General features: G+C 71.6%; 96 protein-coding genes, 1 tRNA gene and 1 pseudogene (1 of these 98 cut by a window edge). 44 read left to right on the forward strand and 54 right to left on the reverse strand.

Annotated features, from left to right (window positions below; genetic code table 11):
• Positions 1-94: 94 nt before the first annotated feature.
• Both ACIPSJ_RS18090 and ACIPSJ_RS18095 read right to left on the reverse strand, forming a co-directional pair.
• Complete coding sequence (locus ACIPSJ_RS18090) at positions 95-1012, reverse strand: peptidoglycan-binding protein (protein WP_359206845.1); 918 nt, start codon at positions 1010-1012, stop codon at positions 95-97.
• A gap of 43 nt (positions 1013-1055) precedes the next feature.
• A complete protein-coding gene (locus ACIPSJ_RS18095) occupies positions 1056-3008 on the reverse strand; it encodes a BTAD domain-containing putative transcriptional regulator (RefSeq protein WP_401346779.1) in 1953 nt (650 codons plus the stop codon).
• A 314-nt stretch (positions 3009-3322) separates the two neighbouring features.
• Here ACIPSJ_RS18095 and ACIPSJ_RS18100 point away from each other — a divergent pair, with 314 nt between their 5' ends.
• Together ACIPSJ_RS18100 and ACIPSJ_RS18105 are read left to right on the forward strand one after the other, a co-directional pair.
• Complete coding sequence (locus tag ACIPSJ_RS18100) at positions 3323-4120, forward strand: SGNH/GDSL hydrolase family protein (protein WP_401346781.1); 798 nt, start codon at positions 3323-3325, stop codon at positions 4118-4120.
• A gap of 133 nt (positions 4121-4253) precedes the next feature.
• Complete coding sequence (locus tag ACIPSJ_RS18105) at positions 4254-4664, forward strand: hypothetical protein (RefSeq protein ID WP_401346784.1); 411 nt, start codon at positions 4254-4256, stop codon at positions 4662-4664.
• A gap of 1 nt (position 4665) precedes the next feature.
• Here the strand turns inward: ACIPSJ_RS18105 and ACIPSJ_RS18110 are convergent, their stop codons facing one another.
• From ACIPSJ_RS18110 to ACIPSJ_RS18140, 7 genes are all read right to left on the reverse strand, one after another.
• The gene (locus ACIPSJ_RS18110; RefSeq protein ID WP_359206833.1) at positions 4666-7062 is read right to left on the reverse strand and encodes a SpoIIE family protein phosphatase; all 2397 of its coding nucleotides are present in this window, start codon (positions 7060-7062) and stop codon (positions 4666-4668) included.
• Positions 7063-7166: 104 nt separating this feature from the next.
• Entirely contained in the window at positions 7167-8255 is a 1089-nt protein-coding gene (locus ACIPSJ_RS18115) for a CU044_5270 family protein (protein ID WP_401346786.1), read from the reverse strand.
• Positions 8252-8941 carry an RNA polymerase sigma factor gene (locus ACIPSJ_RS18120; RefSeq protein ID WP_401347434.1) on the reverse strand — a complete coding sequence of 230 codons (690 nt, stop codon included), beginning with the start codon at positions 8939-8941 and terminating at the stop codon, positions 8252-8254. The genes ACIPSJ_RS18115 and ACIPSJ_RS18120 overlap by 4 nt, the downstream gene beginning before the upstream one ends.
• A 143-nt stretch (positions 8942-9084) precedes the next feature.
• Complete coding sequence (locus ACIPSJ_RS18125; protein WP_401346788.1) at positions 9085-10293, reverse strand: sugar ABC transporter permease; 1209 nt, start codon at positions 10291-10293, stop codon at positions 9085-9087.
• Positions 10284-11063, reverse strand: a complete 780-nt coding sequence (locus ACIPSJ_RS18130; RefSeq protein WP_359206823.1) for an ATP-binding cassette domain-containing protein — start codon at positions 11061-11063, stop codon at positions 10284-10286. The genes ACIPSJ_RS18125 and ACIPSJ_RS18130 overlap by 10 nt, the downstream gene beginning before the upstream one ends.
• Positions 11064-11091: 28 nt before the next feature.
• Positions 11092-12195 carry a sugar ABC transporter substrate-binding protein gene (locus tag ACIPSJ_RS18135; RefSeq protein WP_401346791.1) on the reverse strand — a complete coding sequence of 368 codons (1104 nt, stop codon included), beginning with the start codon at positions 12193-12195 and terminating at the stop codon, positions 11092-11094.
• Positions 12196-12264: 69 nt separating this feature from the next.
• Positions 12265-12756 (reverse strand): MarR family transcriptional regulator, encoded by a 492-nt coding sequence (locus ACIPSJ_RS18140; RefSeq protein WP_365679178.1) that lies wholly within the window; start codon positions 12754-12756, stop codon positions 12265-12267.
• 152 nt (positions 12757-12908) lie between these two features.
• Between ACIPSJ_RS18140 and ACIPSJ_RS18145 the strand changes: the two genes are divergently transcribed.
• Both ACIPSJ_RS18145 and ACIPSJ_RS18150 read left to right on the forward strand, forming a co-directional pair.
• Positions 12909-14282, forward strand: coding sequence for a pyridoxal phosphate-dependent decarboxylase family protein (locus tag ACIPSJ_RS18145; RefSeq protein ID WP_401346793.1), 1374 nt, complete (start codon positions 12909-12911; stop codon positions 14280-14282).
• A 76-nt stretch (positions 14283-14358) separates the two neighbouring features.
• Positions 14359-15132: an SDR family NAD(P)-dependent oxidoreductase gene (locus ACIPSJ_RS18150; RefSeq protein ID WP_401346796.1), complete on the forward strand. Its 774-nt coding sequence runs from the start codon at positions 14359-14361 to the stop codon at positions 15130-15132.
• Positions 15133-15154: 22 nt separating this feature from the next.
• Here the strand turns inward: ACIPSJ_RS18150 and ACIPSJ_RS18155 are convergent, their stop codons facing one another.
• The 5 genes from ACIPSJ_RS18155 to ACIPSJ_RS18175 all read right to left on the reverse strand — a co-directional run bounded on the left by ACIPSJ_RS18155 (position 15155) and on the right by ACIPSJ_RS18175 (position 24192).
• The gene (locus ACIPSJ_RS18155; protein ID WP_359206811.1) at positions 15155-15580 is read right to left on the reverse strand and encodes an HIT family protein; all 426 of its coding nucleotides are present in this window, start codon (positions 15578-15580) and stop codon (positions 15155-15157) included.
• 66 nt (positions 15581-15646) lie between these two features.
• Complete coding sequence (locus ACIPSJ_RS18160; protein ID WP_401347435.1) at positions 15647-18673, reverse strand: AfsR/SARP family transcriptional regulator; 3027 nt, start codon at positions 18671-18673, stop codon at positions 15647-15649.
• Between the two features lie 61 nt (positions 18674-18734).
• Positions 18735-19640, reverse strand: a complete 906-nt coding sequence (locus tag ACIPSJ_RS18165; protein ID WP_401346798.1) for an alpha/beta fold hydrolase — start codon at positions 19638-19640, stop codon at positions 18735-18737.
• Positions 19641-19657: 17 nt separating this feature from the next.
• On the reverse strand, positions 19658-22768 hold the full coding sequence (locus ACIPSJ_RS18170; RefSeq protein ID WP_401346800.1) for an AfsR/SARP family transcriptional regulator: 3111 nt from the start codon (positions 22766-22768) through the stop codon (positions 19658-19660).
• 116 nt (positions 22769-22884) lie between these two features.
• Positions 22885-24192, reverse strand: a complete 1308-nt coding sequence (locus ACIPSJ_RS18175; RefSeq protein ID WP_359206802.1) for a glycosyltransferase — start codon at positions 24190-24192, stop codon at positions 22885-22887.
• Between the two features lie 194 nt (positions 24193-24386).
• Here ACIPSJ_RS18175 and ACIPSJ_RS18180 point away from each other — a divergent pair, with 194 nt between their 5' ends.
• From ACIPSJ_RS18180 to ACIPSJ_RS18195, 4 genes are all read left to right on the forward strand, one after another.
• Entirely contained in the window at positions 24387-26876 is a 2490-nt protein-coding gene (locus tag ACIPSJ_RS18180) for a tetratricopeptide repeat protein (RefSeq protein ID WP_401346803.1), read from the forward strand.
• A gap of 82 nt (positions 26877-26958) precedes the next feature.
• Positions 26959-27903, forward strand: a complete 945-nt coding sequence (gene sigJ / locus ACIPSJ_RS18185; RefSeq protein WP_401346806.1) for an RNA polymerase sigma factor SigJ — start codon at positions 26959-26961, stop codon at positions 27901-27903.
• Positions 27904-28086: 183 nt separating this feature from the next.
• Positions 28087-29289: an FAD-dependent oxidoreductase gene (locus ACIPSJ_RS18190; protein ID WP_359206793.1), complete on the forward strand. Its 1203-nt coding sequence runs from the start codon at positions 28087-28089 to the stop codon at positions 29287-29289.
• Between the two features lie 31 nt (positions 29290-29320).
• Positions 29321-29818 (forward strand): DUF1877 family protein, encoded by a 498-nt coding sequence (locus ACIPSJ_RS18195; protein WP_359206790.1) that lies wholly within the window; start codon positions 29321-29323, stop codon positions 29816-29818.
• 14 nt (positions 29819-29832) lie between these two features.
• Here ACIPSJ_RS18195 and ACIPSJ_RS18200 read toward each other — a convergent pair whose 3' ends face one another.
• Positions 29833-30156 (reverse strand): antibiotic biosynthesis monooxygenase family protein, encoded by a 324-nt coding sequence (locus tag ACIPSJ_RS18200; protein WP_401346810.1) that lies wholly within the window; start codon positions 30154-30156, stop codon positions 29833-29835.
• Positions 30157-30340: 184 nt separating this feature from the next.
• Between ACIPSJ_RS18200 and ACIPSJ_RS18205 the strand changes: the two genes are divergently transcribed.
• Positions 30341-30859 carry an allene oxide cyclase barrel-like domain-containing protein gene (locus ACIPSJ_RS18205; protein ID WP_359206754.1) on the forward strand — a complete coding sequence of 173 codons (519 nt, stop codon included), beginning with the start codon at positions 30341-30343 and terminating at the stop codon, positions 30857-30859.
• Between the two features lie 176 nt (positions 30860-31035).
• On the opposite strand, the gene ACIPSJ_RS18210 is transcribed toward ACIPSJ_RS18205, so the two are convergent.
• Entirely contained in the window at positions 31036-31575 is a 540-nt protein-coding gene (locus ACIPSJ_RS18210) for a GNAT family N-acetyltransferase (RefSeq protein WP_401346812.1), read from the reverse strand.
• A 299-nt stretch (positions 31576-31874) separates the two neighbouring features.
• Here ACIPSJ_RS18210 and fxsA point away from each other — a divergent pair, with 299 nt between their 5' ends.
• From fxsA to ACIPSJ_RS18260, 10 genes are all read left to right on the forward strand, one after another.
• Complete coding sequence (fxsA, locus tag ACIPSJ_RS18215) at positions 31875-32060, forward strand: FxSxx-COOH cyclophane-containing RiPP peptide (protein ID WP_355710213.1); 186 nt, start codon at positions 31875-31877, stop codon at positions 32058-32060.
• A 154-nt stretch (positions 32061-32214) separates the two neighbouring features.
• On the forward strand, positions 32215-33579 hold the full coding sequence (gene fsxC / locus ACIPSJ_RS18220) for an FxsC protein (RefSeq protein WP_359206745.1): 1365 nt from the start codon (positions 32215-32217) through the stop codon (positions 33577-33579).
• On the forward strand, positions 33569-37588 hold the full coding sequence (gene fxsT, locus ACIPSJ_RS18225) for an FxSxx-COOH system tetratricopeptide repeat protein (protein ID WP_401346815.1): 4020 nt from the start codon (positions 33569-33571) through the stop codon (positions 37586-37588). Before fsxC ends, fxsT begins: the two co-directional genes overlap by 11 nt.
• Positions 37589-37749: 161 nt before the next feature.
• Positions 37750-38958, forward strand: a complete 1209-nt coding sequence (locus ACIPSJ_RS18230) for an FxsB family cyclophane-forming radical SAM/SPASM peptide maturase (protein WP_401346817.1) — start codon at positions 37750-37752, stop codon at positions 38956-38958.
• Between the two features lie 41 nt (positions 38959-38999).
• Positions 39000-40046: an aKG-HExxH-type peptide beta-hydroxylase gene (locus ACIPSJ_RS18235; RefSeq protein ID WP_401346819.1), complete on the forward strand. Its 1047-nt coding sequence runs from the start codon at positions 39000-39002 to the stop codon at positions 40044-40046.
• 161 nt (positions 40047-40207) lie between these two features.
• Complete coding sequence (locus tag ACIPSJ_RS18240) at positions 40208-41686, forward strand: FG-GAP and VCBS repeat-containing protein (RefSeq protein WP_359206733.1); 1479 nt, start codon at positions 40208-40210, stop codon at positions 41684-41686.
• A gap of 134 nt (positions 41687-41820) precedes the next feature.
• Complete coding sequence (locus ACIPSJ_RS18245; RefSeq protein ID WP_401346821.1) at positions 41821-43290, forward strand: FG-GAP-like repeat-containing protein; 1470 nt, start codon at positions 41821-41823, stop codon at positions 43288-43290.
• A 50-nt stretch (positions 43291-43340) separates the two neighbouring features.
• Positions 43341-44789, forward strand: coding sequence for an FG-GAP-like repeat-containing protein (locus ACIPSJ_RS18250; RefSeq protein WP_401346823.1), 1449 nt, complete (start codon positions 43341-43343; stop codon positions 44787-44789).
• A gap of 2 nt (positions 44790-44791) precedes the next feature.
• Positions 44792-46216 carry an FG-GAP-like repeat-containing protein gene (locus ACIPSJ_RS18255; RefSeq protein WP_401346826.1) on the forward strand — a complete coding sequence of 475 codons (1425 nt, stop codon included), beginning with the start codon at positions 44792-44794 and terminating at the stop codon, positions 46214-46216.
• A 78-nt stretch (positions 46217-46294) separates the two neighbouring features.
• Positions 46295-47332: a YIP1 family protein gene (locus tag ACIPSJ_RS18260; protein WP_359206721.1), complete on the forward strand. Its 1038-nt coding sequence runs from the start codon at positions 46295-46297 to the stop codon at positions 47330-47332.
• Between the two features lie 76 nt (positions 47333-47408).
• On the opposite strand, the gene ACIPSJ_RS18265 is transcribed toward ACIPSJ_RS18260, so the two are convergent.
• The 3 genes from ACIPSJ_RS18265 to ACIPSJ_RS18275 form a co-directional block, all read right to left on the reverse strand.
• Complete coding sequence (locus tag ACIPSJ_RS18265; RefSeq protein WP_359206718.1) at positions 47409-47909, reverse strand: phosphoribosyltransferase; 501 nt, start codon at positions 47907-47909, stop codon at positions 47409-47411.
• 10 nt (positions 47910-47919) lie between these two features.
• Complete coding sequence (gene dcd, locus ACIPSJ_RS18270; RefSeq protein WP_355710236.1) at positions 47920-48495, reverse strand: dCTP deaminase; 576 nt, start codon at positions 48493-48495, stop codon at positions 47920-47922.
• A 124-nt stretch (positions 48496-48619) separates the two neighbouring features.
• Entirely contained in the window at positions 48620-48787 is a 168-nt protein-coding gene (locus ACIPSJ_RS18275; RefSeq protein WP_355710238.1) for a hypothetical protein, read from the reverse strand.
• A gap of 271 nt (positions 48788-49058) precedes the next feature.
• Here ACIPSJ_RS18275 and ACIPSJ_RS18280 point away from each other — a divergent pair.
• Positions 49059-49132, forward strand: a tRNA-Gly gene (locus tag ACIPSJ_RS18280).
• Between the two features lie 1422 nt (positions 49133-50554).
• Here ACIPSJ_RS18280 and ACIPSJ_RS18285 read toward each other — a convergent pair.
• Entirely contained in the window at positions 50555-51037 is a 483-nt protein-coding gene (locus ACIPSJ_RS18285) for a hypothetical protein (RefSeq protein WP_401346829.1), read from the reverse strand.
• A gap of 294 nt (positions 51038-51331) precedes the next feature.
• Between ACIPSJ_RS18285 and ACIPSJ_RS18290 the strand changes: the two genes are divergently transcribed.
• Complete coding sequence (locus tag ACIPSJ_RS18290) at positions 51332-51646, forward strand: hypothetical protein (protein ID WP_401346832.1); 315 nt, start codon at positions 51332-51334, stop codon at positions 51644-51646.
• A gap of 1768 nt (positions 51647-53414) precedes the next feature.
• Here ACIPSJ_RS18290 and ACIPSJ_RS18295 read toward each other — a convergent pair.
• The 4 genes from ACIPSJ_RS18295 to ACIPSJ_RS18310 form a co-directional block, all read right to left on the reverse strand.
• Positions 53415-54338 carry a hypothetical protein gene (locus ACIPSJ_RS18295; protein WP_401346833.1) on the reverse strand — a complete coding sequence of 308 codons (924 nt, stop codon included), beginning with the start codon at positions 54336-54338 and terminating at the stop codon, positions 53415-53417.
• Positions 54335-54925, reverse strand: coding sequence for an RNA polymerase sigma factor (locus ACIPSJ_RS18300; protein ID WP_401346835.1), 591 nt, complete (start codon positions 54923-54925; stop codon positions 54335-54337). Before ACIPSJ_RS18300 ends, ACIPSJ_RS18295 begins: the two co-directional genes overlap by 4 nt.
• Positions 54926-55465: 540 nt before the next feature.
• Positions 55466-58336, reverse strand: a complete 2871-nt coding sequence (locus ACIPSJ_RS18305) for a PKD domain-containing protein (RefSeq protein ID WP_401346837.1) — start codon at positions 58334-58336, stop codon at positions 55466-55468.
• Positions 58337-59047: 711 nt separating this feature from the next.
• Entirely contained in the window at positions 59048-59641 is a 594-nt protein-coding gene (locus ACIPSJ_RS18310; RefSeq protein WP_401346838.1) for a TetR/AcrR family transcriptional regulator, read from the reverse strand.
• A 125-nt stretch (positions 59642-59766) separates the two neighbouring features.
• Between ACIPSJ_RS18310 and ACIPSJ_RS18315 the strand changes: the two genes are divergently transcribed.
• Both ACIPSJ_RS18315 and ACIPSJ_RS18320 read left to right on the forward strand, forming a co-directional pair.
• Complete coding sequence (locus tag ACIPSJ_RS18315) at positions 59767-60984, forward strand: alpha/beta fold hydrolase (protein WP_401346841.1); 1218 nt, start codon at positions 59767-59769, stop codon at positions 60982-60984.
• Positions 60985-61650: 666 nt separating this feature from the next.
• Positions 61651-61986, forward strand: a pseudogene (locus tag ACIPSJ_RS18320) (ASCH domain-containing protein); the annotation flags it as partial.
• Positions 61987-62210: 224 nt separating this feature from the next.
• Here the strand turns inward: ACIPSJ_RS18320 and ACIPSJ_RS18325 are convergent.
• Both ACIPSJ_RS18325 and ACIPSJ_RS18330 read right to left on the reverse strand, forming a co-directional pair.
• Complete coding sequence (locus ACIPSJ_RS18325; RefSeq protein WP_401346844.1) at positions 62211-62945, reverse strand: NADPH-dependent F420 reductase; 735 nt, start codon at positions 62943-62945, stop codon at positions 62211-62213.
• A gap of 166 nt (positions 62946-63111) precedes the next feature.
• Complete coding sequence (locus tag ACIPSJ_RS18330) at positions 63112-63990, reverse strand: alpha/beta fold hydrolase (RefSeq protein WP_401346845.1); 879 nt, start codon at positions 63988-63990, stop codon at positions 63112-63114.
• A gap of 480 nt (positions 63991-64470) precedes the next feature.
• Between ACIPSJ_RS18330 and ACIPSJ_RS18335 the strand changes: the two genes are divergently transcribed.
• The 4 genes from ACIPSJ_RS18335 (at position 64471) to ACIPSJ_RS18350 (ending at position 68846) form a co-directional block, all read left to right on the forward strand.
• The gene (locus ACIPSJ_RS18335; protein WP_401346848.1) at positions 64471-65970 is read left to right on the forward strand and encodes an MFS transporter; all 1500 of its coding nucleotides are present in this window, start codon (positions 64471-64473) and stop codon (positions 65968-65970) included.
• Positions 65971-66117: 147 nt separating this feature from the next.
• Positions 66118-66687, forward strand: coding sequence for a TetR/AcrR family transcriptional regulator (locus tag ACIPSJ_RS18340; protein WP_359206594.1), 570 nt, complete (start codon positions 66118-66120; stop codon positions 66685-66687).
• Positions 66688-66955: 268 nt separating this feature from the next.
• Positions 66956-68089 (forward strand): 4Fe-4S binding protein, encoded by a 1134-nt coding sequence (locus ACIPSJ_RS18345; protein WP_401346851.1) that lies wholly within the window; start codon positions 66956-66958, stop codon positions 68087-68089.
• Between the two features lie 187 nt (positions 68090-68276).
• Positions 68277-68846: a TetR/AcrR family transcriptional regulator gene (locus ACIPSJ_RS18350; RefSeq protein ID WP_401346853.1), complete on the forward strand. Its 570-nt coding sequence runs from the start codon at positions 68277-68279 to the stop codon at positions 68844-68846.
• 24 nt (positions 68847-68870) lie between these two features.
• Here ACIPSJ_RS18350 and ACIPSJ_RS18355 read toward each other — a convergent pair whose 3' ends face one another.
• The 4 genes from ACIPSJ_RS18355 to ACIPSJ_RS18370 form a co-directional block, all read right to left on the reverse strand.
• Positions 68871-69395, reverse strand: a complete 525-nt coding sequence (locus ACIPSJ_RS18355; RefSeq protein ID WP_401346856.1) for a TetR/AcrR family transcriptional regulator — start codon at positions 69393-69395, stop codon at positions 68871-68873.
• A 202-nt stretch (positions 69396-69597) separates the two neighbouring features.
• Positions 69598-69969, reverse strand: coding sequence for a DUF1330 domain-containing protein (locus ACIPSJ_RS18360; protein WP_401346858.1), 372 nt, complete (start codon positions 69967-69969; stop codon positions 69598-69600).
• Positions 69970-69987: 18 nt separating this feature from the next.
• Complete coding sequence (locus ACIPSJ_RS18365; protein ID WP_401346859.1) at positions 69988-70689, reverse strand: SDR family oxidoreductase; 702 nt, start codon at positions 70687-70689, stop codon at positions 69988-69990.
• Positions 70690-70766: 77 nt separating this feature from the next.
• Complete coding sequence (locus ACIPSJ_RS18370) at positions 70767-71171, reverse strand: helix-turn-helix domain-containing protein (RefSeq protein ID WP_359206576.1); 405 nt, start codon at positions 71169-71171, stop codon at positions 70767-70769.
• 74 nt (positions 71172-71245) lie between these two features.
• Between ACIPSJ_RS18370 and ACIPSJ_RS18375 the strand changes: the two genes are divergently transcribed.
• A complete protein-coding gene (locus ACIPSJ_RS18375) occupies positions 71246-71725 on the forward strand; it encodes an ester cyclase (protein ID WP_401346862.1) in 480 nt (159 codons plus the stop codon).
• A gap of 439 nt (positions 71726-72164) precedes the next feature.
• Here ACIPSJ_RS18375 and ACIPSJ_RS18380 read toward each other — a convergent pair whose 3' ends face one another.
• Positions 72165-74168, reverse strand: a complete 2004-nt coding sequence (locus tag ACIPSJ_RS18380) for a YncE family protein (protein ID WP_401346864.1) — start codon at positions 74166-74168, stop codon at positions 72165-72167.
• A gap of 448 nt (positions 74169-74616) precedes the next feature.
• On the opposite strand from ACIPSJ_RS18380, the gene ACIPSJ_RS18385 reads away from it, so the two are divergent.
• Positions 74617-75090 carry a Pycsar system effector family protein gene (locus ACIPSJ_RS18385; protein ID WP_401346865.1) on the forward strand — a complete coding sequence of 158 codons (474 nt, stop codon included), beginning with the start codon at positions 74617-74619 and terminating at the stop codon, positions 75088-75090.
• A 217-nt stretch (positions 75091-75307) separates the two neighbouring features.
• Here the strand turns inward: ACIPSJ_RS18385 and ACIPSJ_RS18390 are convergent, their stop codons facing one another.
• On the reverse strand, positions 75308-75766 hold the full coding sequence (locus ACIPSJ_RS18390) for a hypothetical protein (protein ID WP_401346867.1): 459 nt from the start codon (positions 75764-75766) through the stop codon (positions 75308-75310).
• Positions 75767-75995: 229 nt separating this feature from the next.
• Here ACIPSJ_RS18390 and ACIPSJ_RS18395 point away from each other — a divergent pair, with 229 nt between their 5' ends.
• Positions 75996-76397: a hypothetical protein gene (locus ACIPSJ_RS18395; RefSeq protein WP_401346869.1), complete on the forward strand. Its 402-nt coding sequence runs from the start codon at positions 75996-75998 to the stop codon at positions 76395-76397.
• A gap of 263 nt (positions 76398-76660) precedes the next feature.
• Here the strand turns inward: ACIPSJ_RS18395 and ACIPSJ_RS18400 are convergent, their stop codons facing one another.
• On the reverse strand, positions 76661-77071 hold the full coding sequence (locus tag ACIPSJ_RS18400; protein ID WP_401346870.1) for a hypothetical protein: 411 nt from the start codon (positions 77069-77071) through the stop codon (positions 76661-76663).
• 420 nt (positions 77072-77491) lie between these two features.
• On the opposite strand from ACIPSJ_RS18400, the gene ACIPSJ_RS18405 reads away from it, so the two are divergent.
• Entirely contained in the window at positions 77492-77944 is a 453-nt protein-coding gene (locus ACIPSJ_RS18405; protein WP_401346872.1) for a hypothetical protein, read from the forward strand.
• Between the two features lie 207 nt (positions 77945-78151).
• Here ACIPSJ_RS18405 and ACIPSJ_RS18410 read toward each other — a convergent pair whose 3' ends face one another.
• Positions 78152-78625 (reverse strand): hypothetical protein, encoded by a 474-nt coding sequence (locus ACIPSJ_RS18410; protein WP_401346874.1) that lies wholly within the window; start codon positions 78623-78625, stop codon positions 78152-78154.
• 503 nt (positions 78626-79128) lie between these two features.
• On the opposite strand from ACIPSJ_RS18410, the gene ACIPSJ_RS18415 reads away from it, so the two are divergent.
• Positions 79129-79908 carry a hypothetical protein gene (locus ACIPSJ_RS18415; protein ID WP_401346876.1) on the forward strand — a complete coding sequence of 260 codons (780 nt, stop codon included), beginning with the start codon at positions 79129-79131 and terminating at the stop codon, positions 79906-79908.
• Positions 79909-80053: 145 nt separating this feature from the next.
• On the opposite strand, the gene ACIPSJ_RS18420 is transcribed toward ACIPSJ_RS18415, so the two are convergent.
• The 5 genes from ACIPSJ_RS18420 to ACIPSJ_RS18440 are packed head-to-tail and all read right to left on the reverse strand — an operon-like array spanning position 80054 to position 82748.
• Positions 80054-80779, reverse strand: a complete 726-nt coding sequence (locus tag ACIPSJ_RS18420; protein WP_401346878.1) for a cation transporter — start codon at positions 80777-80779, stop codon at positions 80054-80056.
• Between the two features lie 2 nt (positions 80780-80781).
• The gene (locus ACIPSJ_RS18425) at positions 80782-81117 is read right to left on the reverse strand and encodes an ArsR/SmtB family transcription factor (protein WP_401346879.1); all 336 of its coding nucleotides are present in this window, start codon (positions 81115-81117) and stop codon (positions 80782-80784) included.
• A gap of 42 nt (positions 81118-81159) precedes the next feature.
• Positions 81160-81594, reverse strand: a complete 435-nt coding sequence (locus ACIPSJ_RS18430; RefSeq protein ID WP_401346880.1) for an arsenate reductase ArsC — start codon at positions 81592-81594, stop codon at positions 81160-81162.
• A gap of 24 nt (positions 81595-81618) precedes the next feature.
• Entirely contained in the window at positions 81619-82377 is a 759-nt protein-coding gene (locus ACIPSJ_RS18435) for an aquaporin (RefSeq protein WP_401346882.1), read from the reverse strand.
• A complete protein-coding gene (locus ACIPSJ_RS18440; RefSeq protein ID WP_401346885.1) occupies positions 82374-82748 on the reverse strand; it encodes an ArsR/SmtB family transcription factor in 375 nt (124 codons plus the stop codon). Before ACIPSJ_RS18440 ends, ACIPSJ_RS18435 begins: the two co-directional genes overlap by 4 nt.
• A 105-nt stretch (positions 82749-82853) precedes the next feature.
• On the opposite strand from ACIPSJ_RS18440, the gene arsM reads away from it, so the two are divergent.
• A complete protein-coding gene (gene arsM / locus ACIPSJ_RS18445; protein ID WP_401346887.1) occupies positions 82854-83753 on the forward strand; it encodes an arsenite methyltransferase in 900 nt (299 codons plus the stop codon).
• 370 nt (positions 83754-84123) lie between these two features.
• On the opposite strand, the gene ACIPSJ_RS18450 is transcribed toward arsM, so the two are convergent.
• Positions 84124-84831 (reverse strand): alpha/beta fold hydrolase, encoded by a 708-nt coding sequence (locus tag ACIPSJ_RS18450; protein WP_401346888.1) that lies wholly within the window; start codon positions 84829-84831, stop codon positions 84124-84126.
• A gap of 124 nt (positions 84832-84955) precedes the next feature.
• Between ACIPSJ_RS18450 and ACIPSJ_RS18455 the strand changes: the two genes are divergently transcribed.
• The gene (locus ACIPSJ_RS18455) at positions 84956-85525 is read left to right on the forward strand and encodes a helix-turn-helix domain-containing protein (protein ID WP_359206551.1); all 570 of its coding nucleotides are present in this window, start codon (positions 84956-84958) and stop codon (positions 85523-85525) included.
• 42 nt (positions 85526-85567) lie between these two features.
• On the opposite strand, the gene ACIPSJ_RS18460 is transcribed toward ACIPSJ_RS18455, so the two are convergent.
• From ACIPSJ_RS18460 to ACIPSJ_RS18485, 6 genes are all read right to left on the reverse strand, one after another.
• Positions 85568-86218, reverse strand: a complete 651-nt coding sequence (locus tag ACIPSJ_RS18460; RefSeq protein WP_401346890.1) for a DUF3566 domain-containing protein — start codon at positions 86216-86218, stop codon at positions 85568-85570.
• Positions 86219-86482: 264 nt separating this feature from the next.
• Positions 86483-87211: a dienelactone hydrolase family protein gene (locus tag ACIPSJ_RS18465; protein WP_401346893.1), complete on the reverse strand. Its 729-nt coding sequence runs from the start codon at positions 87209-87211 to the stop codon at positions 86483-86485.
• Positions 87212-87399: 188 nt separating this feature from the next.
• Positions 87400-87984 carry a TerD family protein gene (locus ACIPSJ_RS18470; RefSeq protein WP_359206545.1) on the reverse strand — a complete coding sequence of 195 codons (585 nt, stop codon included), beginning with the start codon at positions 87982-87984 and terminating at the stop codon, positions 87400-87402.
• A gap of 255 nt (positions 87985-88239) precedes the next feature.
• Entirely contained in the window at positions 88240-89058 is an 819-nt protein-coding gene (locus ACIPSJ_RS18475) for a hypothetical protein (protein ID WP_401346895.1), read from the reverse strand.
• Positions 89055-90332, reverse strand: a complete 1278-nt coding sequence (locus tag ACIPSJ_RS18480; RefSeq protein ID WP_401346898.1) for a glycosyltransferase family 4 protein — start codon at positions 90330-90332, stop codon at positions 89055-89057. Before ACIPSJ_RS18480 ends, ACIPSJ_RS18475 begins: the two co-directional genes overlap by 4 nt.
• 260 nt (positions 90333-90592) lie before the next feature.
• Positions 90593-90946, reverse strand: a complete 354-nt coding sequence (locus tag ACIPSJ_RS18485) for a hypothetical protein (RefSeq protein ID WP_359206540.1) — start codon at positions 90944-90946, stop codon at positions 90593-90595.
• Positions 90947-91332: 386 nt separating this feature from the next.
• On the opposite strand from ACIPSJ_RS18485, the gene ACIPSJ_RS18490 reads away from it, so the two are divergent.
• A complete protein-coding gene (locus ACIPSJ_RS18490; protein WP_401346901.1) occupies positions 91333-92271 on the forward strand; it encodes an FkbM family methyltransferase in 939 nt (312 codons plus the stop codon).
• Between the two features lie 70 nt (positions 92272-92341).
• A complete protein-coding gene (locus ACIPSJ_RS18495) occupies positions 92342-93235 on the forward strand; it encodes a LysR family transcriptional regulator (protein ID WP_401346903.1) in 894 nt (297 codons plus the stop codon).
• A gap of 21 nt (positions 93236-93256) precedes the next feature.
• On the opposite strand, the gene ACIPSJ_RS18500 is transcribed toward ACIPSJ_RS18495, so the two are convergent.
• Together ACIPSJ_RS18500 and ACIPSJ_RS18505 are read right to left on the reverse strand one after the other, a co-directional pair.
• On the reverse strand, positions 93257-93874 hold the full coding sequence (locus ACIPSJ_RS18500) for an NAD(P)-dependent oxidoreductase (protein WP_401346905.1): 618 nt from the start codon (positions 93872-93874) through the stop codon (positions 93257-93259).
• A complete protein-coding gene (locus tag ACIPSJ_RS18505) occupies positions 93871-94650 on the reverse strand; it encodes an inositol monophosphatase family protein (RefSeq protein WP_401346907.1) in 780 nt (259 codons plus the stop codon). The genes ACIPSJ_RS18500 and ACIPSJ_RS18505 overlap by 4 nt, the downstream gene beginning before the upstream one ends.
• Positions 94651-94863: 213 nt before the next feature.
• Between ACIPSJ_RS18505 and ACIPSJ_RS18510 the strand changes: the two genes are divergently transcribed.
• Positions 94864-95448 carry a hypothetical protein gene (locus tag ACIPSJ_RS18510; RefSeq protein WP_401346909.1) on the forward strand — a complete coding sequence of 195 codons (585 nt, stop codon included), beginning with the start codon at positions 94864-94866 and terminating at the stop codon, positions 95446-95448.
• A 191-nt stretch (positions 95449-95639) separates the two neighbouring features.
• On the opposite strand, the gene ACIPSJ_RS18515 is transcribed toward ACIPSJ_RS18510, so the two are convergent.
• The 3 genes from ACIPSJ_RS18515 to ACIPSJ_RS18525 form a co-directional block, all read right to left on the reverse strand.
• Positions 95640-96386, reverse strand: coding sequence for a ferritin-like domain-containing protein (locus ACIPSJ_RS18515; RefSeq protein ID WP_401346911.1), 747 nt, complete (start codon positions 96384-96386; stop codon positions 95640-95642).
• A gap of 84 nt (positions 96387-96470) precedes the next feature.
• A complete protein-coding gene (gene snpA / locus ACIPSJ_RS18520; protein ID WP_401346914.1) occupies positions 96471-97310 on the reverse strand; it encodes a snapalysin in 840 nt (279 codons plus the stop codon).
• A 418-nt stretch (positions 97311-97728) separates the two neighbouring features.
• Positions 97729-99345, reverse strand: coding sequence for a PucR family transcriptional regulator (locus ACIPSJ_RS18525; protein WP_401346916.1), 1617 nt, complete (start codon positions 99343-99345; stop codon positions 97729-97731).
• 107 nt (positions 99346-99452) lie between these two features.
• Between ACIPSJ_RS18525 and ACIPSJ_RS18530 the strand changes: the two genes are divergently transcribed.
• From ACIPSJ_RS18530 to ACIPSJ_RS18540, 3 genes are all read left to right on the forward strand, one after another.
• Positions 99453-100910: a sodium:solute symporter gene (locus ACIPSJ_RS18530; protein WP_401346918.1), complete on the forward strand. Its 1458-nt coding sequence runs from the start codon at positions 99453-99455 to the stop codon at positions 100908-100910.
• A gap of 56 nt (positions 100911-100966) precedes the next feature.
• Positions 100967-101725: a class II aldolase/adducin family protein gene (locus tag ACIPSJ_RS18535; RefSeq protein WP_359206522.1), complete on the forward strand. Its 759-nt coding sequence runs from the start codon at positions 100967-100969 to the stop codon at positions 101723-101725.
• A gap of 76 nt (positions 101726-101801) precedes the next feature.
• Positions 101802-104921, forward strand: coding sequence for an FG-GAP-like repeat-containing protein (locus tag ACIPSJ_RS18540; protein ID WP_401346921.1), 3120 nt, complete (start codon positions 101802-101804; stop codon positions 104919-104921).
• A 59-nt stretch (positions 104922-104980) separates the two neighbouring features.
• Here the strand turns inward: ACIPSJ_RS18540 and ACIPSJ_RS18545 are convergent, their stop codons facing one another.
• Positions 104981-107662, reverse strand: a complete 2682-nt coding sequence (locus ACIPSJ_RS18545) for an Ig-like domain-containing protein (RefSeq protein WP_401346925.1) — start codon at positions 107660-107662, stop codon at positions 104981-104983.
• A 280-nt stretch (positions 107663-107942) separates the two neighbouring features.
• Between ACIPSJ_RS18545 and ACIPSJ_RS18550 the strand changes: the two genes are divergently transcribed.
• Positions 107943-108290, forward strand: a complete 348-nt coding sequence (locus ACIPSJ_RS18550; protein WP_359206516.1) for a cupin domain-containing protein — start codon at positions 107943-107945, stop codon at positions 108288-108290.
• A gap of 23 nt (positions 108291-108313) precedes the next feature.
• On the opposite strand, the gene ACIPSJ_RS18555 is transcribed toward ACIPSJ_RS18550, so the two are convergent.
• On the reverse strand, positions 108314-108862 hold the full coding sequence (locus ACIPSJ_RS18555; RefSeq protein WP_359206514.1) for a DUF4232 domain-containing protein: 549 nt from the start codon (positions 108860-108862) through the stop codon (positions 108314-108316).
• 313 nt (positions 108863-109175) lie between these two features.
• Here ACIPSJ_RS18555 and ACIPSJ_RS18560 point away from each other — a divergent pair, with 313 nt between their 5' ends.
• Both ACIPSJ_RS18560 and ACIPSJ_RS18565 read left to right on the forward strand, forming a co-directional pair.
• Complete coding sequence (locus ACIPSJ_RS18560) at positions 109176-110777, forward strand: protein kinase (protein ID WP_401346927.1); 1602 nt, start codon at positions 109176-109178, stop codon at positions 110775-110777.
• Entirely contained in the window at positions 110777-111340 is a 564-nt protein-coding gene (locus ACIPSJ_RS18565) for a PQQ-binding-like beta-propeller repeat protein (RefSeq protein ID WP_401346930.1), read from the forward strand. Before ACIPSJ_RS18560 ends, ACIPSJ_RS18565 begins: the two co-directional genes overlap by 1 nt.
• 27 nt (positions 111341-111367) lie before the next feature.
• Here ACIPSJ_RS18565 and ACIPSJ_RS18570 read toward each other — a convergent pair whose 3' ends face one another.
• A complete protein-coding gene (locus ACIPSJ_RS18570; RefSeq protein ID WP_359206511.1) occupies positions 111368-112030 on the reverse strand; it encodes a hypothetical protein in 663 nt (220 codons plus the stop codon).
• Between the two features lie 220 nt (positions 112031-112250).
• On the opposite strand from ACIPSJ_RS18570, the gene ACIPSJ_RS18575 reads away from it, so the two are divergent.
• Positions 112251-113612: the 5' portion of a SpoIIE family protein phosphatase gene (locus ACIPSJ_RS18575; protein WP_359206509.1), read on the forward strand. The gene runs 1314 nt beyond the window's last position; 1362 of the gene's 2676 nt are visible here — the first part of the coding sequence; its start codon is at positions 112251-112253; its stop codon lies beyond the right edge, outside the window.

Below are 113612 nucleotides of genomic sequence, written 5' to 3' on the forward strand. Positions count from 1 at the left end.
ACCCCCCCGGCGCCCGGGCCGCCCCCCGCGGCCCCCCCCCCCGGGGGGGGGGGGCGCCCCCCCCCCCCCCACCGCCGGGGGTCGGCCTGCCGTGTCAGGAGAAGAGGAGGCGCCAGGTCAGTGGGCCGGGGGTGCCGTCGGCGTCGCCGCGCAGCTCCTTGCGGGACTTCTGGAAGTCGCGGACGTTCAGCCGGTCGGCCTCGCCCCAGTTTCTGCTCGGGCCGACCTTGTAGTGGTCGCCGAAACCGCGCTTGACCAGCTGCTTGCCGAGCTGGAGGACATAGGCGTTCGAGGCCCCGGCCGTGAAGTACTTGCGGCCCGGGAAGGCGGGGACCTTCGGCTTGGTGGGTGTCTTCGTCACCGGGGTGTCGTCGTCCACGTCCAGGTCGGCCTTCGCGTCCTTGAGGATCCTGGCGAAGTCGATCGCGCCGGGGTCGCCGTGGACGTTCTCGGGGACGTGCATGTGCCCGCAGACACCCTTGAAGTCGCTCCACTGCGCGCCGGTCATCCGCTGGCCGCCGCCGGTGCCGTACGACGTGGGATAGGCGGGCCAGGACGTCGGGCCGGACAGCGGTACGCCGTGCTCCTCGTGCATCCAGGCCAGGAACCGGGCGACGCCCTGCAGGGCCCATTCCGGCGCGTCCGGCCAGTAGATGTGGTCGTGGCCGGCGGCCTGCCACTTGGCGTGGGTCTTCGGGTCGCAGGTGCCGGTCAGCTCGACCTGGCACACGTTGAGGGTGTTGGTCTCCACACCGCCCTTCAGGTTGACCAGTGCCCGGGAGGAGGTCTCGATGTCGAAGTGCTGGTACCACTTCAGCTTCTTCGCGGCGAGATCGGGGACCGCCGTCAGGTTCGGCGCGGTGGCCCCGCCGTCGTAGCCGGGCAGGCTGTAGCCCTCGGTGGTGTGCAGGACGACGACGTTGACCTGCATCGGGTCGCCGCCGAAGTCGTCCTGGTACCAGTTGGCGCGGCTGGCGCCGGGGTAACGCTGGGGTCCCGTCTTGGTGCTCATCTCAACTCCTGAGGTGAGTGTGATGGAAAGGGGGGTGGTCTTGTCATGGGGCGGTGAGGGCCGTCGGGCCCGCCGCGTGGCGATGCCGGTCCAGGCGGGCCGGATCGCCGTCGGCACGGCTCGCGAGCGCACGGGCGAGTGCGGCGTGCCGAAGCTGTCGGGAGGAGGGGGTCTGGGTGCTCAGCACCACGTCGCGCGGGAGCTCGGGCAGCCGGTAGCGGCCGGTGCCGGGCGCGCCGGGGTCGGCGTCCCAGACCAGGATCCGGGCGGTCACCGCGGCGTCGATCAGACGCAGCAGCTCGTCGGGGGCGAGGCCCTGGACGTCGGCGAGCAGACCGAGGTCCAGCGGATCTTCGTCGGCGGCGGCGTAGGCGAGCATCGTGCGGGCCGGTTCGGGCAGTTCGAGCAGGCGGGCGTGGACGATGTTGCGTACGGCGGCCGGTACCTGGGCGTCCGGCCCGAGACGCCGGTCCGGCGGCAGCCGGAGCAACTCGGTCAGGGCGAACGGGTGTCCCTCGGCCCGCCGGTGCAGGGCCTGGGCCGCCCCGGACGGGGCCTGCTCGCCGCTCGCCGCCAGGAGTTCGGCCACGTCGCCGACGGTCAGCGGTCGCAGGGGCAGCCAGGACGCGCCGCGCAGGGCGAGTTCGGCGAGCAGCAGGCTGGAGACGGGGGTGTCGGGGTCGCGCATGGTGCACACGAAGAGGACCGGGGCCTCCCGGAGCACCTGGGCGAGCCGGCGCATCAGTTTGTGGAAGCTCTGCGATGCCCGGTCGAGGTCGTCGGCGACCACCAGCGTGGGTCCCAGGGTGAGTTGCCGTACGACCGCCGCCAGGGGGCCCTTCTGCGCGTCCTTGTCCTCGGCGGAGTCCTTGCCGTCCTGCCGCAGCGCGTCCAGGAGCTGCTTGGCGGCGCAGGTCTGGCTGACACCCCGGTTGCCGCTGAGGGCCTGGCCGGCCAGGGTGCGGGCGACGGTGAATCCGGCCGCGGCGGCCTTGGCGGAGATCTCCTCCACCAGCCGGGTCTTCCCGGACCCCTGCTCCCCGTTGACCACGGCCCACTGGGGGCGGTCGGAGGTCGCGGCCGACAGCAGGGCGGCCAGTTGGGCCATCTCCTCGCCGCGGCCCACGAAGGGCGCGGTCACGGAGGACGGGCGCGGGTGCACGCGGGCGGCGGTGAGGTCGCGCGCCGGGGCGTGCGAGGTGGAGCCCGCGCTGCCGAGGACGACGACGTCGTGCCGCAGGATCGCGGTGTGCAGGTCCCGGAGCTGGGGGCTGGGGTCCAGGCCGAGCTCGGTGGCGAGCATGTCGCGGAACCGCTCGTACTGCTTCAGCGCCTCGACGGGCCGCCCGGCCGTGTACAGCGCGCGCATCAGCAGCGCCCAGGAGGTCTCCCGCAGCGGGGCCTTGAGCACGAGGCTCTGGGCGACGTCGATCGCCTGTTCCGTCTCGCCCTGCTGGACGAGGATCGTGGCCCGCAACTCCCTGGCGTCGTGCAGTGCGCCGTCGAGCCGGGCGCGCTCGCGGATCGCGAAGGCGTGCTCTCCGGCCTCGGCCAGCGCCTCACCGCGCCACAGCGTGAGCGCCGCGTCGATCTCCCGCCGGGCGAGGACCAGTTGACGGGTCCTCAGAGCCTCGCGCGCCCTGCTCACGCCCAGCTCGAACAGGGCGGTGTCCCGTGCCTCGGGGGGCATCTTCAGCGCGTACCCGGCGGGGCTGCTCACCAGCATGGTGGACGGGCCCTGCCGGGCCGGGTCGAGGACCGCGCGCAGCCGGCTGATGTGGGCGCGCACCGAGGAGGCGGCGCCGGTCGGCCGGTCCGTGGGCCACAGGTCCCGCAGGATCGTGTCCTGCGAGACGGGCCGGCCGTCCTCGACGAGCAGCCGGACGAGCAGCAGCCGGCGCTGCCGGGGCCCCAGATCGAGGGGGACCCCGTCCCTCAGCACCTCGACGGGCCCGAGCAGGCAGAACCGCGTCTCCTGTCCGGGCCGGTGGTTCATCGGGGTCGGGCCCTCCTGGGCGGTACCGGGCGCGAAGGGCTGGTACGGGGTTCATATGACGGTTCGGCGAAGCAGTCAACCAATGGTCCGTTGCCTGCGCGTTGTCGGGGTGTTGTTCCACGCGGTTCGTGGTGCTTTTCGTGGTCGCGCTCGTGGTCGTGCTCGTGGTGTCGTCCGCGTGCCGGTGGACCGTCGACGGTAGTGCCTCGAATGGCTGACGGAGGCTCAATTGATGACAACACAACGGCAATTGACGAACAACAGGCGTGAGTAGGATCCAACCGCCAAGATCCACAAGGAAATCAAAGGTACTCATGCGTAAATTGATGTCGGCCGTCGTCGGCGCGGTGCTGGCCTTCGCCGGGACGGCCGGGGTGATGAGCACGCCCGCCCAGGCGGCGACGGGCCAGGAGTACGTGGCGCTGGGGGATTCGTACGCCTCCGGGGTCGGCACGGGTTACTACGACAGCGCCGGCGGCGACTGCAAGCGCAGCCCGGCCGACTACCCGGCCCTGTGGGCGGCCGCGCACGCGGACTACACGCTGAAGGACGTCTCCTGCAGCGGCGCGACCATCGCGGACGTGCGCGACAAGCAGCTGTCCGCGCTGGGTACCGGCACCGATCTCGTCACGCTCACCGTGGGCGGCAACGACGCCCAGTTCTCCTCCGTGGTCCAGGCGTGCCTCACCCAGAGCGACAGCTACTGCGCCACGGCCACGCTGTGGATGTCGTCCTACGCCAGGAACCAGATGGTCACGGAACTGGCCGAGCTGTACCAGGACATCAGGAGCAAGGCGCCGAACGCCCGGATCGTCGTTCTCGGTTACCCGCGCACCCTCTCCCCGACCGGCACCTGCCCGCTGATCGACCTGAGTGCGGCCAAGCGCACCGCCATGAACGGGCTGGCCGACGCGCTGGCGGAGGGCACCGCCGCCGCGGCGGCCGAGGAGTCGGTGGAGTTCGTCGACGTACGCGCCGCCTTCCAGGGCCACGGGGCGTGCGGCTCCGACCCGTGGATCAACGATCTGAGCGCCGGCACCGAGGTCTTCCACCCCACCCTGATGGGCTACCTGGCGGGCTACGACGCGAGGCTCAACGAGGTCACCGGCTGAGACGAGCGGCGATTCCGTGGCCGGTCAGCGAATACAGAACCGCCCGGACATCACCCACGCGCCCCGAGGTACTCGGATCCGTCTGAGTATCCGTGCTCTGTCCGGTGCCGCGCCCGGCCGTGACGCTGGGGGCATGGGACTTCAGAGATCCGTTCTGCGGGTGCTGGTGCCGACGTCGGTGTCGGCCGGGGTGTCGGTGGCGGCCTGGGCCGGCTGGCTGGGCTGGGACCAGGAGTACGACGTGGCCGCCGACGGCTCGGTGAGCGGGCCGTACGCGGTGTGGCAGGTCGCGGGGCTGGTGGTGACGCTGCTGGCGGCGGTGGGCTGGGCGGCGGCGCGGGGGCACAGCGCGGCCGCCGTGGCGGGGACGACCGCCGGGCTCACCCTCGCCGCCGGTGTGGACTGGTCGGACGACGCCAGCGGGCTCTTCATGGTCGGCGTGGCGCTGGTCATGGTGGGGAGTTTCATCGGCTCGGCCGTCGTGGCGGCCGTCGTGTCGACCGGGCTGGACACCCCGCGCCGGGACCGGCCGCTCGCCCGCTGAGTCAGGCGGGCAGCGGCTGTTCCGCCCAGATCGTCTTGCCGGTCGGGGTCTGACGGCTGCCCCAGCGTTCCGCGATCTGGGCGACCAGGAGCAGCCCCCGGCCGCCCTCGTCGTAGACCCGGGCCCGGCGCAGGTGCGGGGCCGTGCTGCTGCCGTCGGAGACCTCGCAGATCAGGGACGTGTCACGGATCAGGCGCAGGGAGATCGGGCTGTCGCCGTAGCGGACCGCGTTGGTGACCAGCTCGCTGACGATCAGTTCCGTGGCGAAGGACGCCTCTGTCAGGCCCCAGGTCTCCAGCTGCTCGCACGCCATCTTCCGGGCCCCGGCGACGGCGGCCGGGTGCCTCGGGAGCTGCCAGGTGCGGACCTGCGCGGTGTCCAGGGCGGAGGTGCGGGCGAGGAGCAGGACGATGTCGTCGCCGGGCCGGTCGGTGAGGACCGTGCGCAGCACGTGGTCGCAGGTCTCCTCCAGGGGCGCGGCCGGATCGGCCAGCGCCCGGCACAGCAGGCCCACGCCCGCCTCCATGTCCTGGCCGGCCGTCCGTACCAGGCCGTCGGTGTAGAGGGCGAGCACGCTGCCCTCCGCCAGTTCCACCTCGGCCGACTCGAAGGGCAGGCCGCCCAGGCCCAGCGGCGGCCCGGCCGGGAGGTCGAGGAGGCGGGCCGCGCCGTCGGGCGGGACCAGGGCCGGGGCCGGATGGCCGGCGCGGGCCATGGTGCAGCGCCGGGTCACCGGGTCGTAGACGGCGTACAGGCAGGTCGCGCCGACCTCGCCGGACGTCGCCTCGGCCCGGCCGGGCACGTCCGGGCCCTCCTCGCGGTCGAGCCGGATCACGAGGTCGTCGAGCTGGGTGAGGAGTTCGTCGGGGGCCAGGTCGACGTCGGCCAGGGTGCGCACCGCCGTCCGCAGCCGGCCCATCGTGGCGGAGGCGCGGATGCCGTGGCCGACCACGTCCCCGACCACCAGGGCGACCCGGGCGCCGGACAGCGGGATCACGTCGAACCAGTCGCCGCCGACGTCCTCGCCGGACCCGGTGGGCAGATACCGGTAGGCCACCTCCGTCGCCACCAGCCCCGGCGGCCGGCCGGGCAGCAGGCTGCGCTGCAGGGCCAGGGCGGTGCGGCGCTCGCGGGTGTAGCGGCGGGCGTTGTCCACGCTCACCGCGGCCCGGGCGACGATCTCCTCGGCGAGCCGCTGGTCGTCCTCGGTGAACGACTCGGGCGTGCGGTGCCGCAGGAAGTGCGCCAGGCCGAGGGTGACCCCGCGGGCGCGCAGCGGGACCATCAGCACCGAGTGGATCATGTGCCGGGCGACCGAGTCGGCACGGGCCTGGGACGACGTGATCCACTCCCGCATCCCGGGTTCGCCCGGGGTGTGCCGGGTGCCGCGGCCCGCGAGCAGGGCCCGCAGCGGCGGGGTCCCGGCCGGGTAGCGGATCGGGTCGCCGGGGTCGGCCACCGCCTCCGGGCAGCCCGGCAGCACCGAGCGCTGTGCGGTACGGCGTACGGTGACCGCCCGGCCCGGCGGCAGCGGCTCCGGTTCGTCCCCGAGGGCGACGGACTCCAGCAGGTCGACGGTGACGAAGTCCGCGAACCCGCCCACCGCCACCTCGGCCAGTTCCTCGGCGGTCCGGATCACGTCCAGGGTGGTGCCGATGCGCATGCTGGCGTCGTTGAGGACGGCCAGGTGGCGGCGGGCCCAGTACTGCTCCGTGGTGTCGAAGACGATCGCGGACAGACCCTGCACCGTGCCCGTCTCGTCCTTCAGCGCGGAGAAGTACATCGACCAGGAGTGCTCCCGGGTCTCGCCGGGCGCCTGGCCGTGCTGCTCGTGGAAGACCGTCCGCCCGGTGCGCAGCACCTGCCGCTGGAGGCGGTCGTACACGTCGAAGGGGAAGCTGGGCTCGATCTCCCACAGGGTCAGACCGCGCATCTCCGCCGCGGGCCGGCCCATGATCCGGCTCATGACGTCGTTGGCGGCGACGAACCTCGCCTCACGGTCGTAGATCGCCACCGGCATCGGCAGCTGGGCGAGCGTGAGGTCCCACAGGGCCGCCGCCCCGGGCTGGTCGCGCCCGGCCACGGTGGTCTGCGCGGCACCGGTCACCAGCCACAGCGGCTTGGGACCGGTGTCCGCGAGCGGGGTGCCCTGGAGGCGTACGACGACCCGGTCGCCGTCGCGGTGCCGCAGCGCCACCTCGGTGGACCAGCGGTGGCCGGCGGCGAGATGACGGCGGGCGGAGGCGGGCAGGTCGGCGGCGAGCAGGCTCCGCGCGGGCCGGCCGACGACCTCGGCGGGCTCGTAGCCGAGCAGCCGCCGGGCACCCGCACTCCACACCAGCACCGCCCCACCGGCGTCGACGACGACCGCCAGGTCCTCCGGTACGCGTCCCTCCATGGTGCCTCCGGGTGTCCCTGTGTCCGCACCCGCTTCCCAGGATCCCGCCGCGCCCCGTCCCGCTCAACCGGCGGCACGGGGGGACCACCGCGAACGGGCGGCGGTCAGGACTTCGCGGAGGGGGTCTGCCTGATGCCGTCCACGACGCTGCGCTCCATGACGGCGCTGGTGAAGAGGATGGTGCCGGGGGTGATCAGCGCGTCGTCGCCGCTGTTCTTGCGGACCTGGACCGTGCGTTCGCCGAGGAAGACATGGGTCTTCTTGTCGAAGATCCACTCCTCGCGCTCCCCGCTGGTCTCGTCCAGCCGGGCCACCGCCACACCGTGCCGGCCCACCGCGTCGGTCGAGTCGTCGACCACGACGACACCGGGGATCTTCTCGGCGGCCTTGAACAGCGCCGGATACAGCTCCGCCGGCGGGTAGCTCTCGCCGAGCAGGTCGCCGATGGTGGTGAACGCCTCCTGGTCGGGGGAGTTCCCCTGGCCCTTCGTCTCCTTGTAGATCTTGGCCAGCAGCTGGTCGGGGTCGGTGGTGAGCTGGGTGAGGTAGTCGTACGACGGGCCGTTCAGGGTCGGCTCGGGGGTGTTGCCCTGCTCGTCCGGGAGGGACAGGGTCTCGCCCTCGGGGCTGTCGTTGACGGCCGGGTCGATCAGCCAGCCCTTGGTGCCGTCCGCGGACTTCCAGATCTGCCGGGTGTGCAGCGGGTGGCTCGCCAGGGAGGCCGTGTCGCCGACGTGCCTGACGTAGGTGTCGGCCGACTCGGACCTGATGTAGATGTACTGGCCGGGCCGGACGTCCGGGCGGGAGGTCTTGGCGGCCGCCAGGGAGATCTGGTCGAGGAGCTGCGGCACGCCCTTGCTGCTGGCCGCGCCGATGCTGGTGGTGAGGGCCGGGCCGTAGTCCTGTACGCCGTTGCCGCCGCCGGACAGGGTCAGTCCGGCGACGACCGCCGCGGCCAGCGCCGCCGCCGTCAGGGGCAGCGCGATCACCGGACGCGGAAAGCGGCGGCGCCGCTCCTGCGCGGGGGCCGTCGCCGCGGACTCCGTCTGCTGCAGGTCGTGGATCTGGGCCATCAGTCGCTCCTTGTGGAACTGGTGGCGGCCCGGCGGCAGGTCCCGCGCCGTGGCGGACAGCAGCCGCTCGGCGCCGCCGTCCACCTCGGCCGGGTGCTTCCGGGAGGCTTTCGCGGTCATCGTCTTCCTTCCTGCGCGGGCCGGATCACGTGGGTGTGATCACCTCTTGTCTGTCGGGCGGGGCGGTCGCCTTCCCGATCTCCGCGAACTTTTTTCGCCGGTGCGCCGCCGGGCGGTACTCCGGCGGGCGATGCGCCGGCGGGCGGTACGGCCGTGATCGGCGCGTCGGTGAGGTGGCGCAGCTTTCTTCGGGCGCGGGAGAGCCGGGAGGCCACCGTGCCGACGGGGATGCCGAGCGCCTCCGCCGCGGCCTCGTAGTCCAGGCCCTCGCCCAGGCAGAGCGTGACGACCTCGCGCTCCGGCCTGCGCAGTCCGGCGAGGGCGGTGAGGGCCGTGGCGAGACGGCGCCGGCTGTCGATCCGGTCGGCCACCTCGTCCGCGTGGTCGGGCACCGCGAGTTCGGCCGCCGCCGCGGCCTGGGCGGCGGCCCGGTAGCGGCGGTTGCTCCGGTACTGGTTGCGGGCGGTGTTGGTGGCGATGCCCAGCAGCCACGGACGGAGCGAACCGCCCTCGGGGTCGACCCGCTCGCGCAGTCGCCATGCCTCCAGGAAGGTCGCCGCCATCACGTCCTCGGCGACCGACCGGTCGGCGGTGAGCCGGAAGGCATGGTTGTAGACGGCGTTGGCATAGCTGTCGAACAGCTCCGCGAACGCGCTCGACTCCCCGGCCCGTACCCGGGTACGCATATGTGTGCTCACGTCACTGAGCTGTCCGGCACGCGACACCGACTTCCCGTGATATGGATCACACCCGTTGTCCCACCCGTTGGCTCACCCGCTTCCCCGGCCGGCCCCAGTCTGCGGCACGGGCTGCCGGACACCTCCCGGTGCTAGGCCCGCCCCCGTGCGGCCGCCGCCCGCTGGGCCAGGGAGTCGAAGACCACCGCGATCAGCAGCACCCCACCGGTGATCATGAACTGGACGGCGGGCTGGACGCCCAGCAGGGCCATGCCGGAGGCGATGGACTGGATGACGAGGACGCCGAGCAGCGCGGACCAGGTCGAGCCGCGGCCGCCGAAGAGGCTGGTGCCGCCGATGACGGCGGCGGCGATCGCGTTGATCAGCAGCATGCCGGAGCCCGCCACCTGGGTCGCCGAGGTGAGCCGGGAGGCCACGAACAGGCCGCCGGCCGCGGCCAGCGCGCCCGACACCAGGAACACCGAGACCCGTACCCGCGCCACGTTGACGCCCGCCCGCAGGGCCGCCTCCGCGCCGCCGCCCAGGGCGTGCACCTGGCGGCCGTAGGTGGTGCGGCGCAGCAGGAGATCGGAGGCGACGAGGACGGCGAGGAAGACCAGCAGGGCGAGAGGCAGGCCCTGGAACCGGTTCAGGACGTACGCGGCGGCGAAGGCGGCCGCGGCGAGCAGGGCCGTACGGCCCCAGACCTCGGCCGCCGGGCGGCACGGCATGCCGGTGGCGGCGCGCCGGCCGCGGTCGTGCAGGGAGACGGCGAGGTGGGCCGCCGTGCCGAGGGCCGCCAGGCCGTAGGTGGCGACGGCGGTCGGGAAGTGGCGGCTGGTGAGCATGGCGACCAGTCCGTCGCCGTCGAAGCCGATGGAACCCTCCGCGCCCAGCAGGTAGAGCATCAGGCCGTTCCAGGTCAGCAGCCCGGCGAGGGTCACCACGAAGGCCGGGACCCCGGTCTTGGTGAAGACGAACCCGTGGAAGGCCCCGGCGGCCCCGCCCACCGCCACCGCGACCAGCACGGCCGGCCCCTCGGGCATTCCGTGGTTCACGTTCAGCGTCGCGAACAGGGCGCCCGACAGGCCCGCGAGCGAGCCCACCGACAGGTCGATCTCGCCGATCAGCAGCACGAAGACGACCCCGACGGCGACCAGCCCGGTCCCCACGATGTCCACGCTGAGCACGGACAGGTTGCGCGGCGAGAGGAAGTTCGCGTTGAGGCTCTGGAAGACCGCCCAGATCACGGCGAGGGCGAGCACCACCGGCGCCGGGCCGAGACCGCCCTGGTGCAGTCGGCGGCGCGCGGTGTCCCCGCAGTTCCCCAGCCGTCCGGCGGGCTGCCCCCTCACGACCATCTCTCCTGCGGGTCGGCCGGCGGGCGCTGCCGTCCGGAGTGGTCCGCCGCGCCCGTGATGGAGGCGATGATCTGTTCCTGGGAGGTCCGGCCCACGTCGAAGAGGCCGTTGTTGCGGCCGAGGCGCAGCACGGCGACGCGGTCGGCGACGGCCTTGATGTCCCCCATGTTGTGGCTGATCAGCAGCACCCCGGTGCCCCGGTCGCGGAGTTCCTCGACGAGGTCGAGGAGCTGGTTGGTCTGTTCGATGCCGAGCGACGCGGTGGGCTCGTCGAGCAGCAGCAGCCGCGGTGCGCTGAGGAACGAGCGGGTGATCGCGACGGCCTGCCGCTGGCCGCTGGACAGGGTGGCGAGCGGCGCCCGCACGTCGGGGACGTCGACGGGCAGGGTCCGCAGCAGCTCACGGGTGCGGCGCTCCATCTCCACCTCGTCCAGGACGCCGTACCGGTGGATCTCCCGGCCGAGGAAGAGGTTGCCGACGACGTCGAGGTTCCCGCACATCGCGAGGTCCTGGTAGACGGTCGCGATCCCGAGGGCGCGGGCGTCGTGCGGGCGTCTGATCTGGACCGGGCGGCCCTCCCACACGAGGACGCCCCGGTCCGGGGAGAGCACCCCCGAGACCACCTTGACCAGCGTCGACTTGCCTGCGGCGTTGCCGCCGACCAGGGCCACCACCTCCCCGGCCCGGATCTCCAGGTCGACGTCGACCAGCGCCTGGACGGCGGCGAAGCGTTTGGAGACGCCGCGCAGCGCCAGCAGGGGCTGCACCACGAGGCCACCTCCTTCCCCCGCCGAGGCGTCAGGTGAGTCCGGCCCGGTCGCAGGCGGACCGGAGCTTGGGGGTGCATATCTGGTCGAGGGTGTATATACCGTCCTTCATCAGAGTGTCCTTGATCGTGCCGGTCGTCACCGAGTAGGACGGCAGCAGCACCGAGGGGATGTTCCTGGTGGTCGGGCTGTCGACGGCGGCGGTGGCGGAGGACCCGACCGGCTCGCCGTGCCCCAGTGCCACGGCCATCTCGACGGCCGCGTCGGCCTCGGCCCGGTAGGACTTGTAGACGGTCATGTACTGCCGGCCCGCGACGATCCGCCGCACCGCCGAGAGGTCGGCGTCCTGCCCGGTCACCGGGGGCAGCGGCCGGACCGCGCCGGCGTCGAGCGCGGAGATCACGGCACCGGCGAGGGTGTCGTTGGCGGCGAGCACCCCGTCGATGCGGCCGGGGCCCAGGGCGGCGATGGCGCCGGTCATGTCGGCGAAGGCGTTCTCCGGCCGCCAGCCGGCGGTGTCGTACGACTTGCCGATCCTGACCTTGCCCCGGAGCACGGAGAGCGCCCCCCGCTTGAACCAGCCGGAGTTCGGGTCGGTCGCGGCGCCGTTCATCATGACGATCTGGCCGCCGCGGGCCTTCGCGCCCATGCCCTTCAGCAGGGCCTCGCCCTGGAGCCGGCCGATCGTGTCGCCGTCGAAGGTGACGTAACCGGAGACCGGGCCCTGCGCGAGCCGGTCGTAGGCGACGACCGGGATACCGGCCCGGTGGGCGGCCTCGACGGACGAGCGCAGCGCCTTGGGGTCGATCGCGGAGAGGATCAGGACGTCCACGCCCCGGGTGATCATGGCGTCGAGCTGTTGCTGCTGGACGTCCGGCTCGGGGGTGGCGGCGACGGCCGGTGCCGGGCAGCGCGGGCACAGCTCCTTCAGCTTCCGCTCGATCAGCGGCCGGTCGAACTGCCCGAACCGCGAGGCCCCGCCGCCGGGCAGCAGCACGCCGACGCTGAGGGCGTCGCCGTGTGCGCTTCCGCTCCCGCCGCAGGCGCCGGTCAGCGCCAGTCCGGCGCCGACCGTGACCGCGACGGCCGCGCGGGACAGGGACCTGCGCTTCGGAACACCGACACCGAGACCCATCTTCGGTTCCTTGCGGACTTCTGCCGAAATGACCCCCTATGGGGGTCTGATGTCAGGGTAGCCAAGCGGTCAGCCGGTCTGCTCCCGCAGTGCCCGGTCGATCGTGCCCAGCGCGGCGGTCAGCCGGGTGTAGTCGTCGGCGGCCAGCGGCCGGACGAAGAACTCCTCGACCACCCGGGCGTGCACGGCCGCCGCTCCCAGGAACACCGTGCGCCCCTCGCCGGTCGGCTCCACCAGGGCCACCCGCCGGTCCCCGGGGGACGGCACGCGCCGGACGAGACCGGCCTCCTCCATGCGGTCGATCAGCCGGGTGGTGCCGCTGCTGGTGAGCGTCAGATCGTCGGCCAGCTGCCGCTGGGAGACCTCCTCGCCGGGCCGGCGGCAGAGCCGTATCAGCACCTCCAGCATGGTGTGGCTGATCCCGCACTCGCGGCGCAGCGCGCCGTCGATGCGCTGCTCCAGCCGGGTGGCGGACTTGATCAGCAGCCCGAAGTCCCGGACGAGCGGGCTGTTGGCGGCGCGGGCGGCGGCTTCGTCGTCGTGCTGCGGGGTGGAGTTCATCGCCGGCGACTTTACTGCGAGGGCACTTACTGCCGTTTCAGTCACTGCCACCTCAGTCACTGCTGTCTCAATCGCTGAGCAATCAATTGCTGACTAGTCAATGAAATCGTACGGTGGGACGAGCACCCGCGAACGAGAGGAAGGCGGACCCCGTGGATCTGCAGCACTGGCTCGGCCGGGCCACCGAGGCGATACAGGAGTGGGCCGACACCTTCGGCCCGTACCGGCCGCACCCGTCCCTCGACGTGGCCGACGACCGTTTCGCACCGGTCTTCGAGGAGTTCACGGACCGGCTGAAGGACAACTACCCCTTCTTCCATCCGCACTACGCGGGCCAGATGCTCAAGCCCCCGCACCCCGCCGCGGTGGTCGGCCACCTCACCGCGATGCTGATCAACCCCAACAACCACGCCCTGGACGGCGGCCCCGCGACGGCGGCGATGGAACGCGAGGCCGTGGCCCAGCTCGCCGCGATGTTCGGGTACGACACCCACCTCGGCCACCTCACCACCAGCGGCACCATCGCCAACCTCGAAGCCCTCTTCGTCGCCCGCGAACTCCATCCCGGGCGGGGCATCGCGCACAGCGCCGACGCCCACTACACCCACGGCCGGATGTGCCACGTCCTGGACATGACCAGCCACCCCGTCCGCACCGACGGCCGGGGCCGGATGGACCTCGACGCGCTGGAGGAAGTGCTGGAGACGGGAGACGTCGGCACCGTCGTCCTCACCACCGGCACCACCGGACTGGGCGCCGTCGACCCCGTCCACGAGATCCTGCCGCTCGCCGAGCGGTACGGCGTCCGCGTCCACGTCGACGCGGCCTACGGCGGCTTCTTCACGCTCCTCGCCGGCGCCGACGGCCCCGAGGGCCTCCCGCCCGAGCCGTGGCGGGCCCTCGCCCGCGCCGACTCGATCGTCGTCGACCCGCACAAGCACGGACTCCAGCCCTACGGCTGCGGGGCCGTCCTCTTCCGCGACCCCGACGTGGGCCGCTTCTACCTGCACGACTCGCCCTACACCTACTTCACCTCCACCGAGCTCCACCTCGGCGAGATCAGCCTGGAGTGCTCCCGGGCCGGCGCCGCCGCGGCCGCCCTCTGGCTCACCTTCCGGCTGCTCCCGCCCACCCCCGACGGCCTCGGCCGGGTGCTGGCGGCCGGGCGGCGGGCCGCCCTGCGCTGGGCGGACCTGATCGAGGCGTCCGACTCCCTGGAGCTCTACCAGCGGCCCTCGCTCGACATCGTCACCTACTTCCCGGCCACCGACCCCGCGTCCCTCACCGCGATCGACGCCGTCTCCGCCCGGGTCCTCACGGACGGCATGACCGGCCCCGACCCGGTCTTCCTCAGCACCCTCAAGGCCGACCGCGACGCCTTCGCCGCCCGCCACCCCAAGATCACGGCGGACGCGGACGGCGCCCGGATCCTGCGCAGCGTCCTCATGAAGCCGGAGTCGGAGGACCACGTCGAACAACTGCACCGCAGAGTCGAGCAGTTGGTCAGGACGGCGCAGGCCGCCTGACCGCGGCCACTCTTCGCCCACCCGCCCGGCCTACCCTGGCGTCGCGTGCGCCGCACGCGCCGGGCGGAGGGACACCATGGCACGCATCACCGGACGGACGGTTCTGATCGTCGGCGCCTCGTCGGGCATCGGCGCCGAGGTGGCACGTCAACTCGCGGGCGGCGGCAACCGGTTCGTCATCACGGCCCGGCGCGCCGCCGAACTCGCCGCCGTGGCGGCGGAGATACGGGCCGCGGGCAGCGTCTGCCTGGACCTGCCCGCGGACGCCCTGGACCCGACGGCCGCCGCCGGGGTGGTGGCCGCCGCCGTCACGGAGTACGGCTCCGTCGACATCGCCCTGCTCAACGCCGGCCAGGGCCCGGACATGTCCATGGACCGGGTCGGCGTCGCGGACGTCTCGCGGATCATGGCGCTCAACTACGACGTGGCCGTCAACTACCTCGTCCCGCTGATCGCGCAGCTGCGCGGGCAGGCCGGCGGCGGTCTGATCGCCCACACCAACTCGCTGGCCGGGCTGATGGGCGTCCCCCGGCAGGGGCCGTACTCGGCGGCGAAGGCGGCCGTGCGCACGCTCCTCGACACCGCGCGCGTCGAACTCGCCCCGCACGGCGTCCGGTTCACCTCGATCCACCCCGGCTTCGTCGCCACCGAGCGGGTCGGCGGCGACGGCCTGCCCAAGCCCTTCCAGATCAGCCAGGAGCGGGCCGCCCGGCACGTCGTACGCGCCCTGGAGCGGGAACCGGCGCAGGCGTGCTTCCCCCGGCCCGCGGCGGCGCTGGTGCGCACCCTGCGGGCGCTGCCCGCACCGGTGTCGGACGCCGTGCTGCGGAGGCTGGCCGCCGGGCTCTAGGACGCACCTCCGGAGCGTCTGTCTACGACGCCACGTGCTCGGCGAAGCCGAGGTCGCGCAGCGCGGTGCGCAGCCGGGCCGCCGCGTCGTCCATCACGGCCTCGTCCTTCTCCACCTGGGCCCGGGAGAAGTCGAAGTCGGCCATGCTCCAGGCGGGCGCGACATGGATGTGCAGATGCGGCACCTCGAAGCCCGCGATGACCAGGGCGGCCCGGGGCGCGTCCCAGGCGTGCCGCACCCCGCGGCCGATCGCCTGCGCCACGGTGACACAGCGGGCGAGCAGCGCGCCGTCCGCGTCCGTCCACCGGTCCACCTCCCGCCGGGGCACCACCAGCGTGTGGCCGGGGGTCAGCGGGGCGATGCTGAGGAACGCGGCGACCTCGGCGTCCTGCCAGACGAACCGGGCGGGCAGTTCTCCGTCGAGGATCCGGGAAAAGAGCGTCGGCATGAGGCGAGTATCCCTTCAGGAGGTCAGGCCCTCTTCAACGGGTGTCCTCTTCAACGGGTGTCCTCTTCAAGGAGTGCCCTCGTCGGGTGCGGTCGTCGTCGCCGGGGTGGCGGAGACCGCGGTGATCCGGGGCGCGGGCACCTCGTCGCCGAGGGCCAGCAGCTTCGTGCGGAGTTCCTCGGCCGCCGTCGGGTCGGTCGGGGCCAGCAGCCGCAGCGCCCGCTCCCACAGGGTGCGGGCCGCGCCGGGGTCGCCGGTGGCGAGGTAGGTGTCGCCGAGGTGGCGCAGGGTGCCGGCCTCGCTGAACGTGTCGCCGATCTCCCGGTAGAGCCGCAGCGCGCACTGGTACGCGGCGACGGCCCGCGCGGGCTCGCCGAGGTGGTGCCGGGCGACCCCGAGGCTGTCCCAGGCACCGGCCTCCGCGTACCGGGTGCCGTCCAGTCCGGCGAGGCCGCCGAGGGCCTCCTCGAAGTAGGCGGCGGCCCGCCGGTGTTCGCCCCGCAGCACATGCGTCCAGCCCAGGGCGTGCAGGGCGCTGGTCTCGGCGGGGCGGTCGCCGAGCTCCCGGTAGAGGGCGAGGGCGCGGCCGGCCGCGTCGAGGGCGCCGTCGTGGTCGCCGAGCCGGTCCAGGAGCCAGCCGTGACTGCGGTGGGCGTGCGCGAGCCCGAGCCGGTCCCCCAGCTCGGCGAACAGGCCGAGGGAGTGCCGGATGTGGGTGCGGGCGTCGTCGTGCCGGCCCAGCCGGGCCGAGGCGCGGGCCAGGCCGCGGTGCAGATGGGCCTCGGCCGTGCGGTGGCCGTCGCGCACGGCCGCGTCGAGACCGGCGCGCTGGAGCAGCGCCCCGTCGTGCCAGTGGCCCTGCCGGTCCATGAAGCGCTCCAGGCACCAGGCCATTCCCCACACATGGGCGTGGTCGCCGCGCGCGATCGCCGTCCTGGTGACCGCGCGCAGCACCTGGTTCTCGGCCGTGTACCAGCGCAGCGCCTGCCCGTCGTCGGCGAACGCCCCGGGCCGCGCGCCCTGGGCGGCGGCGGGCGGCGGACACAGCCGCCAGTATGGGGAGTAGACGCGGCCGGCGGCGTGCGCGGTGTGCAGGTAGTGGTCGAGGAGCCGGCGGACGGCGGCTTCCCGGGCGTCGGCGTCCTCGTGCTCCAGGGCGCGTTCGGCGGCGTAGGTGCGCAGCAGGTCGTGGCAGCCGTACCGGCCGGGCGCGTGCTCGGTGAGCAGATGGGAGCGGGTCAGCTCGGCCAGCAGCCCGCGGACCCCGGCCGGGTCGTCGCCCGCGACGGCCGCCGCGGCGGCCGGGGTGACGTCCGGGCCCGGGTGCAGGGACAGCAGCCGCAGCAGCCGGGCCGCGCCGGGGCTCAGTGCCCGGTACGACCAGGAGAACACCGCCCGTACGTCCCCGGCCGGGTCCGCGTCCGTGAACGCGTCCAGGCTGCCGTGCGCGGCGCGCAGTTCGTCCGCGATCGCGGCGAGCGGGAAGCCGGGGTGGGCGGCGGCCCGGGTGGCGACCACGGCCAGGGCGAGCGGCAGCCCCGCGCACCGGGTGACGATCTCGTCGACGGCCGCCGGATCGGCCAGCACCCGGTCGGCGCCGAGCCTGCGGGCCAGCGACTCGCGGGCCTCGGCGTCCGGCAGCCGGTCCAGCGCCAGCGGGCGGGCCGCCTCCGCGGTGACCAGGCCGAGCAGCCGGTCCCGGCTGGTGACGACGACCACGCAGCCCGGGCTGCCCGGCAGCAGCGGCCGGACCTGCTCGGCGTCCCGCGCGTTGTCGAGCAGGATCAGCACCCGGCGCCGGGCCAGCAGACTGCGATACAGACCGGTCTGGGCGTCCGCCCCGTCCGGGATGCGCTGCGGAGGCACCCCGAGCGCCTCCAGGAACGCCCGCAGCACCTGGCCCAGGTCCGTCACGGCACCGCCCGGGTCGAAGCCGCGCAGGTTCACGTACAACTGCCCGTCCGGGTAACGATGAGCCACCCGGTGCGCCCAGTGCACCGCCAGCGTGGTCTTGCCGATCCCCCCCATCCCACTGATCACAGCAATCCGCGTCCCGGGCAACTCGTGCGCCTCCGGGGTGCCTGGGGTCCCCGGCGTCTCCGGCGTCTCCGGTGCTTCCGGTGCTTCCGGTGTCGACAGTTCGGCCACTCGGGCGAGTTCGGTGCGGCGGCCCGCGAATGCGGCGAGGTCGGCGGGGAGTTGGGCGGGGCGGACGAAGGGGGCGGTGGGGTATGGCGGTGTGGTGGCGGGGGCCGGGGCCCCCGGTGTTGGCGGTGTGTTGCGGACGACGGACAGTCGGGTCGGTGGCGGGGGTGCCGTGCCGGCGGTCCGGGGCGGGCGGGGGCCGTCCTCGCGGAGCACCTCCCGTTGCGCGGAGCGCAGTTCGGTGCCGGGCTCGACGCCCAGCTCGGCGGTGAGCCGGGACCGTACCCGCTGCCAGGTGTCGAGCGCGGCCGCCCGCTGCCCGGTGGCCGCGAGCGCCCGCACCAGGCGGGCCTGCAACGGCTCGTCGAGCGGGTGCTCGGCCGCCGCCCGGTGCAGCACGGAGAGCAGCCGCCCGGCGGCCCCGGTGGCCAGCGCCACGTCGGAGGCCTCCTTCACCACAGCCAGGTGCTCGCGCTCCAGGGCGTGGAACGCGGGGTGGGAGCGGGCCTCGACGGGGACGCCGGTGGCGACCGGCCCGGTGTGCAGGCCCAGCGCTTCGAGCAGCGGGGGCAGGGCCGCCGCCGTGCCCCGGGTCCCGTTCCGCCGGGCCTGCCGGGTCAGTTCCCCGAACCGCAGCACGTCCAGCGTCTCGGGGGTGGCGTTCAGCCGGTAGCCGCCCGCGTCCCGGACCAGCCACCGCCCGGCCGCCCGCATCGGCAGCTCCGGCTCCAGCAGCCGGCGCAGCACCCCGATGTGCCGGTAGACCGCGTTGGCGGGCGAGCCCGGCGGCGACTCGCCCCAGAGCGCCTGCTGCAGCTCCTCCATGGCCACCGGCCGCCCGGCGTGCGCCATCAGCAGGGCCAGCAGCAGCCGCTGCTGGGCCGCGCCGAGCCCCACGTCGTCGCCGTCGCGCCAGACCCGTACCGGTCCCAGGACCGCGAACCGCATCGTCACCGTCGTAATCCCTGCATCCCCGTGTCGCCGTGCCCCCCGATTCGGTGTGCCGCCGTCACGCGGGCGGCAGGCCCTCGATCCAGCCGAGGACCAGCGCGTTGAACTCGGCCGGCCGCTCCTGGAACAGCCAGTGGCCGACCCCGTCGAGCACCACCGACGCGCTGTACGGGTGCCGGCTCAGCGACTCCTCCCAGTCGCCGTCGACGCCCTTGGCCTTGAGGGAGGAGGCCGCCGACAGCGTGAGCACCGGGCAGGCGCGGCGCGACAGGTACGCCTCGACGCCCGGGCGCGCGGTCAGCGGGGCCGCCGCCTCGTCGAACATGCCGTGGAAGACGTCCCGTACGGTCATCGGGTCCATGCCGAGGATCCGCCGCCGGTGCCAGACGCGCAGCGCGTCCGCCTCCGGGCCGTCCGCCGCCGGGTTCTCCAGTCCGGCCAGGACCAGCGCGGCGGTGCCGACCGGGTCCGGGACGCGGAAGGCGGCGGCGAGCTGCGGCACGAACCCCGCCTCGAAGCCGTAGCCCGGGTCCACCGCGACCACGGCCCGCACCAGGGACGGGTACTCGACCGCGAGGACCGAGGCGATCACGGCGCCCATCGAGTGCCCCACGACCACCACAGGACCGGCGTCGGCACCGTCGAGCAGCTCCGCCAGGTCCGCCGCGAACTCGCGCGGCCGCTGGCCCCCCGACAGCCCCGAGGACCGGCCGTGCCCGCGCAGATCGGGCGCGATCACCCGGTGCCGGGCCGCGAACGCCCCGATCTGCGCCGACCAGTCGTGCGAGTCGCAGGTCGCGCCGTGCACCAGCAGCAGCGTCTCGCCCACGCGCCGGGAGCGTCCCGCGCCGGGCCCTTCGCCCGGCCCTTCGCCCGGCCCTTCGCCCGGCCCGTCGTCGGGTCCTTCGTCGGGTCCTTCGTCGGTGTAGAACAGCCGGTTGTCGTTGATCACGCTGTACGTCACTGGATCCCGCTCCTCGGTCATGGGCACGGTCGGCCCCGGTCAGGTGGCGGGAGCGTAGGCAGCGCGCAGTGGAGGGAATGTGCCTGGCTTGTGACCGGTGGCCGCACCCGGTGGCGTTCGATCTTCCGCCGCACCTCGGCGGCCCAGACCGGGTCGAAGTCGCCCAGCGCGTCCCGGGCGTCCCGCCAGGCACCGAGGGCCTCGCCGGGACTGCCGGCCGCGTGGTGGGCGTCGCCGAGCCGGTCCAGGGCGCAGGCCTCGTTGAACAGGTCGCCGGCCTCCCGGAACAGGGCGACGGCACGGCGGTGGCAGCTCACCGACCGCCGGTGCCGGCCGAGCCCCCGGTGGACATGGCCGAGGGTGTCCCAGGTGTAGCCCTCGGCGAGCCGGATCCCCAGTTCCTGGAAGAGCGCGAGGGCCCGGTGCGCGTGCGGGAGCGCGCCGCGGGCGTCGCCGAGACAGGCCCGCCCCCAGGCCGTCGCCACCAGCACGTCGGCCTGGCCGCGCCGGTTGCCGGACGCCCGGTACAGCGAGAGCGCGGGCCGCAGCTCGTCCAGCCCTTCCTCGTACGCGCCCTGACGGGTCAGCAGTTCCCAGCGGGACAGGTGCGTCTGCGCCCGCCCGTGGGTGTCGTCGACGCCGAACAGGTCCAGCGCTGACCGGAGCCGGCGGTCGGCCTCGTCGTAGCGGCGCAGCATCATGCAGGCGCGGCCGAGGCCGCGGTGGGCGTGGGCGAGGGCGGCCGGGTCGGCCAGGCGGCCGGCGGCCTCCAGGGCGGTGCGTTGCAGGGCGAGGTACTCCGGCCAGTGGCCGTACCGTTCGTGGAAACGCTCCAGGCACCAAACCAACTGCCAGACGTGCGCGTCGAATCCGAGTACGACGGCCTGCCGCAGGACGCCGAGCAGCACCGCCCGCTCGGCGGTGAGCCAGGCCAGGGCGGCGGCCGCGTCGGCGAGGGGCCGCGGTGCCGCGGCGGGCCCGGCCGGTGCGACCGGGGTGATCGCGGCGGTCGGCGGGTCGAAGAGCAGTGCGGCGGCGTGCGCGGTGTGCAGATAGTGGTCGAGCATCCGGCGCCGGGCCGCCCGGCGCTCCTCCTCGGGCTCGGTGGCGTCGACGAGTTCGGTGGCGTAGGCGCGCAGCAGGTCGTGGCAGCCGTACCGGCCGGGGGCGTGCTCGGTGAGGAGATGGGCGTCGGTCAGCTCGGTGAGCAGCGCCCGGGTCCGGGCGGGCGCGCGGCCGGCGAGAGCCGCCGCGGCATCCGCGCCGAGGTCCGGGCCGGGGTGCAGGGCGAGCAGCCGGAAGAGGCGGGCGGCCTCGGCCCCCAGTTCCTCGTACGACCACGAGAACACCGCCCGTACGTCGGTCACGGGGTCGTCGCCGCCGTCGGCGGCCCGGAACGCGTCCAGGCCGCCGTGCGCGTCCCGCAGCTGCTCGGCCAGGGCCGCCAGCGGGAACGCGGGCCGGTAGGCGGCGCGGGCCGCCACGATCGCCAGGGCGAGCGGCAGCCGCGCGGTGCGCGCGACGATCTCCGCCACCGCCCGGGGCTCGGCCGCCACTCGCGCGCCGCCGATCCGACGGGCCAGGGCCGTACGGGCCTCGGCCGCCGAGAGCACGTCCAGGACGACCGGACGGGCGCCGTCGGCGGAGGCCAGCCCGCCCAGCCCCGAGCGGCTGGTGACCAGCACCAGACAGCCGGGGCCGCCCGGCAGCAGCGGCCGCACCTGGGCCGCCTCCCGCGCGTTGTCGAGCAGCACCAGCAGTCTGCGGCCCGCCGACAGACTGCGGTACAGGGCGGCCCGGGCGTCCAGCCCTTCGGGCATGCGGGCGGGCGGCACACCGAGGGCGGCCAGGAATCCCCGCAGGGCGTCCTCGGGCCGGGTGGGCCGGGCGGCGGGGTCGAAACCCCGCAGATTGACGTACAGCTGCCCGTCCGGAAACCGGTCGGCCACGTCATGGGCCAGACGTACGGCGAGCGTGGTCTTGCCGACACCGGCGGGGCCCCGGACGGTGGCGATGGTGGAGGGGGCGGTGCCGGGGTCAGGGGTGTTGCCGGTGTTCTGGATCAGCGTGCGCAGATGGGCGAGTTCGGCGGTGCGGCCGGCGAAGACGGTCAGGGCGGGCGGGAGTTGGGCGGGGCGGATGAGGGGGGACGAAGGGGCGGACGGGGTGGCGGACGGGGTGGCGGACGGGGTGGCTGGGGTGGTCGGTCCCGACGGGACCGGTGAGGTCGGGTGCGGGGCGGGGTGGACGGCGGCATCCGGTTCTGCCGCGCCCTCACCCTCGCCCTCGGGCCACCCGTGTTCCCCTTCTCCTCCTTCTCCCCCTCCGCCCCCTCCGCTCTCTTCCCGTGCTTGCGCCGTGGCCGGTTCCGTGGCCGGTTCCGTGGTCACCCGGTGGCGGGCGGCGGTCAGTTCGGGGCCGGGGTCGACGCCCAGTTCGTCGGTGAGCCGGGTGGCCGTCGAGCGGAGGACGTCCAGCGCCTGGGTCCGGCGGCCGGTCGCCGCGAGGGCGTCGACGAGCAGGGCCTGGAGCCCCTCGTCGAGCGGGTGCCGGACCGCGCTCTCGGACAGGGCGGGCAGCACCCGGTGGGCGAGACCGCGGCGCAGCGCCAGGTCGGCGGCCTCGCGCACCACCGCGTCGTACTCCCGGTCCAGCTCGGTGAAGACGGGGTGCGGGGGTGCCGAGGAAGGACAGCCGGCGGCCGGGCCCCGCCGTAGCGCGAGCGCGTCGGTGTACGCCTCGACGGCCCGCGCCGGATCGCCGTGGTCCCTGGCCGTCGCCACCAGGGCGCGGAACCGCACCAGGTCCACGGAGCCGGCCGGGGCGAGGAGCCGGTAGCCGCCCCCGCCGCGCAGCAGCAGGCTGCCCTCGGCCCGGTTGGGCAGCTCCGGCTCCAGCAGCCGTCGTAGCCGCCCCACATGACGGTGCACCATGTTCACCGCGCGGGCGGGCGGGCGGTCCGCCCACAGCGCCTCGACGATGTCCGGCAGCGGCACCGGGGAGCCGGACCGGGCCAGCAGCAGGGCGAGGAGGGTCCGGCGCAGTGGCGGCCCCGGATCCAGCTCGACCTCGTCCCGCCAGACCCGTGTCTCCCCGAGCACCGTGAACCGTAACGGCACAGATGTCATGGCCCCGCCCTTCCCAGCCCCCGCCCGCCTCATGCTAGGCAGCGGCGGGACGGCGCCCACGGGGCAGGACATTTCAGGCGTGGCTCGGAGGGGGGACGTCGGGGGCGGACGGTGGGCTACGCCGCCCCGGCGACCACCTCCGCGATCGCGGCGAGGGCGTCATGCCGCTCGATCTCCGCCCGCAGCGCGGCCGCGCGTTCGCGGTATCCGGGTTCGCCCAGCACCTTCGTCACCGCGTCCCGTACGGCCTCCGCCGACGGCTGTCCGGTGCGCAGGTCGACCCCGGTCCCGCTCCACTCCACGCGGGCCGCGACCTCGGGCTTGTCCTCGCCGTCCCCGCCCACGACGAGCGGGACGCCGTGCCGCAGGGCCTGGTGCACACCGCCGTAGCCGCCGTTGGTGACCAGCACGGAGGCATGGGGGAGGAGGGCGTCGAAGGGCACGTACCCGCCGATGCGCGCGTTCGCCGGAACGGGGCCGGCCGCCTCGATCTCGGCCGGACCGTCCGCGCGTCCCGTCGCGGCCACGACCAGTACGTCCCGACCGGCCAGCCCGTCGACGGCGGGCCGTATCAGCCGCCCCAGATCGCGGTTGTCGAACGAGCCCTGGGTGACCACGACGACCGGCCGGTCCGCCCGCTCCACCTCCGCCCACCACTCGGGCAGCGGCCGCCGCGCGTGCGGTGCGCGCGGCGCGGCCGGCAGCGGGCCGACGAACCGGAACGTCGGAGGCAGGTCGCCGCGCGGATACTCGAACCCCGGGACGGTCAGCTGGAGATAGTGGTCCGGCACGGTCACCAGGCAGTCGAGGACGAAGCCCGGCAGCTCGGTGCCGCACTCGCCGAAGTTCTCCTCGATGTGCCGCTGGGCGCCGCCGAAGACCTCCTTGACCTGCTCGTTCATCTCCCGGTGCCGTTTCTTCGCGCCCTCCCCGGCCAGCGGCGGCAGCGCGAGCCCGATGGGCGGCGCGTCCTCGCTGAGCACGGTCGGCATGGTGATGCCGAGGCCGACGGTGACCGGCCGGTGCCCGGGCGGAGCGGACAGGGTGAGGGCGGTGGTCCCCAGGAACAGCGGGTCGCCGATGACCACGGACGCCGGGAAGCGGCGGGCCAGCAGGGTGCGCAGCGCGCGGTACTGGGCGGCGGTCGGGTCGCCGAAGACGTGCTTCATGTCGTAGTCCAGCTGCGCCGGACCGGTCGGGAAGGCGGCGCGGTCCGGGAAGTACAGCTCCAGCCGCCGGTCGTCGAAGTCCGCGGCGGGCGGCAGCGCCACATGCTGGGCACCGGCGGCCCGGACGTCCTCGGCGAACCGGCTCCCCGTCAGTACGACGACCTCGTGCCCGCGCCGCACCAGGTCCGCGGCCACGGTGAGAACGGGCTGGACATGGCCGTGGAACGGCGTTGCGGCGGCGATGATCAGTGCCATGGACGACTCCCTGGGCTGGGTGGACGGTGCCCCGGGAGCGTAGGAACGCGATGTGCAAAAGAAGTGCGGCGCGAAGGACAAAGAAGTGCGGCGCGAAGGACGCGGAACGGTCCCGCGGCACCCGGGGCATGCCCTACCGTGAAGCCCCTCAAAGCGGTGCGAGCCTGGCGGATACGGGGCGAGGGGGGCCACAGGTGCGGGCAGGGGAGGGCGACGACGGGACACCGGACTCCCGCCGGGACGGGGACGGGGGCGGGGACCCGGATCCGGGCCGCGGCGACGACCACATCGACTTCCGGCGAGGTGTCTTCCGGGGGCAGGTCGTCGGGAAGATGATCGTGAATCACGGCCCGCGCCGCCCCGAGCGGCCGGAGCGACCCGAGCGGCCGGAGCTTCCCGAGCGCCCCGGGCCCTGCACGTTGCCGATGGCCCAGCCCGGCTTCACCGGGCGGGCCGCGGAGCTGGCGGCGCTGGAGGCACGGCTCTGTCCGCCCGCCGACCCCGCCCCGGACACACCCGTCGTCTGTGTCGTCACCGGGCTCGGCGGGATGGGCAAGACCGCGCTCGCCCTGAAGGCCGCGCACCGGGCGCGCAAGGAGGGCTGGTTCACCGGCGGTGCCCTCTTCCTCGACCTCGCCGGCTACGACGACCACCCCGTCACCCCCACCCGGGCGGTGACGTCGCTGCTGCACGCCCTCGGTGACGGCGACGTCCGGCTCGGCTCCGAACCGGTCGGCCACTTCGGGGAGGAGGTCCACCAGCTGGACGCGTACCGGAGCCGTCTCGCGGCCCTCGCCGACGCCGGCCGACGGGTCCTGCTGGTGCTCGACAACGTCTCGGACTCGGCGCAGGTCTCACCGCTGCTGCCCGCCAGCGGTCTGCACTGCGTCCTGATCACCACCCGGGAGTGCCAGGAGTCGCTGACGGCCGCCGAGTTACCCCTCGGCCCCCTCAGCCCCGACGACTCCGTCCGGCTGATCGCCCCGGCGGTCCGCCGCCGCACCGCCGCCGCGGACGGGTGGACGCCGGAGGAGGCCGAGGCCGTACGCGAACTGACCCGGCTCTGCGGCCGTATGCCGCTCGCCCTGCGGATCGCCACCGCCCTGCTGCACCGGCGCCGGGTCGGCGACCCGCTCCCGTCCCTGGTCGGGGAGTTGCGCGCGGCAGCCGACCCCACCCGGGTCCTGACCAGCCGAGGGGTCGACGAGTACGGCAGGGTCCTCGCGCTCGCCCCCGTCTTCGACATGTCCTTCCGCCGGCTGCCCCGGGACCGGGCCCGGTCGCTGTGCGCGCTGGCCCAGGTGCCGTTCGCGGACTTCAGCACCGAGACGGCGGTGGTGGCCACCGGCCGGCCCCGCTCCGAGGCGCTGGAACTCCTCGACGACCTCGTGGGCGCCCACCTGATCACCGGGGAGGAGCCGGGCGACGGGTTCCCCGGCCGCTGGCGCATCCATGACCTGGTCCGCGGCTACGCGAGCGCGCTGGCCGTCGAGGACCCCACGCTCGTCGAGGAGGGCGGCCGGGCCCGCCGGCGGATACGGGACCACTACCGCGCCAAGACCGAGGCGGCCTGCCGCCGGCTGCGGGCGGCGCCCCCGGCCAACCCCCAGCCGGGCCCGCCGACAGGCCCGCTGCCGAGCTCGCTGTCCGGCGCGCTGCCCGACCCGCCGTCGGACCCGCCGTCCGACTCCCCGTCGGACCGGTCGCCCGACTCCTCGTTCGACTCGTCGTCCGGCCTGCTGCCCGACGTCTCGTCCGGTCCGTCGACCGGCCCGTTGGCCGACTTCTCGTCCCGCCCGTCATCCGGCCCGTGGTCCGACTTCTCGTCCGGCCGGTCGTCCGGCCCGTTCGAGGAGCGGGCGGAGGCGGTCGCCTGGCTCGACGCCGAGCGCGTCAACCTGGTCGCGGCCACCCTGTGGCCGGACGAACTCGACACCGACTGCACCGTGGCGCTCGCGCTGCACCTCGCCGAGTTCCTGCGCGAGCGGCGGTTCTTCGAGGACTGGGTCGCCGTCGGCCGCGCCGCCAGGGAACGGGCGCGCAAGTCGCCGGACCGGCAGGCGGAGGCGGCCGTCTGCAACCACCTCGGCAACGCGCTGCTGCGGGCCGACCGGTCCGAGGAGGCCGTCGAACCCCTCGTCCACGCGGCGGACCTGTTCCGCGCGCTCGGGGACACGACCGGCGAGGCCATCGCGTGGAACAACCTCGGACTCGCGCAGCGCAGGTCGGGCCTGCTGCACGAGTCCGCCGCCACCCACCGGCGGGCCCGCGACCGCTTCCGCGACACCGGTGACCTCTCCCACGAGGGCCGGGCCTGGCACAACCTCGGTCTGGTGCTGGAAACCCTGGGCCGGTACGCCGAGGCGGCCGCCGCGCTCCGGCGGGCCTGCGAGCTCCACCACGCCACCGGCAACCGTTTCCTGCACGGCGACTCCCTCAACAGCCTCGGCTGCGTGCTGCACACGGCGGGCCGCACCGACCTGGCCGTAGCCGCCCTGCGGGAGTGCCTCCGGATCCGCCATGACGACGACAACTGGCATGCCACCAGCCTGACCTGGAACAACCTCGCCCGGGTCCTGGACGGCACCGGCCGCACCGCCGAGGCCGCCCACGCCAGGAACCGCGCCGACGAGGCCGCCGCCCGCGCCGGGACCACCACCACCTCCTACGGCCACCACCACTGAACCCGCCTGCTCCGGCTGACCCGTCTCCTCTCCTCCGGCTGCCCCCGCTCCCCGGGGAGCGGCGCGGGCTAGGATCCCGCCCATGGCCCTGACCATGACCGACGTGGACCGGTTCGAGAGCTCCAGGCCCCGGCTGGAGGCGATCGCCTATCGCCTCCTCGGCTCCGCGAGCGAGGCCGAGGACGCCGTGCAGGAGACGTATCTGCGCTGGCAGGGCACCGACACCGACCGGATCGAGGTCCCCGAGGCCTGGCTGACGAAGGTGCTCACCAACCTCTGCCTCAACCAGCTCACCTCGGCCCGCGCCCGCCGCGAGACCTACGTGGGTGAGTGGCTCCCCGAGCCGCTGCTGGCGGGCGACCCGATGCTCGGCCCCGCCGACAGCGCGGAACGGCGCGAGTCGGTGTCGTACGCCGTGCTCGCCCTGCTGGAGCGCCTGACGCCCAGCGAGCGCGCGGTCTATGTGCTGCGGGAGGCCTTCGACTACCCGCACCGGGAGATCGCCGGGATCCTCGACCTCACCGAGGCCGCCAGCCAGCAGATCTTCCACCGGGCCAAGAAGCACGTCGCGGAGGGCAGGGCCCGCGCCGAGGTCGACGAGGCCGCCGCCCGGCGGATCATCGAGGAGTTCCTCGCGGCCGCCACCAGCGGCCGGACCGAGCCGCTGGTCCGGCTGCTCACCGAGGACGCCGTCGCGGTCGGCGACGGCGGCGGGAAGGTCCCGGCCCGCGCCCGGGCGTTCGAGGGCGCCGTCGCGGTCGCCACGTTCATGCGGGGCCTGTTCAAGCCGGGCCCGGCCCAGCGGGCCCTGGCCGGCGGCCCGGTCGACCTCTACGTCACGTCCGCGAACGGCGGCCCGGCCCTGGTGGCGGTGGTCGGCGGCCGGGTCTTCGGCGTCATGTGCCTGGAGATCACCGACGAGGGCATCGCCGCGTTCCGCAACCAGGTCAACCCCGACAAGCTGGAACGCGCGACCCGCCAGTGGGCGGCCACCGACCACGGCACCCCCCTGCTCCGCCTCTTCTGACCACCCGACCACCCCCTCTCTCCCATGTGACCTGCTTCACATCGCACTTCTGTCAGGAAACGCCGGCCTGCCCGGTTCAAGGGGCGGCTCCCCGAAGAACTCGAAGAACTCGAAGAACTCGAAGAGCCCAGAGAGCCCGAAGAACCCTCAGAACCCTCAGAACCGGATGACAGGAGTACGGACATGCAGCACCGCATCGTCGTCCTCGGAGCCGGATACACCGGAGCCAGCGCGGCCGGCCGCCTCGCCAGGCGGCTGCGCCGCGAGGACGTCGCCCTCACCCTCGTCAGCGCCGAGCCCGACTTCGTCGAGCGCGTCCGCATGCACCAGCTCGCGACCGGCCAGGAGCTACGGCCCCGGCCCCTCGCCGAGATGTTCGCGGGCACCGGGGTGGCGCTGCGGCTCGCGCGGGTCACCGCCGTGGACGTGGACCGGAAGACGGTCACCGTGGCCGCCGCGGACGGCACCGAGGACCTGCTGGAGTACGACACCCTCGTGTACGCCCTCGGCAGCGCCTGGCACGACCAGGGTGTCCCCGGCACCGCCGAGCACGCCGACGAGATCGCGAGCCGCCCCGGAGCGCTCCGCCTGCGCGAGCGGCTCGCCGCGCTGGGCGCCGGGGAGCCGGTGGTCGTGGTCGGCGGCGGCCTGACCGGCCTGGAGGCCGCGACCGAGATCGCCGAGGCCCGCCCGGACCTCGACGTGGCCCTCGCGGCCCGCGCCGGCCTAGGTGACTGGCTCTCGCTCAAGGGCCGCGGGCACCTGCGGAAGGTCGTCGACGAGCTGGGTGTCACGGTGCACGAACACACCGCCGTCACCGCCGTGTCGGCCGGCCAGGTCAGCACCGCCGGGGGCGGCACGCTCCCGGCCGCGGTCACGGTGTGGACCACCGGCTTCGCCGTCCACCCGATCTCCGGGGCCACCGCGCTGGAGGTCACCGACGCCGGCCGGATCGTCGTCGACGGCACCATGCGCTCCGTCTCGCACCCGGACGTGTACGCGATCGGCGACGCGGCGACGGCGACCGGCCCCGGCGGCAGGCCGCTGCGGATGTCCTGCGCCTCGGGCGTCCCCATGGCCTGGCAGGCCGCCGACGCCATCGCGGCCCGCCTGACCGGCGGCAAGCTCCCGAACACCCCGATCCGCTACTTCAACCAGTGCATCTCCCTGGGCCGCAAGGAGGGGCTGATCCAGTACGTCACGGCCGACGACCGCGCCGTACGCGCCGCCCTGACCGGCCGGACCGCCGCCGTCTACAAGGAACTGGTCTGCAAGGGCGCGGCCTGGGCCGTCGCCAACCCGCTGCTCGGCATCCCGGCCCGGCGCCGCCGCGTCGTAGCGCAGGCGGTTCCGCAGGCCGTACCGGCGGCCGGCACTCCGGCGTAATGCCCGGGCGCCCCCGTGCGCTCCTTAGGGCATGAGCGAGTACCTCCGTCTGCGAGCGGTGCCGGCCCCGGCACTGCGCAACAGCCCGGCCTGGCTGGAACGGCTCTTCGAGAGCGACGCGGAGACCGTCCGGCAACGGGTCGGCCGCCACCGCGAGGAGGTGCTGGACCAGCGCTACCCGGACCAGGAGCGCATCTACGCCGGCACCCCCGCGCACCGTTCCGGGCACCACCCGCACACCCAGGTGGTGCTCGGCGGCCGTCCCGTCTTCCGCACCGACCCGCACCGGCCGCCGCTGCTGGTGCTGACCGCCGCCCAGGCCCGCCGCGTGGCCGGCTTCCTGACGACCGCCGACTTCGACGCCCTCTGGGACGCCGCCCGCGACACACTCCTGCCCCGCTACGGCGGCACCGCCGCGGAACCCCGGACCTGGGGCGCGTTCGCCGCCGCCCACCACGAACTCCGAGCCTTCTACAGCCAGGCCGCCGAATCCGGCGACGCGGTCGTCAAATGCCAGTCGGAGCCCTGACCCCACCTACGCGACTACGCGCCCTTCGGCCCCGCCGACTGCACCACCTCGAACGACCACAGCGTCGACCCGGACGCCGCCGGCCTCGGCCGCTCCCCCTCCGCACCACCCCGGTGCGCGTCCTTCATCGGCCCCTCCATCCACGCCTGGAACGCCTCCTCGTCCCGCCACCGCGTGTACACCAGGTACTGGTCGGTCCCCTCGACCGGCCGCAGCAACTCGAACCACTCGAACCCGTCCGAGTTCTCCACGGCATGGGCCCGGGACGCGAACCGCTTCTCCAGCACCTCCCGCTGCTCGGCGGGCACGGTCAGCACATTGATCTTGACTACGCTCATGGACCCCATCCTGCCGCAGGGGTGATCAGGAGGGCGTGAGCGACCAGCACTCCCGCTGCCCAGGGTTGGTCCGACCGGTCGGATCTGACGGTGGGTCGCGCCGGGACGTTCCGGGCGGCGGCGGAGCCGAGGTTATGAAGGCGGCACCTGACCATCCGTGAACCCCAACCTCAGGAGCCATACGATGCGCCCCATCAGGGCAGCCTGTCTCGGCACGGCCACCGCGCTGGTCACGCTTCTCGCCTGCGCCCCTGGCGCGGCCGCCGCGACGCACACCGATGCCGAACACGCCAAGAGCGGACACCACGTCATCACGCTCATCGGCCACCTCGTCCAGCAGTCGCGCTTCCCCGTCAGCACCCGCGGCCCCGCCCAGGGCGACCGGACCGTCTTCCGCTCGCTCCTCTTCGACAAGAACGACAAGATCCAGGTCGGCGAGACCGACGGCACCTGCACCACCACCACGGTCGAGAACGGCGGAGCGGAGGAGTGTGTCGTGACCTACACGCTCCAGGGCGGCCAGATCTCCGTACAGGGGATGGTCTTCGGCATCCTCACCGACGGCAGCCCGACGATTCCTCCTCCCTCGTTCGACAACGCGATCACCGGCGGCACCGGGGAGTTCCGCGAGGCCCGCGGCCAGGTCCACGCCGACACGATCGGCACGGGCAAGCGGCGCTTCACGATCGACCTCCACCGCTGACCGACCCCACCCCACCCCACACGGAGCCCGGGCCGTCCACGGACGGCCCGGCTCCACCGGTCACCTCTGCTACAAGCCACCCGCATCGGCGCACGATGCCGCGCGTGACCCTGTTCCCAGGACACCGCCGTAGCCTCGGCGGCCCCGTTCAAGTGACGGCACGTGCCGGCTGGGACTCACCTGGACGCCGTGACCGGGGACCACATGCCGAGCCACTGCTCGGCGCCCCAGGCCTCGAACCGTTCCACCTCGGTGAACCCCAGCTTCGCCGCGAGACGCATCGAGGCGACGTTGGCGGTCTGGGTGGTGAGCACCACCGGCTCGCCGGGAAGCGCGCCGGCAAACCAGCCGAGTGCCGCCGCGCACGCCTCGGCGGCATACCCGAATCCCCACGCCCGCGGCAGGAACAGATAGCCGAGATCGGCCTTCCCCGCGGCAGCCGGGCGACGGTGTCCCGTCGCCCTCCTGAGCAGGATCTGGCCGATCATCGACCCGTCGAGATCGACGACGAAGCTCCCGGGCCACCGCTCGGGCACCCCGGGCAGTTCCCGCTCGAGCTCGTCACGCGGGCGGGGGCCACCGAGGTAGGTGTGCACCTCAGGCGAGGCGAGCAGTTCGACGAACGCCGCGCGGTCCCGGCCCCCGGGTTCACGGAGCACGAGCCGCCCGGTCCTGATCGGCTCGGGCGGCCATGCCACGGATCCCAGATCTGCCATCCGCGCAAGCTAACAGGCGCCCGGACCAACGGGCCCTGGACGCCTTGTACGGCAAGGAATTGACGTCCCGTCGGCGCGGATGACCGAGCCGAGGGCAGCAGGCGGGCCCGGCCCGGGGGCGATGTGGGCACCGTGGGGTGCTTGCGCGCCGTGCGGCGCGGTCGGCATCGTCCCCGCTGCCTCATCACAACAAGGGACAAGGAGGGCGACGTTGCTTGATTTCAGGCGGCTCGGGGCCTGTAGGGTGAGCAAACTCATGCGTGCCGGACCATCGACACGCCCATGTGTGAAGGATGCCGATGGACGCTAGCGCTCGGATCGACTCATGTCTGCTGGACGTCGCAGACCTGAGCATGGAAGCGTTGGACGGGCTCCTGGAGGAGCTGCCCGACAACGCGCTGGGCGCGGCGCTGCGACGTATGGTCGACGAGGCGGTCACCCCGGTCGGCGTGCCGTACGCGGCCTTCGACTCCGCGATGATCTGAGCGTCCCGCCGCTTTCTCCCTCCCCTCGCGCCCCTCTGACAGGTGATCAGAATCCGGCAGCTTGAGGCATCGCCCCTCGGGGTATGACCCCGGACACGCTCTGGCACACAGGTGGCACGCCGTCAGGTCGGCCGGAGAGCATTCGGGGGGCGCCTTGGTTCAGGAGCCGTACTTCTTCCTCAGCTACGCGCGGAAGGACAGTCCTGACGAGTTCGTCAAGCGGTTCTACGACGATCTCGTGCTGGAGCTGCGCCGGATCGGCGCCGATCCGGCGGCGCAGCCGCCGTTCCGGGACGTCGAGGGGCTGGGTCTGGGCGACGACTGGGCGCGGGTGCTCGGCGCCGCGGTCGGGCACTGCCGTGCGTTCGTCGCGCTGTACTCCCCGGCGTATCTGAACAGCGAGTACTGCGGCAAGGAGTGGACGGCCTTCCGGGCGAGGCTGCGGGAGTACCGCAGGGAGACCGAGATCGACGTCCCCGCGCTGGTGCCGGTCCTGTGGGCGCCCATGGAGGGGGAGTTGCCGGAGGAGATCGCCCGCTTCCAGTACCACGAGGCCGACATGGGCCCGGAGTACGTCACGCAGGGCCTGATGCAGATTCTGCGTACCGACCCGATGGGCCCGGGGTACCGCCGGGCCGTCCAGAAGGTCGCCGCCCGGGTGAAGATCGCCGCGGACCGCTTCCGGCTCCCTTTCACGTCCGGTCTCGACCTCGGTGAGGTGCGCGGCCTCTTCCCGGTGGCAGGGCGCCGGCGGGCCGCCGCGCCGGGCGCCGGGCACGTGGAGGTCTTCCTGGCCGCCGGCGTCGCCGACGAACTGCCCGAAGGGCGGCACCGGTCGGAGTACTACGGGCGCTCGCCGCGGGAGTGGACGCCGTACCACCCGCCCAAGGACCCCACGGTCGCCCGGCGGGCGCAGCGGGTGATCATGGAGTCGGGGCCCTACACCAGCAGTGTCGAGATCGTCGACGCCGAACTGAGCAGCCGCCTCGACGAATCGATGGCCAACAACCAGACGAGCATCCTGCTGATCGATCCGTGGGCCGTGCGCAACCCGGCCTACCGGGACGTCCTCGCGGACTACGACGGCCAGAACCGGCCGGCCACCGGTGTCCTCGTGCCCTGTCATGACTCTGACGAGGAGTCCGGTGACGAGCCGATCTGGGAGGACCTGAGCCGGGTGTTCTGGCGCAACTGGCGTCGGCAGAACGATCCGCACGATCCCCTGTTCCGGGTGCGCGTGGGCGGGGACGAGTTCGACGACCAGCTCGCCGTGATGCTGGCGGTGGCCCAGAACCGGCTGATGGAGATGGAGGGCACCACGTCCCTCCGGACCCCCACGGGGCCGACGCCGCCCCCGATGGCCGGGCTCACCATCCCGGGCCCGGCCATTCCGCCCGACATGCCGCCGCGGTTCCCGTACCTCGGCGCCGCACCCACACCCCGTCTGGACGCCGCCGCGCCTGCGCAGCGGCCGCTCGGCGGACCACTCGTTCCGAAGGACCCAGACGATGACCAGTAGTCCCGGCGGACCGGGCAAGATCGTCACGTTCTACTCGTACAAGGGCGGCACCGGACGGACCATGGCGCTCGCCAACGTCGGCTGGATCCTCGCCAGCGGCGGCCACCGGGTGCTGCTGGTCGACTGGGACCTGGAAGCACCCGGTCTGCACCGCTATCTGCACCCCCTGCTGGTCGACCCCGAACTGCGCTCGTCCGACGGCCTGATCAACATGATGCAGGCCTACGTGCGCGCGGTGCTGAGCCCCGACCCGCCCACGGTCCGGGAGCCGGTGGGCGGCTCCGGGCCGCGGCGGGCCGCGACCGCCACCGCCGAGGCCGACGACTGGCTGCAGGCTGCCGCGGACCTGACCCCGTACACCGTCGGTCTGCTGCTGGAACTGCCCGACGGCGGCAGGCTGGACTTCCTGCCCGCCGGCCGGCAGTCGGCCGCCTACTCCCCGGCCGTCACCAGCTTCAACTGGCACAGCTTCTACGACCGGCACCATGGCGGGTACTTCCTCCAGGCACTGCGCGAGAAGATGATCGCCACCTATGACTATGTGCTGATCGACAGCCGGACGGGCGTCAGTGACACCTCCGGCATCTGCACCGTCGTCCTGCCCGACGTCCTCGTCGACTGCTTCACGATGAGCGCCCAGAGCATCCGCGGCGGTGTGGACGCGGCGGTCGCCGTACGACACTCCGCGTTCCGCGACATCAAGGTGCTGCCGGTCCCCATGCGAGTCGAGGAGGCGGAGACCGAACGCCTGGAGGCCGGACGGGACTTCTCCCGCGCCGAGTTCGACCCCTTCCTGCACTGGCTCCCGGAGGAGGACCGCAGCCGCTACTGGGGCGAGATCGAGATCCCGTACAAGGCGTTCTACGCCTACGAGGAGATCCCCGCCACCATCGCCGACCGGCCCCGCCAGGAGCGCTCGCTGCTCACCGCGTTCGAGCGGCTCACCGAATGGATCTCGGACGGCCGGGTACGCCGGCTCGCCCCGCTGCCCGCGGAGCGGCGGGCCGAGCTGCGCGCCGCCTATCTGCGGGCTCCCCGCACCCTGCCCACCCAGATCTACCTCAGCTACGCGCCGCTCGGCCGGGTCTGGGCGGAGTGGACGGCGGAGGCCCTGGAGGCGGTCGGCTACCAGGTCTCGATGCACAGCACGGTCGCCCCGGACAGCAGCGTCCTGCCCGAGGTGGCCGGCACCCTGAGCGGCCAGGGCCGGGTACTCGCCCTGCTGTCGCCGGACTACGCGAGCCAGTCGCGGGCCGCCACGATCCGCCTCCAGCTGGCCGGGCACGAGACGCTCGGCGGCCCCGGCCTGGTCGGCGTCCGTCTCCAGGACCTCGACCCGGCGGGCACGGGCCCGTACCTGGACAGCACGCTCGCCGACCTCAGCCGGGGCGGTCCGGCCGAGGCCGTCGACCAGCTGCTGACGGTCCTCGGGCCGCCCTCGGGCCGGCGTCTCCCGGACGGGGCCGCCGCGGCCGCCGCGGCGGCCCTGCCCGGCTTCCCCCGCTCCATACCGGAGGCCCTGCGCCTGCCGTCCCGCAACATCACCTTCACCGGACGCGGCCCGCTCCTGGAACGGCTGCGTGACCACTTCACCGGCGGGCCCGCCGCCGCCGTGCCCAGCCAGGCGCTGTACGGGCTCGGCGGCATGGGGAAGACGCAGACGGCACTCGAGTACGCGCACCGGTACAAGTCCTCGTACGACGTGGTCTGGTGGATGGACGCAGCCCAGCCGGGCTTCATCCGCTCGGCCCTCGCAGACCTCGCCCCCCATCTCGGCCTGGTGAAGGGCGAGGACGTGGGCAGCACCGCCGAGGCCGTGCTGCGCGCCCTCGGGCAGGGACAGCCGTACGGACGCTGGCTCCTGGTGTACGACAACGCCGGCAACCCCAAGGAACTCGACGGACTCCTGCCGTCGGGACCGCCCGGCGGACATGTGCTGGTCACCTCACGGGACCGGGCCTGGGTCAACAGTGCGGGGCGGGCCGAGGTGGAGGTCTTCACCCGTGCGGAGAGCGTCGAACTGCTGCACAGGTACAGCCCGTTGCTCTCCACCGAGGACGCGGGGGAGATCGCCCTCGAACTCGGCGACCTGCCCCTCGCGGTGGGACAGACGGCGACCTGGCTGAGCGAGAGCAACATGCCCGTCGACCGCTACCTCGCCCAGTTGCGCGACCGCCCCGCCGACATCCTCGAGACCACCCAACTGTCACCCCGGGAGTACCCCAACTCCGCCGCCCGGACCTGGCAGATCGCCGTGGCGGACCTGCGCAGGCGCGACCGGGCCGCCGCCGAGATGCTGGAGATCTGCTCCTTCTTCGGCCCCGAACCCATCCCCATGCGGCTGCTCTACGGCCAGGCCGTCACCCGGGCCCTGACCGCGGACACGGACGAACCCCCTGACGAGATGGCCGTCGCCCAACTGCTGCGCCTCCTCAACCGGTACGGCCTGGCCCGCAGCGACCAGGGCAGCGAGACCCTGACCGTGCACCGACTGGTCCAGGCGGTCATCCGGGACGGGGTCGGCGAGCAGCGCTGGACGGAACTGCGCAGGGTGGTGCACACGGCGCTGGTGGACGCCAATCGGGGCAACAACCCGGAGGCCCCGGGCGACTGGGACAAGTACGACGAACTCCTGCCCCACCTGGAGCCCTCCCGCGCGTCCGCCGACCCCAACCCCGAGGTCCGCAAGCTGATCGTCGACTCGGTGCGCTATCTGTGGAAGCGCAGCCTGTACAGCACGGCCCACGGCCTCGCCGAACGCACCCTGGAACGCTGGGGGCGGCCGGACTTCCCCGGCGGCCCCGACGACACGAACACCCTCTTGCTCCGTACCCAGCTGGGCAATGTGCTCCGCTCGCAGGGGCTGTTGGACGACGCGTACGAACTCGACCGCGACGTGCTGGAGAGGTTCACCCGCACCAAGGGCCCCGAGTATTCGGGCACCCTCGCCGCCGCCGGCAACGTCGGCGCCGACCTGCGTGCCCTCGGCCGCTACCAGGAGGCCCGCGAGCTGGACCGGAACACCTATCAGGCGGCATACGCCGCGTTCGGCGAGGACCACCAGCGCACCCTCATGTACGCCAACAACCTGGGCATGTCCGAATATCTCGCGGGTGACCGCCGGGCCGCCCTGGAGCTGCACCGCTCGGCCTACGAACGGCAGCGGCAGAACCAGAGCAGCACGAAACCGCGCACCCTGAACCTGGCCAACAACTACGCGCGCGACCTGCGCGAGACCGGGGACCTCCGGCAGGCGCTGTCCCTGCTGGAGACGACCACGCGCCAGTACCAGCAGCTGCTCGGCGACGGGCACAGCGACACCCTGCGGGCGCGCAAGAACCTGGCCGTGGCCCTGTGCCGGTACGGCCGGTACGCCGAGGCCCGCGACATCGACGAGGACATCCACCACCGCTACCAGCAGGCCCATGGCCCCGACCACTACGACACCCTGGGCGCCGCCTGCAGCCTGGCCGGCGACCTGGCCGCGCTCGGCGACACCGCGCGGGCGCTGGAACTCACCGAACGGGCCCTCGGCCGCTACAAGGACTACCTGGGCGAGAGGCATCCGGTCACCCTGGTCTGCGCCAACAACATGGCGGTGTACCTGAGACTGGAGGGCCGCGCGGCGGAGGCCCTCGCGCTCTCGGGAAGTACCGCCCAACACCTGCGCGAGGTCCTCGGCGAGACCCACCCGCACACCTATTGCTGCATGCTCAACCACGCCAACGACCTGGTGGCGGCGGGCCGGATCCAGGAGGCCGCCGACCTCGAGGAGACGGTGCGGCAGGGACTGCTGGCCACGCTGGAGCCCGACCACTACGACGCCATCGGCAGCACCTCCAACCTCTCGCTCACCCTGCGCGAGCTCGGCCGTACGGCGGAGGCGGACGACCTGCGCGCGGACGCCCTGGCCCGCGCCAGGCGCACCCTGGGTGAGCAGCACCCGACGACGCTGGCGATCGCACACGGGGTGCGACTGGACTCCGACATCGAGCCGCCGACCACGTGAGAGGCGCCCGGCGGCGCGGCGCGGCCCGAGCCGGGCCGTCCGGAAACCGGTGAGTCCGGGAACTGACGGGCTGTAGGATGCCGCCACCCGCCAGCACCCGTTCCCGTGTCGACCCGGCCGTCGGCGGGAGCGGCTCCGGTGCGCCCCAGCGAGGCTGGCCCATGGTCCCGTTCCGGCAGTTCCTGTTGAAGATCCACAGTCGCTGCAACCTCGCGTGCGACTACTGCTACGTCTACGAGTCGGTGGACCAGAGCTGGCGCGACCGCCCCCGTGCCATGGCCCCCGGCACCGTGCGCCGGACGGCCGCGCTGATTGCCGAGCACGCCCGCCGGAACGGCCTGACCGAGGTCCACGTCGTGCTGCACGGCGGCGAGCCGCTGCTGGTGGGGGCGGCACGGCTGGACGCCATGCTGCGCCAACTCACCGACGCCCTGCGCGGGGTGGCGGAGCTGCGGCTCACGCTGCAGACCAACGGCCTGCGGCTGGTCGAGGACCCGGCGCTGCTGCCGGTGCTGGCCCGGCACGGAGTCCGGGTCGGGGTCAGCCTCGACGGCACGGCCGCCACGCACGACCGGCACCGCCGACGCCCCGACGGCCGCGGCAGCCACACCGACGTGGCGCGGGCGCTGCGCCTTCTCGCCGACGGCCGGTACCGCGCCCTCTATGCCGGTGTGCTGTGCACCGTCGACCTCGCCGCCGACCCCGTCGAGACCTACGAGGCGCTGCTGGAGTTCGCGCCGCCCCAGCTCAACCTCCTTCTGCCGCACGGCACCTGGGACAGTCCGCCGCCCGGCCTGGCCGACCGGACCGGCCCACCCCGCACGGCGCCCGGCACCGTCCCCGAGGAACCGGTGCCGTACGCGCGCTGGCTGTGCGCGGTGTTCGACCGCTGGTACGACGCACCGCGCCGGGAGACCGGGATCCGGCTCTTCGAGGAGATCCTGGCGCTGCTGCTCGGCGGCTCCGCCCGCAGCGAGACCGTCGGACTCACCCCGGTCGACCTCGTGGTGGTCGAGACCGACGGCACGATCGAGCAGGCCGACTCGCTCAAGGTGACCTACCCCGGAGCCCCGGGCACCGGTCTGGACGTCTTCCGGCACACCTTCGCCGACGCCGCCCGCCACGAGGCCTTCCGGGCCCGGCAGCGGGGGCTGGCCGGCCTCGGCCCGGTCTGCACCGCCTGCCCCCGCGCGACGGTCTGCGGCGGCGGACTGTACGCCCACCGCTACCACCCCGGGTCGACGCCGACCCCCTTCGCCGCGCCGTCCGTCTACTGCCGGGATCTCGCCGTTCTCGTCGACCACATCGCCGACCGGCTGCGCCGGGACGTCACGGCGCTCCGTGCGGCGGCGGAGCCGGCGACGACATGACGGCGTCCGGCGTCCGGTCCACCCGCGAGGAGCAAGCCCCCGTGCCCGTACCGCCCTCCGTCCCACCCCCCGCCCTCGGCACGCACGACCTGGCACCGGACCTGTTCGACGCCGTCGCCCGCGCCCGCGGCGGCCCCGCGGCCGTGACCGAGCTGAGGCGCGGTCAGCTCAGCAAGCGCAAGCTGCTGTTGCTGGCCGCCCGCCGGTCGCTGCCGTCCGGCACCGGCTTCGACGAGCCGTACCGGCGGCTGGCCGCCCTGTACCGCGACGACCCGGACCGCTGGCGAAAGACGATGCTCCACCCCTATCTGCACGAGGGCCTGGCCCGGGCACTGTCCGAGTGCGCCCACGGGGCTCGGCCCGACCTCTCCTGGTTCGGCGAGCTGGTCGACGGCGGACCGGCCGCGCTGTCCGGACCGCACCGGCTGTCCACCGAGTGCGACGGCGTGGTGCTGCGCGTGCGGCTGGCCGACCGCGGCCCGTTCCGCGACGCCCACGGCTACACCCCCGCCGAGCCGCTGGGCGCCGACGAGGTCGAGCAGTGGCAGCGGGCCCTGGACGGTGCCTGGCAGGTCCTGGTCCGCCGGCATCCCTGGCACGCCCGGGCCGTCGCCGCCTGCGTGTCCACCCTGGTGCCGGTCCACCCGGCGCCGGGCGGCACATCGGTGAGTTCCGCGGCCCGCCGGGCCCACGGCGCCGTCGCCCTCTCCCCGCCCGGCGATCCCGTGCTGCTGGCCCTCACCCTGGTCCACGAGTTCCTGCACATCCAGCTCGGGGCCCTGCTGGACGTGGTCCCCCTGCACGGACCGGCGTCACCACGCCGCTATCACGCCCCCTGGCGCCCCGACCCCCGGCCGGTGGACGCGCTCCTCCAGGGAACCTACGCCCACCTGGGGGTCTGCGACTTCTGGCACACCGAACAGCGGGCCGTCGCGCCGTGTCCCCGGGCCGAGCGCGAGCACGCCACCTGGTACGGGCACACCTCCGTTGCCGTGGACACGCTCCTCGGCAGCGGCGAACTCCTCCCGGCCGGCCTGCGCTTCACCGAGACGATGCGCGAGGCCCTCGCCCGGCTGGACGGAGAGTGAGCCCGGCCGCACACGGCAGCGCTCACAGCCACTCCCAAGAATTCATCGAACTCACGTACAACCCTTACCCCTTCAAGGGGGTCTCCTGAGCGCCGGACAGCTTCGAGTCCGGACGTCCGCCGGGTGCGGACGGCCCCCGCATGCCGCAGGAGACAACCCGCATGCACACGTTCCCGCGACTCGCCCTCGCGACGGCCACCGCGGCCGCGCTGACGGGCGGTCTGCTCACGTTCTCGGCCGCTTCGGCATCGGCCGCGGACTCCGTCAAGGTCGCACACGCCGACTTCAACGGTGACGGCTACGGCGACATCGCCACCTCGGCGGCCACCGCCTACGTCAGCGGCCACAAGGGCGCCGGCCAGGTCGTCGCCCTCTACGGCTCCGCCACCGGCGTCACGACCACCAAGCGCACCACCCTCAGCCAGAACAGCACCGGCGTCCCCGGCACCGCCGAGGCCGGCGACCAGTTCGGCTACGACCTGGCGTACGCCGACTTCAACGCCGACGGCTACGACGACCTCGCCGTCGCCTCCCCGACCGAGAAGGTCGGCACCGACACCAACGGCGGCACCGTCACCCTGCTGTGGGGCTCCAAGAGCGGCCTCACCGGCAAGGGCGTCGACCTCAAGGACCCCTCGCCGAGCGGTCACGACTACTGGGGGCAGACCCTCGCCGCCGGTGACTTCGACGGCGACGGCAAGGCCGACCTCGCCATCGGCAGCTCCGCCGCCACCCTGTGGGTGTTCAAGGGCGGCATCGCGAGCAACGGCACCCCCGGCGGCCGGTACACCGTCAAGCCGCCGATCGAGCCGGGCACCGACTCCTACCCGTACGGCCCGATGCACCTCACCGCCGGTGACGTCAACGGCGACGGCCGTACCGACCTGGTCGTCGACGGGTACGAGACGAAGACCAGCGACCACTGGAACACCAACTACTGGCTGCCCGGCACCGCGAACGGCCTGACCGCCACCGGCGCCAAGGCCCTCAAGAGCGGCATCGTCACCGGCGTCGGCGACATCAACGGCGACGGCTTCGGCGACATCGTCAGCGGCGCCTCCTGGGACGCCAGCAGCGGCGGGACCGTCTTCCCGGACTCCGCCAACGGGGGCCGGGTGGCCATCACCTACGGCAGCGCCTCCGGCCCGGCCAAGGCCACCATGTTCAACCAGAACAGCAGCAGCGTCCCCGGCACCTCCGAGAAGGGCGACGGCTTCGGCTGGGACCTCGACCTCGGTGACGTCAACGGCGACGGCTACGCCGACCTGGTCGTCTCCACGCCCAACGAGGACATCGGCAGCAACACCAACACCGGCCAGGTCACCGTCCTGTACGGCGCGAAGACCGGGATCAACCTCGCCTCCGGCGCCCAGTCCTTCGCCCAGAGCACGGCCGGCGTCCCCGGCGACGACGAGAAGAACGACCTCTTCGGCGCCGACGTCAAGCTCGACGACGTCACCGGCGACGGCCGCGCCGACCTCGTCATCGGCTCGTACGAGAACGGCGGCGACGGCGCGGTGACCTACCTGCCGTCCAACGGCTCGAAGATCACCACGACCGGATCGCGGGCCCTCGCCGCGAGCAAGGTGGGCATCTCGACGACCGGCGTCCCGCAGTTCGGCGCCATCTTCGGCGACTGATCCACGATCCACCGGCCGGCCGACCGTCCCCGCACGCCGTGCGGGGACGGTCCTCCGGCACACCTCCTCCGCGCACCCGCGCACCCGCGCACCTGCGCCACCCTTCACGCCGCCGACCTCAGGAGTTCTCTCCCGTGAACGGACACCACCGTCGTCGCCTCGCCCTCGCGACCGTCACCGCCGCCGCGCTGACCGGCGGACTGCTGACCCTCTCGGCCCCCGCCGCCTCCGCCGCCACGGCCCGTGCCTACAAGGCCGACTTCAACCACGACGGTTACGGCGACGTCGCCTTCGCCGCCCCCTACGCCAAGGTCGGCGGCAAGAACATGGCCGGGTACGTCGCCGTGGTCTACGGCAGCTCCTCCGGGCTCAACCCCGCCAAGCGCACCATCGTCAGCCAGAACACCACCGGTGTCCCCGGCACCGCCGAGACCGAGGACTTCTTCGGCCGCGCGCTCGCCGTGGCCGACTTCAACAAGGACGGCTACACCGACCTCGCCGTCGGCGCGCCCGGCGAGGACACCGGCACGGACACCGAAGGCGGTTCGGTCACGATCCTGTGGGGTTCGGCGAGCGGCCTGAAGAACGGGACGACGGTCAAGGACCCCTCCGCGACCAAGCACGAGGCCTGGGGCTCGGTCCTGGCCGCCGGCGACTTCAACGGCGACGGCAAGGCGGACCTGGCGTCCGGCACGGCCGGGTCGTACGCCTACATCGTCAAGGGCGGCTTCACCAAGTCCGGCACCACCGGCGGCACCCAGAAGGTCCCCACCCCGGAGAAGGCGGAGTTCGGCATCGACGCGCTCGCCGCGGGCGACACCAACGGCGACAAGAAGGCCGACCTCGTCCTCACCTACCGCACCGCGCTCGCCTCGGACCCGTCGGACAGCTGGTCCAAGGGCGCCGCCTACCTCGGCGCGTCCACCGGCGTGGTCACCACCAAGCCGCGCCCGCTGAACGGCGGCACCTCCCTCGCCCTGGGCGACATCGACGGCGACGGCTACGACGAGATCGCCATCGGCAACGTCTTCGCGAAGGAGGACGACCACACCGGCACCCTCGGCGGCCAGGTCACCGTCATCCGCGGCAGCAAGGGCGGCCCGGTCAACGGCGACGCGCCCATGGCCGAGCTCACCCAGTCCGCCACCGGCGTCCCCGGCACCGACAAGGAGGGCGACGGCTTCGGCGGCTCCGTCTCCATCGGGGACACCAACGGCGACGGCTACGGCGACCTCGCCATCGGTGTCGTCTTCAAGGACATCGGCGCGGCCGAGGACACCGGCCTCGTCGTGCTGATGAACGGCTCGGCCGACGGCGTCTCCCGCACCGGCGCCCGCACGATCTCCCAGAACACCGTGGGGGTTCCCGGCACCAACGAGTCCACGGACTACTTCGGCTCCGACCTCGTGCTCTCGGACGTCAACAAGGACGGCAAGGCGGACCTGACCGTCGCGGCCGGCTTCGAGGACGGGGGCGTCGGCGCGGTCACCGCCCTGCGCGGCAGCGCGTCCGGCATCACCGCCACGGGTGCCAAGTCCTTCGGCCCGGGCACCTTCGGGCTCTCCCGCACGTACGGCGCGTTCGGCACGGGCCTCACCGGCTGACGCGCCATCACCGGATGTCACGTCATCTCACTGCCTCACGGGGGAAAACCATGCACAAGCGCACCACCCTGCTCCTCGCCACGGCCCTCACCACCGGCCTGCTCACCGCCCTGCCCGCCGCCACCGCCTCCGCCGCCCCCTCGGGCCTGTCCGGGGACTTCAACGGCGACGGCTACCGCGACCTCGCGATCGCCGCGCCCGTCGCCAAGGTCTCCGGCAAGTCCGGGGCCGGCTATGTGGCGGTCGTCTACGGCACCAAGAGCGGCCTCGACACCACCAAGCGCCAGATCATCAGCCAGGCCACCACCGGCGTCCCCGGCAACCCGGCCTCCGGCGACTACTTCGGCGACCGGCTCACCTCCGGCGACCTGGACGGCGACGGCTACACCGACCTGGTCGTGGGCGTGCACAGCGAGCGGATCGGCACCACCGACTCCTACGGCAACGTGACCGTGCTCTGGGGCGGCGCGAGCGGCCTCAAGGGCGCCAGCAACCTCTCCTCGCCGCTGCCGAGGTACCGCAACGAACTCGGCTGGGCGCTGGCGGCGGGCGACTTCGACGGCGACGGCCACACCGACCTGGCCGTCGGCAACAACTCCACGCCGTCCCTGAACATCTTCCGCGGCCCCTTCACCCGCAAGGGCAAGGCGGCCGCCCTGGTCGGCATCGACACGGTCGACCAGACCACGATCTACTCCGACAAGCTGATCGCGGGCGACGTCAACGCCGACGGAAAGACCGACCTGCTGGTCATGGGCCAGGAGGAGACCTCCTCCGGCGGCTACCGCACCCGCAGCGTCCTCTACACCGGGACCAGCGCCACCGGCGGCACCCTCAAGGTCGGCAAGAAACTCGCGGGCGGCTACGACGCGGTCATCGCCGACGTGAACAAGGACGGCTACGGCGACATCGTCACCGGCAACTTCATGGAGAAGTCGGCCGATGAGCCCAACGGCGGCCTCGGCGGCGCGGTCACCGTGACGTACGGCGCGGCCGGCGGCCTCAGCAGCCGTACGCCGGTCCGCATCACCCAGGACACGGGGGGCGTCCCGGAGAAGGGCGAGAAGAACGACGGCTTCGGCTGGAGCCTGTCCGCCGGGGACGTCAACGGCGACGGGTACGCGGACATCGCCGTCGGCGCCTACGCCGAGACGCTCGGCGCGAAGAAGCAGGCGGGCACGGTCACCGTGCTGCGCGGCTCGGCGAGCGGCCTGACCGGCAGCGGCGCCAAGCTCTTCTCCCAGGACACCGCGGGCGTGCCCGGCACCGCCCAGTCCCAGGACTTCTTCGGCTCCTCGGTCCGCCTCACCGACGCCAACCGCGACGGCCGCGCCGAACTGGTCGCGGGCGCCTACGGCGAGGGCCGCGGCGCAGGCGCCGTCTGGCTCTTCAAGTCCACCACCGCCGGCGTCACGGCAAGCGGCTCCAAGACCTTCACCGGCCCCACCCTGGGCGGCCCGTCGGGCACCGCCTACTTCGGCGACGTACTGGAGGGCTGACCATGCGCGTCCGTACGGCGGCGGCCCTCGCCGCCCTCCTCACCGCGGGCCTCGTCCCGCTCGCCGGGCAGGCCTCCGCCGCGCCCGCCAGGTACACGGACGACTTCAACGGCGACGGCTACCACGACCTCGCCTCCGCCGCTCCCGGCGCCACGGTCGGCGGCCGGGCGCGGGCCGGTGCCGTGGTCGTCACCTACGGCTCCGCGTCCGGCGTCCGGGCCTCGCACCGCACGGTCGTCACCCAGAACTCGGCGGCCGTCCCCGGCACCGCCGAGAAGGGCGACACGTTCGGGTCGGCGCTCGCCTCCGGGGACCTGAACCGGGACGGCTACGCGGACCTGGTCGTCGGCGCCGAGGGCGAGAACGGCGGCGCCGGGACGGTGACGATCCTCTGGGGGAGCGGCAGGGGCCTGTCCGGGGGCCGTACCGTCCCCGACCCGGCCGCCTCCTCCCACCAGCGCTTCGGCATGTCCCTGGCCGTCGGCGACTTCACCGCGGACGGCCGGGCCGACCTGGCCGTCGGCAGCACCGGCGCCGACGTGCAGATCTTCCGGGGCGGCTTCACCAGGACCCACGGAGCCGCGTCCCGCACCTGGGTGGTGCCCTCCCTGGCCACCGGCGACAGCTACGGCTCCCGGTCGCTGGCCGCGGGCGACATCAACGGCAACGGCGTCGACGACCTGGTGATCAGCGGCAGGTTCCGGACCGGGAGCGGCGAATACGCCGACGGCAACCTGGTGTACCTGGGCGCGGACTCCCGGCCGAGGGCGCTGCGGATGCTGGTGGACGGCGGCAGGCAGCGGGCGGTCCTCGGCGACGTCAACGGGGACGGCTACGACGACATCGTCACCTCCGACGTCCTCGTCTACGGCGACAAGGCCGGGCCGGGCCGGGTCCTCGCCTACCTGGGTGGCGCCCACGGCGTGAGCCCCACCCCGCAGGCGTCCCTCACCCAGGACAGCCCCGGCGTCCCCGGCGCCACCCGGGCACCGGGCACCTCCTCCTTCGGCGCCGCGCTCTCCGTCGGCGACGTCGACGGCGACGGCTACGCCGACGTGGCGGTCGGCACGCCCTACGAAGGGGTCACCACGGCCCCGCGGACCGGCACCGTCACGCTGCTGCGCGGCTCCGCCGCCGGCCTCACGGGCGAGGGCGCCACCCGCTGGACCCAGAACACCCCCGGCGTCCCCGACCTCGACGAGACCGACGACTTCTGGGGCAGCGCCGTCCACCTGGCCGACCTCGACGGCGACGGCCGCGCCGATCTGGCGGTCGGCGCCCGGCACGAGAACGGCGGACGGGGCGCCGTATGGGCCCTGCGCGGCTCCTCCTCGGGCCTGACGACGACCGGCGCGGTGAGCTTCACCGCGGCGCGGGCAGGGCTGCCGGGCACCGGGGCGCAGCTGGGCTCCCTGTTCGCGCGGTGACCCGCACGAAGCGGCCCCGAGACGCCCTATGACACCCTGTGACGCCCCCTGGGGAAGCCCCTAGGGGGCCCCTAGGGGATGTCACAGCTCTGCCGCAATGGCGGGCTCGGGTGCCCGAGCCCGCCACACGGATCTCCGGGACCAGGTACGTTCGATGACGTGGCTGGATTCAGGAACGGACGCGGCGGCCGGGACAACCGTGCCCCGCAAGCGCGACCGCAACAACCCGCGTACGGGCAGCAGGCACCGCCGCAGAGCTTCGGCGGGCAGCCGGCGGGACCGTCGTACGGGTACCCGTCGGCCCCGCGGCCGCCGTACCCGCAGCAGGGCGGCGCGTCCGGCTGGCCGCAGGCGCAGTCGCGCGGCGGCCACCCGGGACAGGGCGGCGGCGACGGCCCGGAGTACTTCGGCGACGACCACGGCTACGGCGGCGGATACGGCGCCGGCGGCCCCGACCCGTACGCGGCGAACCAGCCGGGTCACACCCAGGCCTTCTCGGTCGACGAGGCCGGTGCCTACACGCAGGGCGCCACCTACCACGCCGGCTCGGCGGCGGCGCCGTCCGGGCCGATCGGGCCGCGCCTGCACTGGAAGGACCTGCTGCGGGGGATCGTCCTCGCCCCGAACCAGACCTTCCTCCAGATGCGGGACTACGCGATGTGGGCCCCCGCCCTCATCGTCACCTTCCTCTACGGCCTGCTCGCCGTCTTCGGCTTCGACGGCGCCCGCAAGGACGCGATCAACGCCACCCTCACCAACGCGGTGCCGATCGTCCTGGTGACGGCGATCGCGATGGTGATCTCCGCGTTCGTGCTCGGCGTGGTGACCCACACCCTCGCCCGCCAGCTGGGCGGCGACGGCGCCTGGCAGCCCACGGTCGGCCTCTCCATGCTGATCATGTCGATCACCGACGCCCCGCGCCTCCTCTTCGCGATGTTCTTCGGCGGCGACGCGGGCTTCGTCCAGATCCTCGGCTGGGTCACCTGGATCGCGGCGGGCGCCCTCCTCACCCTCATGGTCGGCAAGTCCCACGACCTGCCCTGGCCGAAGGCCCTGGGCGCGTCGGCGATCCAGCTGATCGCCCTGCTGTCGATCGTGAAACTCGGCACCTTCTGACCACCGTCACCGCCGACACGAGAAGGGCCCCCGGCTGCCTCGCCGGGGGCCCTTCCTCGGTGCGCGCGCACCTACCTCACGCGTCCAGCACCTGCCCGGCCCGCTTCACCACGGGCGGTTCGACGCTCCACGGGAAGTTGATCCAGTCGTCGGTCCGCTTCCACACGTACTCGCACTTCACGAGGGAGTGGGACTTCTCATAGATCACGGCGGACCGCACCTCGGCGACCGTGTCCAGGCAGAAGTCGCGGACGAGCTTGAGCGTCTTGCCGGTGTCGGCGACATCGTCGGTGATCAGCACCTTCTTGTCGCTGAAGTCGATGGCGTTGGGGACGGGCGCGAGCATGACCGGCATGTCGAGGGTCGTCCCCACCCCGGTGTAGAACTCGACGTTCACCAGATGCAGGTTCTTGCAGTCGAGGGCGTAGGCGAGCCCGCCGGCGACGAACACCCCGCCGCGCGCGATGGAGAGCACTATGTCCGGCTCGTACCCGTCGTCGGCGATGGTCTGCGCGAGCTCCCGCACGGCGACGCCGAACCGCTCGTAGGTCAGGTTCTCCCGTACGTCACCGCTCATGCCCGGCCCCTCACACCTGCGTCCGATGGAAATTGAGGAAGGAGCGGGAGGCGGTGGGACCGCGCTGCCCCTGGTAGCGGGAGCCGTAGCGCTCACTGCCGTAGGAGTGCTCGGCGGGGGAGGAGAGCCGGAACATGCACAGCTGCCCGATCTTCATGCCCGGCCACAGCTTGATGGGAAGGGTCGCGAGATTGGAGAGCTCCAGGGTCACGTGCCCGCTGAACCCCGGGTCGATGAACCCGGCGGTGGAGTGGGTGACGAGCCCGAGCCGCCCGAGCGAGGACTTCCCCTCCAGCCGCGAGGCGAGATCGTCGGGAAGCGAGATGACCTCGTACGTCGACGCGAGCACGAACTCACCGGGGTGGAGGATGAAGGGCTCGTCGCCCTCCGGCTCCACCAGCCGGGTGAGGTCCGGCTGCTCGACGGAAGGGTCGATGTGCGGGTACCGGTGGTTCTCGAACACCCGGAAGAACCGGTCCAGCCGCACGTCGATGCTCGACGGCTGCACCATGGATTCGTCGTAGGGATCGATCCGTACCCGCCCGGCGTCGATCTCGGCCCGGATGTCCTTGTCTGAGAGAAGCACGCCCCGAGGATACGCAAGGCGCGCGGACCCACGACAATCGTGACGAGTCCACGCGCCTGTGTGACTGCGATTTCCTACTGCTTCTGCCGCTGCTGTGCCTCTGCAGCTATGCGGCTATGCCGCTCTACGCCGGCTCATGCTTCTCGAGCGCGACCGGCACGACACTGCGCAGCCGGGCGCACTTCGGACACCGGACCAGCCGGCCGGGGCCGAGCCGCTCGGCCTGCTGCATCGGGAACGAAGCGGTGCTGAACACGTGCCCTTCGGCACAGCGGACGACGGTGCGTTCCATCAAGTCCCTTGAGTCCCTTCCCCAGGAGCCGCGTCGGGCTTACTGCCGTGACGACGGAAAGCCACATTACGGGATCAAAGGGACGGCTCTCCAGGCGGCACTCCGGCCCACCCGGACCCTCTCCCACAGCCCCACCGTACGCCCCAACTCCGGCCCACCGCAGCCCGATCCCACCCCCGAAACACAGCCGAACCCCACGGTCCCGGCACCGGTGGTCCACCATGAGGTACAGTGAGCGAGCGTTCAGACACCGACCCCGTCGGCGTCTTACGCGGGTGTAGTTTAATGGTAGAACATCAGCTTCCCAAGCTGAGAGCGCGAGTTCGATTCTCGTCACCCGCTCCAGCAGAAACCCCCAGGTCGTGGACCCGGGGGTTCTTTGTTGTCTAGGCCGGTGGGTGGGTGCCGCACCACTAGCGCACCATTAGCCCGCTGATGACTCCTGCGTGTGGTGCGGACGGCCGTTCTCGCGGTCCTCCTTGTGGTGCTTCGCCCGCTCGGAGCGCACCATGCCGTCCAGCCCTGCGGCGACCTCCCGTTGCCGCTCGTCATCGGAGTGCTGGTCAAGCCGCGGCTGCGCTCCGCTCCGCCGCCGCTCCTGCCTTCGGCCCGCTCCGGCGGGCTGCGCCAACGCGCGCCCACGTGAGAGGCCGGGGCGATGGGTGATCACCGTACGCATGCCACGGTCAAGGCGATGCCTCCGGCGGGGGATCGGCCGGCACCGGGATGGAGGGGGCGCCGTTCCCGGCCGTCGGTCCGTCGACCCAGGCAGAGCCGAGCAGACGCGGTTCATGGCGTCCAGGTCGTTCGTACGGTGGCGCGCTCCACCTGGACGCCATGAACCACGCCCGCTCCACGGTGTGTGGGTCGACGGCGGACGGGATGGGAGCCGGGGTGAGTGGTGGGCTGGGCTGTGGAAGCGATGTTGCGCTTGTAGTCTCCGGGCAAGGACGTTCAGCGGTGGGGGGAAGCATGCGTGTCTGGTATTTCGTCATGGCAATACCATTTTGTGCGATCGCCATGTATTGCACCTTTGGTGCTGTCGTAACCGGTTTTTTTGAGCGTGGTGATCCACAGAGGCCGCGGACCCTGAAAACACTCTTGATCGCCGGAGTCGCATGCTGGGCGATAGCGATCTTTCTCGTGTCCCTGTGAGAGCTGTCGTGCCGCAACGGATATGTCAAGCGGTCCCTGATCTCTGACACCAATGCCTGACACCAACAGGCGCCGACGAGGACGACCAGCACGAAACTTTGGCGGACTAGCGATCCAGGCAGAAGACCGGTTGACCCACTATGCCGAGCCCTCACGATCGACCTGATAAAGATGACGCTCATCCGTCACGAAGACTCGTAGAGTCGGGCCGTCCCGACAACAGGTGCCCGGGGGTGCCCGAGGCGTAGGCCGAACCGGTGGGAGTAAGAGGCGGCTCGCGGGGTGGCCGTACGAGCGTGGCGCGCGATCGGCGTCCTGAGTAGTCCCCACCGGACCCCGGCTGTACAGCAGCGAAGTACAGCAACCACAGCAACCGACTACGCACGGCAGTGCCCATCAGCACCCATCCGGCAGCCTGTATGACCGCCGATGACCGATCTCTGTAGAGCTACGGATCAGAAGGCTTCTGACATCCAGAGCTGACATCAACGACGCCGAACGATGGCGTACACCGGCGCCCCTGTCCGGCTGTCGTACCCATCGACGACAGCCTCCGGAGCGGGTTCGGATCGAATTCCTAAAGCGGTGTTCAGAAGCGCGACGCGTAATGCGTCAGTCTTCTCCGACTTGGAGCAGGGTCACGACAAACCCGTTGCCCGTGCCTGCGACCACTCCATCGAAGGTGAACCGAGATACCGGGTTCCACTTATGCCCCGCATCCGACAGTTCGATGTTCGTCCACCATGTGGAGTCCCATCCCAGCAGCTTCACCACTCGCTGCGCCGCTCGATGGGCGTGCTCACGATCACGATGCAATTGGCCGGGGAAGACCAGATCACCCGCAGACAGGTAGGTCATGACGGTTCCCACCTCTTCCCTGTCGATGGCCGTCAGGGCATCAGCGATGTCAGCGGGGCGGGTCGGTCCCCGAGAACCCTCGATCGCATAGGGCTCCCAGGCTTCCTGCGCATCAAGAACCAAGCCGTACACGTGCTCTTCGACGGAGCCCGCATCCCCGCGTTCGACCCGGCCGAAGACACCGTCCTCCTTGGCCAACGACGCAAGCATCACTCGCAGGTCTGCCATGGTCTCCACGCCCACATACTCCCATGTAGCGGCAGCACTTGAACGAGGTACGGAGCCGTATCGGCGGCCAGTTGAGCCGTCTCAGTTTCCGTCTCATTCAGCCGCGTTCACAGCCGTTCAGCGGGGATCGCTCATGGGGCTTGCCCCACCAGTTGGCCTCTCATGAACGCAGGTGAACGGCCCCGGCCGAGGCCTCCAGGACCACCACCACAGATTGGAAAGCGTGTTGGTCTCGCGCGGCCGAGCGGTGAGGCGTTGTGACCTCCTGTCGACAACGCTGGCCGCCCTGACCATGATTGGCCAATGCCTGAGTTCAGCTGGCCGGACCTCTCCCTGGTGCCGGCCTCGGATGTCATTGACCAGAGCTGGCCAGCAACAGTCTCCGCACTACCCCTTGGATCTCCCGTCAGCGGACGGGTTATCGGCCGACAGCCGTTCGGCGTCTTCCTCCTCCTCGATGGCGTGCCGAATGCAGTCGGCCTTGCCGAGATCACCGCCATGCCTCACTGCATGGAACTGCCTGCCTTGGGCGCCACCGTCGCCGGTGAGGTGATCTGGCACGCGGACCACAACCGTCAGGTGAAGATCCGTCTCGACGAATGGCATGTGCCCAGCTGACTACCCCCTGGTCGCCGCAGCTCTGCACCACTACCGCACCAGAACGAGCGGGGAGCAACCCAGAAGGACCACAGGCCGAACGTTCACCCAGGTCAGCACCCCAACCGCCCTCAGATGCCCGCAGCTTCCCAAGCTGAGAGCGCGAGTTCGATTCTCGTCACCCGCTCCGATGTGAAACCCCAGGTCAAAGGCCTGGGGTTGCTGTTTTTCCGGGGCTCTCCGGCGGAATTCGACCCATTGAGCGCAGAAAGATCGGGCACGCGGGGGCACGAGTACCAGGTGGGTGCCGTGCAGCGGCCGGTCTCGCGCGCGAAAGATGTCGCTGGACTGCGGTTTCACGCGTCTGTCGACGGTATGCCGGTGTTCGAGCCATCAGCCTGCCGTCCCCCCCGACGGTGGCGCCGGAACGCTTAGGAAGTTCTGACCAGGTGTGCGGGTGCCGGGATGCTCGCTGAGGAGCGCGCCATTCTCGTTCTGCTCGTCTGCGAACAGATGGGCGGCTCCGTGGTGTTGGGAAGCGACTGCCACGGCAGGGGGGGAGTTCCGGACGGTCCGGGGCTCCTCCTGCGTGGGCGCCGGGTGGTGTCAAGGCCGGTGTACGGCTTCGATGTCGGACGTCGCCCCGGTGCTCACTTCCGCACGTCGTCAGGATCGCCGTCCCGCGCGCGGCAATGACGAATTGCCCCACGTGGTGTGCCCAGCCCTCCGTGTGCGCGGCGCATTGCTCCGGGGAGGGCAGTCCGCGATCGGCCAGGCGGAGCCACAGGGGCCTGCCGGAGACGGCTTCGAGGGGCGACGTCCGCGGATCGGACTGCGCCGGGACCCGGGTGGGCACGGCCATGGGGGAGGGGGCTGCTGCCCGATGCGCTGCGTCGCTGCGTCGCTGCGTCGCTGCGTCGCTGTGCGGGTGCGGGTGCGAGTGGTGCCTTGGGCACCTTGCCGCCCTGACGGCCGGTACAGGCTTCAGCCGCTTCCGCACGTGTTTCCCGGCCTGCCCTCGGTGTCGCGTCGCGATCCACCGGGTGGTGCCGGACCCGGCGGACGCTCGCGATTTGCCTTCGGTGTCTCGCTACCGGTGCTCGGGGTTCTGGTAGTTGTGGTGGCAGCCAGCGTCTCAGGCGGTGCGCTGACTGCCGTAGGCGGGGGTTCCGTCGAGGTCCTTCAGCGCATGGAGCAGGCGGTTCGAGGGTCTGGCCGACCGACTTGGCGCCCTCAGCCGCCCGTTCTGACCTGTCGGCCAGGGGAGCGGACCACAGCCTCTTACTCGACGACGACCCGTCGCGGCGTACGACCGGCGCGGGTCACGGCCATCCTGGATCCGGCGGCGGCACGGGCGAACGGTAAGCCTGGCAGGGACGACGACGCCGCCGACGTTCGGTTCCACACCTTCCACGAAGGCGGCCACGGACACCGCAGGCCCGAGAAGTCCGGAGCTGGTTCCCACGTGAACGGCAATGCGCCGAACGTCGCGAGAAGCATGGCATGACCAGATGGTTCCGACGCGCGTGTCCCAGCAGGTCAAGGCCACCAGTTCGCCTCACCTCTCACCTCGCCGCACCGGTTCCGACCATCGTGTGCCGGGTCGCTTGAGGGAGATCTCGTCTCGCGCTGCTCAACTGCTGCGGTGCGGAAGCGTCCTGCTGGTACGGGTCGATCACGCCGCGTCCGGTGGATGCCTCGCGTCACATGCGAGGGATGCCGGCGCGGGGCCCCGCGGCCACGGCGCACGGTCCCCGGGACGGGGCTGTGCGCCGTTCCGGGGCGTCCGTCAGCCGATCGTGTCGGTCAGGCCGGTGGACAGGTATGTCGCCCGGCGCTGGTCCTTCTCGGTCCTCCAGGGCTCGGTGAGTTCCAGGAGGGTGCCGGTCTTCGGGGCGATGATCACCTTGGTGGTGCCGACGCCCCCGTGGTAGGCCAGCTCCGTCCCGGTGCGCCCGGCGCTGTCCTTGACGGTGCCGACGACGGTCACGCCCTTGAGTTCGGCCAGCGCCCTGAACAGGCCGCTGCGCAGTCGCGGGCCGGCGGGGGCGTTGGCGAGGAGGGTCGTCGCCTGGACGAAGCCGAGCGTTCCCGCGTCCTCGTCCTGATCGGCGGAGGCCTTGGTCGTGGTCTCGATCTGCCGCAGCAGCTGCGCCGGGTTCGTGGTCAGCCTGTCCAGACCGTTCCAGTCGTAGGTCTTCGACCCGAGCCTCCAGCCGGGAAACCGTGTCTTGCGGGGGGTCTTGCCGGAGATGACGTAGGTGGCGTCCATGGAACGCGTGATGTACGACTCGGCGGAGTTGGTTCGGACCTTCCAGTACCTCCCCGAGCCGGCCGACTGCGTGGCGGCGACCTCGGCGACGTTGTTGAGGAAGACCGAGGCGGACTGCGGCTGCGTCCCGTGCCGGGTACCTGTTTCCGTGTTCACGCCCACCACCGTGACGCCGGCCGAGACCGCGGCCAACGCCAGGACGGCGAGGACGCGACGGCGCCTACGCGACGGCGTCGCCACGGCGTCCTTCCGTACCTCCTCCCGCGGGGCCCGGCCCACGTCCTCCCGCACGGCTTCCTCGACTGCCGCCAGCGCCCGGGCCAGCACCTGCGCCGACGGGGGCTCGACCCGGCCCGCCGCCTGTAGCGCCTTGCCGCCCGGGAAGTCCATCAGTGCCTGCCGCTCGATCACGCCCGTCTCCTCCATGTCGTGTGTACTCATGCCAGGTCTCCTGTCACGGCAGGGCGCCGGCCCGCCAGGCGGGCCGGCGCGAGCCGTTCGCGCAACCGGCCCCGGGCCCGGTGCAGCCGCGAGCGGGCCGTCCCCGCCGGGATGCCCACGGCGGCGGCCGCCTCGGCCGGCGTCAGCTGCTCCCAGCTGACGAGGAGCATCACCTCCCGCTCCTCTGCGGGCAGTTCGGCCAGCGCGCCACGCAGTGCGGGCGCCAGTGCCGCCGCGTCCAGCCGCTGGTCCACCGCCTGCCACGGGTCGGTGACCTGTTCCCCCGGTGGGCCCTCTGTCCGCGCCGCCCGCCGCACGGTGCCTGCGAGGACGTTGCGGGCCACCCCGAACAGCCAGCCTCGCGCCGATCCGCGCGAGGCGTCGAACGTGTGCCGCGCGGCGAACGCCTGCAGCCAGGCCTCGGCCAGCAGATCGTCCGCCGCGCCGGGCATCCGCCGCGCGAAGTAGCCGTGCAGGGCCACCGAGTACCTCTCGACCAGGGGCGTGAACGCCGCCGGATCCGCGGCGGACATGGACAGTTGGGTGTCACTGTCAAAATCGCCGTACGCGTCGTGCTCCGATTCCACGGAAGCTCCGTCTCCGACCGCCGGACGACGGTCTCACCCCGTACTTGTCACACCGCGCCGGTTGCGTTCGCGCCCAGCCCCGGCAAGGGCGGCAACAGCGATCGAGAGCCATGTCGCCCGGCGCCGCGCCGCCTCCCCGCGTCGGCACCACACGGCGACGCGCGGCTCCTCGATGACGTCGAGGCCACAGTGGCCAGCTGCCAGTAAGGGGCCGTGCCATTCGTGTGCCGGATCCTGCGGGGAACCATGGGGAACCGCCGCCGAAAAACCCGAGATTCCCGAGCCGAGAGCGCGAGTTCGATTCTCGCCACCCGCTCCATGGAGAAGGCTCAGGTCGGAGATCTGGGCCTGGTGGCTGTGCTCAGTGATCGGACGTCGGTTGGCCAGGACGTTGATTGTCCGGAGCGGTGTGCCTTCTTCGCCTCGTCGGGCCAGGTCGATACCGAACTGCGGTCGGCGTGCCGCCCCGGGCGGCCCCAGGGGCACAGCCCGATCGGAGCCCGCCGCGAGGTCACGGGGCCCGAGCGCGGTCAGGCTCGGTCAGCCGATGTAGCCCTCGAGGTCGGCGACGATGTCGAGGGAGCCGCTGGCGTTGTGGAGGTGGAGGGAGCCGTTGGCGTCGAGGGGGATCACAGCCAGGACCGGCCTGGTCTCGCCGGCGCTCAGGTTGTCGTCGTACACGTTCGGGAGGGTGCCGGCGCCGTAGGCGGTCAGGTGGGTGGCGGTGGTCGGGGCGACGCCGGTGAGGTTGACCAGTACGGCGGTCGCGTCGGCCGGGACGCCGTGGGTACCGGCGACCTTCACGGTGAGGGTGCGGTTCGCGCCGAGCCGCCCGGCCGGGGCACCCGTGCCGTTACGGGTGTCGAGGAAGCGGGTGGGATCGGCCGGCACGAAGGGGCTGCCCCAGGGGGAGGTGCCGTCGACGGCGTTGGTGTAGAGGCCCTGGAGGTCGGCGATCAGGTGGACGTGGCCGCCGCTGTTGTAGAGCCTGATCTTGCCGCCGGTGCACACCTTCGTCACGACCAGGTTGGAAACGGTCTGCCCGGCACGGTAGTTGAGGTTCGACGTGCTGGGGCGGCTGCCGCAGTAGACGGTGACCACGCCGCTGCCGGTGCCTCCGGTCACGGTGACGTCGAGGACGGCGCCGACGGTGCCCGAGCCCCGTCCCTCCTTCGGCAGGGTGACGGTCGTCGTGCTGCCGGACGCGACCTTGCCCTTGGCGGCGCCGGTGCCGTAGCGGGTGTCCAGGACCCGTGTCGGGGTGACGGGAGCGAGGTTGCTCATGCGGTTGTCGCTGGAGCTGGAGCTGGAGCCGGCCCTGGTCGTGAAGTAACCCTGTACGTCGGCGATGAGGTCGACATGGCCGTGCGCGTTGTACAGGTCGACATAGCCGCCCGCGCCCACCCGGACCGTGACCAGGTTCGGGTTGGTCCGCCCGGCGGTGAAGTCGAGGTCGGACGCGGTCGGGCGCCTCGTGCCGTCCGGGTACACCGTGACGTAGCTGCTCGCGGTCGCGCCGGTGTCGGTGACGTTCAGGGTGACCGCGGTCACCCCGGAAGCCGGGACGCCGCCCACGCCGAGGACCTTGAGGCGGACCACGCCGCCGGGGCCGACCTGCCGCTTGGCGGCACCGGTGCCCTTGCGGGTGTCCAGGACGCGGCTCGGGCCGGTGGCGACGTAGGACGGGCCGACGGTGGTCAGGGTGGTGTCGGTGGCGGTGCGTCCGTCGGAGTCGGTGAGCCGCTGGGTGACGGTGTACGTCCCGGCGGCGGCGTACGTGTGCCGGACCACGCCCTTTGAACCTGTCGCGGAGACCGCCTTCGAGCCGTCGCCGAAGGAGATCAGGTCGCTGGTGATCGGGTAGCCGCTGAAGCCGGCGGCGGTGAAGGCGCAGCCCGCGGTGTCCGGCAGGGAGGGGGCGATCTGGAAGGAGGCGCTCCGGCAGTTGAGGCTCCCGGTCAGCGCCGGCAGCGGACGCACGGCCAAGTAGAGGCTGACCTCGGTGCCCATCGTGGTGCCGTCCGGCCGGTACACCGTGACCGTGGCGTAGATCTCGGTGCTCGTGGTGGGTTGCGTGTATGTGTGTGCGACCGAACCCGTGGTGGACGTGGCCGTGGTGCCGTCCCCGAAGCCGAAGGTGTAGCGGTAGCCGTCGAGGGTGTCCGACCACGGGTTGACGAAGCCGGCGGTGAAGGTGACGGGGACGCCGACGTAGACGTCCGCGGACGAGCGGCCCGCGATCCCGAGGCTCAGCGGGTCCTGTACCTCGGTCGCGCCCCGGTCGTAGTCGCCGGCGCCCGTGCCGGTGTCGGCGACCAGGGGATCGTCGACCCGTTGCGCGCCGTGGAGGTCGGTGGCGAGTTCACCGGGTGCGTCGGCGTCCGCGGAGTCGATCAGCGGCGTGTTCTGCGTGGACAGCGTCACATCCGTCTGGTCCAGGTCGTGAGCCCCCTGACCGGTGCCGGTCAGGAACGCCTGGCTGGTCCCGTACGCGGTGCCGGCCCAGTCGTAGTCGGTTCCGGTCGACAGGGGGTTGACCGCGTTGTAGTCCGCGGTGACCTGCGGCGCGGAGGCGGCGTCCACCGTGATCTCGGCGGGGGTGCCGGTGTCCGGGCAGGATGCCGTCGTGTCGGGGCGTACGACGGTGTTCTCCACGGACCCGGAGGTGCCGTCGGTCAGGCTGATGCCGTTGCCGCAGGTCGTCACGATGGTGTCGCCGGCCAGATGGATGCCCGTGGTGCCGGTGGCCGATATGCCTCCGCCGAGCGGCGTGGTGTCGTCGGCCAGCGTGATGTCCTGTGCTCCGGCCGCACTCGCGAAGGCCGGACCACCGGACTCGGGGGCGATCTGCAGCCGGGTGAGCGCGATGCCGGAGGAGGAACCGTCGACGGCGATCGTCCCGCCGGTACCGGTTCCCGCCTGGGCCGTGCTGACCGAACCCGTGTCGTAGGAGATGTGCTGGGACAGGGAGAACACCAGCGTGCTCGGCCCGCTCGACAAGAGGCTGAACCCTGACACGTCGACGTACCGGGCGCCGGAGAAGGTCATCGCCGGTGTCGAGGTCCCGGCCAGAACGCGGACGGTGGCGGTGGCCGCCGGATTGTCGCCGGGAGCCGCGACAAAGGTGACGGGCGCGTCCGGGGTGCCGGCCGACCCGATGGTGACGGGGGCGTACCGGGTCGTGTTCCGGGCCACGTGGACGGTGTCCCCGGGGCCCGCCGAGTCCGCGGCCGGCTGGATCTGGCAGAAGGGCTCCGTCTGTGAGCCGGGTCCGGTGTCGCTGCAACCGGCGGCGGCGTCGTCGACGTACAGGGCTGTACCGGTCGTGGCGTGGGCGACGCCGGTACCGAGACCGCCGAACAGTACGGAGAGGACGGCAGCGGATCTCACCAGCAGTCGCCTGCGGCTCATGGACGTGCTCCCCCTGGGCCGTAGGGGACGTCGAACGCCGACCCGAACAGCCGTTAAAGATCCAGTCACCTGTCAGCTGGAGTTGGCGGAACGGTACGGCAGGTCAGGCGGGCCGGATGACGAAAATACGAACCTCCTGCTGCCGACCACGCCCTTGAGGGAAAAACTTGATCACCAGAAGGGCATTGCACGGCAGACGCTTGAGCCTCCCATTACCTCGTGCTCGCTACATGATCGTGCGTGCAACGGCAGCCGCTCATGCCTCGTCGAACTTGCGCCTGGTGCACCTCCCCAAAGGCGAGACGGGGCTGCAGAACAGCCTGAGCGATGGCGTGCCCACTCCGTGCCCATAAGGGCGGACAACCACGGTCAACAAGGGCTTGAGACGGGCCTCGCGTCATCGCGCTTGGAGGTATCGCGCGTGGAATACATCAGCGCAGCTGAGGAGCCACCCCGTCCTCCAAGCGCCGTCGCTTCCCAAGCTGAGAGCGCGAGTTCGATTCTCGTGACCCGCTCCATTGTTGAGGCCCAGGTCGGAGACCTGGGCCTTGTTGCTGTGGGCGGCGGTTGGTTGCCGCGTGCGAGATTTACGCCAGAAGGCTTCGGCACGGGTTGCTCTGGAACAACTCGTCATCGACTGCTGCCTCCATGACAGCCTCGGGGAGGCTGTGCGCCCCGGCTTCCGGGCGCCGGGTGTTGGGGGGGCCAGGTTCAGGCCGTGTCGGGCGGGTGCGTGTCGCCGAGCAGCCGGTCCACGAGGAGTTCCGGGTAGCCGGTGGCCGGTGGTTCGATACCGAAGATCGCCCGAAGGTAGAGCGGTGCGATGAGCTGGTCCAGGATCTCCTCCAGGAGCGGAGCGTTCTCGCCACGGGCGGCTGCCCGTTCCCTGATTCTCTCGATGGAGGCGATCCGGCGCTGGAACTGCAGTGCGCGTTCCCCCTGTGCGGCGGTGCCGCCGGACATGGACAGGGCGACGGCGCGGATGAGGAGCCGGCCCTCCGTTGTGCGGATGCTCGCCACTCCGGCTTCCACCCACGCGATGAGATCCCCGCGCAGGCTGCCGGTGTCGGCCAGTGGCGAGTCCCGTTCGAGACGGGTGGTGACCACGTCGGCCAGCAAGGCTTCACGACTGCCCCAACGCCGGTAGACGCTGGTGTGGTTGACCCCCGCGCGTTGTGCGATCGCGGGGATGGAGAGGTCGGCTCCTTCCGGGTCGGAGAGCAGGTCGATGACCGCTTGGTGGACGGCCGAGCGGACCTGCTCGGGGCTCTTGCGGATACGTGGAAGTGGCTGTTTCGGGCTCACGCACCCATCGTAAGCACAGATGTTTGCTTCCCGTGCCCGATGTGTCTACAGTCTCCCTCATTGCAAGCACAGATCTGTGCTTGTGGAAGCCCGAGGCCGATGGCCGATGCTTTGAGGAGAGCGCCATGCAGCAGCTTCTGTTCCCCGGCAACATCCAGTTCTGGTACGAGACCCTGCGCTCGATGAGCCACATCGCCTACGGCGGCGCGGACTTCGGCGAGGTCGTCTCCACCGGCGAGCGGATCACCGAGGGTGACTACGACAGCTGGTACACCGAGTGGGCCGCCACGGCCGATCGCGTCTCCGCCGAGGCCCAGAAGGCGCTGGAGACCGACCACAAGGTGAGTGCCCGGGACGGATTCCTGCGGGCGTCGAACTACTACCGGTCTGCGGAGTTCTTCCTGCACGGCCACCCCTGCGACCCCCGCCATGACCACGCCTACGACCGCTCCGTGGAGTGCTTCAAGGCCGCCGCGGCCCTCTACACCACCCCGCGCATCGAGCCCGTCGAGATCCCCTACGAGAACACCACCCTGCCGGGCTACCTGTACCGCGTCGACGACTCCGGGACACCGCGCCCGACCCTGATCATGCACAACGGCTTCGACGGCACCGCGGAGGAGATGCACTTCTTCGGAGCGATGGCCGGCGTCGAGCGGGGCTACAACGTGCTGGTCTTCGACGGTCCCGGCATGCCCGGGCCACGACACCACGAGGGCCTGGTCTTCCGCCCCGACTGGGAGAACGTCATCACACCCGTCGTCGACTTCGCCGAAACCATCCCCGGGATCGACAACAACCGCATAGCGCTCCTGGGTCTCAGCATGGGCGGTGTCCTCGCCCCCAGGGCCGCCGCCTTCGAACACCGTCTCGCCGCGCTGATAGCCGTCGACGGCCTCTACGACCTCGGCCAGATCTCCGTCCGCAACATCGCCGGCACCCGTCAGGAAGCCGAACGCCTCCTGCGAGCCGAGTCCGCCCCCGAGCTCGACACGGCCCTCGAACAACTCATGGCCGAGGACCCGATCTCCCGCTGGGCCCTCAACCACGGCATGTACGTCATGGGCGTCGACACCCCCCGCGCCTTCAACGCCTCCTACCTCGACTACACCCTCGCCGACGGCATCGCCGAACAGATCGAGTGCCCCACCCTCGTCTGCGACGCCGTGGAGGACATGTTCTTCAAGGGCCAGCCGGAACAGCTCTTCGACCACCTCACCTGCCCCAAGACCTTCATGGTCTTCACCATCGAGGAAGGCGCGGGAGCCCACTGCCACCCCGGCGCCATGCGCTTGGCCCAGGCCCGTATCTACGACTGGCTCGACGACACCCTCAGGCCCTGAAGCCGGCAAGCGAGCCAGGTGCGGGCGGGCCCCGCGTCGGACATGCGAGCAAGCCGATCCGAGAGTGAAGTCCGTTCGCCCTGGCGCTCGGCCCGGCACACTTCCAAGCCGTGCCGATAGTGTGCCCGTAAGAGCGGACAACCGCGGTCAACAGTGGAGCGAGCCAGTTCTCGCACGGCGGCCGCCACGCCACAGACGCGCAGGTCAACGATCACATGGCCTGCCAAGCGCCGTCGCTTCCCAAGCTGGGAGCGCGAGTTCGATTCTCGTCACCCCCTCCAAGGGGAACCCCAGGTCAGTGGCCTGGGGTTCGTTTGTTATCTATGCATGAGGACTGCTCAGGCGTCACTTCGGACGCCCTCACTTCGATTCATCGCGAAGAGCGAGACGCGCTTTGTGTGCCCTGTGCCACAAGTGCTAGGGCGTACCTTCGAAGTCGCGTGAGCAAAGCCGGAGTCACGTAGTGGGGTGTGTCAGGTCCCGGTCTGCGCGCCGAGGTCGGTGAGGAGGGCGCGGATGCGGTGCTCGATCCCTTGATCCGCGAAGGCCGCGTCGCCGCATACGCTGACCGACTGCTGGTCATGACCGGGGCTTCTTCCGCTTGTACTCTCCAGCCGGGATCGGCCGCCTGATCACCGCGCCAGCGCCCACAAGCGTTCCCGCTCCATGACCGAGACTCACGCCCGCGTCCGCGAACTCGACCTCTGTCGCCGGCACTTCGACCTCGCCGCCGGCACGAAGACCACCGAGGTGCGCGTGAAGTACCCGCACCTCGCCGGCCTCGCCGCAGGCGGCACCATCCGGTTCCGTATCAAGGGCACAGACGAGACCTGCGAGGTCGGAATCGTCCGGGTCAGCGAGTACGCCGACTTCGCGGCCCTGCCAGACGGTGAGGGGACGGCCGACGTCGACCCGACCGCCATCCGCGACCAGCAACTATCCGACATCCGCGCCATCTACCCACCTGAGAAGGAAGCCCTCGGCGCCCTCGCTGTCGAGATCGCTCTGCTCTGGCCCGCGACCGGTTGTCCGGGGACACCGCACCATCGGGGGCGTCAGGGACAGAGAGCCGAAGGCGCCGTCCGTGGTGCCGTGCGGGCGCCTGCCGTCCAGAGCGGTGACCATGGCGACCGGGGAGGCGGTGGCGGCCATGGCGTCGTGGAACGCAGGCCGGGCGGAGGTGTCGGACATCGGGGTGGCAGTCGTGACGCCGACGACAGGCGCGGTCACCTGTGGGCGGCGCGGTTCATCTCGACGACGTCCTCCAGGGTGGGATCGGCACCGAGGGCGGCGAAGCGCTCCGCCATGTTCTCCCGGACGGCCGCGTCCTTGACGCGGTCGGCCGCGGCCAGGGCTGCCGGCAACTCGTCCAGGGTCAGCTCGGTGCAGTAGGCCGGGCCCATCGGCTGCTGACGCCAGGAGTCGGCCAGTGCTCCCGCGTCGTAGGGGTCGAATCCGGTGTCGTCCACCAGACGCATGGCCACCCGCTTCGCTTCCCCGGCATCGCCGGCCACCGGGATGGCGATGCGGCCCGGAGTGCCCGCCGGGACACCCTTCGTTCGCTGGGTTTCGGCCAGGGCCGCGTTCCATGCCTTGATCACGGGGCGTCCGAGGAGTTCGGAGATGTACACGCTCTCGATGGCGCCGGCTTCCACCGCCTCGACCCGTCCGCTGAGGTGCGGGTAGTAGTTGGAGGTGTCGATGACCACCGTCCCGGCGGGGACGGAGGCGAACAGATCGGCCAGCTGTCCCGCCGCCCCGAAGGGGATGGCCAGAATGACGGCGTCCCTGTCCTTGACGGCGTCGTCGAGAGCCACGGCGCGGGCGCCGGTCTCCAGTACGCCGGGTGCGACGGCCTCGGGCCCGCGGGCGTCGGCCACCTGGACGTCGTGACCGGCTGCGCCGAACTTGCGCGCGAGGTTGCCACCGATTGCTCCGGCGCCGATAACGGAGATTTTCATGATGTGTCCTTCCAGGAGGCGCACCACCCCAGGGCGGCACGACGCGAGCACTGTGGACGGTGGAATGGAGGCGCGCGGGACCGTGCCGTCACGCATTCACGCCGGAACGTCGACCTCGATCTGGACCTGCGCCATGCACTGCTCCTCAGGTCAGTGACCGCGCGGGTCAGGCCACCGCGTTCAGCAGGTCGGCCAGCACGTCGGGCCGTTCCAGGGCGATGAAGTGGCCTGCCCTGGGGACCTGTGTGAAGTCGGCGGCCGGAAGCAGTCGCTTGTTGGCTTCCCGGTCCGACGGGCGGGACCAGTCCTTTTCGCCGTAGACGAGGTGGATGGGCGCCTTGATCTCGGGGTAGTGCGAGCGGGCCGCGATGAGGCTGGGCAGGGCCTGGTACACGGCCCGGGCGACGGTCGGGTAGCCGGGGCGGCTGCCCACCCGGAGGAGTTCGTCCACGTAGTCCTCGCGCAACGCGCTCTTGTCGCCGAGGCCGCCCTGAAGGATCTTGCGGAGGGCGGACTTGGGTTCCACCCCGGCGATCACCGGGCCCACCACCGGGGCGAGGGCACCGCCGACCACCACGCGGGCGAGGAGGCCGGACCGGGCGATTCCGTCGCGGAAGTCGTAGGCGTTGACCGCGACGACGCGTCGTACCCGCTCCGGTAGCTCGGCCGCGGCGGTCAGGGCGAGCACCGCACCCATGGACTCACCGACCAACGTCACGTCGTGCAGGTCGAGTTCGGTCAGCAGCCGCTCGACGCCCGCACGCATCGCGGGCTCGTCGTACGACGCCCCGGGCACGATCTCGGAGTAGCCCATCCCCGGCAGGTCGAGGGCGTACACGGTGTACCGCTGCGCGATCAGCGGGATGAGGAGGCGGAAGTGCTCGGCCTGGGTGCGCACGGTGTGCAGCAGGACGAGGGGGGCGCCGGTGCCGGCCTTGAGGTAGCGCAGGGTTCCCTCACGGCCGTCGAGGCCTGCACGCGGGGCGATGGTGTGGCTGGTGGTCCCCGGAATGTGAATGGTGGGACGTGACTCCTGGCTGGGCATCTCGCCGGCTCCTTGGGTGTGAGGGAGTAACCAAACGGTCATGACCCTCTCCGGAGAACGGGAAACCGATCGGTTTCCAACAAGGTAAACCGATCGGTTTTGCAGCGCAAGCCCGGCCGGCTCCGGCTGTGCGAGGGAGTTCCGCACCTGTGGAGCCCCGTGGATCCCCGTGGATCCCTGTGGCGGCGAGTTCCCCCACCCGTCTGTCCGGCCTGGTCGATGCCGGCGTGGTCGAGCCCAGTCGGAGCGGGTGCCCTTCGTGCTCTCGATGTGCATGGTGATGCGGCCGCCTCGGAGGACTTGGGCACCCGCTCGGGTCTGGGTGCCGTGTCCGCGGTCGCCACGCCGCCGAGTGGCGCGGCGGCCCCGGGTCGGAACCGACCCGTTCACTTGCACCGAGGAAACCGATCTGTTTTCCTAAGTGGAAACAGATCGGTTTCCGACCCATGGTCGGCCCATGACCAGCGATTAAGGGGAAAAGTGAGTACCACCTTCGACCGCGGGGCGCCCGCCTCCGGGACAACAGACTCGGGCCGCCGCGGCTCACATGCCGTGCGCTGGTGGGTGCTGGTCGTGCTGGGCACGGCGCAGCTCATGGTCACGCTCGACGCGACCGTCGTGAACATCGCGCTGCCCGAAGCGCAGCACGCCCTCGGTTTCAGTGACGGCAGCCGGCAGTGGGTCATCACGGGGTACGCCCTGGCGTTCGGCGGCCTGCTGCTGCTCGGGGGCCGCCTCGGAGACCTGTTCGGCCGGCGTACGACCTTCGTGACCGGCCTGGTCGGTTTCGCGGCCGCATCCGTCGTCGGCGGCGCGGCCACCAGCTTCCACATACTCGTCGCGGCACGCGTGGCCCAGGGCCTCTTCGCCGCGCTGCTCGCGCCCGCGGCGCTCTCGCTGCTCAGCGTGACCTTCACCGACCCGGCCGAGAGGCCGAAGGCGTTCGGCATCTTCAGCGCGTTGTCCGGTGCGGGTGCCGCGGTCGGACTCCTGCTCGGCGGCATGCTCACCGAATGGGCGTCGTGGCGCTGGGTGATGTACGTGAACGTCGTTTTCGCGGGCGTCGCGCTGGTCGGTGCGCTGCTGTTGCTGGCCAAGCCCGTGGTCACCGAGCGACCCAGGATCGACATTCCTGGCACCGTCGTGGTGAGCGCCGCCCTGTTCGGCATCGTCTACGGCTTCGCGCACGTCGAATCCACCAGCTGGACCGACCCGGTCGCCCTCGGCTCCATGATCAGTGGCGTGGTGCTGCTCGCGGTGTTCGCCTGGCTGGAGTCCAGGGCCGCGCATCCACTGCTGCCGCTGCGACTCGTGCTGGACCGGACCCGTGGCGGTTCGTTCCTGGCCGTGTTCGTCCTGGGCATGGGGATGTTCTCGATCTTCCTGTTCCTGACCTACTACCTGGAGGCCAGCATCGGCTACTCGCCGATCGAGGCCGGTCTGTCCTTCCTGCCGATGGTCGGCGGCATCGTCGCCGCGTCGACCACGGTGCCTTCGCTGCTGCTGCCCAAGGTCGGCCCGAAGGTCGTGGTCAGCGCCGGCTTCCTGGTCTCCGCGTCCGGCATGGCCCTGCTGACGCGGCTCATGCTGAACAGCGCCTACGTCGCCGACATCATGCCGGGCATGATCCTGCTGGGCCTCGGCATCGGCGCCGTGATGACCACCGCGTTCCAGGGTGCGACCGCGGGCGTGCACCACGAGGACGCGGGCGTCGCCTCGGCACTGATCAACACCAGCCAGCAGGTGGGCGGCTCGATCAGCACGGCACTGCTGACCACCGTCGCCTCGTCGGCCGCGACCGACTACCTGTCCTCGCACAGGCCCAGCGCACTGACCATGGCCCAGGCCGGGGTCGAGAGCTACACGGCCACCCTGGCGTGGGGCGCCGGGATCTTCGTGGCCGGCGCGGCGCTCATGGCGTTCCTGATGCCGAATCGGGCCCTGGCGCCGTCGGAGGGCGAACCAGTGATCGCCCACTGAGCCCGAACCCGGCGTGGCGGGAGACGCCGGGCGCACCGAGCGCGGCCCAGAAGGGCAAGGCGCCGCCCGGCTTCTGTCGCTTCCTCCCGGCATCCACCCGTAAACCGATCGGTTTCCATAAGGTCGGAATCGAGTTAACCTCGCAATATGACCACCGAAGCAATGCCAGGCTCCCGAGAGCGCCTGCTGGAGGCAGCGGCCACGCTCACCTACCGAGACGGCGTCCATATCGGCGTCGATGCGCTGTGCAGGGCGGCGGGGGTGTCCAAGCGCTCCATGTACAAGCTGTTCGAGAGCAAAGGCGACCTGCTGGCGGCAAGCCTGGAGGAACGCGCCTCCGCCTATATGGCGGCACTCCTCCCCGAGGCTGACGACAACCGTCCACCCCGCGAGCGGATCCTGCACGTCTTCGAACGGGCGGAGGCGCAGGCGGGTACACCCGACTTCCAGGGCTGCCGGTACCTCGTCGTGCAGATCGAGCTCAAGGACCCGAGCCACCCCGCGAGCCAGGTGGCCCATCGGGTCAAGGACGGCCTGACGGCCTTCTTCCGTGCCGAGGCCGAACGGGGCGGGGTGAGCGACCCGGACCTGCTGGCCCGTCAGCTGATCCTGGTCTTCGACGGCGCCAGTGCCCGTGCGGGAATCAAGGCCGAGACGCGCGGCGGGCTCGTCGCACCCACCGTGACCGCCCTGCTCGATGCGGCGGACATGCGCTGACGCCTCGCGTGACACCGGCCTCCGGCGACCGGCCGACCCCCATGGCGCCCCCGCCCTGTTCCGGTTGAGGGGAGTCCGGCGGCCGCGGAGGGCTCGGTCTGATCGGCCGGCGATTGAACGCCGACGTCGGGGAGGGGCTCGATCGCCGGCCCGAAGGAGGTGCTCACCGCGCGGGGTTGCGCACGGAAACCGATCGGTTTACGGTGGTGAAACCGATCGGTTTCTCGCTGTGCGGGAGAGCCGGTGCCCCGAATCCCGAGGAGTACGGATGACTGCCGCGCGCAACGCCGAGGGGCAACCGACGGCCCCGCCTCCCAGGCTTCCGGCGAAGCTCGCCGCCCACCCCTCCGTAAAGGCCGTACTCGCCCGGCGCAGGACCGGTGACGCGGTCGGCCCGCCGGCGGTGATAGACGCGACCTGGCTGCGGGAACTGTGTCTGGCCGCCGGTGCGGACGACGCGGCCGCGGTCAGCCTGGACCACCCCGACCTGGCCGGCGAGCGCGAGTACGCGCGGTCCGCGCTGCCCGGCACCCGCACCCTGATCGCGATGGCGGTCCGGATGAACCGCGACAACTGCCGCTCCCCCGCCCGCAGCGTGGCCAACCAGGAGTTCCACCAGGCCGACGAACAGGCCAACCACGCCGCCCGCAGCGTCACCCAGGCACTCCAGGACGCCGGCTACCGCGCGCTCAATCCCTCTGTCGGCTTCCCCCAGGAGATGGACCGCTTCCCCGAGGAGCGGATCTGGGTGGTGGCGCACAAGACGGTCGCGGTGGCCGCCGGGCTCGGCGTGATGGGCCTGCACCGCAACGTCATCCACCCGAAGTTCGGCAGCTTCGTCCTGCTGGTCACCGTCCTGGTGGACGCCGAGGTGAGCGAGTACGGGCAGGCGCTGGACTACAACCCGTGCATCGACTGCAAGTTGTGCGTCGCCGCCTGCCCGGTCGGCGCCATCGCCAAGGACGGCGCCTTCGACGCGCTGGCCTGCACCACGCACAACTACCGCGAGTTCATGAGCGGGTTCACCGACTGGGCGCAGACCGTGGCCGACAGCGAGGACGCCGCCGACTACCGCTCCCGGGTCGGCGATTCCGAGAGCGCGTCGATGTGGCAGAGCCTGTCCTCGCCTCCCGGCTACAAGTCCGGCTACTGCCTCGCCGTCTGCCCCGCCGGCGAGGACGTTCTGGGCCCCTACCTGGACGACCGCAAGACGTTCATGGACACCGTGCTGCGGCCGCTCCAGGAGAAGAAGGAGACCCTGTACGTCCTGCCGGGCTCCCACGCGCAGGAGTACGCCCGGCGCCGCTTCCCCCACAAGCCCGCCAAGGAGGTCACCGGCGGCTGGCACCCTCCGGCGAGGCGTTCAGCCTCCACCGACGACCGGGAGCCACGTACGTCATGAGCTGCGGTCCCCCCCTTACGACCGCGGGGGGACCGCACCGCATCCCGGCGGAGGCGAAGCCGGAGAAGGCCGCCGCACGGGCATGACGGCAGGTCACCCAGGACGGGCCAGTACTCGGAGAGCCCCGCCGGAAGCCCCCGAAAACCGATCGGTTTTCATTTCGTCCGCTCCGGGTTAACCTCACGGTATGAGCACCGAAGTGAAACTGAGCCCCAGGGAGCGCCTGCTGGAGGCGGCGGCCACGCTCACCTACCGAGACGGCGTCGGCATCGGAGTCGAGGCGTTGTGCAAGGCGGCGGGGGTTTCGAAGCGCTCCATGTATCAGCTGTTCGAGAGCAAGGACGAGCTCCTGGCGGTGAGCCTGAAGGAGCGTGCCTCCGCCTACGCGGCAACTCTCCTCCCTGCGGCGGACGACGGCCGGTCGCCCCGCGAGCGGATCCTGCACGTCTTCGAGCAGGTGGAATCGCAGGCGGGGGTGCCCGAGTTCCGGGGCTGCCGGTATCTGGCGGTGCAGGTCGAGCTCAAGGACCAGAGTCACCCGGCGAGCCGCGTGGCTCACCAGGTCAAGGCGAATCTGACGGCCTTCTTCCGTGCCGAGGCCGAGCAGGGCGGGGCGGGCGATCCCGATCTGCTGGCCCGGCAGCTCAGCCTGGTCTTCGACGGCGCGAGCGCCCGCGCCGGAATTCAGGCCGACAGCCTGACCGGGCTCGTCGCACCCACCGTGACCACCCTGCTCGACGCGGCAGGCGTGCACTGACGCGTCCCTGTTCGGAAGACCCCCTCACCTCCCGGCGTTCGCGGGAAGCCCGATGGCCGTGAGCGTGTTGCCGAGCATGCCGCAGGCGAAGAAACCCGCGGTCTTCTCGCCATCGGCACCCAGCGCCACGTGCACGGCTTCCCAGACGCTCATCCAGCCGGCCCGGACGACCTCACCGATCAGGTCGTCGCCCTGCGCCTCGGCGGCCGCCACGGCGAGGTATCCCTGCATCTGCATCAGGAGCGTCTCGGGCCGCGTCGAGATCAGCCGCGCATAGGCGTCCGCCATCACCTGCCGGGCTCGCTCGCCTCCCTCCACCCCGTCGGCCGCCCTTTCGAAAGCCAGGCGAGTGTCTTCCGCGCTCCGCACCAGAGCGGCGACGAAGATCGCCCTCTTGTCCGGGAAAAGCCGGAAGAGATACGGCTGTGAGACGCCGACCCGCTCGGCGATCGCAGCCGTGGTGGTGCCGCGGTAGCCGGCGATCGCGAACTCGGCGATCGCCGCGCGAATGACGTTCTCGCGCCGCTCGCGCGCACTGACTCCGCCCATGACCTCACCCTCTGCTGGAACTCGCGCATGGAAACCGATCGTTTTACTGCGACGCGCTGGTAGCGCCGAGTTCCGAACGGCCACGTCGGCACCGACCGCAGCCACTGGGCGTGGACCGGCGAGGTCGCCGTCGCCCACCATCGGCTCCGGAAAGGGAAAGGGCCCACCGACTCCGTCGGCGGACCCTCACGAAAGATCGAGGCTAGGGCTTGAGCACCGCCAGCACATCGTCGAGCGAAACGTCGGCGGGGTCGCTCATGTCGGAACCATCGAATGTCTGCCAGATATAGGACGCTGTCCCGCTCTCCCGCAACGGATGCAAGTCGGCCAGGTCCGGATCGTCCCGGAAGCTGTCGAACGCTTCTTCGGACTCCCATTCAACGAGGAACAGAACCTGCCGCGGCGTGAGGTCGCCGGCCACATTGTCCCGGAAGCGGCCAAACGCCACCATGCGACCACCGTAGTGCGGAGCCGCTTCCGGCAGGCGGCTGAAATACGCCAGGTATTTCTCCAGGTCGACCACGTCGAACATATTCAGGGCGTAGAACTTCTTCTTCTCTGAATTCGCACTCATTGCCCATACCCTCTCCGCCTACTGGGCGAGCTGGGGGTACAGCCCGGCCAGGTCACCGGCCAGGCCCGCCTTGACCTGCCGCGAGATGTCGTCGGCGAGGACCTCGTGGGCGCCGGCCTCGATGCCGTCGAGGGCGAGTGCCGCCACGTCACGGGGGTCGGACTTGGGGGCGTCGACGCCTGTCGTCAGGTCGGTGTCGACGTAGCCGACGTGCAGTCCGGTGACGGCGATGCCGCGCGGCTGCAGCTCCAGGCGCAGGGAGTTGGTCTGTGACCACAGGGCGGCCTTGGAGGCGCTGTAGGAGCCGCCGAGCGCGATCCAGGAGAGCACGGAGTGCACGTTGAGGAGGTGGCCGCCACCGTTGCGCTCGATGACCGGCACGAAGGCCCGGGCGACGAGGAGCGGGCCGTAGAAGTTGGTCTCGAACTCCCGGCGTACGTCGTCGACCGGGGAGTCGAGGAAGGACGCGCCGACCGAGGCACCGGCGTTGTTGATCAGCACGGTGACGTCCCCCGCCTGTGCGGCGGCCGAGGCCACCGAGGCCGGGTCGGTGACCTCCAGCGCCACCGGGACCGCGTCGGGGTGCGTCACGGTGCGCGGGTCGCGGGCGGTGGCGTAGACCTTGCCGGCGCCGCGCGCGTACAGCTCCTCCACCAGGGCCTTGCCGATGCCGCGGCTGCCGCCGGTGACGAAGACGTTGGCGCCCTTCAGAGCGGTCATGACTACCTCCAGAAGACGTGAAACCGATCGGTTTCAAGAAGAGTAAACCGATCGGTTTCACGGTGCAAGCTCAAGCGTCACCCGGTCCCCGCTGCGTCGACAGGTCGGCTCGGGTCACCGGTCTGTGACGCGGAAGGGGCCGGTGCGGGGAAGGAGTCGGTGCGGGGAAGGTCTCGGTCGGCCCAGGCGGCCATGGCGTCGAAGACGACCTGAAGTCGTGCGCCTTCCGGGGTGAGCTGGTACTCCACCCGGGGTGGGATCTCCGGGTAGGCGGTGCGGGTGACCAGCCCGGTGAGTACGAATCGCCGCAGCCGTGAGGACAAGGTCTTGGGGCTGATCCCCGGTAGTGCGGCGCGCAACTCGGTGAAGCGTTTCGGGCCGGTCAGCAGCTCCCGCACGATCAGCGTCGCCCAGGGCCCGTCCAGCACGGTCAGGAACCGGGCGATCGGGCATTCCGGCAGAGGGTGCTCCAGATCACTCATGCTCTCCCCATTAGTTCATTTGAGGGAACTGGTTCCCTCAGGGAACTATAGCCGGACAGCCAGCACCGGACACCTTGGAGGACCTCATGACCGCGATCACTACGAATAACACCGCAAGCGAGATGGTGCGCTCGGCGACGAGCACCGCGTTGCGGGTCGCCGCGCGCGAGCTGGAGCTCTACGACACGGGCAACGTCGCCGGGGCGGACGAGGTGTTCGCCGCGGATGTGATCGACCACAACCCCGCTTCCGACGCCGCCTCGGGCATCGACGGCATGCGAGCGTCCATCGCCGCGGTCCGCGACGGATTCACCGACACGCAGCACCGGATTCTCTTCCAGCAGGAGCTTTCCGGCGGCTGGGTGGTCCTCCACTGGCGGATGACCGCGACCCACACCGGAGACGCCTTCGGGTTCTCCGCCAGCGGCAACCCGGTCGACATCAACGGTCAGGACATCATGCGCATTGCCGACGGCAAGATCGCCGAGATCTACCACGTCGAAGAACTGCTCAAGCTCACCCATCAGATCAGCACCGGCGCACAGTCGGTCTGAAGACCTTCTCGGACAACGCCCGTCCCTGAACCCTGATCCACAAGCCGCTCGACGTGGCGCATGTGCGCACGCAATGGTTCCGCGCAATCGGCCTTGGCGCGGACGACCCCGTAAGACCGGTGAACCACGGTCAACTACGGTGCGATCACGCGCTCCCGGCCGCCGCGTCAGAGTACGTATGCCCAGGTCACAGGCCATCCGACTGCCGAAGCGCCGTCGCTTCCCAAGCTGAGAGCGCGAGTTCGATTCTCGTCACCCGCTCCATGCGTGGCAGATCCGTGCCAGAACGCCCGTCTCTTCTTGCCGCTCGTCGTCGGAGTGCTGGTAGACCAGCGCCGCTTTCTCCGACGACTGCCCGGCATACGCCATCGTGTCCTTGAGCGTGACACTCGGCTCGATCGCGCCTCCTGAGGAAGACGTATCCCCGGGCCCGGGGGCCTCAGCTGGTGAAGGTGAAGTACTTCCAGGAGCCGTGCGTGGTCGAGTTCACGGTGTCGTTCGAGGAGTTGTCGATGTAGGACGACCGCACGCGCATCGAGTAGCCGGTCTGGTGCGTGCCGCTCAGAGTCACCACCGACTTGCCCGTGGAGCCGAGCTTGAAGTAGTCGTACCCCGCCGACCGCCAGGCGCCGGCGGAGTAGATCTGGAACTCCAGCTTCTGCGCGCGGCCGGGGTAGGCCGTCATCGTGGTCGTGAGGAGCGGGTCGGTCTTCTTCCGGAAGTAGTACTTGGTGTACCCGTTGACCTTGGCCGTCTTGTAGTAGCGGCTCAGACTCAGCGACACCTTGACCTTCGCGCCCACCCGGCTCGTGGCCGTCTTCGGGGCGGTCCGCGCGTCGCCGGAGAAGGAGGCGCTCACCGTGGTGTCGCGCTTCAGGGGCAGGGTGACGGACAGGTTGCCCCCGCTGTTGACCTTGCCGGTCCTGACCAGGTACTTGCCCTTGCCGTCGCCCGCGGTGTCCGCGTACAGCGAGAGCGTCCGGTTCTTGTACGTCGTGCCGAGGTGGGCGGTGAACGTCACGTTACTGGCGTAGTCGTAGACGGCGCCGTTCTTGTTCACGGTCAGGGACGGCGAGGTCCGGGAGACCTCGACCGTGTCCGAGGCGGAGGCAGCCGTGCGATCGGCGTCGCCGGCATACGAGACCTTGTACGTGACCTTGCTGCCCGCGGGCGGGGTGTCGGTGAAGGAGAAGGTCCCGTCCGCCTTCACCGTCGCGGCCGGGAGCGCCTTGCCGTTCGGGGACTCCATGTCCGTCCGGGTCACCGCGACGGTGGTCCCCGCGGGCAGCCCGAGCGTGTTCGTGACCTTGCCGGAGACGGTCAGCGACTTGGCTCGGTCGGCGGTCGCCGGGGCGTTCACCGTGACGGTGGTGACCGCCTTGCCGGGGTCGGTGACGACGCGCAGGCTGTACTTGCTGTTGAGGCTGTGTGTGACCGCGAAGAGCCGGCTGCTGTCGGGTGCGAAGGCGAGGTCGCCGTGGTCGAGCAGGGCCTCTTGGGCGACTCCACCCCGTTCGTCGGTGAAATTGGCGGTCCGCCTCGGGGTCGTGCCGCCCTGCTCGTAGATGGACACATGGGGGGAGAAGTTGGCGTAGGTGTCCGTGCCCACCGCGACGAGGCCGTCCGGCGCGACATCCACCGACCGTTGTGCCCAGTAGCCGCTCGGATACCTGATGGTCTGCGACAGGTCCGACGTCCGGAAGACCTGCTGGAAGTCGCCCGCGGTGGTGGCCACCACCAGTTCTGTGCCGTCCGGGGTGAGCGCCAGGTCCTCCGCGGTGTTGCCGATGGCGGCGTCCTGCCCGCCGAGGAACGCGGTCCGGTCGGCCGTGCCGGACGACACGTCGTAGACGCCGAGGGTGAAGTAGTACTGGCGCGAGCCGGCCGCCAGGGTGTCGGGAGCGCCGGGTGCCGAGTCCAGCAGGGGGGCGTCCTTCCACGTCCCCTCGGCCTCCTGGGCGAGGGAGACCTGCGGCTGTCCGCCGGACAGGTCGAGAGAGCCGATGTTGCCGTGGCCGACGCTGCCGTAGCCGAACCAGAGCTTGCCGCCGGCGAGCGCCAGGTGCTGCGGATCCGTACCGTCACCCGTCGCGTACCGCGCGGCCTCGGTGAGCGTCGCCGTGTCGATGGCCACGATCTCATCGGCTCCCGGCACGGCGACGTAGACCGTTGCCGAGTCGGCGGAGAGTTCCAGGCCGTCAGCCTCCGGCAGCGAGGTGATCGTTCCGATGACGGTGCCGTTGTAGTCGGTGGCGACGACCTTGCCTCCCGACGGGTCACTTATGAAGACCCGCTGGTGGACGCCGTCCACGATGATGTCGCCGCTGGACGTGATGGGCAGCGCGGCACTGCTGTCGGCGACAGCAGAGCCCGCCGCCGACCCGATCAGCGCGACAGAACCGAGAGCGACCGCGAGCGCCGTAACGGCCGAAATGCTGCGCACACGCACAGTGATGCAACCCCCACTAGGAAGACAGGATGCCCACAAGACCCCTGGAGCCCCATCAGGGTTGTACGGCACACCTGTGCAGGTTTCCGCAGGTCCCACTGGATGCCGCCCAGAAGCCGGGCATTTTTTATGGCTGGCGCGCACTCGGGCCGCTGCGATCGAGATCGAGCGAGTCGTGGATCGCGGCCGGCCGTGGGTGTCCGGAACACTCGTCAGGCATGCGGCCGACGATGTCCAGGGACGGCACTCAACGACTGCCGCATTGCAGCAGCGCCCAGCAGTATGGCGGGAGAGCCCACGTGACCTACCGAGCGGACTTCGACGACCGTCCCTCCCATGGTTCGGGACGAAGAGGTCCGCGAACAAGGCATCTCGGCCTTGCTCGGCGCGGACGAACCGGAGACCTCCCGTCAACGTCTCTGTGTCAAGGGACGGAGGCCTCATGGCACAGGGATTGAACAGTGGCACGGACCATTCGTCCGAGAACTTGAATGACGCGCTCAGGACGCTCACCAGCGAACTCTCACGGGCTGATGCCAAAGCAAGCATCGTGCTGGCGATGACCAGCGTGGGCCTTGGTTTCGTGGTGACGCAGAGCTCCAGACATCAGGGAGCCGCCGTGTTGGCCGTCGGCTCGGCCGGCGCGACCTGCCTAGTGATTGCCATCGTGGTTCTGCTCATCACCGTCCGGCCAGTCCACATCGATACTGTGACCGCCGAAGGTTGGTCTCGTTGGGCGACTCTGGAGCCCGACATGCTACGCGACCACATGCGCGCGGATCTGCGAGCCGAGCGGGTTTCCTTCCTGTCTCGCACAGTCGTGGTCAAGTTCCGCCGGCTCCGTCTTGGAATTAACCTCATCCTGGCTGGAGTCTCCCTGCTATGTGCTGCGACTGTGCTGAGCCTGGTCCTGTAGAGCCGCGGCCCAAACGCCATACCAGATTCGTGCCAGGTCGTGCGGGGAACTACGGGGAATGGCGGGGAGCACCCGCCGACAGGTCCGACTCCGTCAACCGCTCCGCCGCTGGTCAGCCCGCGAATCGCCTGTCGAGGACCCAAGCTTCCCAAGCCGGGATCTACGAGTCCCGGCAGAGAATTCGGCCATGTGCCATGCATCGGGTGGTTGGCAGGGATCAGCCGTTGTCCAAGTCCTGCCGCATGGCATCGATCAGCACCGTGAGAACTTGGTCGTGCCTGGTTCGTCGTACTCCGTACTCCGGGTTCTCCAGGCGCAGCCCTTCTGCGATGCGGTCGCCGAACTCTTGGAGGTCGAAGTAGGCACGACGAGATGGATCAACCAGTCCACGCGGAGCGACGATGGTTATCTGTGCCCGAAGGGCGTTGCACGGATCGAAGGCGGCGTGGATTGCACTGCGCCTTGCTGCCAGCGACGCATCCGGGTCGCGCGCCAACGCGCTGCATGTGTGCCTGGCTTGCGTCAGGCTCGCAAGGTAGTTCCCATACAAGGTGCGGCGGACTTCTGAACGCTGATTGCCCCGTTCCCGTTTCCAGCGCCGGCTCTCCACGAGGAGCGCTGCAACAGCGGCGATCATGCCACCCACAAGGGTGCTGACAAGTGAGGACCACTCCATCAGAGCAAGGTAGAGGCGCACGGTGCGTGGAGGCGGCTCAGGACCGAAGGTATGCCAGCGGCCACGCATGGCTGTCAGACGGCGCCGTCTCATTCTTCGCCGTTCACGGCCGTTCAGGCGAGACCGAAGGCAACTGGCGTTCAGGCGACCGGCCGTCCATGAACGCAGGTGAACGTCCCCAAAGAGACCCCGCGTCTCGCTGTCAGACGCGCCCTGTACGGTCCGCTCCATGGCTGAGAGACCGACAACGAGTTGGCGCAGAGGCGTAGCCCAGGAAGCCGACGCACTTGCAGCCGGCACCCTGGACCCCGACTGCGTCTGTATGGCCGAGCTCTTCCCCGAAGAGATGCTCGTGGCAACCGACGCCGTCCTTGATGCCTTCGAGGCTGCGTTGCCCCCGCTGGCCGAGGCCGAGGACGCGCGGATCTTCGTTGTGGTTGAGCGCGTCGTCCTGGCACTGAATGCTGTGAACGAAGTCCATGGCGGAGGTGCCTTCGAGACCGGTGAGCGCGAGGAGCTGTGCACCTACATCGACGAGTCCCTGACTGAACACCGGGTGGACGTCATGGCGCTCACCGCCCGCCACGGTCTCGGGCGGTACGAACTGACTGACCGATGGCGAAAGTGGTGAACCAACTCTCCGATGCGCAAAAGCGGTACGCGCCGGATACCCGCATCAGACGATCCGAGAGCCGCACCACAAGTGCACCAGATCGAGGGGGGGGACAGCGGGGAACCACGGTAAAGGCAACCGAGCCCACCGAGGCCCGCGTCCGGCCGTTCCCCCAGGCCAGCCCCCGAACCACCCTCAAATGCCCGCAGCTTCCCAAGCTGAGATCTCGGCGGCTAGCCCGAAGCGGCGCGTGACGTCGTGCTTCTGCTCCTTCGCTCCGGCTACCCAACGAGTGCGTTAACCGCGATGCCGGCCCCGACGAGCCCGAAGGTCGAGAGCCCTGCGATCCATACGGAATAGGCGCGAAGACGGGCCACGCGCGGCATGGCCACGTTGAGCTGAGTGCACCGATCGTTCAGCGGTCTGTGGAGCACGTCCCATCCCTGGTCTTGCTCGAACTTCTCCAGCCAAACTGCATCCGCAATCGCACTGAGCCGGTGTCTCATCAGTAGCTCAACCGACATGAACGCGACCACTACCGAGAGAAGCCCAGACCCAAGGCGGGCGAGTTGACCGGATCCGGGCCCAAGGCCAATCGTCATCAGGAACGCTTGGGCCGTGAGGGCGATGCCGGGTACCTGCCAGACCATCTGATCAAGACCAGCATGGCGGGCTGCGACAACTTGGTACATGACGAGGCGCTCCTCCGAACTCGGCTGCGTCGCCATCTGAACCCCCGTTGATAGCTGTTGAAGAAGCGTGCCCTGTTCATCACGGATACCCCCAAGACGCGCCAAGCACCCGCAAGAGGTTGGGACCCGCCCTGTCTTAGTTTCCGTCTCATTCAGCTACGTTCACGGTCGTCCAGGCAGCACCGCAGCCTGATTTCCGTCCATGCGTCAAACCTCAATGAACACGGGTGAACGCCCCTGAACGACGCCTATCGCCCCACCGTCACAGCTGGAAAGTGTGTTGGGCACATAGGCCCAGCGGGCTCCTTGTGCCTACTCAAGGAGCAACGCTGACGCTGCCGTCCAGTTGTCGCAACTACCCTCCCCGTCGGCCACCTCAGCAAGGTAGCGTGACGGCCGTCATACCTGGAGGGGGACGGCATGGCATTCATCTCGAAGAAGAGCCCAGAGCAACAGGCCCAGACAGCCGCAGAGAAGGAGCGCAAGCGGCAGGAGGCCGAAGCGAAGCAGCGGGCCGAGCGACTAGAACGTGAGCGGCAGGCGTTCCTGGCCACACCCGTGGGGCAAGCACGCCAGTGCTTTGAGCGGGGGGACCTGGTATATCAGTGCTCAATCGACGTTATGAGCCAGCAAGCGATCATCGTTGCCATGGTTGGTAGCGCGACTACACAGCGAACAGCGGATGCTGTAGTCGTCCTCAACGCCGTGTGTCGGGAGGGGTGGGAGCTGGTGAACGGCTCATTCGTCTTCGTAGAGCAGGGCCAGCAGAGCCGCGACAAGTTCATGTCATCCGGTCAGAACGTCGCGATCAAGGGGGAAACCGTGGGCTACTACCTCTTCAAGCGCTGCGAGGAAAACAGACGCGAGTCCTGACCGGCAGCCAGTGCTGACCCGTTGCCCCGGCCAGAGAGCTACGGATCAGAAGCCATCTGACGTCCAAGGCTGACATCGACGACGCCGAACAGAGGCGTACACCAGCGCCTCTGTCTGGCCATCGCGTCAATGGCTAGCAGCAGCCGGAGCGGGCTCGGATCGAACTCCTAAAGCGGTGTTCGGTTCTAGCGAACTACCTCGCCCTGGTTACCTCTCAAGATCTGGAGATCCGTAGCCGGAGAAACTTGATCGCGGAGGGCGATTCACCGGTCCCTGAACAAGGCGTGTGTGCCGTGGATCCACCTGCAGACGGGCGACGTTTATGAAGTGGAGGCGTGCAGTCTCCATGGAGTCCCGTGCCTCGGCCCAAAGCTCCTCACTGGCCGCAGTCCGATGCACGAACTGATCGCCATGCTCCCAGAACACTTCGTCGATCGCTGCCGCAGCAGCCACAACGGCGGGGCTGCCGACCATCCAGACTGTGCCTAAAGCAACGTTCCAGGGAATCCAATCCACCGTCTCGCCTTCACGCCAGGCTCGCCGGAGTGCCAGCTGAATGCGAGTGGACTCTGCGACCACGGCCGCGCATGCCTCGATCTGCTTGTCCCGCGACCAATGTTTGCGCTCAGTTCGACTGGTGAGCAGTGAACCGGCCACTACACCAATCAAGGCGGTGGCCACTCCTCCGATGATGGTGATGACCGTAGCCCAATCCAACGCAACCCCCCACGTCGCTGCCCTGCGGACTCTGCCTACTCAGCGCGCTTCCCATACGCCACGCGTTGCGAAACTCATCGCAGCGAGGAGGTCGTGCCAGACGCGTGCCAGGTCGTGCGGGGAGCTACGGGGAGTACAGGGGCATCGAGTCACGGTCACCTAGGGCGTCAGGCCCTGTCTCCCCAGGTCAGCAGAGCTACCCGTGTCGGAAGACCCAAGCTTCCCAAGCTGAGAGCGCGAGTTCGGTTCTCGTCACCCGCTCCATGACAAACCCCCGGGCCGATGACCTGGAGGTTGCTTGCTGCCCCACCGGGCCGGAGGGATGCCGGGGTGATCAAATTGTTGCTGTGGCGCGTACAACCGCGAACAGCTGTTTCCTGTCCGACAGTTAGTCGCTGAGGGATGAACTTCTGGCCGGGGCGTTCGTGCGCTCGGTGCGGATCGCAGGGGGAAGGGCGGGTTCGAAGATGGGGAAGGCGATGTGGAGCGCGGTGGTGGCCGGTGGAGCGGCGATCGTGTTCACGGGGGTGGCTGCGGTGCCGGCCGGGGCGGCGGAGGGCGGGGTCTCGTTCAGCCGGGTCATGGTGAACGGCGGGAAGCCGATCGTGATCGGGGTGAAGGAGGAGGTCGAGGTGCGGGCCGCCTTCCGGATGACGACCAAGCTCACATACGACTTCGGGCCGACGGTGCTCCCGTACCGGGGGAAGCTCGACTCGGGGGACAGGCTGTACAGCTCCGTCATCACCAGTGACTGCGAGGTCGTGGACAAGGCGAAGGGGATCTGCGACTTCGACGAATGGCTGTACATCGACCCGCGGCACGTCGACTTCGGGAACGAGGACGCCGGCACCTGGAAAACCGCCGCTCAGGTCTTTCTCGCCGGTGACGCCCAGGACACCGACGACGTGAACCTCCCGTTGCGGGTCAAGCGGGCCACCCGCGTCACGGTCAACGCCTCGCCGGAGCCGGTCGCGGCCGGGAAGACGCTCACCGTGACCGGACGGGTCACACGGGCGAACTGGAACACCCACACGTACCAGGGGTACGCGGGCCGCACGGTGAGCCTGCAGTTCAAGGCGGCGGGTGCTTCCTCGTACACGACGGTCAAGAAGGTGACGTCGAGTGGTACGGGGGCGCTCAGGACCACGGTGAAGGCCACCAAGCCGGGGACGTGGCGGTGGACGTACTACGGGAACTCCACCTCCGGGGCGAAGTCGTCGACCGGGGACTACGTCGCCGTGCGGTAGGCGACGGGCGCGGACCGCCTCCCCTCGCGGAAACGTCACCGGCGTGCGCGCGTTCCCCTACGGGATGCGGCGGTTCTCGGGACGGGGCCGGCTGCGGTGTACTCCAAGTCGCCCCAGTCGTACGGGCCGTGACGTCTGCCCGCGGTCAGCCGCAGCAGTCGCACCCTGGCCGGCAACCGCACACGTCCGCCTCCGCGTGTGCCGTCTCGGCCGTGGATACGGGGGCCTCGCAGCACCCCTTGCCCTGCCATGCGTCCCGGCCCTCCTTGACCGCGACGGCCGCGATGAGGAGGGCGGCGATCGGGTCGGCCCAGGACCAGCCGAGGGTGGCGTTGAGGACCAGGCCGACCAGGAGCACGGCCGACAGGTAGGTGCAGAGCAGGGTCTGCTTGGAGTCCGCGACCGCGGAGGCCGAGCCGAGTTCCCGCCCGGCGCGGCGCTGGGCCGCGGACAGGAACGGCATGACCGCGAGGGACAGGGCGGCGAGCACGATGCCGGGGACGGAACGGTCGGCCTCACCCGTGCCGGCCAGTGCCCGTACGGCGTCGACGGAGACGTAGGCGGCGAGCGCGAAGAACGAGACGGCGATGATCCGCAGCGTGGTCTTCTCCCGGCTGTCCCGTACGGCGTGCTCGCGCGCGGAGAACTGCCAGGCGACCGCGGCCGCGGAGGAGACCTCGATGACGGAGTCCAGGCCGAAGCCGACCAGGGCGGAGGAGGAGGCGACCGTGCCTGCGGCGATCGCGACGACCGCCTCGACGATGTTGTAGCCGATGGTCGCGGCTACCAGCAGCCGTATCCGGCGGGTGAGCGCGTCACGCCGGGCGGGCGCGGGGGCGGGGCCGAGGGGCAGGGAGGTCTCCTGGGCCATGGTCAGCAGCAGCCCTTCGTATCCGCGTCCGGGCAGGTGCGGTCGGCCTCCACGGCGACCACGGCGGAGCGTAGGTCGTCGAGCGCGTGGCCGAGGCGCTCGTCGGCGAGTTCGTAGCGAGTGCGGCGGCCGTCGGGGACCGTGACGACGAGACCGCAGTCACGCAGGCAGGCCAGGTGATTGGAGAGCCGGGTGCGTGAGACGCCGAGGGTGTCCGCGAGGTCGGCCGGGTAGGCGGGGGCTTCGCGCAGGGCGAGCAGGACGCGGCAGCGGATCGGATCTGCGAGCGCGCGGCCGAAACGGGCCAGCACCTCGATGTCGGGAGCAGCGGTCAGCACCCTTCGAGAGTACACAGAACCCTGAATTCAGGAAAGCGTGGACTATCGGTGGGTGCGGGGCGCCACGCCGAGATCGACGAGCAGGTCACCGACGAGGGCCTCGATCTCGTCGCGGATGGGGCGTACGGCGTCGGCACCCTGCCCGGCGGGGTCGTCCAGCTTCCAGTCCAGGTAGGTCTTGCCGGGGAAGACGGGGCAGGTGTCGCCGCAGCCCATCGTGATCACCACGTCCGACGCCTGGACGGCGTCCGTGGTCAGGATCTTGGGGGTCTCGGCGGAGATGTCGATGCCGACCTCGCTCATCGCCTCTACGACGGCGGGGTTGACCGTGTCCGCGGGGGCGGAGCCGGCCGAGCGGACCTCCACGGCGTCTCCGGCGAGGTGGATGAGGAACGCGGCGGCCATCTGGGAGCGGCCGGCGTTGTGGACGCAGACGAAGAGGACGGAGGGGCGGTCGGCGGCGGGAGCGGCGGGCATGGTGATGCCTTCCTGCGGGGCGGGTCAGGGGAGTGCGCGGGCGGTGGGTTCGGGCTCGCCGTGGGTCGTCGGGGTGTCGGGGCGTGTCGGGTCGTGTGGGGTCGCGCGGCCGAAGACCGCTGTCACGAGCGCCAGGCCGAGTACCGCGCCGCCGGCCTGTGCTGCCGTGAACGGTGCGATCGAGCCGGGTGCGATGCCGGCGAAGGTGTCCGTGAAGGTGCGGCCGATCGTCACCGCCGGGTTCGCGAACGACGTCGACGACGTGAACCAGTACGCGGCGCCGATGTACGACGCCACCGCCACCGGGGTGAAGCGGTCGCGGCCGGCTCGGGCCAGGCCGAAGACCAGGAGGACGAGGCCGGCGGTGGCCACGGTCTCGCCCAGCAGCAGGTGACCGGCCGAGCGGTCGTGTGTCGACCAGTGCACCAGTGGCTTGCCGAACATGGCGTCGGCCAGGACCGCGCCCGCGATCGCGCCCGCGATCTGGGCGGGGACGTACGCGGCGACGTCCCGCCCGCTGAGCCCCTCGTCGTCTGTGCGCCGACCGGTGAACCAGGCCGCGAGGGTGACGACGGGGTTGAGGTGGGCGCCCGAGACGGGGCCGAGCAGCGTGATGAGGACGCCGAGTCCGAGGATGGTGGCCAGGGAGTTGGCGAGCAGTTGGACGCCGACGTCCCGGGACAGTTCGGTGGCCTGGATGCCCGAACCGACCACGACCGCGACCAGTGCGGCGGTACCGACGGCCTCGGTCAGGGCGCGGCGTCGCAGAGGGGCGGCCGTCACGTCGTCGTCTTCGCGGTCGTCGTGGTCGTGAGGAAGGTGGCGAGCCGGTCGAGTGTCTTCGGGAGTGCCCAGTAGTAGACCCAGGTGCCGCGGCGCTCGCAGTCGATGAGTCCGGCCTGCCGGAGGAGCTTGAGGTGGTGGGAGATGGTCGGCTGGGACAGGTCGAAGGCCGGGGTCAGCTCGCAGACGCAGATCTCGCCGCCCTCCCCGCGGGAGGCGATCATCGACAGCAGGCGGAGCCGGACCGGATCGCCGAGGGCCTTGAAGGCCTTCGCCAGGTCGGCCGCCTGGTCCTCGTCCAGCGGTGAGGCGGTCAGTCCCGGGCAGCAGGCCGTGTCCCGGCCCAGCACCTCAAGCTCTTGATTCGACATGTGTCTATATTGACGTCCTTCGATTCAGGGCGCAAGGTTGCATCAACGAATGTCGATACAGGCCGTTCCGGGGCCCTGCCGTGCCCCCTCACCTGGGAGTGAGTCATGAGCGAGCAGTCCATCGAGCTGCGCGAGACCGTCCGGCGGCGGTATGCCGCGGCAGCCGTGCAGGTGACCGAGGGTGCCGCCGCCTGTTGCGGGGCGCAGCCGGTCGAGGCCGACGAGAACTTCGGCGCCACTCTCTACACCGACGACGAGCGGGGCGCCCTGCCCGCCGAGGCGGTCGCCGCCTCCCTCGGCTGCGGCAACCCGACCGCCGTAGCCGAACTCCGCGAGGGCGAACGCGTTCTGGACCTCGGTTCCGGCGGCGGCATCGACGTCCTGCTGTCCGCCCGTCGCGTCGGCCCGACCGGCAAGGCGTACGGGCTCGACATGACCGAGGAGATGCTCGCCCTGGCGCTCGCCAACGCGAGGAAGGCGGGCGTGGCCGGCGTCGAGTTCCTCAAGGGCACGATCGAGGCGATCCCGCTCCCCGCGAACACGATCGACGTGGTCATCTCCAACTGCGTGATCAACCTGTCCGTCGACAAGCCCGCCGTCTTCGCCGAGACCTTCCGCGTCCTGCGGCCCGGCGGTCGTATCGGTGTCTCGGACGTCGTCGCCGACGACGCGCTCACGCCGGAGCGGCGGGCCGAGCGCGGGGACTATGTCGGCTGCGTCGCCGGCGCCCTGTCCTTCGCCGAGTACCGTGCGGGTCTGGCGTCCGCCGGCTTCACGGACATCGAGATCACCCCGACGCACCTGGTCGCCGACGGCATGCACTCCGCTGTCGTCCGCGCGGTCAAGCCTTCCGGTGCCGTCGAGAAGAGCGGTTCGGCTACGACAGCCGGTTCGTGCTGCGGTGTCTCCGCGTGCCGCACCCCGGACGAGCAGGCCGACGACCCCTCGACCACGGCGGCCGAAGCCAAGACCGCACCGGGATCGGGATGCGGCTGCCAGGGCTGACACGGCTCTGCCGGACGGCACCGCGGCCACAGCCTCATGGGTGGCCGGCGCGGTCGACGGCCTCCTGGAGCGGTACGGCGACGGATACCTGAATCCGCGACCTCTCGTGCGGGCACGGCTGAAACCGGCCGCCGCGGCCGGCGCGCGCCTGCTGAACGGCCAGGTCACGGCCGTAGACAGGAATCCGCCTCCAGGCGGGTGAGGCGGATGAGGCGGGCCGGGGCGGTGCCTCGCCGCCGTGATGCGCACGCTGATTCCCGGCCCCGACGTCCCGTTGCCTGTCGTGGTCCGGGTGCTGGTAGAGCGTGGCGGTTCTCCCGGAGGGCTTCCGCCCCGGAGTTGGAAGTGGCCGTGGTGGTGACGGAGGGGGTCAGGCGGCGGTCCTGGCGGCCTCGATGATGAGGTCGGCCACGGCGTCGGGCTGGGAGATGGCCACCGCGTGCGACGCCTCCACGCGTACGACGTGCGATCCGGCGCGCTCGGCCATGAACTCCTGCGCCTGGCCGGGGATGGCATTGTCCTGAGTCGCGACCGCTGCCCACGACGGCAGTGTGCGCCAGGCCGGCGGGCCGGACAGCTCCGCCGTCAGGGCCTGCACGCGCACCGAGCGCTGGGTGACCGCGAGGACGTCGGTGACCTCGGCGGGCAGGTCACCGGCGATGACGTCCCGGTAGTGCTCGGGCAGGATGCGCAGCTCCGGCTCGCCCTCGTACTCGGTGGCGACGGTCGTGTCCGGGCCCATCCTGGCGCCCGGGAAGCGGGAGGCGTTCTCCAGGCAGCTCTCGCCCTCGTCGGGCTGGAAGGCGGCCACGTAGACCAGGGCCCGGACGTTCGACGCGTCGCGGGCGGCGCGGGTGATGATCGCGCCGGCGTACGAGTGGCCGACCAGGACGACCGGGCCGTCCACGGTCCTGGTGACGGTGGCCGCGTACCGGGCGTCGGACTCCAGGCCGCGGAGCGGGTTCGGGACGGCGAGGGTGGTGTAGCCCTGTGCCTGGAGCTTGGCGATGACGCCCTTCCACATGCCGGAGTCACCGAAGGCGCCGTGGACGAGAACGATGGTGGGGGTGTTGCTCATGGGTCCGTACCTCACAGAGAGAATGATCGGTCTTTCTGGGAGAAAGACTAGTCGTTCTCCCTGGGTGCGGCAACGTGACGAGGGCGACCGTCCAGAACGACTGGTCTTTCTTTACGATGGGTGTATGACGACCGCCTCGGAGCTCCACCCCAAGGACCGGCTGCTGCGCACCGCGTCCCGCCTGTTCTACGCGGAGGGCATCCACGCCGTCGGTGTCGAGCGCCTCATCACCGAGGCCCAGGTCACGCGCGCCACCTTCTATCGGCACTACCCCAGCAAGGACGACCTGGTCTCCGCCTACCTCACGACGACCGCCGAGGGGATCCGCGACGCCGTCGGCCGTGCGCGAGACGGTAGGTCACCGCGCGAGGCGATCCGTGCGGTGATGGCCGTCCTCGGCGACGCGACCCTCGAAGACGGCTTCCGCGGCTGCCAGTTCCTCAACGCGGCCGCCGAGTACCCCGACCGCACCCATCCGGTGCGCGCGGTCATCGACGACCAACGCACCTGGCTGTTCGAGGTGTTCCGCGAACTCTCCACCGACCTGGGCCATCCGGACCCCGGGCACGCCGCACGCGTGCTCGTCCTGCTGCACGACGGCGCGTTCCAGGCGGCGGAACTCGGCGACCCGGCGGTCGTCCGCGAAACCCTGCGCCGAGCTGTCGACGACGTGTTCCCCGCCGAGGAGGCCTGACCGTCACGTCATCGCGGAGCTGAGCGCGGTGCGTCGCCGAGGCTACGGCTGCTGGGAGCGGTGGCCGGCTTCGACGGCGGGTGGGGACGAGTCGTCGGGAGGCTGCCGGTAAGGGCGCTTGCCGGCAACGGAGTTGATCGGCAGGACGGTGCGCAGACGCCGACGGGCGCGGGCGTGCAGCCGGGTCATGAACTGGAGGGCCTGGGCGGTCGGTGTCGGATCGGTGAGATCGTCGGTCAGTGACACCTCGACGCCGCCGCTGAACTGTGCGGTGTAGTTGTACATGAAGCTGCACAGGCATGCCAGAGCGGTGCCCAGGAGGACCTCCAGCGCGACAGCCCCGGTGGCGACGACCAGCGTGTCCGCCGGCGTCGGCCACGCGCCCGGGGCCGCGATGTCCAGAACCACCGACGCGGCGAGCAGGGCACCGAGGACGCATACTCCCAGGCAGCCCAGGAAGAGGAAGCTCATCACCGTGACCGACCAGGGGTTGGTCTCGGATATGCGCATCCGGGTGGGCCGGCGCGGCGGAGCGTGCGAGAGGGTGTGATCACGGGTCGGCGCCGTGTGCGACGACCCGGGCTCGGGTGCCGTGGGGGTGAGCGCCGTCGATGCCGTCACGATGCGGGGCGCGATCCTCGGTGGCCGCTTACGGGCCCTGCTGCGGGTCTTGCTGCGCTTGGTTCCGGTCATGTCTACTCCCCGGTTGGTCTACACCTCCGACGTTATGGGCAGGTGTGCGGTCACGCACCCCCGGTGGTGACGGTGAGTGAGCGGGAGCGCGCCGGCCTCAGCGGTACGCGTCGGCGGCGAACCGCCGAACTCGCCGGGGCCGGACAAGGCGTCACCCATTCGGCCTACGTCGGCCGCACAGGTCGGCGCCGTACGACGCCCAGCCGCCGTCTCCGTGGAGTGCGGCGGTGTCCGCGGGACCCCATCGGGGACTGTGATGCGGTGTCAGTTCACATGCCGGGCGAAGAACCTCAGCGAGCTGTCGATCTCGAACGACGGCACCTCCCCGTGCCGGCCGGTGTTGGCGTGCAGCGTCTTCTCGGGTGAGGCCAGCGCGTCGAACAACGCCAGGCTCTGGTCACGCGGGACCAGCTGGTCGTCCCACTGGACCACGAACTGCACCGGTGCGGTGATCCGCGCGGCGTCCTCGGCCAGACCGTGCACGCCGAGCAGGCCCAGCACCGCGGCCCGGATCCGGGGTTCCGCGACGATGAGCGGGATGCCGAGCCCGCAGCCCATCGACATACCGCAGTAGCCCACCGGGCCGACGCCGACCTGGTCGAGGCGCTGGACCGCGGTCAGCACGGTCCGCCAGTCCGCGACGGCCTGAGGGGCCAGCCGGCTGTGCATGCCGGCGATCAGCGCGCCCGGGTTCTCACCGGCGGCGATGCCGGCCCGCATCCCGGCCGCGATCCGGCCGAACGCCTCGTCCTGGGGCCGGTCGCCGTGGTGGGGCGCGTCGATCGCGACGACCGCGAAACCCTCGGCGGCGTAGCGGCGAGCGCGGGCCACGTTGCCGGGGGCCGTCTTGTGCTGCCCGCCGCCATGGCCCAGCAGAATCAGGGGACGGGTACCGGATGCGTCTTCCGGCGTCCACAGCACGCCGGGGATCTCGTCGAGGGTGAAGAACCGCTCGGTGACGCCGTCCGACGACGTCAGGGAGGTGAAGCGCATCAGCGTGTCAAGCCTTTCGGGATGCCTTGTGCGGGCGCTCCCTAGACCACGCGGAGGAGGGAGCCCCGACCTGTCACAGCGTTGATCGGTCTCACCTCCTCGGACTCGCGGTCGTGCACGGCGGCGCCGAACGTATCACGGAGATCAGCACCCGCTCCCCGCCGGGACGAACACTGCCTGATGCGGCACTAGTTGCTGACGGCGAAACGCATGAGGGCGTGCTCGTCCCCCTGCTTGATCCTGCCGGTCGTGTTGATCACTTCGAGCTTCCAGCTGCCGCCGACCCGTATCGCCTTGGCCACGGCGCAGCCGTTGTCCTGGGTGAGCAGGCTGGGCCAGATGTCGGCGACCTGCTGAGAGCTGCCTCCGGTCGCGTCGTAGACCTTGAAGCTGATGTTGCGCGCCTTCTGGAACGAGCTGCCCTTCTTGTACGCGGCGGCGACGAACACGATCGCTGTGATGTTGGGCGGGATCCGGGCGAACTCGACGGTCACCGTCTCGTCGTCACCGTCCCCGTGGCCGGTCTGGTTGTCGCCGCTGTGGACCAGCGAGCCATTGCCCATGGGGTCGGGCGAGTCGAGACCCGCGAGGCGCACCGGTTCCCCGCCCTGCAGGGCGATGGCGATCAGGTCGAGGTCGGTGCCGGACTTGCGGCGCAGCTTGCCCAGCACGCCGCCGCTGCTGCCGGCGGTGGGATCCCAGGACACCCCGATGGACAGATGGGTCACTCCGTCCAGGTCGGCCGGGCCGTCTTCCTTGGTGAGCGTGATCATGCCGTGGCTCGTCCTTGTCTCTCAAAGGGACTACAACACGCAAAGTGTGCCCGCCGTCTTCACACCCTCCCGCGAGGGGTCCGCCGAGCACGTGAGGCAGCCGCAGCGCGCCGAAGCTCGCCAAGGCGACCGTCAAGCACTCCGGATCCGCCTGGCAGGCGACCGTCCACAACCCGGCCTCCGGTGCCGTCGCCCCGCGAGGAAGGCTCGCGGCGCGAACCTGCCCCTGAGGGCGGCACTTCGCGCCATGCGGTCTCAGTCGGCGCGCGTCACCTCGACCGAGAGGTCGTTGTCCACTGTGTAGTACGGCCGCACCATGGCGCCGTCGACATCGACCGACGGGTAGACGAAGACCTCCTTGCGGTCCGCCACGTCGTCGAGGAGGCGGGCGACGCGGATGAAGGGAGTCTCGGGGGCGGGCCGGACGAAGACGTTCCAGACGCCGCCTCCGGAACCCGTGGCCTCGGCCAACTCGGCCAATTCCTGGTGGGTGACGGTGAAGGAGAAGGCGCGGTCCTCGGGTTCTGGCCGTGGCCGCAGGGTCCGTACCGTGCCGCCGCTTCCGCGCAGACGCAGTTGCACGGTGGCCCCGCTCCGGAGGGACGTGCCGTGCAGGCGTGCGGTCACCGTCATCGAGCGGTCCGTGACGTCGATGCCGTCGGCCTCCGCGTGGGCGGGGCGCAGCCAGGCCCGGACCGTGAGATGGCCGTCCTTGGTGACGTAGGGGATGCGCACGGCCAGCGGGGAGGGCCGGTCGCGGAGGTGTCCGTCGACCAGGGCCCGCAGATCGCGCAGCCCCGGGCGCAGCCGCTCGCGTCGCGCCTCTGGTCCGCCGAGCAGGTAGACGTCCCAGCGGCCTTCCGCGAGGACGGGTTCCGGGCCCAGGACGGCACGTCGGCGACCGTCCGCGGCCGGCTCCAGATCGAGGACGTGCAGGACCTTCTCGGGCTGCCCCTTCTTCGGACGCAGCCGCAACAGCAACCGCTCCTCGCCCCCGGCCGGTCCTGGCGGCAGGGCGAAGGTGATCCGGCCTTCGGCGTCGACCGTGCAGTCCACGTGTGGTTCGGTGCTCACCGCTGCCTCCTGCGCAGCGCACGTCGCCGCATGTCGTCGGCCGCGGAGTACGCGGAGTACGCGGCGTCGCGGGCGGCGAAGCCGTGGCCGGACAGGACACGGTGCACGCGGGCGCGTTCTCGTACGACCCGGCGGCCGGCCCTGCGCGCCGAGACCGCCTCGGAGATCAGTTGCTCGGCCTGCCCGACAACCGGCCCGGGAGCGAACCGGCGCGCGTTCTCCAGGGCCGCCCGGCCCGCGCGGCGTCGCCGCTCGTCGTCGCGGACGAGTTCCAGCAGGGCCGCGCCCAGCGCCTCCCGGTCCCCGACGGGCACGAGCCGGCCGTCGACGCCGTCCGCGATGATCTCACCGGGGCCGTACGGGCAGTCCGTGCTCACCACCGGCAGCCCGCAGCGCATCGCCTCGACGATCGTCATGCCGAACGGCTCGAAGTCGGACGATGCCGCACCGATCGACCCCTTGACCCACTCCGCCTCCATCGGTGTCGCCGCGCCCATCAGGAAAACGTTGTCCCACAGGCCGAGTTCCGCGATGAGCCGCCGTAGCCGGTCGCGCTCCTCGCCCTTGCCGTAGATGCGCAGCCGCCAGTCGGGGTGCTCGGCGGCGACGGCGGCGAACGCCTCGATGAGCAGGTCGTAGCGCTTGACCGGGACCAGCCGGCCCGCCGCGACGACCACCTTCGACGTGCCGTCCGCGGCGGGCAGCGCGGGATCCGGCACGCTGTTCGGGAGGGCCCGTACCCGTATGCCGGGCAGCCGCATCTTGCGCCGGTAGGCGGCGGCGTCCGCCTCCGTCACCGTGGTGACCACGTCGAGCCCGCGGTAGGCGCGGCGCAGCGCCGTCCGCAGCCGGGGCGAGTGGTTGTCCAGGGTGAGGTGCTCCTGCCCGATGCGGGCGACGTGCCGCGGAGCCTGGAGCGCGAGGTGCACGTTCAGCCCGGGCCGGGTCCCGATCACCACGTCGGCGTCGATGCCGGCCAGGCACTCGCCGATCCGCCGGTCGGTCAACTCGCTGTACTGCCCGTACCGGTACTCGGCGCGCGGGAACACCCGGGCCGGCCTGAGATGTGACGGGTGCTCGTTCTCGTGCCGGAGGTCGACCAGCGGACGCAGCCGCACCCGCGGGTCCAGGTCGAGGTTCGGGCGCTCCCGGTGACGCAGTACGGAGACGATCTCCACCTCGTGCCGTTCGGCCAGCGCCTGGGCCAGGTTGAAGGTGGTGGTGATGGTGCCTCCGATCCCGTAGCCGTTGTGCAGCAGGAAAGAGATCTTCATGATGGTGTGGACTGCGCCAACACCCGTGCGGTTGCCTTCTGTTACCACTTCGTACGGCTCTTCGTAACTTTCCCGTACCTCTCGGCGGGGGGAGTGCGGCGACGCCGCCGACGTCCGAGACGGCCCCGGCCTCGGCAACCGCCTGTGCGGTCGGGGGAGTCGACCCCCGTGTCGCCCCACACCTGGCCGGGCTCTGCGCTGTGTGCCGCGGCTTCGGTGGTCTGTAGGGGCGCCGGGGGTCTGGTGCGGTGCTCGGACGGTCAGGGGCGGAGGAAGACGACCGAGCGCAGTTTCAGGCGGTCCGAGGCGGGGTTGCCGTGGGGGCGCAGGGTCCAGGAGTCGCCGGTGCAGTCGGGGTTGGTGAACAGCCGGGCGTAGGCGTCGGTGTCGTTGTGGGGAGCGAAGGCGGGCTCGGAGGAGTTCGGGTCGGCGACCTCGGGGAGCGTGACGCACTCGTCGCTCGGCGGGTCGTGGAGGGTGCCGGTGGCGGGGTGGCCGTCGAGGCCGACGTACTGGTAGTGGAAGTCGCCCGTCGCGGCATAGGCCGGTGAGGTCAGGGCGGCCGCGAGCGCGAGGGCTCCGCAGACGGGGGCGAGGAGGTGTCGAAGACGCACGGAGGTTCCCGTTCCATGGGTGGGGGCCAAGGTCATCCGGACATCTGTCCGGCCCGGGGCGGGGGCACTCGGTCGATCCCTGCGGAAAGGTTTCCCTCTCACTCGCGGGGAGTACCGCCCCTTGATCCGCACGAGCGGTCGGTGCGCTGACCGGCCCTCTCGCGTGGAGGTACTCGGCCGGCGGTGCCCACCCGCCAGGTGACCGCCCCGCCCGTGTGGTGTGTCCGCCCGGCCGGTCTCCACCCGGTGGGATACGGTCCGCCCGACGACCGGCAATCTGATCATGTGGGGCATATCGCCACGAGTGGCGCGGGGCGCTGTGCGCCTCGGCTCCCGGACGCGTCGCGAGGGATCGGAAGCGTGTTGAGCGAGTTTCGGGGAGAGCGATGGGCCTGGCGTACCTGAGGTCGGACGCCGACCGGGCACTGGGCGTCGGTATCGGCCGGGTGCTGGTCAGGGAGGCCGTCGGCTGTGGCCGTGATGTGCTCCAGGGCGCCCGGCGGGCCCGCGGCGGGAGTCGGCTGTCCGTGCCGTACTGGATGGCCAGGCGGTTCGTCGGCGCGGCGGGGCGTCCGCTCGACGACGACAGGCTGGTGGCCCTGGACTTCGGCACGGCCGGCCGCCCGGCGCGGGTGTGCGTCCGCAGGAACCAGAGCGACCTGCTGATCCTGTGGCAGATCTTCCTGCGCCGTTTCTACGAGTTGAACGAGATGTACGTACTCGACGAACGCCTCGACACCCTGGAGACGATCGTCGACCTCGGCGGCAACACCGGCCTGGCCGCCTCCTACCTCACCGCCCGCTACCGGCCGCGCACCCTGCTCACCGTCGAGCCGATCCCGCAGAGCCGCGCGGTGCTGCACCGCAACGCCGAACTGTCCGGCCTGGACTGGCTGGTCGACCCCCGCGCGGTGTCCGGCGCCCCGGGCACCCTGGACTTCGCCGTCAGCGGCTTCTGGGACACCTGCACCGCCGTACCCGCCGTGTCCGAACTGCGCCGCTCACGGCCGTACCGACTGGAGAACGTCCTCGTCCGGCCCCCGGTCTCGGTGCCCGCGACGACCGTCGGGGAACTCCTCGACGACCATGGCATCGCCCACGTGGACCTGCTCAAGGTCGACGTCGAGGGCAGCGAGGCGGAGATCTTCGCCGACCCGCACCCCTGGCTGGACCGGGTCGACCGGATCGTGATGGAGATCCACGACAAGTACATCGACGGCGACCGGGTACGCGCCACGCTCCGCGGGGCCGGCTTCCGGCGGATCCCGCCCCGCGTACCGGATCCGGCCGGGTTCAACCCCGTCGAGCTTCACGTCCGCGCGTGACCGGCCCCGGCGGGGCGTCGGCAGTTGACCGGGACGCATGCGGGAGAAGGGCGCGATTACGCTGGTGCGGGTGGACCTGAACCTGTTGACCGCGCTCGACGCGCTGCTGGAAGAGAACAGCGTGCAGGCGGCGGCCGACCGTCTCCACTTGTCCGCGCCCGCGCTGAGCCGGGCCCTGACCAGGATCAGGCGGTCGACGGGGGACGACATCCTGGTCCGTACGGGGCGCACGATGACGCCCACGCCGCGGGCCGTGGCGATGCGCGACGAGGTGCGGGCCCTGGTGCAGCGCGCGAACGAACTGCTCGGGCCCGCGCAGGAGTTGGACCTGGCCGCGCTGCGGCGGACGTTCACCGTCCAGGGGCATGACGCGCTGATCGGGGCGCTGTACCCGGCGCTGCTCACCCGGGCCGCCGTCGAGGCGCCGGGGCTGAACCTGCGGTTCCTGCCCGAGCCGGCGGTGGACACGCCCGACCTGGCGCGCGGGCACGTCGACCTGGAGGTGGGGGCGACGGTGCCCGCGTCACCGGAGATCAGCCACGAGATCGTGGGACACGACCGGCTCGTCGCGGTGTTCCGGGCCGGCCACCCGCTGGAGGAGGACTTCACCCTCGAACGGTTCGCCACCGCGTCGCACGTCATCGTCTCGCGGCGCGGCCGGCTGCGCGACGGGCTCGACGAACTGCTCGCCGAGCGCGGACTGGAGCGCAGGGTCGTCGCGGCACTGCCCACGGCCGCGCTGGCGCTGCAGGCCGCCGCGCACAGCGACACCGTCGTGGTGGTCGCCCGCCATCTGTGCGCGCGGACCCGGGACGATCTCGGGCTGCGCACCCACGACCTCGACCTGGACCTGCCCGCCGCGCCGGTGGTGCTCGCCTGGCACAGCCGGTACGACACGGACCCCGAGCACACCTGGCTGCGCGGGCACTGCCGTACGGCGCTGGCGGAGGCGTTGGCGCAGTAAGGAGAGGGGCGGGCGGGGCGGTCAGCGTGCGAGCGGGACCAGGATCCGGCCGTGCGGGCCCGTGTCCGCGGCGTCGAGCATCGCGGCGGCCACGGTGGCCCTGCTGACGCCGGCCGGGAAGATCCGCCGCGGTACCCCGTCGAGGGACACGCTGCGCCAGGTGGCGCTGACCGGTCCGTCGGACATCGGGCCGACGTGCAGGACGGTGCCGCCCGCGGTCAGGATCGTCTCGTCCGCGCCGACCTTGTCGTCGAGTTCGGCGCGGAGGAACACGCCGAGCAGCGTGCGGGTCAGCCACCCGGCGGCCTTCGCCGACCGGCCGGTGCCCAGGGCGCCGACGGACACGACCCGGGCCGGCGCGGCCGCGACGATCGCCCGGGCACCGGCGGTGAGCACGCCGGGCTTCTCCCCGTCGCCCGTCCCGAGGGCGGACAGCACCGTGTCGCGGCCGTCCAGGGCCCGGGCGATCGCCTCCGTGTCGAGGACGTCGGCGGCCACGCGGGTCAGCCGGGGTGAGTCCGGGAGCGCGATGCGGTCGGGGTGCCGGCAGATCGCCACGACCTCCTCGCCGCGGTCGAGGGCCTGCCGGGTGAGTTCGGTACCGACGCCGCCGGAGGCGCCCAGGACGGTCAGCGTCATGACGAGAGCACCTCCAGTGCGGCGGCGTGCACGCCGGGGGCCGCGACCAGGATGTCCGGGCTGTTCAGGTCCCAGGGCTTCCCCGACAGGTCGCTGACGAGGGCGCCGGCCTCGGTGGCCAGCAGGGTGCCCGCGGCCGTGCCCGGCAGGTCGGGCTCGTACTGCCAGAAGATGTCGGACTGTCCGGAGGCGACCCTGAGCAGCGGGAACGTCGTCGGGACGGTGTTGCGCACCAGCAGCGCGCGGTCCGACATCGCCGCGACCGCCCGGCCGAACCTGGCGTGCGTCCCGGGGCTGTTGCCGGCCTGGCTGGCACCGGCGATCGCCGCGTCCAGGTCGGTCTTGGAAGACACGCGCAGCGGCTCGCCGTTGCGCCACGCGCCCGTGCCCCTGACGGCCGTGTAGGTCAGGTCGTCGACCGGCTGCCGTACGACGCTGAGCTGCGGGACGCCGTCCCTGACCAGCGCGATCGTCACCGCCCACTCCGGCAGGCCGTGCACGTGGTTGACGCCGCCCTCCGCGCCGTCCACGATCCACCACTCCCCGGGCGGCAGGTTCCGCTCCTCCTCGTCGTCGAACCAGCCGGCGCTCGGCAGGACCCCGTCCAGCACCTCGCGCACGGCGGCGACCGAGCCCGCCTCCAGACCGGCGCCCAGGTGGTACATGGCGGCCCGGTCGGCGGGCCTCGCCCGCGGGTCGAACCTGGCCTTCAGGAAGTCGGCTCCCCGGTTCGCCGCCTCCACCACGGAGTCCAGCAGTCCGTCGTACGCAGTCATGGTCTTTTCCCCTCGCCTCGACGTAGTCGTCGCCGCCGCGTCGCGTCGACAGTCACAGTCAAAGGTCTGCGGTCGCATGAATCAAATGCACTCTTGTCAATCGAAGATTTACCCAGGCGCATCGGGCGCATCGGAAGGTGGCGGCTCTACCCTTCCTTCATGGTGGAACCCGGACCGACTCACGCGGAGGATCCCGACGACTCCGTCATCCCAATGCCGGTGTCTCCCGGGCGAGTTCGTCTGGTCACCGCCGGCATCGTGCTGGGGCTGGCGGTGATCATGGTGGTGCCGGCCTGGCTCGCGGCACCGCTGGCGGACCCCGCTCCGATCTTCATGACGGCGGGCGTCATCGCCGGGTTCGGGGCCTGCGCCCTGCCCCACCTCTGTGTGGCGCGAAAGCCCTGGCACAGGCACGGCCCCGGCGGGCGGTTCCTGACCACCCGAACCTGGACCGGACACCGCACCCTCGACCTGCACCGCCTACGGAGCGTCCGGACCTGGAAAGAGGTCTATCGCGGAGGCGCCACCACGTACCTGATCGTCACCGACGCCTCCGGTACACGGCTCGGCTTCACCGGCCCCCAGGCGGATCGCCTCATTCGCCGATACGCCGTCGAGCGGCCCCGGGGCACCCGCACGAGCCGTCCGATACGCGTGTCCCGTCTCGCCCGGGCCGACCTGGGCGTCGAGCCGCTTCCCCGCGGCCTCTCCGCCCTCCGGTCCCTGCTCTCCGTGGAGCGGTCCGCCCTGTTGATCGTCGGTCCGATGATGGTCTCGGCCGCCATCGCGTCCCACTGACGTTCACGTTCATCCGGTTCATCCGGCCGGCGGCCCGCCCGCCTCGTCCGCGACCCCGACGTCCAGCAGCGCCTCGTCCGTGCCGCCGTCACGGGCACCAGGGTCAACGCGACGGCCGGCATGTTTCCCAGCTGACCGATCGACGCCCGCGCACGGTCAGGGAGCCGGCCCCTCGCAAGGGACGAGCCGGCTCACCGGAACCGAACGGGGTGTGCGTCCGGGTGCGCAGCCGGGCGGGGCGGCAGTACCGCGGAGACCACCGTGCGGGACGAGGCCATGACGTCGTTCACGAAGGGCAGGCGCCCGATGCCGAGCCGGCGCAGTCCCGGGCCGTGGTCGATGGCGACGACGAGGCAGACCGCGAGCAGCAGGAGGCGCCACAGGGTCATCACCGGGCGGCGAACGGCGCGGGGCAGCTCGGCGAGCGAGGCGTGCAGCCGCTCGCAGTGGAACGGGACGTGGCGCTGCTCGTCGGAGAGGATCCGCTCCGCCACGTCCGTGGTGAGCGGGTCGTCGGTGCCGTCGCGCAGTGCCCGGTAGTACCGCAGCGCCACCACTTCCGCGATCATCAGCACCAGCAGCTCCATGCGCAGGCCCATGAGACGCCGCAGCCGGACGAAGACCGTGTCGCTCCAGTGCCCGGTCAGCGTCGGCACGCCGCCCGCGGCCAGCAGCCCGGCCAGCAGCCGGGCGTGGTTCTGTTCCTCGGCGACGAAGAGCCGGACCGCCCGCGCGTAGTCGGCGTCCCCGGCCTGGTCCGCCTTGCCGACGAGGTTGGCGCCGTCGCCGTCCTCGCCGACCTGGAACCGCTGGATGCCGGCCCACACCGCCGGATGCAGCGTCGCCTTCCGGCTCCAGTCCGGATCACCCTGGGCACGTCTGCGCTCGCGCTCCGCCTCGAAGCGCCTGGTCCACCCGGCGAAGCCGTCCGTACGCACCCGGTCTCCCCTCTCCGGAACACGGCCACCGTGCTCCGGAGAGGGACGACGCGGGCGGACACCGAACCGTTCCGCGGATCCCGGTCAGCCCCAGGGCGAGCCGGTCAGCAGCCCCCACGGAACGCCGCCCGGTATCAGGGTCGGTACCTGCGGGGCGGTGCCCAACTGGCCCGCACCCGCACCCGCACCCGCACCGGCACCAGTTCCCGCACCGGAGCCCGTCCCCGCACCGGAGCCCGTCCCCGAACCCGCACCCGTGCCCTGTGCGAGTCCGGTGGCCCACAGCTGGTCGACCCGTGCGCGCTCGGCGGCGTTCGGGTAGCGGTTGGTGCAGGACGTGCCGGCGCTGCCGCCGGACATCAGCTCACTGCACGGGCCGCCGTAGTCGTCCGACAGGCCCAGCACGTGCCCGGTCTCGTGGCTGGCGACGCGGATCGAGTCGTACTGCCGGCTCTGGGTGTAGTCGATGAAGACGTAGCCGCTCCCGTGGCCGTCGGTGGAGGCGTAGGAGCCGCGGGAGTCGTTGCCCTCGTAGTAGGAGAAGTCGCCGCCGCTCGACGACTCCTGCAGCTTGACGTTGGACTCGGAGCTGTTCCAGATGGAGGCCGCGCTCGCTATCTGCGAACGGAAGCTCGGGGCGTGCGAGGTGTTGTAGTAGACGGTCACCGTCTGTGCGCCCGGCTGCGCCGCGCGGCGCTCGGCGACCGACTTGAGCACGGCCTGGAAGAACGCCGTGTTGTCCGCGGCCTCCTCGGCCGACCCGTCGTACCGCGCCACGGAGGTGGCGGCGGCGGACGGGACGGTGGCGGCGGACGGGGCGGCGGCGGCCGTCTGGGCGCTCGCCGGCACCGCCGCGCCCAGCACGCTGGAGGCCAGGCCAAGGCCGAGGGCCAAGAGTCTCGGGGACGTTCGGGACGAGTTCATGTGGGGGGCTCCTCCTCACTCGGTGACGCCGAGCGCCGGTGCGGGGCAGACCCTGCGTGAAATCCGGTTCCGAACTGCGGCGACGTCCTGTGGGTCGACATTCTTAGAACGGCTCCACAGGGAGCGCAAAGGGTCCCTGCCACTACGTCGCCTCGTAGGCCCCGGAACCTGGCCGGGGCGGTGCGCGGGTCTCCGGTCCGCGCGCGGCGGCGGGAGGGAGAAGCTGTCGCGGCGTCAGATTCCTTGCGTCACCGGGAATCGGGCGCGCGAGCCGGGTGGGCGGAGTTCCGGGGCGCGCGCCGGGAATCACATCTCAAACAAGACGGACAAATAACCAAATGTCCGCCTCGCCGTGTCTACTAAGCGCGCCGGTGAGGTGGTGGAGAGCCGTGACCGACGTCATAGAACACGGTGTTCCTCAGGGGTGCTGGTGCGGTGCCTCGCCCGGCAGCCATTGCAGGGCGAACCAGAGTTCCATGCGGGTTCCGGGGTCCTGGAGGTCGAGGTCGAGGAGGTCCGCCACCCGCGCCAGGCGGTGGCGGACGGTGTTGCGGTGGACCCCCAGGGCCGTCGCGGTGCGGTCCCAGCTGCCGTGCAGGGTGAGCCAGGTGCGCAGGGTGCCGAGGAGGACCGGGGTGCCTGGTGGACCGGCCTCGTCCAGCGGGGCGAAGCGGGTGCGGGCCAGGTCGCGGGCGTCGGCCGGTGCGACGAGCGCGTGGAGGGTGAGGGGGTCGGCGGTGTGGACGACGGCGGGTGTCCCGGTCGCGAGGGCGCGTTGCAGGGCGCGTCCGGCCTGGATGTCGGCGTGCGGCAGGTCGCCCGCGGCCGCCGGTGCGCTGTAGCCGAGGACCCAGCCGAGGTCGGCCGCCCGGTCGGAGACCCTGGGCCCGGCGTCGGCGGCGCAGGGGACCAGTGCCTTGAGCGCGGGGCCGTCGATGTGCACGTACGGGGTGCCCAACAGACCGGAGAGGGTGGCCAGTTGAGCCGGTCCGGCGGTCGCGGGGGCGCCGTCGCGGTGGCGGCCGTGAACCACCGTCCAGTGACCGCCTGCCGTCGGCCCTCCCGCCGTAGACCCGCCTGCCGCCGGCCCTCCCGCCGCCGACCCGTCGCCGGGGATCAGGGCCGGGGCGACCTCGGCGGGGGTGGCTCCGAGCATGAGCAGGACCAGTGCCCCGACGCTGTGGGTGTCGGTGCTCAGGGCGTGCCGCGGGCTGGTCAGCAGGGCCAGCAGGACCGTCGCCGTGCCGGTCACCTGGCGGTGCACGACGGTCGGGGGAGTGGCGGCGGCCTGGCCCAGTGCCAGCGTCGCGGCGGTCGTACGCCCGTCGCCGGCCGGCAGGGTGTGGACGGTGAGGTGGACGCCCAGGTCGGCGTCGTGGACCGCCGCCGCCGTGGGGCCGGCGTCCCGCCGCAGCGTGCGGACGGCGAGGTCGCGCAGCAGGTGGGGGGAGGCGGGGCGGTGGCCCGCCGAGAGGAGTTCGGTGCCCTGGGCGTCGTACAGGACCGACCAGGCTCCGGTGTGGGCGGCGAGCTGGCCGAGGACGGACCGGAGGGCGTCCGGGCGGGCGGCGGCCGAGGCCAGCGCCGACTGGGCCCGGGAGATCTCCCGGAGCTCCCGGTTGCGGGACGCGGCGATCGCCGCGTAGGCGGCCTGCCCGACGGCGACGAACGGGGTGGCGGGCGGGAGCCGCAGGAGCGGGAGACCGTGCCGGTCGCAGGAGCGGACGAGTGCGGGCGGCACCTCGGCGTGCACGGGGGCCACGCCGAAGCCGAGCGCGGCGACCCCGGCGGCGACCACCCGTCGTACGTAGGTGTCGATGCCGTCCGCGTCGTCCGGCAGCCGCACGCCCGAGGTGAGGAGGAACTCGCCGCCGACCAGGTAGGGCGTGGGGTCCTCCAGCTCCGTGGTGCCGACCGTGCCGACCGTACGGTCCTCGGCCGCCGGCCCGGCGACCTGGGTGAGACCGAGGGCGGGGTCGGCGAGGAGCACGCCGAGCGGCACGGACGGCTGCTCGGCGTTGGCGGTTTCATCCAATGAACGCCTCCACATTGGACAGAAGCGGCACTTCAGGGCCAGTACACCTCGTCGCTACGGTCATGTCACCCCCCCCCCGCATCCCCGCTCCCTCCCCGGAGGTCCCCGTGACCGTCGACTATCTCGTCATGGCCGCCTACCTGCTCGGCATCATCGGTGTCGGCTGGTGGGGCAGACGCCGTGCCGCCTCCAAGAGCGACTTCCTGGTGGCCGGCCGCCGGCTCGGCCCGCTCATGTACACCGGCACCATGGCCGCCGTCGTCCTCGGCGGCGCCTCCACCATCGGCGGTGTGCGCCTCGGCTACACCTACGGCGTCTCGGGTGCCGCCATGGTCGGCGCCATCGGCCTCGGGCTGCTCGCGCTGAGCGTCTTCTTCTCGGCCCGCATCTCCCGGCTGCGCGTCTACACGGTCGCCGAGATGCTGTCGCTGCGCTACGGCGACGCCGCGAGCGTGATCTCGGGCGTCGTCATGTGGGTCTACACCCTCATGCTGGCGGTGACCTCGACGATCGCCTACGCCAGTGTCTTCGACGTCCTCTTCGACGTGCCGCGCTGGGTCGCGGTGGTCGTCGGCGGCACGATCGTCGTCGGCTACTCGGCGCTCGGCGGCATGTGGTCCATCACGCTCACCGACATGGTGCAGTTCGTCGTGAAGAGCGTCGGCGTGCTGGTCCTGCTGCTGCCGATCGCGGTGGTGAAGGCGGGCGGCTTCGGCGCCATGGCGGACCGGCTGCCCGGCGGCTACTTCTCTCTCACCTCCATCGGCGGGCAGACCATCGTCACCTTCGTGCTGATCTACACCTTCGGCATGCTGATCGGTCAGGACATCTGGCAGCGCGTCTTCACCGCCCGCAACGACCGGGTCGCCGCCTGGGGCGGGACCGTCGCCGGCGTCTACTGCCTGGTGTACGCCCTGGCCGGCGCGTTCATCGGGATGGCGACGAAGGCCCTCTACCCGAACCTGGCCGAGGCCGACCAGGCCTTCGCCACCATCGTCCGGCACGCCCTGCCGACCGGCGTCCGCGGTCTGGTCCTGGCCGCCGCCCTGTCCGCGATGATGTCCACCGCCAGCGGCGCCCTGATCGCCTCCGCGACCGTGGCCAACCAGGACATCTGGGCCCGGCTGCGCCGCCGTACCCCGTCGGCCGACCACGACGAGATCGGCTCCAACCGGCTCGCCATCGCCGTCCTCGGCGTGGTCGCCATGGCGATCGCCTGTGTCCTCGGGGACGTCATCGAGGCGCTCACCGTCGCCTACAACCTGCTCGTCGGCGGTCTGCTGGTGCCGATCCTCGGCGGCCTGGTCTGGCGGCGCGGCAACCTGCCGGGCGCGCTGACCGCGATGATCGCGGGCGGGACGACGGTGATCACCCTCATGGTGACCGACGGTCTGCTCGCCAACGAGCCGATCTACTACGGCCTCCTCGCCAGCCTGGTCGCCTACGTCGCCGTCAGCGTGGCGACCCGGCCGACCGAGGAGACGGTCCTGGAGACCTGGCGCCGCCGCCTGGCGGGCGAGCAGGCCCCGGCACCGGCCGTGGCTCCGGAACTCAACGCGGCCTGACCACCCCCGCATCCGACAGCACCCGCACGTGCCCGTACCTCGCTGAAAGGCCCCCGATGCCCACCCCCTCCGCGGACGAGCTCCGACTGCGCCGTGAACTCGCCGCCGTCTACCGCCTGGTGGCCCACTTCCGGATGACCGACCTGATCTTCACGCACATCTCGGTACGGCTCCCCGGCCCGGAACACCACTTCCTGATCAACCCCTACGGGCTGCTCTTCGAGGAGATCACCGCCTCGAACCTGGTGAAGATCGACCTCGACGGCAACCCCGTCGAGGAGAGCCCCTACCCCGTCAACCCGGCCGGGTTCGTCATCCACAGCGCGATCCACTCCGCCCGCGAGGACGCCCACTGCGTCCTGCACACCCACACCCGGGCCGGCTGCGCGGTCGCCGCCCAGGAGGAGGGCCTGCTCCCGCTCAACCAGATCTCCATGGAGTTCTACGGCAGGCTCGGCTACCACTCCTACGAGGGCGTCGCCCTCAACCTCGCCGAGCAGCGGCGACTGGTCGCCGACCTCGGCGGCCACCCGGCGATGATCCTGCGCAACCACGGACTGCTGACCGTCGGCGAGACCCCCGCCCAGGCGTTCCTGCGCATGTACTACCTGGACAAGGCCTGCGAGCTGCAGACCACCGCCATGGCCGGCGGCGCGAAGCTCGTCCTCCCCGCCCCCGAGGTCTGCGAACTCACCGCCCGTCAGCTCACCGGCGAGGACCACGGATCCGATCTCCAGGACGAGCAGGCCTACGGCCTCGCCTGGTCGGCACTGCTCCGGCTCGTCGACCGCATCGCCCCCGACCACAGGAACTGACGAAGGTAAGAGTCGGGTAAGATCCGGCCACTTGTGCGAGGGCTGTGGACCCTCGTGGAGGGGGAGGGAACAACACGTGGGCAGACACGCCCTGAGACGGGGCGGGCCGGCCGCCGTCGTCTCCTCGCTCGCGCTCGCCGTCGTGGCCGCGTCCGTCGTCGTCCTGTCGGAGGGCGGCGGCTCGGCCGAAGCGACCGAGGCCGAGACCACCGCGATCACCCTGGCCGACCCGAGCTCCGCCACACCGCGCGCCGACCGCCCGTACGTCGCGGGCGACACCGGCTTCCTGCACCGGCAGACCGGCAGGACGGGACTGCTGTGGACCGACTACACGACCGGCCGGACGGTGACCGTCGAGAACGCCGGTGGCGTCTACACCCCGCACACCGGCTGCACCAACCTCGGTTCCGAGTGCCGTACGGCCTGGTACGGGTCGGACAGCGACCTGGTCGCCCTGCCGACGGCCCTGACCACCTCGTCCGTCACCCTCTGGGACCCGGCCACGGCCACGTCCGGGAGCGTGAGCTGGGCGAGCTCCAGCCACGGCTACTACCGGGGCCTGGCCGGGGACACGATCGTCACCGGCTACTCCCTGATCGACAAGGCCGACGGCGCGTGGCGCACCCGCAAGGTGACCGGCGAGTGGACGAACATCCAGGACGACGAGGTCGTCGCCGCGGACTCCGACGGTGTGCTGTGGGCGCGGGGCGGGTCCGTCGACTACATCGACGTCGATTCGGCCGTGAACGCCGTCGCCTTCACCGGCGCCGGCGACGCCGACCACTACGTGATGAGCGGCGACCGGGTCGGCTGGTACGACACCAGCACCTTCACCCTGCACCTGAAGTCCCGCTCCGACCTCACCGCCGCCGACCAGGTCGTCACCCTGCCCGCGCACCCGGGCACCCTCGACGGCGACCCGGTCCTGGCCGGCGACTGGCTGCTGCTCCCGCTGTCCTCCGACTCGCTCGGCTCCCGCCTGGTCGCCGTCGATGTCGACGACCCCTCGGTGCAGCGGACCCTGCTGGACAGCGCCGGCGCCTACACGCTGGCGGCCGGCGACGGCACCGCCCTGGTCACCGGCGGCACCGACGCCACCGACTGGTGGGTGCGGCGGGTGAGCCAGGCCGCGGACGGCACGCCGCGGCTGACGAAGGTCCAGCAGTCCCCGGCGGTGGAGAACGCCAAGACGGGCATCGCGCTCAGCCGAGGCAGCCTGCGGGTCGCCGAGGACGACCCGGCCGCCACCGCGGACACCACCTCCGTGCGCACCCTCACCACCGACGGCTCCGCCACGCTGACGGCGTCCGAGGCCACGGCGAGCCGCTCGGTCTACCAGGCCCTCTGCCCGTACGAGGGCACCACCTGCTCGGCGCTGTGGGGGAACCTCGACGCCCGGGACGTCTACCTCGACGCGAACGGCGGCACCGACGAGGGCGAGAGCCTCGGCGACGACCGGCTGGCGGAAGTCGGCGGCAACGACCTGGACTTCGGCGGCCAGGGCGGTCACATCGTCGACGTCTCCGACCGCTACGCCGTCTACGACTCCGGCGGCACCGCCCCGGCCCAGTACGTCGGCGAGTTCGGCCAGGGCCAGAAGCTGAAGCGGTCCGTGCGCGCCGCCGCCCTGAACGGCTCCACCCTGTGGAGCGCCACCACCACCGGCGGCAAGCTGACCTCGTACAGCATCCCGCTGGAGAAGACGCTCACCACGGTGACCGTGCCGGGCCTGGCCTGCGTGCCGAGCGAACTCCAGGCGGCGGGCCGCTGGGTGTACTGGGCCTGCGGGACGGACTCGGCGGGCGTGTACGACACCAAGGCCGGTACGGCGACCGCGGTCACCCCCGGCGACGTGCTGCTCGGCGACGGCTTCACCGTCCGCCACGACCACACCGCCGACACGCTCGTGCTCACCGAGGCGGCCACCGGCACCACCCGCACGATCGCCTCCGGCCTGGCCGACAAGGGCCTGACCGTGGACCGCCGTTACCGCTGGACGGTCGACGAGTACACCGGTCTGGTCGCCTGGTTCGACGACTACGAGCGCACCCACGTCACCACCACCGGCATCACCCCGTCCGCCGTGACGGCCTTCAGGACGTCGGCCGGCAGCTACACGGACCCGGGAACGCCCTTCGAGGGCAGCTGGGTGCTGTCCCGCCCGGTCACCTCCTGGTCGCTCACCCTCACCTCGCTCCAGAGCGGCGCGAACGGCAAGGCCACCCGCACCCTCACCGGCGGCGCGACCCCGGCCCGGGTGGCGGCGACCTGGAACGGCACGACGGCGAGCGGGAGTTACTTCCCCAACGGCCATTTCACCTGGACCCTGAGGGCGACCGGCCTCGGTACCGCCGCCGCGAACACCGTGACCAGCGGTGAGGGCTTCCTGCAGCGCGGCGCCCCGGTGCGCCGCGACTTCGTCAGCCCCGACGGCCCGGACGGCCGGGGCGACCTGCTCACCCTGAACTCCTCGGGCGGACTGACCTTCCACAGCGGCACGGGGACGGGGAAGTTCGGCGACAAGTACACGGGCACCGGCTGGGCCACGACCGTCATGGCGGTTCCCTTCGGCGACCTCGGCGGCGACCGCTGCAACGACGTCCTCGTCCGCTACAGCAGCGGCGCGCTCCGGCTGTACAAGCCGGGCTGCGGGAAGGCGGTCAAGCCGTCGACGTCGTACACCACCCTCGGGACCAGCGGCTGGACGCAGTACAACGCGCTCACCTCGCCCGGCGACGTGAGCGGCGACGGCCGCCCGGACCTGATCGCGCGGAACGCGTCCACCGGCGCGGTCTACCTCTACAAGGGGACGAGCACCGGCAAGCTCGCCGCCCGCGTGAAGCTCTACGACAACTGGAAGGGCTACAAGAAGATCGTCGGCACCGGCGACCTCACCGGCGACCTCACCGGCGACGGCAGGGCCGACCTCCTGGCCCAGGACACGTCCGACAACCTCTACCGCTACGACGGCAAGGGCGACGGCACCTTCGCCGCCCGCGTCAAGGTGTTCACGAACTGGGGCGGCTCGTACAACGCGGTCGTCGGCGTCGGCGACATCACCGGCGACGGCCGCCCGGACCTGGTCTCCCGTGACACCGGCGGCAAGGTGTGGCGCAACAGCGGCGACGGAAAGGGCTCGTTCGGGGCGCGGGTGCAGATCGCGAGCGGCTGGAGCGGCTACAAGGCCCTTTCGTAGCCGGTGAGTCGGTTCCGCCGAAGGCGCCCGGGGACTTGATGTCCCCGGGCGCCTTTCGCTCAGCGGTGGTGGCCGGGTTTCGGGTGGTGCGCGCCGCCCGGGGGCGGGCGCTTGGTGATGGTCACCCTGAGGGGCGGTGACGCCGGGCCGACATTGCCCGCGAGGTCTTCGAGCCGTACGGAGAAGCCGTACCTGCCCAGATCGAGCGGGGCGCTGAGGACCTCGTACGCGCCGCGTGAGGTGACGGTGTCCGTTCCGACCACCGCCGGGCGGTCGCGGCCCGCCGGGTCGGCGATCAGCCGGACCAGGGTGTTGGGCTCGGCCCGCCAGCCCTGGAAGGCGGGCTTGCCCATCGACGTGATGTTGTCCCGGTGGTCGCCGGTGTCGCTGGACGCCAGCAGGTCAGGGGCGTGCGGGCGCCTCGGCGCGGTGGTGTCGAGGGTGATCAGCAGGGGGTGGGCGCTCTCCGCCCCGGAACCGACGACGTGGGAGACCCCGGGGACGGCCGGGTCGTCGGAGCGGTCGACGATCACCACCTCCGCGGTGATCTGGTTCTCGCCCTTCGCCAGGACGGGGCGCAGGCGGATCCGGTACAGCCCCGGTCTGGTCACCGGGTCCACCGGCCGGGCGAAGCCGACGAGCCGTCCGTCGCGTTCCACGGCCACCTTGTAGCCGGGGGTGTCGTCGGCGAGGGTGGCCGTGGCGTTCTGCGGCGACAGCGGGATGCCCGCGGCCCGCAGCTCCGAGTCGTCGACCCGGAGGAAGATCTCCGGTCCGGCGAACCTGGTGACGTCGTCGTTGTCGTAGCGGCCCGAGTCGGACCTGCGGGCGAGGTCGAGGCCGAAGGGCACGGGGGCCGCGTGGTCGACGACGGTGAGGTCGTAGGTGGCCTGCGGCGGGTCGGTCGGCGAGGCGTCACCCGGACTGGTCGGGTCGGCGACTCCGGCGTCGCTGACCGCGAGGAAGTACGGCTGGTCCTTGACGACCGGGATGCTGAGCCCGCTGGTCGAACTGCCCGGCCTGGTGGTGGCGACGGTACCGGTGGCCACCTTGGTGCCGAACTTGTCGTACGCGCGGATCTGCAGCCCGGAGATCACCTCGTTGAAGGCGATGGCGGCCCGCAGGTGCCCGGTGCGGCGGGGTTCGATCCGGAAGAAGTCCACGTCGGTCGCGTTGTGCAGGGTCAGGCGCGGTTTGGTGACCCTGTTGCGCGTGTCGAGCGCGGTGGCTACGGCGGTGTCGATCGAGTCGTTCGGTTCGAAGCGGTCGGGGAAGGCCCCGAGCAGCGAGAAGACGTCGAAGTAGGTGGTCTGGTTGCCCTGGGCCGGGGTGGTGGCCGTCGGCGGGGTGCTGTTGCCCGTCCAGCTCGCGTAGCCGATTCCGTCGGTCGCCCACAGCCCGTTGTACTCCCCGATGCGCAGGGTCTGCTGGGTGGAGCCGGCGCCGCACGCGAAGCGGCAGGGGGCGTTGCGGTCGGGGTCGAAGAGGGCGTCGCTGACCCGGAAGTCCCGCGCCCAGGTCTGGCCGCCGTCGCGGCTCGTGGTGCCGTAGAGCTCCAGCAGGAAGTTGTTGGTGCCGTTCGGCCCGGTGCCGAAATTGCGCCGGCCGCCGCGGTTGTCGTACCAGGTGACCACGGCGTTGCCGTCCTGGTCGATGTGGGCGGTGGGCATCACGGCGAAGGTCTGGCCCGGCCCGTGGTCCACCCGGCCGCGGGTGAAGGTCTGCCCGTTGTCCGTGGAGCGGGCGATGACGACGTCGGCGTCGTCGCCGTTCGCGAAGACGTTGTTCGGGTCGTCGTTGGCGACGACGTAGACGTTCCCCGGCCGGGCCGGGTCGGCCAGGACCCACGGCTGCATGCTGCCCTGGAGCCAGAAGTCGGTCCCCGGGATGTCACCGCCCGGGGAACTCACCACGTTGCAGGTGATGGTGGCCTGCCCCGCGCCGAACGCCGTCGTCCGCTGCTCGACCGTGCCGGCGGCGAAGTCGGCGCCGCCGGAGCCGTCCCGGAGGAGCTGCGTGGTGCCCTGGCCGGGCAGTCCGTCGGTCCCCTCGACGCACCCGTTGGCGTGGTAGGCGACGTAGAGGTCGCCGTTCGGGCCGACGGCCGCGTGGGAGGGCCATACGTTCCCCTCACCGGCGGCGGAGACGACCCTCGGCGCCGACCACGCAGTGGTCCCGCTCACGAGACGGGAGAACTGGATCTGCCACGGGGTGCCGAGGTGCGACCAGACGACGTAGAGGTTGTCCCGGTACGGGCTGGCGGGGTTGGTGTCGGCCACCAGCCAGGGCTTGTCGTCGTTGACGGCGCTGTTCGCGCTCACCTGGGTCGCCGTGTACGTCTGGGTCCCCGGGGTCGTCAGATCGTTGATCCGGGCGACGCCCACCCCGAAGCTGGGGGCGGTGTTGAAACTCGTGGAGAGATGCGCGACGAACAGCCGCCCCCGCGAGTCGAAGGCGAGGGAGGGGTCGCCCGAGCAGGGGAGGGTCGACGTCCGCGTGATCGGGAAGCCGTCCTTGCCGAAGTGGTTGTCGATACGGACGGTGCATCCCTGCATCACGGCGACCTGGCTCGGCCTGCGGGGATTGACGGTGGCGTTGTGCGGCTCGTTGCCGTTGGTGGCGAGACTCCGGTCGGTACCCGCCCACGCGGGGGCGGCGGGTCCGACGATCAAGAGCGACTGCAGCATGAGCAGCATGCTGCCGACGACGGTGAGGACCCGCCGTTGAACGCGGCTGTTCAACAGGGGTCCCCCTCTCGGGTTTCGCTCATCCCACTCCTTCTGGTCCGGTCGGCGTGCGGGCAGCCTGAAAACCCGCTGATCAGGCCAGACGACTGTTACACCGCGTTACCGCTCATCCCGAGAGCCCCCGACCGGGACACGCCCAATTCACCAAGACCCCCACCGGAACCAGCCGTACGGAGCAGCTCGGCGCCGGTATACAAGAGGTATGCCGACGAGGCCGATGACGCCGATGAAGGTCGGCATCCCCGAGCAAGAAGGCTCCGAGGAGAACCGCGCCGTGAGCAAACCCGAGCTGGAGTTCCACTTCCCCGACGGACCGTGGCGGACCCCGCCCGGCGGCGGGCCGGGTGTCGAGGAACGCGTCCTGGCCGAGGACCCCGGGCGCGGATCCCGTACCGCGCTCGTCCGCTGGGCGCCGGGGACCGACACCTCGGCGGACGGGGTGACCCGCCACGACTTCTGGGAGGAGGTGTACCTCGTCGAGGGCGCGCTCCACGACCTGACACTCGGGCGGACCTTCACCGCCGGCATGTACGCCTGCCGTCCGCCCGGCATGCCGCACGGCCCCTGGACCTCCCGGGACGGCGTCACCATGCTGGTGATCACCTACCCGGACACGCCCTAGCCCCGCACCATCTGCGCGGGCGGTTACCAGGCGAGGGCGTCCTCGGCGTTGTCCTGCCAGTAGGTGACGGTGGCGGTGCTGTTGAAGAAGATGCCGGTCTTGGGGAGCTTCAGGGTCTTCTCCTTGTTGATCGCGTTGCCCTTGCGGTCGGTGAAGAAGACGCCCAGGGTCTTCTCCTTGGCGCCGCCCTCGCCCTCGGGGGTGGACGTGGTGATGCCCGCGTACGCGGACTTGCCGGGCTTGAGGGTCACCACGGCCTGCGGAGTCGTCTCCTCGGCCCACGCCAGCGGGGCCTGGGCGTCGGCGCCGGCGCGGAGGAAGGGGGCGATGTAGGCGTAGCAGGGCTTGGTACCGGTGTTGGTGGCCTTCAGCAGCAGGTGGTTGATCGGGCGGGACACCCGGGTGACGGTCAGCTTGGTGTTCGCCGTGGTGCAGGTGACGACCGAGGAGGCCTTCGCGGTGGCGGCGGAGGCGGTCTGCCCGGTGGCCTGGAGGCCGACGAGCGCGAGGGCGGCGGCGACGACCATGGAGGAGGCGGCCGTGCGGGAGGCGAAGCGGGTGGCGATACGCATGAGTTGACTGCTTTCTCTGGAGGCGCGGAAGTGCGGAAGTGCGCAGGTGTGGGCACCGGCCGTGTCCGGTGAGGTGCCGTGTCCGGATGACCGAAGACTGTGGCCTGCTCCGTCCCGCCCGCCATTCCTCCTGGGGGTTTCGGGACGCTGGAATGATCGAACTGGCTCTGAGCTGCGGAAACGTTGGCTGCCTGGAACGCCGGACGGAACGGGACCGGCGGTCGCGGTGCGGCGGGTACGGCTCCGCTTCCGGGACGGCAGGGCCTACTGTGATCCCCGTGAGGCAGGCAGGCGTTGGGAAGGATGTTCGGCGATGACGCCCCTGAGCACCGGGGACCCGGAGTCCATAGGCGGGTACACCCTTCTCGGCCGGCTCGGGGCGGGTGGCATGGGAGTCGTCTATCTGGGCGTCTCCGCCTCCGGACGGCAGGTCGCGGTCAAGCTCGTGCACGGGCCGTATGCCCAGGAGGAGGAGTTCCGCACGCGCTTCCGGCAGGAGATCGCGGCGGCGCGCAGAGTGAGCGGCGCCTTCACCGCGCCGGTCGTGGACGCCGACCCGGACGCCGAGCGGCCGTGGATGGCGACCCTCTACGTACCGGGGCTCAACCTCGCCGAAGTCGTCGCGAAGGACGGCCCGTTGAGCCTGCGCCGGCTGCGCGCGCTGGGGCTGGGGCTCGCCGAGGCGCTGCGTGACATCCACCGGGCCGGCCTGGTGCACCGGGACCTCAAGCCGGGCAACGTCCTGATGACCGAGGACGGCCCGCGCGTCATCGACTTCGGGATATCGCGCGCCGCCGACAACCAGCTCCTCACCACGACCGGGCGGATGATCGGCACCCCGCCCTTCATGTCGCCGGAACAACTGGCCGCTCCCCGGGACGTCACCCCGGCCTCGGACGTGTTCTCGCTGGGCTCGCTGCTGGTGTTCGCGGCCGTCGGCACGGGACCGTTCGACGCCGACAGCCCGTACATCACCGGCTACCAGGTGGTGTACGGGACCCCGGACCTCGGCGGGGTGCCCGCGGCGCTCCTGGAGATCGTCGAGCGCTGCCTGGACAAGGAGCCGGACGCCCGGCCGGGACTGGCGGACATCCACCGCATGCTCCAGGAGCTGCCGGAGTCCGACGCCACCGCGTCCCCGCGGACCGGCCGGTCCGCGCAGCCGCCCGGCCGCCCCACGTCCCGCGGCACGGCCACCACCCCCACGGACGCCACGGACGTCACCGCCGGCGCCGGTACCGGGAAACGCCGCCGAACCCGGATGCTGCTCACCGGTCTCGCCGCGGTGCTGGCCCTCTCGGGGCTGGGCGTCGGGGCGGCGGCCCTCGTGGCCGCCCCGGCCACCACGGCCGCCTCCGGGACCGCCACCGCCACGGCCGCCGCCCGTGCCGCGTCACTGCCCGCCGGCTGGCGGCCGTGGCAGAAGCAGCTGCGGTACGCCGTGCAGGGCATCCCCGTCGACTACAACACCTCCGGATGCGTGACGGAGGACGGCGGCCTCTTCTGCGGCGGTACCGGCTTCACCGCCGCCGGCATCGACCCGGCCTCCGGCCGCACCCTGTGGCGGGCTGGCACCCGCCCCCAGGGAGTGCGGCCGATCGGCGCGCGCGACGGGCTGGTCTACATCTACGAGGAACCGGACGACAGCAACCGGCGCGTGGTGGCCCTCGACGCCGCGACCGGGCACCGGCGGTGGCAGCGCGACGTCAACGCGTCCGACGACGCGGTCCTGTACGACGGCGGACTGCTGACCCTGTCTCCCGACCGCGCGGAGTTCGTGGCCTACGGGCCGACCGGCAGGGAACTGTGGCGGGCGCCCTCGCTGGACGAGTACTGCACCCCGTCGGCGCTGGGCGGCGCCCCTACGCCCTGTGCTCCAAGGGCACCGAGGCCGGCCAGGCCCCCGTCGGGCTGATGAAGCTCGGACCCGGCAGCCTGAGCGAGATCGCCACGCTGCCCAGGAAGGCGCAGGCGCTCGGCGCCGTCGGCGGGCAGCCGCTGTTCCTCGCCCCGCAGACCGCGAAGGACGTGTACGAGGCCGGGTACGAGCGGCCGTACAACGCGCTGCTGCGGGTGGCCACGGAGACCGGGCAGGTCAGCCGGATACCGCTGGCACAGCCGCTGACCGGCGCGGCCACCCTGGTGGACGGCGTCGTCTACTTCGTCCGGTCCGACGGGTCGGTCACCGCGGTGTCGGCGGACAGCGGCAAGCGGCTGTGGCGGAAGGTGACGGACGTGGAGAGCCTGTCCGCGCCCGCGGTGTCGGCGACGTACCGGCGGGTCTACTTCGCCAACCGCTTCGGCCGCCTGCTGGCACTGGACAGCCGCACCGGGGCGGAGGTCTGGCGCACCTCCGCACTGGCCGACCCGGGGGACAAGACGCAGGCCTATCCGCCGCGCGTGCTGCTCATCAAGGACGCGATCGTGGCGACAGCCGGCGACACGGCCTTCTCCCGAAGTCCGGACGGCCCCGACTGACCCGACCGAACTGCCCGAGCGACCGGCTCACTGCAGGTGGAGGCGGGTGAGGGCGGTGGTCCAGTCGGTGACGATGGCCTGCTGGGCGGCGGCGAGGGTGACCCGGCCGGCGCAGACGGCGGTGTGCAGTTTGGTCTCCACCGGGTCCTTCTTGTTGTTGACTCCCTGGCTGCTCCTGTGGCCGGGGTCGGCGGGTTCGACCCACAGGTTCCGGTAGTCGTTGGGGTCGCCGCCGAGCTGGAGGCTTATGAGGTGGTCGTACTCGGCCTCCGAGGCGCTGCCCGTGTAGCCGTAGGAGACCGCGTTGAGCTTCTTCTCCTTGCCGGTGACGTACGCGGAGGGGCGCACGCCGGAGGTGTAGCCGCCCTTGCGGCAGATCGTCGAGTTCAGGTCGGCCTGGGTGACGGCCGGGGAGATCGCGCCGGGCGTGCACTTCGGGTCCTCCAGCGGCTCCCCGTGCTCGTAGCGGTAGTGGCACGAGCCGGCCGCCGGCTGCTGCTGCACGGTGTAGTGCTTCTGCGGGCCCGCCCCGGTCGCGATCGCCCGTCCCGCGCCGCCGTTGCCCGGCACCGCCGCTGAGGGACCGCCGCTCCCGGACGGCGTGGACGTGCCCAGCGAAGTGGACTTACACCCCGTCAGCAACAGACAGGCGAACACGACGGGTGGCACGAGACGGCGGGCAGAGCGCATAACGACCCCTCAGAGGCAGGCGGCGACTGAGCAGATACTCCCCTGCCCCGGTTCGGCCCTACCGCGCGGGGCACGGAGTGAAAGGCGCACATGTCGTACCGGGCGCACGCGTGGTGGTGATCACCGAAGGTGCCCGCGTGGATACGGCACGCATTCGTCGACGAATGCGTGCCGTCCCAGGGGTGATGTCTCCTTACCCCTTTGGTGTTATATGAGCCGTATGCACCAACTGCTCCTGCGGATGTGGTCCCGGCGCGGGATACGCAGCGTTGCGGGCCAGATGTTCGTTCTGCAGGTCGCGGTCGTCCTGGTTCTCGTGGCGGCGGCAGTCCTCGCCCTGCTGCTGCAGTCGCGCGGCGACGCCGAGCGCGAGGCGCAGAACCGCACGCTCGCCGTGGCGTCCTCCGTCGCGTCGTCCCCCACGGTGCGGCAGGCGCTGGCGGACGGTCGTCCGGGCGCCGCGCTCCAGCAGCAGGCAGAGGAGACCCGCAAACGCTCCCACGTGGACTTCGTCGTCGTGATGACCCCCACGGGCATCCGCTACACCCACCCGAACCCCGCCCAGATCGGGCAGCACTACATCGGCAGCATCACGGCGGCCCAGCACGGCGGCATCGTCACCGAGACGACCGTCGGCACGCTGGGCCCCTCCGTCCGGACCGTGGTCCCCGTGACCGACGCGAAGGGCAAGGTCATCGGGCTGGTGTCGGCGGGGATCACCATCCACCAGGTGAGTTCGGCGGCCGGCCGGCAGGTGCCGCTCGTCCTGGGGGCCGCGGGACTGGTGCTCGCGGCGGCCACCGGCGGAAGCGCCCTCATCGGCCGGCGGCTGAGCCACCAGACGCACGGTCTCGGACCGGTGCAGATGACGCGCATGTACGAGCATCACGACGCCGTTCTGCACTCGGTGCGCGAAGGTGTCCTGATCGTCGACCCGCGGGGCCGGCTGCTCCTGGCCAACGACGAGGCCAGACGCCTGCTGGGGTTCGCGGCCGACCTGGAGGGCCGGCCCGTCGCGGAGCTGGGACTGGACCCGGGGGCCGAACAGCTCCTCCTGTCCGGCCGGGCGACCACGGACGAGGTGATCGAGGTCGGCGACCGGCTGCTGGCCATCAGCCAGCGCCCGATGGCCCGGCCGCCCGGCCCCGGGGGCTGGGTCGCCACGCTCCGGGACACGACCGAACTCAGTGCGCTGATCGGCCGCGTGGAAGTGGTCCAGGAACGGCTCAGGCTGCTCTACGACGCCGGAATACGCATCGGCACCACCCTCGACGTGACCCGCACCGCCGAGGAACTGGCGGAGTTCTCCGTGCCCGGGTTCGCCGACTACACCACCGTCGACCTGGCCGACGCCGTGCTGCGCGGCGAGGAACCGAACCACATGCCCGCCGCCGAACTGCGCCGGGTCGCCCTGCGCGGCGTCCGGCTGGACGTCCCGCTCTACCCGCCCGGCGTGCTCATCCACTTCGACCCCGCGACCCCGCAGGCGTCGGGTTTCGGTTCCGGGCAGATGGTGCTGGAGGCCGACCTGGCGGCGTTCTCCGGCTGGCAGGCACAGGACCCGGACCGGGCGCGCCGGCTC

The sequence above is a fragment of the Streptomyces sp. NPDC090088 genome, from assembly GCF_044747345.1.
Classification (GTDB): Bacteria; Actinomycetota; Actinomycetes; order Streptomycetales; family Streptomycetaceae; genus Streptomyces.

What these genes read in the sequence shown, in the direction of transcription:
- ACIPSJ_RS18090 (WP_359206845.1), bottom strand. Translation starts at nt 1,012, where the DNA reads ATGAGCACCAAGACGGGACCCCAGCGTTACCCCGGCGCCAGCCGCGCC.
- ACIPSJ_RS18095 (WP_401346779.1), bottom strand. Translation starts at nt 3,008, where the DNA reads ATGAACCACCGGCCCGGACAGGAGACGCGGTTCTGCCTGCTCGGGCCC.
- ACIPSJ_RS18100 (WP_401346781.1), top strand. Translation starts at nt 3,323, where the DNA reads ATGCGTAAATTGATGTCGGCCGTCGTCGGCGCGGTGCTGGCCTTCGCC.
- ACIPSJ_RS18105 (WP_401346784.1), top strand. Translation starts at nt 4,254, where the DNA reads ATGGGACTTCAGAGATCCGTTCTGCGGGTGCTGGTGCCGACGTCGGTG.
- ACIPSJ_RS18110 (WP_359206833.1), bottom strand. Translation starts at nt 7,062, where the DNA reads ATGGAGGGACGCGTACCGGAGGACCTGGCGGTCGTCGTCGACGCCGGT.
- ACIPSJ_RS18115 (WP_401346786.1), bottom strand. Translation starts at nt 8,255, where the DNA reads ATGACCGCGAAAGCCTCCCGGAAGCACCCGGCCGAGGTGGACGGCGGC.
- ACIPSJ_RS18120 (WP_401347434.1), bottom strand. Translation starts at nt 8,941, where the DNA reads ATGCGTACCCGGGTACGGGCCGGGGAGTCGAGCGCGTTCGCGGAGCTG.
- ACIPSJ_RS18125 (WP_401346788.1), bottom strand. Translation starts at nt 10,293, where the DNA reads ATGGTCGTGAGGGGGCAGCCCGCCGGACGGCTGGGGAACTGCGGGGAC.
- ACIPSJ_RS18135 (WP_401346791.1), bottom strand. Translation starts at nt 12,195, where the DNA reads ATGGGTCTCGGTGTCGGTGTTCCGAAGCGCAGGTCCCTGTCCCGCGCG.
- ACIPSJ_RS18140 (WP_365679178.1), bottom strand. Translation starts at nt 12,756, where the DNA reads ATGAACTCCACCCCGCAGCACGACGACGAAGCCGCCGCCCGCGCCGCC.
- ACIPSJ_RS18150 (WP_401346796.1), top strand. Translation starts at nt 14,359, where the DNA reads ATGGCACGCATCACCGGACGGACGGTTCTGATCGTCGGCGCCTCGTCG.
- ACIPSJ_RS18155 (WP_359206811.1), bottom strand. Translation starts at nt 15,580, where the DNA reads ATGCCGACGCTCTTTTCCCGGATCCTCGACGGAGAACTGCCCGCCCGG.
- ACIPSJ_RS18160 (WP_401347435.1), bottom strand. Translation starts at nt 18,673, where the DNA reads ATGCGGTTCGCGGTCCTGGGACCGGTACGGGTCTGGCGCGACGGCGAC.
- ACIPSJ_RS18170 (WP_401346800.1), bottom strand. Translation starts at nt 22,768, where the DNA reads ATGACATCTGTGCCGTTACGGTTCACGGTGCTCGGGGAGACACGGGTC.
- ACIPSJ_RS18175 (WP_359206802.1), bottom strand. Translation starts at nt 24,192, where the DNA reads ATGGCACTGATCATCGCCGCCGCAACGCCGTTCCACGGCCATGTCCAG.
- sigJ (WP_401346806.1), top strand. Translation starts at nt 26,959, where the DNA reads ATGGCCCTGACCATGACCGACGTGGACCGGTTCGAGAGCTCCAGGCCC.
- ACIPSJ_RS18190 (WP_359206793.1), top strand. Translation starts at nt 28,087, where the DNA reads ATGCAGCACCGCATCGTCGTCCTCGGAGCCGGATACACCGGAGCCAGC.
- ACIPSJ_RS18195 (WP_359206790.1), top strand. Translation starts at nt 29,321, where the DNA reads ATGAGCGAGTACCTCCGTCTGCGAGCGGTGCCGGCCCCGGCACTGCGC.
- ACIPSJ_RS18200 (WP_401346810.1), bottom strand. Translation starts at nt 30,156, where the DNA reads ATGAGCGTAGTCAAGATCAATGTGCTGACCGTGCCCGCCGAGCAGCGG.
- ACIPSJ_RS18205 (WP_359206754.1), top strand. Translation starts at nt 30,341, where the DNA reads ATGCGCCCCATCAGGGCAGCCTGTCTCGGCACGGCCACCGCGCTGGTC.
- ACIPSJ_RS18210 (WP_401346812.1), bottom strand. Translation starts at nt 31,575, where the DNA reads ATGGCAGATCTGGGATCCGTGGCATGGCCGCCCGAGCCGATCAGGACC.
- fxsA (WP_355710213.1), top strand. Translation starts at nt 31,875, where the DNA reads ATGGACGCTAGCGCTCGGATCGACTCATGTCTGCTGGACGTCGCAGAC.
- fxsT (WP_401346815.1), top strand. Translation starts at nt 33,569, where the DNA reads ATGACCAGTAGTCCCGGCGGACCGGGCAAGATCGTCACGTTCTACTCG.
- ACIPSJ_RS18230 (WP_401346817.1), top strand. Translation starts at nt 37,750, where the DNA reads ATGGTCCCGTTCCGGCAGTTCCTGTTGAAGATCCACAGTCGCTGCAAC.
- ACIPSJ_RS18240 (WP_359206733.1), top strand. Translation starts at nt 40,208, where the DNA reads ATGCACACGTTCCCGCGACTCGCCCTCGCGACGGCCACCGCGGCCGCG.
- ACIPSJ_RS18250 (WP_401346823.1), top strand. Translation starts at nt 43,341, where the DNA reads ATGCACAAGCGCACCACCCTGCTCCTCGCCACGGCCCTCACCACCGGC.
- ACIPSJ_RS18255 (WP_401346826.1), top strand. Translation starts at nt 44,792, where the DNA reads ATGCGCGTCCGTACGGCGGCGGCCCTCGCCGCCCTCCTCACCGCGGGC.
- ACIPSJ_RS18260 (WP_359206721.1), top strand. Translation starts at nt 46,295, where the DNA reads ATGTCACAGCTCTGCCGCAATGGCGGGCTCGGGTGCCCGAGCCCGCCA.
- ACIPSJ_RS18265 (WP_359206718.1), bottom strand. Translation starts at nt 47,909, where the DNA reads ATGAGCGGTGACGTACGGGAGAACCTGACCTACGAGCGGTTCGGCGTC.
- ACIPSJ_RS18275 (WP_355710238.1), bottom strand. Translation starts at nt 48,787, where the DNA reads ATGGAACGCACCGTCGTCCGCTGTGCCGAAGGGCACGTGTTCAGCACC.
- ACIPSJ_RS18290 (WP_401346832.1), top strand. Translation starts at nt 51,332, where the DNA reads ATGCCTGAGTTCAGCTGGCCGGACCTCTCCCTGGTGCCGGCCTCGGAT.
- ACIPSJ_RS18295 (WP_401346833.1), bottom strand. Translation starts at nt 54,338, where the DNA reads ATGAGTACACACGACATGGAGGAGACGGGCGTGATCGAGCGGCAGGCA.
- ACIPSJ_RS18305 (WP_401346837.1), bottom strand. Translation starts at nt 58,336, where the DNA reads ATGAGCCGCAGGCGACTGCTGGTGAGATCCGCTGCCGTCCTCTCCGTA.
- ACIPSJ_RS18315 (WP_401346841.1), top strand. Translation starts at nt 59,767, where the DNA reads ATGCAGCAGCTTCTGTTCCCCGGCAACATCCAGTTCTGGTACGAGACC.
- ACIPSJ_RS18325 (WP_401346844.1), bottom strand. Translation starts at nt 62,945, where the DNA reads ATGAAAATCTCCGTTATCGGCGCCGGAGCAATCGGTGGCAACCTCGCG.
- ACIPSJ_RS18330 (WP_401346845.1), bottom strand. Translation starts at nt 63,990, where the DNA reads ATGCCCAGCCAGGAGTCACGTCCCACCATTCACATTCCGGGGACCACC.
- ACIPSJ_RS18340 (WP_359206594.1), top strand. Translation starts at nt 66,118, where the DNA reads ATGACCACCGAAGCAATGCCAGGCTCCCGAGAGCGCCTGCTGGAGGCA.
- ACIPSJ_RS18345 (WP_401346851.1), top strand. Translation starts at nt 66,956, where the DNA reads ATGACTGCCGCGCGCAACGCCGAGGGGCAACCGACGGCCCCGCCTCCC.
- ACIPSJ_RS18350 (WP_401346853.1), top strand. Translation starts at nt 68,277, where the DNA reads ATGAGCACCGAAGTGAAACTGAGCCCCAGGGAGCGCCTGCTGGAGGCG.
- ACIPSJ_RS18355 (WP_401346856.1), bottom strand. Translation starts at nt 69,395, where the DNA reads ATGGGCGGAGTCAGTGCGCGCGAGCGGCGCGAGAACGTCATTCGCGCG.
- ACIPSJ_RS18360 (WP_401346858.1), bottom strand. Translation starts at nt 69,969, where the DNA reads ATGAGTGCGAATTCAGAGAAGAAGAAGTTCTACGCCCTGAATATGTTC.
- ACIPSJ_RS18365 (WP_401346859.1), bottom strand. Translation starts at nt 70,689, where the DNA reads ATGACCGCTCTGAAGGGCGCCAACGTCTTCGTCACCGGCGGCAGCCGC.
- ACIPSJ_RS18370 (WP_359206576.1), bottom strand. Translation starts at nt 71,171, where the DNA reads ATGAGTGATCTGGAGCACCCTCTGCCGGAATGCCCGATCGCCCGGTTC.
- ACIPSJ_RS18385 (WP_401346865.1), top strand. Translation starts at nt 74,617, where the DNA reads ATGGCACAGGGATTGAACAGTGGCACGGACCATTCGTCCGAGAACTTG.
- ACIPSJ_RS18390 (WP_401346867.1), bottom strand. Translation starts at nt 75,766, where the DNA reads ATGGAGTGGTCCTCACTTGTCAGCACCCTTGTGGGTGGCATGATCGCC.
- ACIPSJ_RS18395 (WP_401346869.1), top strand. Translation starts at nt 75,996, where the DNA reads ATGGCTGAGAGACCGACAACGAGTTGGCGCAGAGGCGTAGCCCAGGAA.
- ACIPSJ_RS18400 (WP_401346870.1), bottom strand. Translation starts at nt 77,071, where the DNA reads ATGTACCAAGTTGTCGCAGCCCGCCATGCTGGTCTTGATCAGATGGTC.
- ACIPSJ_RS18405 (WP_401346872.1), top strand. Translation starts at nt 77,492, where the DNA reads ATGGCATTCATCTCGAAGAAGAGCCCAGAGCAACAGGCCCAGACAGCC.
- ACIPSJ_RS18415 (WP_401346876.1), top strand. Translation starts at nt 79,129, where the DNA reads ATGGGGAAGGCGATGTGGAGCGCGGTGGTGGCCGGTGGAGCGGCGATC.
- ACIPSJ_RS18420 (WP_401346878.1), bottom strand. Translation starts at nt 80,779, where the DNA reads ATGGCCCAGGAGACCTCCCTGCCCCTCGGCCCCGCCCCCGCGCCCGCC.
- ACIPSJ_RS18430 (WP_401346880.1), bottom strand. Translation starts at nt 81,594, where the DNA reads ATGCCCGCCGCTCCCGCCGCCGACCGCCCCTCCGTCCTCTTCGTCTGC.
- ACIPSJ_RS18440 (WP_401346885.1), bottom strand. Translation starts at nt 82,748, where the DNA reads ATGTCGAATCAAGAGCTTGAGGTGCTGGGCCGGGACACGGCCTGCTGC.
- arsM (WP_401346887.1), top strand. Translation starts at nt 82,854, where the DNA reads ATGAGCGAGCAGTCCATCGAGCTGCGCGAGACCGTCCGGCGGCGGTAT.
- ACIPSJ_RS18450 (WP_401346888.1), bottom strand. Translation starts at nt 84,831, where the DNA reads ATGAGCAACACCCCCACCATCGTTCTCGTCCACGGCGCCTTCGGTGAC.
- ACIPSJ_RS18455 (WP_359206551.1), top strand. Translation starts at nt 84,956, where the DNA reads ATGACGACCGCCTCGGAGCTCCACCCCAAGGACCGGCTGCTGCGCACC.
- ACIPSJ_RS18460 (WP_401346890.1), bottom strand. Translation starts at nt 86,218, where the DNA reads ATGACCGGAACCAAGCGCAGCAAGACCCGCAGCAGGGCCCGTAAGCGG.
- ACIPSJ_RS18465 (WP_401346893.1), bottom strand. Translation starts at nt 87,211, where the DNA reads ATGCGCTTCACCTCCCTGACGTCGTCGGACGGCGTCACCGAGCGGTTC.
- ACIPSJ_RS18470 (WP_359206545.1), bottom strand. Translation starts at nt 87,984, where the DNA reads ATGATCACGCTCACCAAGGAAGACGGCCCGGCCGACCTGGACGGAGTG.
- ACIPSJ_RS18480 (WP_401346898.1), bottom strand. Translation starts at nt 90,332, where the DNA reads ATGAAGATCTCTTTCCTGCTGCACAACGGCTACGGGATCGGAGGCACC.
- ACIPSJ_RS18490 (WP_401346901.1), top strand. Translation starts at nt 91,333, where the DNA reads ATGGGCCTGGCGTACCTGAGGTCGGACGCCGACCGGGCACTGGGCGTC.
- ACIPSJ_RS18500 (WP_401346905.1), bottom strand. Translation starts at nt 93,874, where the DNA reads ATGACGCTGACCGTCCTGGGCGCCTCCGGCGGCGTCGGTACCGAACTC.
- ACIPSJ_RS18505 (WP_401346907.1), bottom strand. Translation starts at nt 94,650, where the DNA reads ATGACTGCGTACGACGGACTGCTGGACTCCGTGGTGGAGGCGGCGAAC.
- ACIPSJ_RS18510 (WP_401346909.1), top strand. Translation starts at nt 94,864, where the DNA reads ATGCCGGTGTCTCCCGGGCGAGTTCGTCTGGTCACCGCCGGCATCGTG.
- snpA (WP_401346914.1), bottom strand. Translation starts at nt 97,310, where the DNA reads ATGAACTCGTCCCGAACGTCCCCGAGACTCTTGGCCCTCGGCCTTGGC.
- ACIPSJ_RS18535 (WP_359206522.1), top strand. Translation starts at nt 100,967, where the DNA reads ATGCCCACCCCCTCCGCGGACGAGCTCCGACTGCGCCGTGAACTCGCC.
- ACIPSJ_RS18555 (WP_359206514.1), bottom strand. Translation starts at nt 108,862, where the DNA reads ATGCGTATCGCCACCCGCTTCGCCTCCCGCACGGCCGCCTCCTCCATG.
- ACIPSJ_RS18560 (WP_401346927.1), top strand. Translation starts at nt 109,176, where the DNA reads ATGACGCCCCTGAGCACCGGGGACCCGGAGTCCATAGGCGGGTACACC.
- ACIPSJ_RS18565 (WP_401346930.1), top strand. Translation starts at nt 110,777, where the DNA reads ATGAAGCTCGGACCCGGCAGCCTGAGCGAGATCGCCACGCTGCCCAGG.
- ACIPSJ_RS18570 (WP_359206511.1), bottom strand. Translation starts at nt 112,030, where the DNA reads ATGCGCTCTGCCCGCCGTCTCGTGCCACCCGTCGTGTTCGCCTGTCTG.